This is a genomic window from Butyrivibrio sp. FC2001 (genome assembly GCF_000424125.1).
GTDB lineage: Bacteria > Bacillota > Clostridia > Lachnospirales > Lachnospiraceae > Butyrivibrio.
In genome coordinates, this window is the sequence record NZ_KE384132.1 from 644,005 (window position 1) to 759,347 (window position 115,343).

The 115,343-nt window shown below is 40.8% G+C and carries 111 protein-coding genes and 1 other annotated feature (2 of these 112 only partly in view); of the genes, 6 read left to right on the forward strand and 105 right to left on the reverse strand.

Features of this window, described 5'->3' with window-relative positions:
• The 27 genes from rpsB to G601_RS23790 form a co-directional block, all read right to left on the reverse strand.
• On the reverse strand, positions 1–743 hold the 5' portion of the coding sequence (rpsB, locus tag G601_RS0116450) for a 30S ribosomal protein S2 (RefSeq protein WP_026490837.1). The gene continues 1 nt to the left of window position 1, outside the view; 743 of the gene's 744 nt are visible here — the first part of the coding sequence; the start codon lies at positions 741–743; only part of the stop codon is in view: it crosses the left edge, with 2 bases visible at positions 1–2.
• A gap of 225 nt (positions 744–968) precedes the next feature.
• The gene (locus tag G601_RS0116455) at positions 969–1,820 is read right to left on the reverse strand and encodes a hypothetical protein (RefSeq protein WP_026666005.1); all 852 of its coding nucleotides are present in this window, start codon (positions 1,818–1,820) and stop codon (positions 969–971) included.
• A gap of 30 nt (positions 1,821–1,850) precedes the next feature.
• Positions 1,851–3,104 carry a DUF6115 domain-containing protein gene (locus tag G601_RS25315; protein WP_026666006.1) on the reverse strand — a complete coding sequence of 418 codons (1,254 nt, stop codon included), beginning with the start codon at positions 3,102–3,104 and terminating at the stop codon, positions 1,851–1,853.
• A gap of 66 nt (positions 3,105–3,170) precedes the next feature.
• Positions 3,171–3,530 carry a hypothetical protein gene (locus G601_RS0116465; RefSeq protein WP_026490840.1) on the reverse strand — a complete coding sequence of 120 codons (360 nt, stop codon included), beginning with the start codon at positions 3,528–3,530 and terminating at the stop codon, positions 3,171–3,173.
• A 69-nt stretch (positions 3,531–3,599) separates the two neighbouring features.
• Positions 3,600–5,183: a FapA family protein gene (locus G601_RS23780; protein WP_081673572.1), complete on the reverse strand. Its 1,584-nt coding sequence runs from the start codon at positions 5,181–5,183 to the stop codon at positions 3,600–3,602.
• A 21-nt stretch (positions 5,184–5,204) separates the two neighbouring features.
• Complete coding sequence (locus G601_RS0116475) at positions 5,205–5,978, reverse strand: FliA/WhiG family RNA polymerase sigma factor (RefSeq protein ID WP_026490841.1); 774 nt, start codon at positions 5,976–5,978, stop codon at positions 5,205–5,207.
• 16 nt (positions 5,979–5,994) lie between these two features.
• Entirely contained in the window at positions 5,995–6,564 is a 570-nt protein-coding gene (locus tag G601_RS0116480; RefSeq protein WP_026666007.1) for a hypothetical protein, read from the reverse strand.
• Positions 6,561–7,046 (reverse strand): chemotaxis protein CheD, encoded by a 486-nt coding sequence (locus tag G601_RS0116485; protein WP_026490843.1) that lies wholly within the window; start codon positions 7,044–7,046, stop codon positions 6,561–6,563. Before G601_RS0116485 ends, G601_RS0116480 begins: the two co-directional genes overlap by 4 nt.
• A 12-nt stretch (positions 7,047–7,058) precedes the next feature.
• On the reverse strand, positions 7,059–7,697 hold the full coding sequence (locus G601_RS0116490; protein ID WP_026490844.1) for a chemotaxis protein CheC: 639 nt from the start codon (positions 7,695–7,697) through the stop codon (positions 7,059–7,061).
• 24 nt (positions 7,698–7,721) lie between these two features.
• Positions 7,722–8,201, reverse strand: coding sequence for a chemotaxis protein CheW (locus tag G601_RS0116495; protein WP_026490845.1), 480 nt, complete (start codon positions 8,199–8,201; stop codon positions 7,722–7,724).
• 25 nt (positions 8,202–8,226) lie between these two features.
• On the reverse strand, positions 8,227–10,395 hold the full coding sequence (locus G601_RS0116500; protein WP_026666008.1) for a chemotaxis protein CheA: 2,169 nt from the start codon (positions 10,393–10,395) through the stop codon (positions 8,227–8,229).
• 76 nt (positions 10,396–10,471) lie between these two features.
• Positions 10,472–11,545: a protein-glutamate methylesterase/protein-glutamine glutaminase gene (locus G601_RS0116505; RefSeq protein ID WP_026490847.1), complete on the reverse strand. Its 1,074-nt coding sequence runs from the start codon at positions 11,543–11,545 to the stop codon at positions 10,472–10,474.
• The gene (locus G601_RS0116510) at positions 11,546–12,268 is read right to left on the reverse strand and encodes a flagellar brake protein (RefSeq protein WP_026490848.1); all 723 of its coding nucleotides are present in this window, start codon (positions 12,266–12,268) and stop codon (positions 11,546–11,548) included.
• Positions 12,269–12,305: 37 nt separating this feature from the next.
• On the reverse strand, positions 12,306–13,226 hold the full coding sequence (locus tag G601_RS23785; RefSeq protein ID WP_051200531.1) for a MinD/ParA family protein: 921 nt from the start codon (positions 13,224–13,226) through the stop codon (positions 12,306–12,308).
• 47 nt (positions 13,227–13,273) lie between these two features.
• Positions 13,274–14,584, reverse strand: a complete 1,311-nt coding sequence (gene flhF / locus G601_RS0116520; protein ID WP_026666009.1) for a flagellar biosynthesis protein FlhF — start codon at positions 14,582–14,584, stop codon at positions 13,274–13,276.
• Position 14,585: 1 nt separating this feature from the next.
• Complete coding sequence (flhA, locus tag G601_RS0116525; protein ID WP_035790845.1) at positions 14,586–16,640, reverse strand: flagellar biosynthesis protein FlhA; 2,055 nt, start codon at positions 16,638–16,640, stop codon at positions 14,586–14,588.
• A 122-nt stretch (positions 16,641–16,762) separates the two neighbouring features.
• Positions 16,763–17,911: a flagellar biosynthesis protein FlhB gene (gene flhB / locus G601_RS0116530; RefSeq protein ID WP_035790847.1), complete on the reverse strand. Its 1,149-nt coding sequence runs from the start codon at positions 17,909–17,911 to the stop codon at positions 16,763–16,765.
• Complete coding sequence (locus G601_RS0116535) at positions 17,898–18,677, reverse strand: flagellar biosynthetic protein FliR (protein WP_026666012.1); 780 nt, start codon at positions 18,675–18,677, stop codon at positions 17,898–17,900. Before G601_RS0116535 ends, flhB begins: the two co-directional genes overlap by 14 nt.
• A gap of 14 nt (positions 18,678–18,691) precedes the next feature.
• The gene (gene fliQ / locus G601_RS0116540; protein WP_026666013.1) at positions 18,692–18,961 is read right to left on the reverse strand and encodes a flagellar biosynthesis protein FliQ; all 270 of its coding nucleotides are present in this window, start codon (positions 18,959–18,961) and stop codon (positions 18,692–18,694) included.
• Between the two features lie 16 nt (positions 18,962–18,977).
• Positions 18,978–19,910 carry a flagellar type III secretion system pore protein FliP gene (gene fliP / locus G601_RS0116545; protein WP_026490854.1) on the reverse strand — a complete coding sequence of 311 codons (933 nt, stop codon included), beginning with the start codon at positions 19,908–19,910 and terminating at the stop codon, positions 18,978–18,980.
• Positions 19,911–19,913: 3 nt separating this feature from the next.
• Positions 19,914–20,258, reverse strand: a complete 345-nt coding sequence (locus tag G601_RS0116550; protein WP_026490855.1) for a flagellar biosynthetic protein FliO — start codon at positions 20,256–20,258, stop codon at positions 19,914–19,916.
• A gap of 23 nt (positions 20,259–20,281) precedes the next feature.
• Complete coding sequence (gene fliY, locus G601_RS0116555) at positions 20,282–21,556, reverse strand: flagellar motor switch phosphatase FliY (protein ID WP_026666014.1); 1,275 nt, start codon at positions 21,554–21,556, stop codon at positions 20,282–20,284.
• 4 nt (positions 21,557–21,560) lie between these two features.
• Positions 21,561–22,544: a flagellar motor switch protein FliM gene (gene fliM / locus G601_RS0116560; RefSeq protein ID WP_026490857.1), complete on the reverse strand. Its 984-nt coding sequence runs from the start codon at positions 22,542–22,544 to the stop codon at positions 21,561–21,563.
• Positions 22,545–22,610: 66 nt separating this feature from the next.
• Positions 22,611–23,144 carry a flagellar basal body-associated FliL family protein gene (locus G601_RS0116565; protein ID WP_026490858.1) on the reverse strand — a complete coding sequence of 178 codons (534 nt, stop codon included), beginning with the start codon at positions 23,142–23,144 and terminating at the stop codon, positions 22,611–22,613.
• 18 nt (positions 23,145–23,162) lie between these two features.
• Positions 23,163–24,167, reverse strand: a complete 1,005-nt coding sequence (locus tag G601_RS0116570; RefSeq protein ID WP_026490859.1) for an OmpA/MotB family protein — start codon at positions 24,165–24,167, stop codon at positions 23,163–23,165.
• Positions 24,167–24,973: a motility protein A gene (locus G601_RS0116575; RefSeq protein ID WP_026490860.1), complete on the reverse strand. Its 807-nt coding sequence runs from the start codon at positions 24,971–24,973 to the stop codon at positions 24,167–24,169. The genes G601_RS0116570 and G601_RS0116575 overlap by 1 nt, the downstream gene beginning before the upstream one ends.
• A 46-nt stretch (positions 24,974–25,019) precedes the next feature.
• Positions 25,020–25,262: a flagellar FlbD family protein gene (locus G601_RS23790; protein ID WP_035785292.1), complete on the reverse strand. Its 243-nt coding sequence runs from the start codon at positions 25,260–25,262 to the stop codon at positions 25,020–25,022.
• Positions 25,263–26,018: 756 nt separating this feature from the next.
• On the opposite strand from G601_RS23790, the gene G601_RS0116585 reads away from it, so the two are divergent.
• Entirely contained in the window at positions 26,019–26,867 is an 849-nt protein-coding gene (locus G601_RS0116585) for a hypothetical protein (RefSeq protein WP_026666015.1), read from the forward strand.
• A gap of 118 nt (positions 26,868–26,985) precedes the next feature.
• Here the strand turns inward: G601_RS0116585 and G601_RS27255 are convergent, their stop codons facing one another.
• The 15 genes from G601_RS27255 to topA all read right to left on the reverse strand — a co-directional run bounded on the left by G601_RS27255 (position 26,986) and on the right by topA (position 45,037).
• On the reverse strand, positions 26,986–30,228 hold the full coding sequence (locus G601_RS27255) for a flagellar hook-basal body complex protein (protein WP_051205960.1): 3,243 nt from the start codon (positions 30,226–30,228) through the stop codon (positions 26,986–26,988).
• A gap of 216 nt (positions 30,229–30,444) precedes the next feature.
• Positions 30,445–30,840 carry a TIGR02530 family flagellar biosynthesis protein gene (locus G601_RS0116595; protein WP_026490861.1) on the reverse strand — a complete coding sequence of 132 codons (396 nt, stop codon included), beginning with the start codon at positions 30,838–30,840 and terminating at the stop codon, positions 30,445–30,447.
• A gap of 142 nt (positions 30,841–30,982) precedes the next feature.
• Positions 30,983–31,738 (reverse strand): flagellar hook capping FlgD N-terminal domain-containing protein, encoded by a 756-nt coding sequence (locus G601_RS25325; protein WP_051205962.1) that lies wholly within the window; start codon positions 31,736–31,738, stop codon positions 30,983–30,985.
• A gap of 21 nt (positions 31,739–31,759) precedes the next feature.
• Entirely contained in the window at positions 31,760–33,400 is a 1,641-nt protein-coding gene (locus tag G601_RS0116605; protein ID WP_026666016.1) for a flagellar hook-length control protein FliK, read from the reverse strand.
• A 124-nt stretch (positions 33,401–33,524) separates the two neighbouring features.
• Entirely contained in the window at positions 33,525–34,505 is a 981-nt protein-coding gene (locus G601_RS23810; protein ID WP_051205964.1) for a hypothetical protein, read from the reverse strand.
• Complete coding sequence (fliJ, locus tag G601_RS0116615) at positions 34,505–34,963, reverse strand: flagellar export protein FliJ (protein ID WP_026666017.1); 459 nt, start codon at positions 34,961–34,963, stop codon at positions 34,505–34,507. The genes G601_RS23810 and fliJ overlap by 1 nt, the downstream gene beginning before the upstream one ends.
• 3 nt (positions 34,964–34,966) lie before the next feature.
• Complete coding sequence (gene fliI, locus G601_RS0116620; RefSeq protein WP_026490864.1) at positions 34,967–36,325, reverse strand: flagellar protein export ATPase FliI; 1,359 nt, start codon at positions 36,323–36,325, stop codon at positions 34,967–34,969.
• A complete protein-coding gene (locus G601_RS0116625; protein ID WP_026666018.1) occupies positions 36,325–37,473 on the reverse strand; it encodes a FliH/SctL family protein in 1,149 nt (382 codons plus the stop codon). The genes fliI and G601_RS0116625 overlap by 1 nt, the downstream gene beginning before the upstream one ends.
• A 10-nt stretch (positions 37,474–37,483) precedes the next feature.
• The gene (gene fliG / locus G601_RS23815) at positions 37,484–38,584 is read right to left on the reverse strand and encodes a flagellar motor switch protein FliG (protein ID WP_081673574.1); all 1,101 of its coding nucleotides are present in this window, start codon (positions 38,582–38,584) and stop codon (positions 37,484–37,486) included.
• Between the two features lie 42 nt (positions 38,585–38,626).
• On the reverse strand, positions 38,627–40,279 hold the full coding sequence (locus tag G601_RS0116635; RefSeq protein WP_026490866.1) for a flagellar M-ring protein FliF C-terminal domain-containing protein: 1,653 nt from the start codon (positions 40,277–40,279) through the stop codon (positions 38,627–38,629).
• 86 nt (positions 40,280–40,365) lie between these two features.
• Positions 40,366–40,707: a flagellar hook-basal body complex protein FliE gene (fliE, locus tag G601_RS0116640; RefSeq protein WP_026666019.1), complete on the reverse strand. Its 342-nt coding sequence runs from the start codon at positions 40,705–40,707 to the stop codon at positions 40,366–40,368.
• A gap of 52 nt (positions 40,708–40,759) precedes the next feature.
• Positions 40,760–41,218, reverse strand: coding sequence for a flagellar basal body rod protein FlgC (flgC, locus tag G601_RS0116645; protein WP_026490868.1), 459 nt, complete (start codon positions 41,216–41,218; stop codon positions 40,760–40,762).
• Positions 41,219–41,231: 13 nt separating this feature from the next.
• A complete protein-coding gene (flgB, locus tag G601_RS0116650; protein ID WP_026490869.1) occupies positions 41,232–41,624 on the reverse strand; it encodes a flagellar basal body rod protein FlgB in 393 nt (130 codons plus the stop codon).
• Positions 41,625–41,926: 302 nt separating this feature from the next.
• On the reverse strand, positions 41,927–42,706 hold the full coding sequence (gene codY / locus G601_RS0116655) for a GTP-sensing pleiotropic transcriptional regulator CodY (protein ID WP_026490870.1): 780 nt from the start codon (positions 42,704–42,706) through the stop codon (positions 41,927–41,929).
• A gap of 237 nt (positions 42,707–42,943) precedes the next feature.
• A complete protein-coding gene (topA, locus tag G601_RS0116660) occupies positions 42,944–45,037 on the reverse strand; it encodes a type I DNA topoisomerase (RefSeq protein WP_026666020.1) in 2,094 nt (697 codons plus the stop codon).
• A gap of 837 nt (positions 45,038–45,874) precedes the next feature.
• Between topA and G601_RS0116670 the strand changes: the two genes are divergently transcribed.
• Together G601_RS0116670 and G601_RS23820 are read left to right on the forward strand one after the other, a co-directional pair.
• A complete protein-coding gene (locus tag G601_RS0116670) occupies positions 45,875–46,483 on the forward strand; it encodes a biotin transporter BioY (protein ID WP_051205967.1) in 609 nt (202 codons plus the stop codon).
• Between the two features lie 19 nt (positions 46,484–46,502).
• Complete coding sequence (locus tag G601_RS23820; protein WP_051205968.1) at positions 46,503–47,333, forward strand: biotin--[acetyl-CoA-carboxylase] ligase; 831 nt, start codon at positions 46,503–46,505, stop codon at positions 47,331–47,333.
• 12 nt (positions 47,334–47,345) lie between these two features.
• Here the strand turns inward: G601_RS23820 and G601_RS23825 are convergent, their stop codons facing one another.
• The 19 genes from G601_RS23825 to G601_RS25340 all read right to left on the reverse strand — a co-directional run bounded on the left by G601_RS23825 (position 47,346) and on the right by G601_RS25340 (position 67,495).
• On the reverse strand, positions 47,346–48,497 hold the full coding sequence (locus G601_RS23825; RefSeq protein WP_051200543.1) for a glycosyltransferase family 4 protein: 1,152 nt from the start codon (positions 48,495–48,497) through the stop codon (positions 47,346–47,348).
• A gap of 12 nt (positions 48,498–48,509) precedes the next feature.
• Positions 48,510–49,904: a sugar transferase gene (locus tag G601_RS0116685; RefSeq protein WP_026490874.1), complete on the reverse strand. Its 1,395-nt coding sequence runs from the start codon at positions 49,902–49,904 to the stop codon at positions 48,510–48,512.
• A gap of 95 nt (positions 49,905–49,999) precedes the next feature.
• Complete coding sequence (locus G601_RS0116690; protein ID WP_026490875.1) at positions 50,000–50,557, reverse strand: leucine-rich repeat protein; 558 nt, start codon at positions 50,555–50,557, stop codon at positions 50,000–50,002.
• 109 nt (positions 50,558–50,666) lie between these two features.
• Positions 50,667–51,365: a CpsD/CapB family tyrosine-protein kinase gene (locus G601_RS23830; RefSeq protein ID WP_051200547.1), complete on the reverse strand. Its 699-nt coding sequence runs from the start codon at positions 51,363–51,365 to the stop codon at positions 50,667–50,669.
• Positions 51,362–52,180: a YveK family protein gene (locus tag G601_RS23835; protein WP_051200549.1), complete on the reverse strand. Its 819-nt coding sequence runs from the start codon at positions 52,178–52,180 to the stop codon at positions 51,362–51,364. Before G601_RS23835 ends, G601_RS23830 begins: the two co-directional genes overlap by 4 nt.
• Before the next feature lie 23 nt (positions 52,181–52,203).
• Entirely contained in the window at positions 52,204–53,238 is a 1,035-nt protein-coding gene (locus G601_RS25330) for an LCP family protein (protein ID WP_026490876.1), read from the reverse strand.
• On the reverse strand, positions 53,228–53,953 hold the full coding sequence (locus G601_RS0116710; RefSeq protein WP_026490877.1) for a CpsB/CapC family capsule biosynthesis tyrosine phosphatase: 726 nt from the start codon (positions 53,951–53,953) through the stop codon (positions 53,228–53,230). The genes G601_RS25330 and G601_RS0116710 overlap by 11 nt, the downstream gene beginning before the upstream one ends.
• Positions 53,954–54,078: 125 nt before the next feature.
• A complete protein-coding gene (locus tag G601_RS0116715; RefSeq protein WP_026490878.1) occupies positions 54,079–55,314 on the reverse strand; it encodes an O-antigen ligase family protein in 1,236 nt (411 codons plus the stop codon).
• A 240-nt stretch (positions 55,315–55,554) separates the two neighbouring features.
• Positions 55,555–56,682 carry a Coenzyme F420 hydrogenase/dehydrogenase, beta subunit C-terminal domain gene (locus G601_RS0116720; protein ID WP_026666022.1) on the reverse strand — a complete coding sequence of 376 codons (1,128 nt, stop codon included), beginning with the start codon at positions 56,680–56,682 and terminating at the stop codon, positions 55,555–55,557.
• Positions 56,683–56,781: 99 nt separating this feature from the next.
• On the reverse strand, positions 56,782–58,263 hold the full coding sequence (locus tag G601_RS0116725) for a lipopolysaccharide biosynthesis protein (protein ID WP_026666023.1): 1,482 nt from the start codon (positions 58,261–58,263) through the stop codon (positions 56,782–56,784).
• A complete protein-coding gene (locus G601_RS0116730; protein WP_026666024.1) occupies positions 58,254–59,351 on the reverse strand; it encodes a polysaccharide pyruvyl transferase family protein in 1,098 nt (365 codons plus the stop codon). The genes G601_RS0116725 and G601_RS0116730 overlap by 10 nt, the downstream gene beginning before the upstream one ends.
• A 15-nt stretch (positions 59,352–59,366) precedes the next feature.
• Entirely contained in the window at positions 59,367–60,266 is a 900-nt protein-coding gene (locus G601_RS25335; RefSeq protein WP_051200550.1) for a glycosyltransferase, read from the reverse strand.
• Between the two features lie 13 nt (positions 60,267–60,279).
• On the reverse strand, positions 60,280–61,296 hold the full coding sequence (locus tag G601_RS0116740; protein WP_026490882.1) for a DUF6625 family protein: 1,017 nt from the start codon (positions 61,294–61,296) through the stop codon (positions 60,280–60,282).
• 138 nt (positions 61,297–61,434) lie between these two features.
• Positions 61,435–62,589: a glycosyltransferase family 4 protein gene (locus G601_RS0116745; protein WP_026490883.1), complete on the reverse strand. Its 1,155-nt coding sequence runs from the start codon at positions 62,587–62,589 to the stop codon at positions 61,435–61,437.
• Positions 62,590–62,610: 21 nt separating this feature from the next.
• The gene (locus G601_RS0116750; RefSeq protein ID WP_026490884.1) at positions 62,611–63,861 is read right to left on the reverse strand and encodes a nucleotide sugar dehydrogenase; all 1,251 of its coding nucleotides are present in this window, start codon (positions 63,859–63,861) and stop codon (positions 62,611–62,613) included.
• Positions 63,862–63,895: 34 nt separating this feature from the next.
• Positions 63,896–65,068, reverse strand: coding sequence for a radical SAM protein (locus tag G601_RS26990; protein ID WP_026490885.1), 1,173 nt, complete (start codon positions 65,066–65,068; stop codon positions 63,896–63,898).
• A 57-nt stretch (positions 65,069–65,125) separates the two neighbouring features.
• Positions 65,126–66,328: a glycosyltransferase gene (locus G601_RS26995; protein ID WP_026490886.1), complete on the reverse strand. Its 1,203-nt coding sequence runs from the start codon at positions 66,326–66,328 to the stop codon at positions 65,126–65,128.
• Between the two features lie 272 nt (positions 66,329–66,600).
• Positions 66,601–66,894 (reverse strand): hypothetical protein, encoded by a 294-nt coding sequence (locus tag G601_RS0116765; protein WP_155829399.1) that lies wholly within the window; start codon positions 66,892–66,894, stop codon positions 66,601–66,603.
• A gap of 118 nt (positions 66,895–67,012) precedes the next feature.
• On the reverse strand, positions 67,013–67,495 hold the full coding sequence (locus G601_RS25340) for a VanZ family protein (protein ID WP_196808907.1): 483 nt from the start codon (positions 67,493–67,495) through the stop codon (positions 67,013–67,015).
• Between the two features lie 396 nt (positions 67,496–67,891).
• Between G601_RS25340 and G601_RS26540 the strand changes: the two genes are divergently transcribed.
• A complete protein-coding gene (locus G601_RS26540) occupies positions 67,892–68,056 on the forward strand; it encodes a hypothetical protein (RefSeq protein WP_196808908.1) in 165 nt (54 codons plus the stop codon).
• Between the two features lie 62 nt (positions 68,057–68,118).
• Here G601_RS26540 and hslO read toward each other — a convergent pair whose 3' ends face one another.
• The 6 genes from hslO to G601_RS0116805 all read right to left on the reverse strand — a co-directional run bounded on the left by hslO (position 68,119) and on the right by G601_RS0116805 (position 74,423).
• Positions 68,119–69,003 (reverse strand): Hsp33 family molecular chaperone HslO, encoded by an 885-nt coding sequence (gene hslO, locus G601_RS0116780; protein ID WP_026666025.1) that lies wholly within the window; start codon positions 69,001–69,003, stop codon positions 68,119–68,121.
• A 12-nt stretch (positions 69,004–69,015) separates the two neighbouring features.
• Positions 69,016–69,999, reverse strand: coding sequence for a phosphate acetyltransferase (gene pta / locus G601_RS0116785; protein WP_026666026.1), 984 nt, complete (start codon positions 69,997–69,999; stop codon positions 69,016–69,018).
• Between the two features lie 271 nt (positions 70,000–70,270).
• On the reverse strand, positions 70,271–71,758 hold the full coding sequence (locus G601_RS0116790; RefSeq protein ID WP_026490891.1) for a 4Fe-4S dicluster domain-containing protein: 1,488 nt from the start codon (positions 71,756–71,758) through the stop codon (positions 70,271–70,273).
• Positions 71,759–71,841: 83 nt separating this feature from the next.
• Complete coding sequence (locus G601_RS0116795; RefSeq protein WP_026666027.1) at positions 71,842–72,420, reverse strand: ABC transporter ATP-binding protein; 579 nt, start codon at positions 72,418–72,420, stop codon at positions 71,842–71,844.
• Complete coding sequence (locus G601_RS23855) at positions 72,421–73,200, reverse strand: ABC transporter permease (protein ID WP_051205970.1); 780 nt, start codon at positions 73,198–73,200, stop codon at positions 72,421–72,423.
• Between the two features lie 56 nt (positions 73,201–73,256).
• Positions 73,257–74,423: an ABC transporter substrate-binding protein gene (locus G601_RS0116805; protein ID WP_026666028.1), complete on the reverse strand. Its 1,167-nt coding sequence runs from the start codon at positions 74,421–74,423 to the stop codon at positions 73,257–73,259.
• A 179-nt stretch (positions 74,424–74,602) separates the two neighbouring features.
• Here G601_RS0116805 and G601_RS0116810 point away from each other — a divergent pair, with 179 nt between their 5' ends.
• The gene (locus G601_RS0116810) at positions 74,603–75,649 is read left to right on the forward strand and encodes a leucine-rich repeat protein (protein ID WP_026666029.1); all 1,047 of its coding nucleotides are present in this window, start codon (positions 74,603–74,605) and stop codon (positions 75,647–75,649) included.
• A gap of 109 nt (positions 75,650–75,758) precedes the next feature.
• Here the strand turns inward: G601_RS0116810 and G601_RS0116815 are convergent, their stop codons facing one another.
• The 14 genes from G601_RS0116815 to G601_RS0116880 all read right to left on the reverse strand — a co-directional run bounded on the left by G601_RS0116815 (position 75,759) and on the right by G601_RS0116880 (position 92,590).
• A complete protein-coding gene (locus tag G601_RS0116815) occupies positions 75,759–77,027 on the reverse strand; it encodes an SLC13 family permease (RefSeq protein WP_026666030.1) in 1,269 nt (422 codons plus the stop codon).
• Between the two features lie 212 nt (positions 77,028–77,239).
• On the reverse strand, positions 77,240–78,022 hold the full coding sequence (locus G601_RS0116820; protein ID WP_035790851.1) for a Cof-type HAD-IIB family hydrolase: 783 nt from the start codon (positions 78,020–78,022) through the stop codon (positions 77,240–77,242).
• Positions 78,022–79,245 carry a tyrosine--tRNA ligase gene (gene tyrS / locus G601_RS0116825; protein WP_026490897.1) on the reverse strand — a complete coding sequence of 408 codons (1,224 nt, stop codon included), beginning with the start codon at positions 79,243–79,245 and terminating at the stop codon, positions 78,022–78,024. The genes G601_RS0116820 and tyrS overlap by 1 nt, the downstream gene beginning before the upstream one ends.
• Before the next feature lie 69 nt (positions 79,246–79,314).
• Positions 79,315–79,569, reverse strand: a binding site (T-box leader).
• A 113-nt stretch (positions 79,570–79,682) separates the two neighbouring features.
• Positions 79,683–80,396: a hypothetical protein gene (locus tag G601_RS0116830; protein WP_026666032.1), complete on the reverse strand. Its 714-nt coding sequence runs from the start codon at positions 80,394–80,396 to the stop codon at positions 79,683–79,685.
• Between the two features lie 177 nt (positions 80,397–80,573).
• Positions 80,574–81,608: a leucine-rich repeat protein gene (locus G601_RS0116835; protein ID WP_026666033.1), complete on the reverse strand. Its 1,035-nt coding sequence runs from the start codon at positions 81,606–81,608 to the stop codon at positions 80,574–80,576.
• 213 nt (positions 81,609–81,821) lie between these two features.
• Entirely contained in the window at positions 81,822–82,778 is a 957-nt protein-coding gene (locus G601_RS0116840) for a leucine-rich repeat protein (protein ID WP_242834440.1), read from the reverse strand.
• Between the two features lie 60 nt (positions 82,779–82,838).
• Positions 82,839–83,852 (reverse strand): leucine-rich repeat protein, encoded by a 1,014-nt coding sequence (locus G601_RS0116845; RefSeq protein WP_026666035.1) that lies wholly within the window; start codon positions 83,850–83,852, stop codon positions 82,839–82,841.
• Positions 83,853–83,942: 90 nt separating this feature from the next.
• Positions 83,943–84,998, reverse strand: a complete 1,056-nt coding sequence (locus tag G601_RS0116850; protein ID WP_026666036.1) for a leucine-rich repeat protein — start codon at positions 84,996–84,998, stop codon at positions 83,943–83,945.
• Positions 84,999–85,200: 202 nt separating this feature from the next.
• Complete coding sequence (locus tag G601_RS0116855) at positions 85,201–86,772, reverse strand: hypothetical protein (protein WP_026666037.1); 1,572 nt, start codon at positions 86,770–86,772, stop codon at positions 85,201–85,203.
• A gap of 466 nt (positions 86,773–87,238) precedes the next feature.
• Positions 87,239–87,931 (reverse strand): hypothetical protein, encoded by a 693-nt coding sequence (locus G601_RS0116860; protein ID WP_026490903.1) that lies wholly within the window; start codon positions 87,929–87,931, stop codon positions 87,239–87,241.
• A gap of 215 nt (positions 87,932–88,146) precedes the next feature.
• Complete coding sequence (locus G601_RS0116865) at positions 88,147–89,172, reverse strand: NAD(P)H-dependent glycerol-3-phosphate dehydrogenase (protein ID WP_026490904.1); 1,026 nt, start codon at positions 89,170–89,172, stop codon at positions 88,147–88,149.
• 14 nt (positions 89,173–89,186) lie between these two features.
• On the reverse strand, positions 89,187–89,867 hold the full coding sequence (locus tag G601_RS0116870) for a glycerol-3-phosphate acyltransferase (RefSeq protein WP_026490905.1): 681 nt from the start codon (positions 89,865–89,867) through the stop codon (positions 89,187–89,189).
• Positions 89,868–89,900: 33 nt separating this feature from the next.
• On the reverse strand, positions 89,901–91,235 hold the full coding sequence (gene der / locus G601_RS0116875; RefSeq protein WP_026490906.1) for a ribosome biogenesis GTPase Der: 1,335 nt from the start codon (positions 91,233–91,235) through the stop codon (positions 89,901–89,903).
• Positions 91,232–92,590: a radical SAM protein gene (locus tag G601_RS0116880; RefSeq protein WP_035785300.1), complete on the reverse strand. Its 1,359-nt coding sequence runs from the start codon at positions 92,588–92,590 to the stop codon at positions 91,232–91,234. The genes der and G601_RS0116880 overlap by 4 nt, the downstream gene beginning before the upstream one ends.
• Positions 92,591–92,707: 117 nt before the next feature.
• Between G601_RS0116880 and G601_RS0116885 the strand changes: the two genes are divergently transcribed.
• Entirely contained in the window at positions 92,708–93,907 is a 1,200-nt protein-coding gene (locus G601_RS0116885) for a ribose-phosphate pyrophosphokinase (RefSeq protein ID WP_035785303.1), read from the forward strand.
• Between the two features lie 48 nt (positions 93,908–93,955).
• Here the strand turns inward: G601_RS0116885 and G601_RS25345 are convergent, their stop codons facing one another.
• From G601_RS25345 to ftsY, 24 genes are all read right to left on the reverse strand, one after another.
• Positions 93,956–96,487, reverse strand: a complete 2,532-nt coding sequence (locus G601_RS25345; RefSeq protein ID WP_051205972.1) for a sensor histidine kinase — start codon at positions 96,485–96,487, stop codon at positions 93,956–93,958.
• Positions 96,488–96,489: 2 nt separating this feature from the next.
• Positions 96,490–97,194 (reverse strand): response regulator transcription factor, encoded by a 705-nt coding sequence (locus G601_RS0116895; RefSeq protein WP_026490909.1) that lies wholly within the window; start codon positions 97,192–97,194, stop codon positions 96,490–96,492.
• Positions 97,195–97,224: 30 nt separating this feature from the next.
• The gene (locus tag G601_RS0116900; protein WP_026490910.1) at positions 97,225–97,605 is read right to left on the reverse strand and encodes a YraN family protein; all 381 of its coding nucleotides are present in this window, start codon (positions 97,603–97,605) and stop codon (positions 97,225–97,227) included.
• A 5-nt stretch (positions 97,606–97,610) separates the two neighbouring features.
• Positions 97,611–97,925 (reverse strand): EscU/YscU/HrcU family type III secretion system export apparatus switch protein, encoded by a 315-nt coding sequence (locus tag G601_RS0116905; protein WP_026490911.1) that lies wholly within the window; start codon positions 97,923–97,925, stop codon positions 97,611–97,613.
• Positions 97,926–97,937: 12 nt separating this feature from the next.
• On the reverse strand, positions 97,938–99,833 hold the full coding sequence (fliK, locus tag G601_RS0116910) for a flagellar hook-length control protein FliK (RefSeq protein ID WP_026666038.1): 1,896 nt from the start codon (positions 99,831–99,833) through the stop codon (positions 97,938–97,940).
• Positions 99,834–99,908: 75 nt separating this feature from the next.
• Positions 99,909–100,676, reverse strand: coding sequence for a ribonuclease HII (locus G601_RS0116915; protein WP_026666039.1), 768 nt, complete (start codon positions 100,674–100,676; stop codon positions 99,909–99,911).
• A complete protein-coding gene (gene lepB, locus G601_RS0116920) occupies positions 100,669–101,229 on the reverse strand; it encodes a signal peptidase I (protein WP_026666040.1) in 561 nt (186 codons plus the stop codon). Before lepB (G601_RS0116920) ends, G601_RS0116915 begins: the two co-directional genes overlap by 8 nt.
• 5 nt (positions 101,230–101,234) lie before the next feature.
• Complete coding sequence (gene ylqF, locus G601_RS0116925) at positions 101,235–102,113, reverse strand: ribosome biogenesis GTPase YlqF (RefSeq protein ID WP_026490915.1); 879 nt, start codon at positions 102,111–102,113, stop codon at positions 101,235–101,237.
• Positions 102,114–102,125: 12 nt separating this feature from the next.
• On the reverse strand, positions 102,126–102,719 hold the full coding sequence (gene lepB / locus G601_RS0116930) for a signal peptidase I (RefSeq protein WP_026490916.1): 594 nt from the start codon (positions 102,717–102,719) through the stop codon (positions 102,126–102,128).
• A 92-nt stretch (positions 102,720–102,811) separates the two neighbouring features.
• Complete coding sequence (rplS, locus tag G601_RS0116935) at positions 102,812–103,159, reverse strand: 50S ribosomal protein L19 (protein WP_026490917.1); 348 nt, start codon at positions 103,157–103,159, stop codon at positions 102,812–102,814.
• 183 nt (positions 103,160–103,342) lie between these two features.
• Positions 103,343–103,786, reverse strand: coding sequence for a cytidine deaminase (locus tag G601_RS0116940; protein ID WP_026666041.1), 444 nt, complete (start codon positions 103,784–103,786; stop codon positions 103,343–103,345).
• A gap of 66 nt (positions 103,787–103,852) precedes the next feature.
• Positions 103,853–104,638, reverse strand: a complete 786-nt coding sequence (gene udp, locus G601_RS0116945) for a uridine phosphorylase (RefSeq protein ID WP_026666042.1) — start codon at positions 104,636–104,638, stop codon at positions 103,853–103,855.
• Between the two features lie 86 nt (positions 104,639–104,724).
• Positions 104,725–105,792, reverse strand: coding sequence for a hypothetical protein (locus G601_RS0116950; RefSeq protein ID WP_026666043.1), 1,068 nt, complete (start codon positions 105,790–105,792; stop codon positions 104,725–104,727).
• Positions 105,793–105,852: 60 nt separating this feature from the next.
• Entirely contained in the window at positions 105,853–107,022 is a 1,170-nt protein-coding gene (locus G601_RS0116955; RefSeq protein ID WP_026666044.1) for a discoidin domain-containing protein, read from the reverse strand.
• Positions 107,023–107,245: 223 nt separating this feature from the next.
• Positions 107,246–107,767 (reverse strand): ribosome maturation factor RimM, encoded by a 522-nt coding sequence (gene rimM, locus G601_RS0116960; protein ID WP_026490922.1) that lies wholly within the window; start codon positions 107,765–107,767, stop codon positions 107,246–107,248.
• Positions 107,768–107,816: 49 nt separating this feature from the next.
• Complete coding sequence (gene trmD, locus G601_RS0116965) at positions 107,817–108,596, reverse strand: tRNA (guanosine(37)-N1)-methyltransferase TrmD (RefSeq protein ID WP_026666045.1); 780 nt, start codon at positions 108,594–108,596, stop codon at positions 107,817–107,819.
• Between the two features lie 125 nt (positions 108,597–108,721).
• On the reverse strand, positions 108,722–108,952 hold the full coding sequence (locus tag G601_RS0116970; protein ID WP_026666046.1) for a KH domain-containing protein: 231 nt from the start codon (positions 108,950–108,952) through the stop codon (positions 108,722–108,724).
• 24 nt (positions 108,953–108,976) lie between these two features.
• Positions 108,977–109,219, reverse strand: coding sequence for a 30S ribosomal protein S16 (gene rpsP, locus G601_RS0116975; RefSeq protein ID WP_026490925.1), 243 nt, complete (start codon positions 109,217–109,219; stop codon positions 108,977–108,979).
• 109 nt (positions 109,220–109,328) lie between these two features.
• The gene (gene ffh / locus G601_RS0116980; protein WP_026490926.1) at positions 109,329–110,705 is read right to left on the reverse strand and encodes a signal recognition particle protein; all 1,377 of its coding nucleotides are present in this window, start codon (positions 110,703–110,705) and stop codon (positions 109,329–109,331) included.
• Positions 110,706–110,708: 3 nt separating this feature from the next.
• Positions 110,709–111,053 carry a YlxM family DNA-binding protein gene (gene ylxM, locus G601_RS0116985; protein ID WP_026490927.1) on the reverse strand — a complete coding sequence of 115 codons (345 nt, stop codon included), beginning with the start codon at positions 111,051–111,053 and terminating at the stop codon, positions 110,709–110,711.
• Between the two features lie 96 nt (positions 111,054–111,149).
• Positions 111,150–112,199 carry a glycoside hydrolase family 25 protein gene (locus tag G601_RS25350; protein ID WP_207638066.1) on the reverse strand — a complete coding sequence of 350 codons (1,050 nt, stop codon included), beginning with the start codon at positions 112,197–112,199 and terminating at the stop codon, positions 111,150–111,152.
• A gap of 41 nt (positions 112,200–112,240) precedes the next feature.
• On the reverse strand, positions 112,241–113,116 hold the full coding sequence (locus tag G601_RS0116995) for a YitT family protein (RefSeq protein ID WP_026666047.1): 876 nt from the start codon (positions 113,114–113,116) through the stop codon (positions 112,241–112,243).
• Positions 113,117–113,119: 3 nt separating this feature from the next.
• A complete protein-coding gene (gene ilvA, locus G601_RS0117000; protein ID WP_026490929.1) occupies positions 113,120–114,349 on the reverse strand; it encodes a threonine ammonia-lyase in 1,230 nt (409 codons plus the stop codon).
• 145 nt (positions 114,350–114,494) lie between these two features.
• On the reverse strand, positions 114,495–115,343 hold the 3' portion of the coding sequence (gene ftsY, locus G601_RS0117005) for a signal recognition particle-docking protein FtsY (RefSeq protein ID WP_026666048.1). The gene runs 66 nt beyond the window's last position; the window shows 849 of its 915 coding nt (coding positions 67–915); its start codon lies off the right edge, out of view — the gene reads right to left on this strand; the stop codon is at positions 114,495–114,497.

Below are 115,343 nucleotides of genomic sequence, written 5' to 3' on the forward strand. Positions count from 1 at the left end.
TATTCCTCTGTAGCCTCAGCTGCCTCTTCCTCAGCTGCAGCATCAGATGTAAGGTTCTCTGCACCCTGATTAGCCTCGATAACAGCGTCAGCCATCTTACCAACAAGAAGCTTTACTGCACGGATAGCATCATCGTTACCAGGAATGATGAAGTCAAGCTCGTCGGGATCGCAGTTTGTATCGCCGATACCGATAAGTGTGATTCCAAGTGCCTCTGCTTCCTGAATGCAGATTCTTTCCTTCTTAGGATCTACTACAAAGATAGCGTCAGGGATTCTCTTCATATCGCGGATTCCGCCAAGAACCTTGTCAAGCTTCTCGTATTCCTTCTTGAGCTGTGCAACTTCCTTCTTGGGAAGAACATCAAAAGTACCATCTTCCTGCATCTTCTCAAGCTTCTTAAGACGCTCGATTCTGCTCTGGATTGTGCGGAAGTTTGTAAGCATACCACCAAGCCATCTCTCGTTTACATAGTACATACCGCAACGCTCAGCCTCAGACTTAACTGCGTCCTGTGCCTGCTTCTTAGTACCAACGAAAAGAACTGTACCACCCTGTGATGCGATCTCAAATACTGCCTTGTAAGCCTCGTCAACCTTAACAACGGACTTCTGAAGATCGATGATGTGGATACCATTTCTCTCTGTGAAGATGTAAGGAGCCATCTTAGGGTTCCATCTTCTTGTCTGGTGTCCGAAGTGTACACCTGCCTCAAGTAACTGTTTCATAGATACAACGCTCATGTTATTACCTCCATTTGGTTAATTCTTCCGTACATCTTTGCTTTTTGACCCGAAGGGGCGTTATTTCCTTCGAAAAGCTATCACCCTATCCACCCTGGACACCAGATGAAATCTGGATATACGTGTTTATTTGTTACTCTGTGCGCTAAAAATGGGCATAATAAAAGCCCAAATGCTCACAGCTTCATTAGAATACCATGATTTTGGGCTTTTGACAAGATTTTTTTATTTTGTAATTATGGAAGCAATTTCCTCAAAAGATGCTCCTCTGGGTATCTGCTTAGTACCGGAACGGATCTTTCTGTCCTGTCCGCTGCTTACAAGGTATTTATTAAAGGCTACGCCGTCATCTATAACCCCTGATTCTCTAAGAATTCTTGCGCAGGTATCCGATTCGCTTCCACTGGGAAGAACTACGACCACATAGTTAACATCTGATGAGCCTTCTGTAGTTGCAGGCTTTGCAGATTCTGCTTCAGCCGGTTTACTTTCAGTTGTATCAGCGGTACTGCTTGCTGCATTTGCAGCAGCTGATGCATCCGGAACTGTCTCATTTGAGGTGTTATTCTCTATAGTAGTTTTTTCTTCCTTTTTCTCAGTCTCTTCTACTTTTGCTTCTGACTTTTCTGTTGCTGCGTCTTCCTGTTTTCCTTCTGTTTTGATAACGTCTGTCGAAGCATTTTCAACGGCAGCATTTGAAGCGAGCTTAACATCTTCTTCGGATTCAATGCTTTCGCTGTTTTCTCCAGCCTGCTCATTTTCTTTCGCCGCTTCATCCACCTCAGGAACTGATTCACCTGTTTGAGACTCCCCTTGGTTGACTTCTTCAGATACTTCTTCTCCCGCTTTATCCACTTTCTGATCGGATGCAGTGTCATCTGTCCCCTCCGGAATTTTGGTTGCTTCAGATAAACTAGATAAAGTACTCTCTGCCTCTACCATACCGAGCTGCTTTGCTCTTTTTATTACTTCCTCATCGCTCATCCTTGATGTGCCTCTGCCAAGGACAACTCCCATTATAACGGCGGTAAGGACAACTCCAACTCCAAGTCCGCGTAAATAATATTTCAGCTTCATAATATTTATGTATTCCCCCAACCCCGTCTATTACATTATTGAAGTACGGTTTTTCTTATGCTGTTTTCCTGCAAGATCGATAACAAGCTTTACTTCGCCGATACCAAGTCTGAGCTCTCTTGCAATGACAACAGCGGATTTACCTGCCTTATGCATTTCCAGAATCTTCTGATTTCTTGATACAGGATCAGATGCTGTCTCTTCGGCTTTCTCAGGCTCTGCTGCTTTCTTTCTTGAAGCATCAGCGATTGAAACCACCTTTGCAGGCTTTTCTTCATACTCAGCTGTATCATCTGCATAAACTGGATTCTGAATTTCATTCTGTTCAGGAAGAACAGCGTTCTCTGTAACCTCCTCAGTAATCTCATCAAGGAAATCATCCTCATCTGAATCCGGCCAGTACTGTGTATGAAGTTCGAAGGAATCTTCCTCTTCAGGAACAAATTCCTCTGTCTCAAAATTATCTGCGGGCTGCTCTGAACGAATGATCTTATTCTTAGTCTTCTCTGCAGCTGCTGCATCTGCTCTGTCAAGAATATCTGCAAGAGCTGAAAACTCGGGTGTAACTACATTGGGATTATCTGCAAGCTCTGCCTGTCTTCTGGCCTGCTCTTCAAGAGCCGCCTGTCTCCTGGCCTCCGCCTCAAGCTCTGCCTGTCTCTTAGCTTCTGCTTCAAGTGCAGCCTTTCTTCTGGCCTCTGCCTCAAGCTCTGCCTTCCTCTTGGCCTCAGCTTCAAGCTCTGCAAGTCTTCTGGCTTCAGCCTCACGCTGCGCCTTTTTTCTTGCTTCCTCTTCGAGCTTTGCCTGTCTCTTAGCCTCAGCCTCGAGCTCAGCCTGTCTTTTAGCTTCTTCCTCAAGTTCAGCCTGCCTCTTAGCCTCAGCCTCTTTTACCTCTTTGGCAGCACGATTAGCCTCAGAAACTGTGTTTTTGAGGTTCTTGTGCTTGTCATTTAGCATATCGTACATAAAAACTACTTCATCATGATTTTTATGGATATCATTCATGACAGTATCTGAATACTCACTAATGGCAGACATCTTCTCATTAGTAACACGGTCCATTGCACGCTCAGCCTTATTAATAGCTTCCTCCATGCAATCATCAAGCATCTCGTCAATCTTACCCTGCGAGTTCTTGATAGCCCTTGAGACCATGTCATTAATCTTCCGATCTGCACCATCAAAGTCAAATTCGGAAGATTCTTTGCCATTCGGTATCAGATACCCTAATATAACTGCCAGGATTCCGGCAGCGATTAAAAATATTTCCGTAACACTTATCATAACATCCCCACTCGAGTTTTGTATCTCCTCCCACAGAGAAATACATTATCTAGTATTATAAAGTGTTCAGATTTTGAAGTCAAACCCTGAGGAAATATGCATGTCCAGAGGCTTGCCATCAGCACCTATGAGTGTCTCTGTCAAATGCTCTAATTCCTCAGGAGATTTGTACTGTTTTTTACCTTTTCCGCCATTTCCGTGGTACTCGTTTTTTCCCTTTTCCTTGGCGTCGTGCTTTTCATGCTCATTCTGATCAGCATTATCTTTTCTGTTTACAGAATTAGCTTTCTGGTCAACTTCCTTGTCAAATTCTGTCTGAAATACATTCTGATCAGTGAAGACTTTGTTATCTTCATTTTGCTTTAGCTGTGAAAAATCATTTGTCCTTACTACAGACCCCTGAAAATCAATTCTGTTTATTGACATATTTACCTCCCTTCTCCCAATATAACCCCCATTTCTTATATATTATATCGGAGAAAAAGATACCAAAGCTTAGATTGGGCCTGTTTTCACAAGACCATCACGCAGTTCAAACCTGCAGTAGGTCGTCTCAGTTTTAAGTGTGGTCTGCTGATCTCCTATATGGATCGTAATTCCCGGATAAGCAGTACCTTCAACAACGACATAGGCCTCCTTTGAATCAGCAAGCTTTTGCTGTAATTCCGCCATCTCCTTTGAATTCTTCTCAATCTGAGATGTAAGAACCTTATTCATGGTAATAAGCTGCTGTGCCTGTCTTGTCTGCTCAGGTGAAAGCGGATTGCCACTTCTTAACCTCTTTGTAATTGACTCAACGGTAGGCTTGATATTTTCAAGCTTCTTTGTGGACTCACCCACCGCCTTTTGAAGCTCTCTAAGTCTTACCTTAATGTTGGGATCCGCTCCGACCTCTATAATCGTAGTCGCTCCCATGTCACTACCAAGGTCTTTAGCCACGATCCTGTCTGTAGCTGTAACTCGTCCGCCTGCGATAAATCCCTTTTTACCAGAAACAGTTATCTCTGTTCCCGATGCAACATTTGAGTGCAGGATGCTCTCGCTGGTAATACTGCCCTTTGCAGTGGCCTTGGCATTCTCTATGAATTTCGTAACGATATTTCCGCCGGCCTTTATTTCGCCCTTACCCATTCCGTTTATGCCGCGTTCAAGAATAATATCATTACTTGCAGTAAGGCTCGCGCCTTCAACAACACCCTTCACCAGAATGTTTGCCCCGGCCTTTATTGTAAAACCGGAGGCAACAGTTCCTTTTACTTCAACGCTTCCGTCGTAATTTATATTTCCTGTGGAAACATCTACATTTTCAAACTGAATAACATTACTAACAGTCACCTTACCTTCCTTTAATGTAACGTGACCATCCGTTCCCGAAAACAGTACAAGACCATCATCGGATAAATATGTATTTTTGCCTGCAACGAGCTTCATTGTCTTTACGGGATGAGGATTTAAAATCTCACCGTAAATATTCTGACCGGGATCTCCGGGATCCTCAGGTGTAAGAATGGCAAGCTCGTCTCCCTTTTTTACATGATTGATTATGTTCAGATTAAAATAGTCAACGCTTCCATCCTCACGCATTGCAGGCTTTGCATGAAGATCAGCCTTGAACTGATAATCTATCTTTGCATTGCAACCTTCTCTGGTTTTGGTTCCCCTTGCAACAACAATTTCTGTACAATATTCCCTTGACCTGAAGTAATTAGCGACCGCTTCTGTATCTATTCCAAATGTTATATTTCTGTATGCCAGGTCCTCCAAAAATTCTGTCGGAGTCATATTTTCAGCACCTTCAGATGGTGCATAAAAAAATGCCGAGGCTTCCATACGATCACGAGAAATAGTGAGTCTGTAGCTTTCCCTTTCAGGAAAAGCCGAATTGTCATTAAGTATTACAAGCTCCCCCGTGGCAGTTGAAACAGCCTCGTTTAATATAGCAGGCCTATAACTAATAGATCTTTCCTCGAGGTACTCTTTTACATCATCATATTGTAAAGAATTTCCGTCTTCATCAGGCGGAAAAATCTTAATTCCTGTTGAGGTGGGCATTGTGATTAGTTGAAAATAACCGTTCATTCATCCCCTCCATGCTAACAATTATCCCAGTGCTGTTAATATACCCATATACTTCCCGAGCTTCTCTCTCATCTTCTGGAGCGCCCTTGTGTGGAGCTGCGAAACTCTGGATTCAGAAACCTCTAATACATTACTTATTTCTTTTAAGGTCAATTCCTCATAGTAATACAAAAGAATTACTTTCTTTTCCTTATCGGTAAGAAGCGCAAGGCTCTCAGCGAGCATCTTCTTGAGCTCTTCCTTCTCAATTGCTTCCTCGGGCTTCTCGAAACTGGATGCAAGGTTATTGGTATCCTCAGGAACATCGCTTCCCTGTTCCATAAACTCATTAAGGGAAACCACACCTGTAACCTTCATCTGGTTCTGCCAGTTTGCATACTCGTCATCTGTAATACCGAGCTTAGCTGCAATTTCAGTATCGGTGGCAGGATGTCCCTGCTCCTTTTCTATTTCATGAATTGCAGACTCGATCTTTTTTTGTTTCTGTCTAATGGTCCTGGGAATCCAGTCCATTTTTCTGATCTGATCCAGAATAGCGCCTCTGATTCTTACGCTGGCATAGGTCTCAAATTTGACATCTTTCATGAGGTCAAACTTATCAATCGCATCTATAAGACCAAAAATTCCATAGCCCACAAGATCATCGTACTCAACATTAAAGCCTAAGTACATGGAAAGACGCCCCGCCACAAGCTTAACAAGCGGAGCATATTCTAAGATAAGCTTCTCTCTGAGTTCAGGCGCTTTATTCTTATGATATTCATTCCAAAGCTTACTTCTTCCAGCCTCATCCATAAGCTAATAATCCCTGTCAAAATTCCGATAAATCAGTACCTATATCGAAATCATCGCTTTCCCCAAATGAATCAAATTCATTCGGATTCTCGTTTTCTGCATTCTCAGCTTCAAGAGCCGCTGCAGCTGCTGCTTCTGCCGCCAGACGTTCTGCCTCAGCAGCCGCTTCCGCAGCAGCAATCTTATCAGCTTCTCTCTGTGCTATAGCTTCTTCCTGAGCTTTTATTGCATCCTCTGTGTTTTTATTCAGAGTATCAAAATGATTGACCAAAAGCTCAAAAAGTCTGCCCACAACAAAGAAAATCACAAGTGAAAGAGCAAGGGTTTTGATCCAGGCTCCGATCTCGTAATGCTGCCAAAGTGTGTATATTGCAACAAAACCACTTCCCGCAAGCATAACGAAAGCGGTGATCAGTCTGATCTTAGGAGACTCTGTTATAACAATAGTCTTCATATGTGTTTTCTTTTCTTTTTTCTCTTCGCCCTGATTCTCTTCAGTGATTTCTTCTACAGCTTCTTCCGGAGCATTTTCCGGTTTTGCCGCAGGGGCTTCTACTGCTTTTACTTCAGTACTCTCATCACTCATATCGTCTTTTCCGGTTTTCCTACTGCTCTGATAACAAAGTCACCATTTTCAGGATAGAAAATCACAGTACGTCCATAAGAATCTCCGGTATCCTGGGCCAGAATCGGAATTCCCAGTTCCTTGAGCTTCTTGATCGTTGCTGCGACATTTCTCTCACCAACACGCATAGTGGCATTGCCGGAGTTAAAAGCGAACATCTGGGCACCACCGGCAATCTTTGCAACAAGACGCGATTTGTTTGCACCCTTACCAACTACCTGTTTTATAAGCTCATCAATTCCCGTATCCGCAAATTTAGGAATGTTGGAATTGTTCTTGATCTCTTTAGAATCAGGCAGCATTATGTGTGCAAGCCCGCCAATTTTTGTAACCGGATCCCTTACAGCAATCCCTACACAGGAGCCAAGTCCAAGTGTCGTGATTCCGTCAGGACTGACGCAAATATTAAGATCGGCCATACCAACCTTGATTATTTGACTCATTCACTCAGCTCCTTATCCATTTATGCTGATATCGCCCATTCCAAGAGAGGTCAATATCTTACTATAGCCATCTACATCCGGTAGCAGGATGAAATATCCGCTAAGAACTTCTGTATCAAAAAAGCTTGTCTCGATAAGAAGGATCTTATCACCCATCATACCGAATTCTATAGCAGGTACCGAAAGGATTGCGCCGGCCATATCTATTGCAAGGAATGGCACTGACGGCAAAAGCTTAAGGTTTGTAATCATTGAAAGTGAGTTAAGATATGAACCTGTAATGATATTACCCACTTCCTTGATTGCGGAAAGTTCCGTGTCGTCAAAAGGAACAGTTTCATCCTTATCTGTTATGCCCATGAGCATATTTACAAGATGTCTTGCTGCCTTCATGCCGAGAAGGAACATTATACTACCATTGATATCACCCTCAACTGCAAGGTATATACCTGTCATTATCTGTTCAGCACCGCCCATAAGGTCTCCGACATCTTTAAAATCAAGAAGCTTAACCTGTGGTACAGACATATCAACCTTTGTTCCCAACATTTGTGCAAGGGCTGTGGTCGCATTACCTGCACCAATATTTCCGAGCTCCTTCAAGACGTCAAAATACTGGCTGGACATGTTCTCCAAACTCATCTCACTCAAAGGTCTTCCTCCTTCAAATATGTATTATGCTTTAGCCTTGTCCTCTTCCATTTCAACCATTCCGAGATCAAGAATTGAAACAAGACCGCCTTCATATTTTCCAACACCACTTATAAAGCTGTTGAGCTTTTTGCCCTTATCAGCACTGTAGGTAACCTTTTCAATACTCTTTGTTCCAAGAGTGAGAACCTGATTAACCTGATCTACGATAATTCCGATAAGAGTATCCTCCTCTGCCTTTAGGATAATGATTCGGCTCTTGTCTGTTATCTCATCCGGATCCATATCCATCTTGAGTCTGAGACTCATTACAGGAACAATGACACCGCGAATGTTGATAACGCCCTTCAGATAATGAGCAACCTGAGGAACTCTCGTGATCTGCTGCATACGCACAATGTTATCAATGTACTTAATATCTATTCCATATTGTTCGTCGCCGAGTCTGATGATAATATACTGGATCAGTTCGCCGACATCCTGAGTATCTCTTAATTCGTTCATAATATCATCCTTTCTTTTGCGGAAGTTATGCTAACTGATTTGTATCAAGGATCAGAGCTATCTCACCATCTCCAAGGATAGTAGCGCCACTGATCATACGGCACTTATTCATGTATCTGCCCAGAGGCTTAATAACGATTTCCTGCTGTCCCATAAGTTCGTCTATAACAAGACCAAACTGCTGGTCGCCCTTTCTTGTAATAACTACTACAAGATCCTCGTCTTCATTCTTTGTGCTCTCTGTATCAAGTGCTCTGCTTACACGAATAATAGGTGTAACACTTCCACGAAGATTGATGACTTCTTTATTCTCAACTGTCTTAATGTCTGTAGGAGCTACATCCTCAATACTCTGAATAGAATCAAGAGGAATTGCATATTTCTCTCCACCAACAACAACCATCAGAGCCTGAATGATAGCAAGTGTAAGAGGAAGTCTGATCTGCCATGTACTTCCTTCACCAAGCTTGGTCTTAACACTAACTTCACCGGAAAGTGATTCGATCTTGGACTTAACAACATCAAGACCTACACCACGTCCTGATACTTCAGTAACCTGCTTAGCTGTGGAGAATCCGGGATGGAAAAGGAAATCTACGCACTGCTGCTCTGTAAGTGAAGCTGCTTCTTCAGGTGTTACGATACCCTTTTCAATAGCCTTATTCTTTACTATCTCAGCATCGATACCGTTACCATCATCACCAACTTCGATAACAACGCTGTTACCGTCCTGGAAAGCGTGCAGGAAGATATGTCCTTCTTCTGTCTTTCCACGTTCAGCACGAATCTCTGCAGATTCGATACCGTGATCGGCACTGTTACGTAACAAGTGCATCAGAGGATCACCGATCTCATCAACCACGGTTCTGTCCATTTCAGTATCTTCACCGGTCATGGTCAGTTCCATGTTCTTGCCAAGCTGCTTATTAAGGTCTCTGATCATACGAGGGAATTTCTGGAGTACGCTCTCGATAGGTACCATTCGAACTTTCATGACAGATTCATGAAGATTGGTAGTAACGCTTTCCAGATATTCAATCTGCTCGTTTACATTACCGCTTACTATTCCTGCTGAATTTGCAGCAGAAATCAAAGAGTTCTTTGCGATGATAAGCTCACTTACCAAGTTCATGAGGACATCCAGTTTGTCAATATCAACACGAACTGTACGGTTAACAACAGGCTTACCAACAGGCTTCTTACCTGCATCCTTAGCGGGAGCCTTCTCAGCAGGCTTTGCTGCAGGTGCTGCAGGCGCTGCGGGTGTTGCCGCTGCAGGTGCTGCTGCGGGCGCTGCCGGTGCAGGTGCTGCCGCTGCTGCTTCCTCAGTACTTGCAGCTGCATTAGGATCGTAATCACCTATCTCGCAGTCCTCGATCTCAGAAACGCTCTTTACTATTTCTTTAATCTTCTCTTTATCTTCTTCGTCTGTAGAAATAATTAGACTGAAATTAAATTCAAACTTCTCATCCTCAATATCCTGAGTTGAAGGCTCGGAAATAATCAGTTCACCGATCTCTTCAATACCCTTGAATACAAGGAATGCTCTTGCTGCCTTAAGGATGCAGCTCTCCTGAATCTTTACATTCAAACCATAGAGCTTCTTGCCCTGTCCCTTGGCATCCTCAAGGTTGCCCTTGGTATCAGGATCTATCTTGATAGCTCTATAATCCTTTGTGGGATCAGCATCCGGCGGAGGTGCTGCCGCTGCTGCGGGTGCCGCTGCCGGAGCTGCTGCAGGTGCTGCTTCCGCTGCCGGTGCAGGTGCTGCCGCTGCAGGTGCTGCCGCGGGCGCTGTGCCACCACCACTTGCGCCTGCTCTTATATCAGCCAGCGCTTTAATAATATTCGCATTTTCCTCAGTTCCTTCGTCCTGTGACTCCGTAATATTATCCACGTAAGCCTGAATAGCGTCGAGACATTGGAACAAAGTATCGATCATGCTAGAGTCAATTTTCAGAGTGCCGTTACGCACATCAGAAAAGACATCTTCCATGTCATGGGTAAGATTCTGCATATTCTTATAGCCCATGGTTCCAGCCATTCCCTTCATAGAATGGGCAGAACGGAAGATTTCATTAATACAATCCTCGTTCTCCGGATCCTGCTCCAACTGCATGATGCTGTCATTCAGTGTTTGCAGATGCTCCTTTGCTTCGTCGAGAAAGACGCCTAGATACTGAGAAACATCCATAATCCCTTTACCTCCATAAGAAACGTCACGTTGTCGTTAAGTAAAGGAACCGGAACCAGTAGTAAGAAAGAGGAAGTCACTTAACTCCAACGTTCATAATAATTTCCTGGGCTACGTCATCAAGTGTAACTACCTGATTAACAAGACCAGCTGTTGCCACTGCCTTAGGCATGCCATAAACTGTGCAGGATGCTTCATCCTGACCAATGACATGTACCTTCTTAACTGATTTCAGATTTTTAATTCCCTCGGTACCATCTGCACCCATTCCGGTGAGAACTACACAGCATACTGAGTCGTAATCGGAATCCATCAAAGACTCATACATGAAGTTCGCACAAGGTCTTACACCTTCTCTCGTAGGACCGTCTACGTAGTGAATGGTATGCTTACCGGCTGATGTAATTACATGCATGTGCTTACCGCCTCTTGCGATATAGACAGTTCCTGCCTGAAGAACATCACCTTCAGCTGCCTCTTTTACATGGATCTCTGAAAGAGAATCCAGTCTCTCTGCAAGAGAAGCTGTGAAGCCTTCCGGCATGTGCTGCACAAGTACAACCGGTGTTTTAAGATTTTTGGGAAGTTTTGGAATAACCGCTTGAAGCGCACGAGGCCCACCCGTAGAACTGGCAATCGCAACGATACGATTACCTGTGACCTTGTCTGCATGCTTAGCGACAATATCCACCATCTTACGAGAGGCTTTGATCTCATCGATTGAGAAAGCCTTCGCACTTACCGGAGCTCTGGACTCGCATACAGCTGCCAGTGTTCTGGTGAGTGTTGTGGTAAAATCATCGCCACGGCAATCCGAGGCGCGATCCGGTTTGTGAATAAAATCAAGAGCTCCGAGTTCTAATGAATCAAGTGTCACTTTAGCACCTTCCTTAGTGTCAGTACTACACATCATTACCTTCGCTCTTATTTTATTTTTGTTGAGCTCCTTGAGTAACGTAATACCGTCCATACGAGGCATGTTAACGTCGAGAATAACAGCATCGTATGTATTTTTCTTCAAAAGCTCAAGGGCTTCAACTCCGTCTTTAGCCTTATCTACAACCTGAAATCTTGAATCTGAGTTTACTATATCACTAAGGACGGTTCTCATGAGTGCAGAGTCATCAACTAATAAAATTTTTTTCGACATTTAGTTTTGCTTCTTTCTAATTTTTCGTTCTTCCTCAAAGATAAAGTGAATAATATCCTCTCTGGAAGTTTCGTCAATGTAGCTGTACTGTATGCGGTGTTCATACAGTCCCGGCCTGTTTTCGAGTTCCTGTACCCTGAGTACGGTACACACCATCTCGTACTCAACATTATTAATGTTCCCGGGTAGTCGGTAAGCACAGTAGATCGTGCTCCCCTCTTCATATTGGAAATTGGCAACAAACCGTAACCCGCCTCCGCTTATGTCAACAATAACGCTTCGCTGTAACGGTTTATTCGTTCCCAAAAGCAATCCCCAGTTTCGCCTGATGGCTTCCACTTCCTCTTCAGTGAAAATTCGCGACCTGAGTTCAAGTGCACAGCTGAATCTGTAGTACTCTCTTCTCTGAAGCCTCTGAAGATTACTTAGAAGGTCAAGAACCAAAATATATACATTATTACTTCGGTATCGGTCAATTATCCTTCCATAACATTGAAACAGTCCCCTTGAGCTATAGAAGCACAAGCTATATTCACCATCTACGGGTAAAAGTACCAATTTACCCTTATCCATAGGCATAAGCACCTCAATCCTGTCCTCCGACAAAACATCGGTTATCTTACTTAAGTGAATCTTTTTCGTGCGGCTGTCATCGTCCATCCAGACCTTGCCGATGGCCTTCAGTTCAATTTTATTGCCTGGCGCAATATAGTCCGCAAGCATGTAGGTACCCCTCTTACCTTTTATAGTTGATAAAATTTTACTGACCGGAAGCCTTATCTCCGGTATTTCTCTCTGAATTAAGTTTTCGCCCTGTTATGATATGAGAGAAAAATGCAGCCATTCCTCTTGGCTTATATTTTTCAAGCTCATTCTTATTAACAAGTTCTGCAGCAATCTGTTCGAACGCCTTAGCTGATTTAGAATTTGGATACTGTATTGAAACGGGTGACTGCTGCATTACACCACGAGCCAGCATCTGATCCTGTGGAATAGCACCGAGATATGTTAATGGCAATTTTAAATATCTGGCAACTACTGCATTTAATTTATTAAATAACTGTTGTCCCTCATCGCTTGTAGCTACTCTGTTAGAGACAACCTTGATCATCGTATTATCTCTTGAAAATCTCTCCTGCTGGTTAAGTGCCTTAAGCAGTGAGTATGAGTCGGTTATTGATGTAGGTTCAGGTGTTGTCACAAGTATGATCTCGCCACTTGCAACAAGAAACTCCATGACCGCATTGGAAATACCGGCTCCAGTATCTATGATTATCGTATCCGCGATAGCATCGAGCTCTGCAAGATTAACGATAATATCTACAAGATATTTCCTCTCAAGATTGTACATACCCGAGATTCCTGAACCGCCGGATATAAAGCCGACTCCTTCAGGTCCCCAGGTGATAATATCCTTAATGTTTTTCTTCTTGTAAATCAGATCACTGAGATTGTGCTTGGGAACTGTCCCAAACATTATCTCTATATTGGCAAGTCCAAAGTCCGCATCAAGAATTATGACTCTCTGCCCCATTCTTCTAAACTGTATCGCAAGGTTAATTGAAACGTTGGACTTACCCACACCTCCCTTACCACTTGTTACTGTAATAATCCTCGCAAGAGGCCTCTGGGGTGCGTGTTCTGCTTTAATAATTTTTCTTAGCTGTTCAGCCTGATCCATAAAAATAATCCTGTCTATATTCTATCAAAATATACGAAATTCATCTACTATTTTCCGCCAAGAAGACCCTTTACACTTTTCTGGGCATCAAAAACGGCAATATCGCTGGGAACGTTCTGTCCATTTGTAATATAAGACATAGGCGCACCGGTATGCATGTGTATGTTATAAAGGTTACCTGCAGAGCTTGTCTCATCCATTTTAGTGAAAATCAGCTTGTACTTAACAAGCTCGGAATAACCATCAGCGATCTCAATAAGATCCCTGTACTTGGTGGTTGCGGAAAGAACAAGATAATTCTCGGTCTCAACACATTCCTCAAGTGCATGAATGTAGCCTATCATGGTCTCCTTCTGTTCCTCATTATGAAGACTATGGCCTGCCGTATCCACCATAAGATAGTCGTAATCCTTAAATTCCTCTGCAGCAGCCTTCATCTCTTCAATGGAATATATAACCCTGAAGGGAATATCCATGATAGTCGCATAGGTTTTAAGCTGCTCAGCAGCAGCTATTCTATAGGTATCCACTGTTAAAAGTGCAACCTTCTTCTTCCTTACAATCGTAAGCTCAGAAGCAAGCTTCGCGATGGTTGTGGTCTTACCAACACCTGTAGGTCCGATAAATATTTCTGCTATTGGTCCGTCAGTGCTCTCCTTTATCCTGTCAGCAGGTCCAAACTTAAGAACCATCTTCTGGTATACGTTTGCAAGAACATATTCCATAGGGATGTTTGGCTTACTTACCTTTTCCACCTCATCTGTCAGTTGGTTTGCATAAATTTCATCAACCTCATTTTCAATAAGAGTGTTGTAGAGAACCTTAACAAAGGAAAGTGTCTCATCTGAAATCGTATTTGGAGCTTCCCTGATCTCCGATACCTCTTCCTCCATGGTATCCGATCTGCCATCATCCTTTTCACTTTTGAGGTTCTTCTCAATGAGATTGTGAAGACTATCAAGCTTTTCCTCGATAGCGCTGCTCTCCTCCTGGAGAATCACATGCTCCTTTTGCGTGGGCGCACTTGCCACAGCCTGAGGTGCTGCGGGCTGTGCCACCTTAAGCGGCGGAATCTCTCCCTGCTCCTGAGCCCTTAAAAGCTTATCCGCCATTGATTCAGGCTTTTGAGGCCTTGGCGCTCTGGCGTGATCCTTATTGGGCTTTACGGATTTCATGTTCCTTGCGGGTTCATCCTCAAGAGCCACTGTCACCTCGATTTTGGAAGGCGAGAAAATAGAGAAAAATCCACTCTTTTTCACAGGCCTTACATTCATGATGACAATGTTATCGCCCAGCTCCTTCTTTGCAATCTCTGTAGCATCCTGTTCAGTTTTTCCGGTATATTTTTTTATAATCATATTATGCCGCTACCATTCCTACAGACTGCATTTCAACATTAGGTTCAACTTCATTGTAAGAAAGTACAATCAAATCTTTGTAATAATCCTCTGTCATTTTCTTAAAATACATTCGCACTATAGGCGAAGTCATTATTATCGGTATCATGCCGGCATCCTCAAGCTTCTTAGCCTGCTCGCCCACAGATTTAAGAATTGCCTTGGTCCTGGTGGGATCAAGGGTAAGATATGCGCCGGTCTCAGTCTGCTTAACAGACTGCATGATTTCCTGCTCGATTTTAGGATCCAATGTGATAACACTTGTGGTCTCACCGGGATAAAAATATTTGCTGGAAATAGCTCTTCTTAAGCTTTGTCTTACATACTCCGTAAGGATATCACTGTCATGGGTGGATGGTGCATAATCCGCAAGAGTCTCGAATATAGTAACAAGGTCTCTTATAGAAATTCCTTCTGCAAGGAGGTTCTGAAGTACCTTCTCTATCTCACCAAGGCTCATGAGCTTAGGCACAAGCTCGTCCACAAGTGCAGGATTGTTCTCCTTAAGGTTGTTGACAAGATTCTGAACATCCTGTCTGGTAAGAAGTTCTGCGATGTGATTTCTGATAACCTCGGTAAGGTGAGTTGCAATAATTGAAGGTGGATCAACAACAGTGTAGCCAAGGGACTCTGCTCGTTCTCTCTGGCTCTCGGTGATCCATGTAGCAGGCAGATGGAATGAAGGCTCAAAGGTAGGAATACCTGTGATCTCCTCCTCAACGTTGCCGGGGTTCATGGCCATGTAATGGTCAAATAGAATCTCGCCATCACTTACCTGTATGCCCTTTATTTTTATAATGTACTGGTTAGGATTAAGCTGAATGTTATCGCGAAGACGAATGATAGGAACAACCGTACCAAGCTCAAGAGCTATCTGTCTTCTGATCATAACAACACGGTCAAGGAGGTCACCGCCCTGATTAACATCAGCAAGCGGAATGATTCCATAACCAAATTCAAGCTCTATAGGATCAACCTGAAGAAGACTTGTAACATTCTCAGGCTGGCGAATCTCCTCAGCCTGCTGCTCCTCTTCAGCCATAACCTCTTCCTCGGTAGACGCAATCTTCTGAGATTTCTGCATAAAAAATCCCAGGCCTGCAATACACGCGCCTAAAGGCAGATACAGAAGATCCGGAAGCGGTGTAAGGATACCCAATGTAGCAATAAGTGCTCCAACAAGGTACAGGGTCTTGGACGCAGTAAACAGCTGCCCGATAAGAGCAGGTCCAAAGTCTGCTTCCTTAGATCCCTTGGTAACAAGAATACCTGTACTAAGTGATACCAAAAGGGAAGGTATCGCACTTACAAGTCCGTCACCCATTGTAAGAATAGCGTATTTATCAAGGGCATCCGCAATAGGCATCCCCTGACGCAGTACGCCCATCAAAATACCACCGATAATATTGACAGCCGTAATGACAAGACCTGCAGTTGAATCTCCCTTAACGTACTTCGTAGCACCGTCCATGGCACCGAAGAAGCTTGCTTCGTTCTGAATCTTCTCACGTCTCTCCTTAGCTTCCTGATCAGTGATGGCTCCGGTATTAAGGTCGGCATCGATAGCCATCTGCTTACCGGGCATAGCATCCAATGTAAAACGTGCTGATACTTCAGCTACACGTTCAGAACCCTTGTTGATAACCATGAACTGAACAAGGATAAGGATTACATATACAATAGTACCGATAATAAGATCACCGGCACCAACGAACTGACCGAAAACCTCAATAACCTTACCGGCATCTCCTCCGGTAAGGATAAGTCTTGTTGATGAAATATTAAGTGCTATTCGGAAAATTGTGGTGAACAAAAGGATAGTCGGAAAGAACGACATATCCAAAACTTCCTTGGAAAACATTGCCGTAAACAATATCACAAAGGAAAGTGACATATCAAAGGCAAGAAGGAAGTCCATTAGCCATGTAGGAATGGGCACGATGAACATGATAATGGCCGCAACGAAATATAGCGCCACACCGTAGTCAAATGCACGCTTTCTAATAACTTCGAGCATTATTCATCCCCCTTTCCCCGCATTTTTTCATAACTATACATAATTAGTATAGCGCATACCACATCTTGTGTTCAAGAAGAATTTAAAACACAAGAGCGTAATAATATCGGGAGGGCAAGCTTTTAAACCTTTCCCTGAAGATGATATACAAATGCAAGCACCTCGGCAACGGCCTGATAGAGCTCCGGCGGTACAAACTCGCCTATGTCCACGTTGGCATAAAGCATTCTGGCAAGAGGCTTATTCTCTACTATCTCAACGCCATTTTCTTTTGCTACATCCTTGATACGCTGAGCAAGATAGCCTTCACCCTTGGCCACAACCATAGGGGCATCATACTTATCTGCATCATAGCGGATAGCCACAGCATAATGCGTCGGGTTGGTGATGACAACGTCTGCTTTGGGAAGCTCCTGCATCATACGACGCTGGGAAGCCTGCATCATACGCCTACGCTGCTGACCTTTTATCTGAGGATCTCCTTCAGTATTCTTATACTCATCCTTTACTTCTTGTTTGGTCATCATATTGTCCTTGCGGAACTTTCTCTTCTGATAAACATAATCCGCAATGGCAATAACCGAATAAACCGCAGCTATTCTGATGCCAAGATTAACTATAGTATTACCCAGAAGACCTATAGCCTGCCTTAAGGGCATATCATACAATGTGAAGACCGACGCGGTATAACCAAGGAAATATGTATAAACAACCACACCTATTATCGCTATCTTAGCAATAGATTTAATCAGCTCAAAAATCTTTCTGGTTGAAAAAATCTTCTTAAAGCCGCTTATAGGATTGAGCTTACTGAGCTTTGGCTGCAGGGGCTTTGTGGTGATATGCCATTTTACCTGAACAATATTGCAGATAAATGCCACAATCAGCGATACTGCAAGAAAAGGAAGCGCTGTAAGAAGGATTCTTATAAGCGCATTCATAACCGATATCCTGAGTCCCGCAAAAGGCACATCCCCATCATACATCTTGGCTGTAGTGGGTATCTGAGTATATACATTCCTGAAAAAGCCCGTGAAATTATCAGCCATATAAGGATACATGACCCTTATAAGGACAAAAAGCGACATAAGTCCTGCCGCATGGCCTATTTCAATACTCTTTGCGACCTGACCTTCATTTCTTACATCCTGTAATTTCTTGGCTGTAGGCTCCTCGGTTTTCTCACCACCGGGACCATCAGCAAAGAACTGCAGGTTGTACCCAAGAATGAGTCCGCTATTTAGTTTTAGCTGATCATCACGTAAGGTCATTAATAAACTCCGTCATTAGTTCACGCATATTTGTAAAAATAAAGTCTGATGCGTTATATAAAAGTACGCTTGTAATGTACATCATTGACAGACCAACAATAAGCTTTAGCTGCATACCAACAGCAAACATGTTCATCTGCGGCGCTACTCTCGCAAGGATTCCAAGAATAACGTTCATAATAAATGTAACTATGAAAATCGGAAGACATATTCTAAATCCGATAATCATATAGTAGGACACGAATTTCATCATCGAATTAAGGAGCTTATCCGAGTTAAAAATCGCTCCATTTACAGGTATAAGTCTGAAGGAATCTGTCAGCGCGGATATGAAATATCTGTATAATCCGCTGACAAGCATCATTCCCATGAAGGCGTATTGGTATAACGCAGCCGAAACTGCCACATTTTCCTTGGAGTTCGGGCTCATTATCTGCACCATGGAAAGGCCAACCTGCATATCCGAAATCTGTCCCGCCATATTGGCTATAAGTGTACATATCTGAGCCGAATAGCCAATAAGAAGTCCTGTAAAAAACTCCTTCAAAACAATAACCGCAAAACCAAGTACCGTGTCATATTCAAGTGTATTTACAGGTGCATAGCCATATAACAAAAAAGACAAAAGCACCGAAAAACCTATTCTCACCACATGCGGAGTGTTACTCATACTAAAAAAGGGTGCAATATAAACAAACATTGTCACCCTAACCAGTATCAGTAAGAAAATCTCAAGATCGCCGTAGGTGAAGGTGTAATCTATCAAATCTTCATCCTCCGCTAATGAATGTACAACGAAAAGTCAGACCATATTTTAATAACATAATTCGACATTTCGGTGAGCATCCAGTTTCCAAGCAAAATAAGTGTAAGGAAGGTAACCAGAATCTTAGGCACGAAGGTAAGTGTCTGATCCTGAATAGAAGTAACAGTCTGGAAAATAGATACTGACAGACCAACTATGAGCGATACAAGCAAAATTGGAACCGCTATTTTTATTACCATGAACAAGCCAGTGGCCATGATAGCCGTAACGTCATCTACTGTCATGTCTTACCCTCCTTTACTAATAAAATGTCTTAACAAGACTGCCTATTATCAGATTCCATCCGTCTGCAAGCACAAACAGAAGTATCTTAAACGGCATCGATATAGTCGTCGGCGGTAGCATCATCATACCCATACTCATAAGTACCGACGCCACTACCATATCAATTACAATAAATGGAATGTATATCAAAAAGCCTATTATAAAGCCCGTTCTCAGCTCACTTATAAGGAAGCTGGGAATAAGGACAGCATTAGGAATACTGTCAAGCTCGCCGTCCCATTCAAGATCATCAATCTCCATGAAAAGACGCACATCCTTAGTCTGTGTCTGTCCATACATGAAGTTTCTTATCGGGATCATAGCAGTATCAAAGAACTCCTGCTGCTCTATCTCACCCTTATCGAAGGGCTGAATAGCGGTCTCATTTATCTCTTTTAATGTGGGCTGCATTATGAAAAATGTAAGAAAAAGTGCCAGCCCCATAAGTACCTGGTTAGGCGGTGATGTCTGGGTCGCCAGTGCAGCTCTTGTAAAGTGCAGCACTATGATGATTCTGGTAAAGCAGGTCATCATTATCAGAAGTAGCGGTGCCAGAGCAATAAGAGTCAAAGTAATAAGAATTCTCAGAGCTCCGTTTATCGTACCATTACCATTGTCATAGGTGACGGTTACGGTATTGGCGATATTCAGTTCCTGAAGATCATCCGCATCCTTTGCAGAACCGGGTTCGGTAAGATTGGTTCTCTCTCCGTCCGTTCCAGTAAGATTCGTCTCCCTGTCCACCGTGGGATCAGTGGGATGAGTATCATCAATATAGGATGTAGACGCAGAAACAGTTACCGCACCACTGTTAAAAATACAAAAAGCCACAATAAAAGAAAGGCATAACAACGAAATGCCCATCTTAAATAATGGCTTTAAATCTTTTACTCCCCTAAACTTTTTCATACCTTACTTCTTCTTGAATTTCTCCAAGACTTTCTCTAATTCTTTACTAAACTCTACCGGATCCTGAGATTTGATAGCCGGTGGCTCATACTCATCCTCCGATAATTCCGTAAGTACCGTCACGGTGTCCTTACATACAGCGATTACCAGATATTTATTAACAACTCTTACTATCTGCATATACTTCGTAGTGGAGAGCCTGCAGGTCTCCATTATTTCCATATTAGCAGTAAAGCCCGTGTTTTTTTGATATCTGGCAATCCACTTAGTCACATAATAGGTCGCAGCCAGGACCAGAATAAATAATATAAGTACAGTAATAAGCTGCGCTATCGATGAAACAATCATTTTCGCGACCTTCCAATTGTTACTTATTGAACTATTTCGGTAACACGAACACCGAAGCTTTCTTCAATAACTACAACCTCTCCCTTTGCAACGAACTTACCATTTACAAGAACGTCAACAGGCTCACCTGCAACCTTCTCAAGCTCTATGATAGTACCGGGTGCAAAATCAAGAATATCTGAAATTGCCTTGGCTGTTCTACCAAGCTCAACAGTAACTTCAAGAGGTACGTCCTTAATAAGTCCGATGTTCTCTCCGGCTGCCATCATAGGACCGCCACCTGCAAAGCTCTGGAACTGAGCAGGCTGAACATTGGCACCCATCATCTGAGGCTGCATCATTGGCATACCCATAGGCATCATTGGCATACCCATCTGAGGCATACCCATCTGAGGCATTCCCATCTGTGGCATACCCTGCATCATGGAAGGATCCATGCCGGGCATACCTGCAGCAGCTGAAGGATCCGGAGCAGGCATTCCCATGTCGGGTGCAGCCGCTGCAGGAGCAGGCGCAGGTGCTGCCTCCTCTGCAGGAGCCTCTGTGCTAATAGTATCCTTAAGGCTCTTAGCAAAGTCTATGGGATACAGCTGCATAAGTGTTGAATCCACAAGTTCACCGATCTGCAGCTTAAAGGTAACACGGCAGAAGGTTCCTGTAAGGAACTCGGAAATCTCACTGGGATCATCATCAATCATATCAAGAAGCGTTGCTTCCGGTGGGCTGATATCAACCTTCTGACCGATCATGGTTGAAAGTGATGTAGCTGCCGCACCCATCATCTGGTTCATAGCCTCTGAAATAGCAGAAAGCTGCAGCTCACCAACCTCACCCTCAGTATTGGTTCCGTCACCACCCATCATAAGGTCGGTGATAACCATAACGTCACGCTCCTTGAGGATAAGTATATTAGTACCCTCAAGACCTACTGTGTACTTGATCTGAATAAATACGCAGGGCTTCTCATAGTTATTTAAAACCGTATTCCAGTTAGCAAGCTCAACCTGAGGCGTAGTGATATTAACCTTCTGATTAACAAGGGAATACAGAGTTGTAGCTGAAGAACCCATACTGATGTTGGCAACTTCACCTATCGCATCCTTCTCTACGTCATTCAAAAGGCTCTCATCGATCTCACCTGCTACAAAGCCGCCACCACCTGAGGGAGCTTCTGCAGCCGGTGTATCCCCACCTCCATCTGCAGGCGCAGCATCTCCGCCACCGGCGTCGCCACCTCCTGACGAATCCATACCGGCGAGCAGTGCATTTATTTCTTCCTGTGAAAGCATTCCATCCATGCTGCTACTCTTCCTCCTCTCTAATTACCGACGTTATTCTGACGGCATACTTATCTTTTGCGGTTCCCGGTAGTGCCGTGAATTTATATATATCACCGACATATACCTGAAGCTCGCTATTTACCTGACTCTCCAGTCTTATTATGTCACCCCTCTGGAGCTGAACAAAATCGCTGACTGATACGTTGCATTTTCCTAAAATCGCTTTTACAGGAACATCCACATGTCTTACAAGTGTCTCAAGATGTTCTCCGTAAGTATCGTCATCGTGCTTCTGCATGGTTGAAAACCAGAACTTGGTATTCAGTTTATCCATGACACTCTCTAGTGTGAAGTAGGGAAGACAGATATTCATAAGTCCCTCTACATCACCAATCTTAATATTAAGTGTTACGATGGCGATCATATCCGTAGGTGAAATAACCTGTGCGAACTGAGGATTGGTCTCAATCCTCTCCATGATAGGATTTATTGCAAGAACGTTCTCCCACGGTTCAACCATAAGCTGCATGCAAATGGTTATCAGCTTCTCTATTAGAGGCATCTCAATATCGGTGAACGGTCTGGTCTTATCTAGTCCCTCGCCTTCGCCACCAAGCATTCTGTCTATAAAGGCAAATCCGATATTAGCCTGAAGCTCTAAAATAATGGTTCCCTGCAGTGGTAAGAAATTTATAATTCCAAGAATTACAGGGTTACTAAGTGCATTACTAAATTCCGAATATGTTACAGTCTCGGAGTTAGCAACCGAAACCTGTACGTTTTTTCTAAGATAAAGAGGAAGTGTTGTTGATAACAGTCTTCCATAATGTTCATAGATCATCTCGAGGGTTCTCAGGTGTTCCTTTGAGAACTTCGCCGGTCGTTTAAAGTCGTAGTCCTTGACTTTTTTCTCGTCCGCAGCAGACATCTGATCCACGTCGAGTTCGCCGGTATTTAGAGCCGCGAGTAGATTATCTATCTCATTCTGTGATAATACTTCACTCAAGCGTAGATCACCTCACTTTTACACAAAAAACAACTCATAAACTCTTTTCATACTCCCCAATATAACTTACTGATAAACTGTTCCGGAAAAGTTTACATCATATATAAAGCCTGATCCGAAAAGCTCCTGGATCTGCTCAAGAAGTGTAGCCTTGGCTTCATCCTCGTGAGCCCTGATCTCATCAAGTGTATAAGAACCGATTACTGATGTAATCTTGGACTTGATCATATCCTGATAGCTTGTCATTGATTCCTCTGTACCATAGGTAGCGTAATCCTCATTGGATTTATCCATGGAAAGAACTATGGTTGTCAGCATGTAATGAGACTTGCCTGAGCCATCCTCTTTAAGAGTAATTGTCATATCTGCAATTGAGTAAGGAACAACATTGGCAATATCTACATTACCGGAAGCTGATCCGGAAAATCCCTGACCATTTTCACCACCGTTAGCCTCAATCTGAAGCGCTGCAGCCACATCTCCAATAAGCGCAACCGCCTGATTGTTGGTAGTCATGACTGTGAGCATCATGAAGCCTGTCATACCGGTGTTAACTAAAAGTAATGCCAAAATGATAATTGCAAGCAGGTTTTTCTTCATTTGTAATCTCCCTCATAATCAATACATTGGACTAAGTGGATTGTATATTCTTATCTCAACTCGCCTGTTCCTTGCACGCCCCTCAGGGGTGGAATTATCAGCTACAGGCTCATACTCTCCTCTTCCTGAATGCTTAAGCTTAGACGGATCAAGTGATGTGTTATCCATAAAGTAGTAAAAAACGGAAAGTGCTCTTGCATCACTAAGCTCATCATTATTTGTAATCTTGCCATAGGATCGGTGCATCGGAACATTATCCGTATGACCCTCGATTTCTATGGTTCCGCCTGCATATCTCTCAAGGACAGTACCTACTTTATCAAGAATTGTACCTGCACCTTCCTTCAAGGTTGCATCACCGGTGTCAAAAAGAATGGCACCCTGTAATGTCAACTGAACAAACTGGCTTGTAAAATTAACATCTATCTGATTGGAGACATCCATAACATCCAGCGCTTCTGTTACTTCGGCAGCAAGTGCTTCCGATGCCTTAAGCTGCTCTGCTTCTGCAGCCTCCTGAGTCTCCTCAGCATTAGCACCCTTATTGTCCGCATCACTCTGAGATCCGGATTGAGTCTCATCTCCCTCAGTACCGGTACCCTGTGCATCACCTTCAGCTCCTGTGGACTCACCACCCTGGCCCTGCATGATACCCGAAGTATCACCTTCTTCACTGATGCCGGCGCCACCGTTCTCACTGGCGTTCTCACCTGAAGAATCGGTAACCTCCTCTTCCTGAGATCCGGACTGGGATATACCCATCGATATAATATAGTTGGACAGCTGATTCAGCTGTGAAATACCATCTCCAACAAGTGCACCTTGACCAAGGGCTGCCTCACCACCCTGGAAAATACCAAAGGCAGAACTGAATGATGCAGCAACCTCTTCAAACTTCTGAGCATCCATAGTCGCCATGGAGAACAGCAAAACGAAGAAGCACAGAAGCAGGTTCATCAGATCACCAAAAGTTCCCTGCCAGGCAGGCAAACCCGGTTTTATTTCTTCTGGTTTTTTAGCCATTACTCTCCTCCGCCGCCATCACCGGAACCATTCTCAGCTTCATAAGCAGCTCTGTTAGCAGGTGACAGGAATGATTTAAGCTTCTCTTCAGTAACTCGGGGGTTCTCTCCCGCCTGTATAGAAAGTAAACCTTCTATAATAATACTTTTCATTGTGTACTCTGCGTTATCTCTTGCTTTCAGCTTATTCTCAGCAGGATAGCAGAACCAGTTCGCAAGAACTGATCCGTAGAATGTTGTAATGAGGGCAACGGCCATGGAAGGTCCGATTGATGAAGGATCTGACATGTTCTGTAGCATCAGAACCAGTCCAAGCAGTGTTCCGATCATTCCCCAGGAGGGTCCCATACCTGCAACATCAGCGAAGAACGTGTAGTTCTCCTTGTGTCTCTCAGACATGGCATCAATCTCGGCCTCTAGAATAGCCTTAACAAGCTCCGGCTCGGTACCATCTACGATAAGTCCGACGCCCTTCTTCATGAAGGCATCCTCAATGTTGCTGGCTGCCTCCTCAAGTGCAAGAAGTCCTTCCTTACGGGCTGTGTTGGATAAGTCGATAATCTGCTTGATTACTGCCTTGGTATCATCTGCCGGCATCTTAAAAATCAATGTATATGACTTAAGTCCGTTAATGAAACTCGGCATGGTTCTGGAAGCCAGAACTGCCATGAAAGCTCCACCGAAAGTAATCATCGCAGAAGGCGCATCGACGAAGTATTGGACACCGGAAATTCCGGCACCAAACACAATACTAAGAATCATGAATATGAAACAAAGTACAACACCAAGTAATGACGCAATATCCACTTAGTTTTCCCCCTTCATCAAAGACTATAGCAAAATGCTCTTGCAATCAGTGCAAAGCATCATGAATGCGAGCCTTAGTCGCTTCTTCACTACATGAAACAAGTGGCGCTCCGGTCTGTACGCCCCATCTCTCATTACATCTCTTCATGACCTCGGGAAGTGACTCCTGCACAATGAACTTCCGCCCATTTGCCATGATCACGACTGTATCGGGAGTAGATTCTACTGTCTCTATTAGATTCTCATTGACCAGGATCATCCGGCCATCCAATCTGGTAATTTCGATCACGATATCTCCCCCGACACTCGTCTGAAATCGTTGAAATAAAATTGCAGAAATGCACCGCCCAATTTAGCAAAAGTTACACTTCTAGGTTTATTAACACAATTTTATCATGGTTTTTCATTATTTTGATGCACAAAATTCCGCAAAAACATAGCTTGTGAATTTTTATTTCAGTTTTTAATGTGATTAATGAAATAAATTTACACGCTACATCTTGTGCATACTTCATTTTTGATTATACAACATCTCGTGATTTATTAAAACCGTTTTGGAGAGATTTGTGTTTAATGGCTTATGAAATTTTAATTTAAAGAATTTTTCGGGTTTGTTTATTTGAATTTTAGATATTGGGTGATTTTTAGGAGGTTGTTTTGAGGTGTGGTGAAATTTTATTTCATTATTATTGGAGGTTTGGTGTAATTTTATTTCATTTTCTTCTTGTTTTGCTTATTTTTTTCTTTAGAGTATTTTTTTGGGAGTACTTTTGGGCCGGGTATTTTTTGCTTAGCTGTGTTTTTTATATTAACGGTGTTTTCATAGCTTTTTGAACCATTATCATATTACAACTTGACAATGTGGCAATAACGCCTTAATATGATCTCTTGTCAGAAAGCCATACGGGTTTTCCTGGGAGACTCTCCCATATTTTCCATTTATTTTTCATATATAGCATTTTTTCAAAGCACTAATTAATTTCTTATTTATATTTCTAAACCTTGTATGGTTTTCTGATAAATATAAACCAACAAGGAGGAAAAATTGAGTAACACGTTAACAGTAAACAGAAAGTATAAGGATTCCGTTTTTAGGATGCTTTTCAATAGCAAGGAAGAACTCTTATCCTTATACAACGCAGTCAATGGCACTAATTATGAAAACACAGATGATTTAGAAATCAACACCCTTGAAGAAGGTGTCTACATGAAGATGAAGAATGACATCTCTTTCATCTTCGGATTTGAGTTAAATCTTTACGAGCATCAGAGCACGGAATGTGGAAATATGCCCCTTAGATTTCTTATCTATGTAACAAAAATAATATCCAGAATGATAGTCCGAGATGATCTCTATAAGAAACAGGTTATAAAAATCCCAGCTCCAAGATTCGTAGTTTTCTACAATGGAACTGATATGAATGAGGACAAAGTAACTTATAGACTTTCAGATCAATATGAAAAGGTTCTTCAGACTCCTGAACTGGAACTATTAGTCACAGTTATCAATATTAACGCGAATCATAATCCCGATATTTTACATGCCTGCAAAGCCCTCAATGATTATGCCGTCTTCGTTGCAAAAATCAGGACATATGCTAAGATAATGGTAATAGAAGATGCTGTCGAAAAGGCAATTGATGAATGCATTGCCGAAGGAATAATAGAAGACTTCCTTATGAAGCATCGTGCGGAGGTACAAGAAATGAGTGTATTTGAATATAACGAAGAACTTCATTTACAGAACGTTCGCCAGGATGGCATAGATGAAGCCAACGCAAAAGCTGCCGTTATCATCGCAGAGAAAGAAGCTATTATTGCAGAAATGGGTTCTGCTATTGCTGAAAAAGATGCAAAAATTGCAGCATACGAATCTAAATATGGTCCGTTATAAAGAAACATTCAATAATACTTTAATTCAAAGGGCGCTCAACCGAGCGCCCTTTATATGTATTCTGCACTTCTCCCCCTCGATAAGTGCCATACATCATTATGAAATTATGCTACCGAAGTTATCTCTTCAGATTGGTCAGCTCCTCAAGGAGTGTATCTGAAACTGTGATAATACGGCTGTTAGCCTGGAATCCACGCTGAGTTGTGATCATGCTGGTGAACTCACTTGAAAGGTCTACGTTTGACATTTCCAGAACACCGGTTGTGATGTAGCCACCGTCTGTTGTTACATCCTGGATTGTAGCTTCGCCGGAGTTAAGGGTCTGGGTGTAGAGGTTGTCACCGTTTTTCTCAAGACCTGATGCGTTAGCAAATTCTGCTGTTGCGATCTGGCCGAGGAGCTTTGTCTGTCCATTTGAATATGTTGCGTAGATTGTTCCGTCCTTACCGATTGTGACACCGTTCATCTCACCAACTGCACGACCGGTCTTAAGACTCTGCTTATCACCCTTAACTGCTCCGATTGTGGAGGTTGCCATTGTGTTGTAGTTGGTTGTAGGTGAAAGGTCGATGTTTACATCTGTAAAGCCTGCCATCTTAGGCTGTCCATCAATGAGTGCATCCTGGTCAAAGTTAAGAATGATCTTCTCTGTAGGCTGCTCGATGGCACCGGTCTTAGCATTGTACTTCATTGTGATTGAGTTATTAACAATCTGAAGTGTTCCGTCATCGAGGATGTGGTATGTAAGGTTCTCATAGTTGCCTGACTGCTTATCAGGTGTGTAGTTGTATACGTCCGGGAAGAAATCAGCTGTAAGTGTTGCATCGTAAAGCTCTGATACATAGCCGGTTCTCGGAATCTTGTCGTATACTACTTTTCCTTCTTCACTTGCATTTCTGTAGGTTGCTGTTGTTTCATCCTCATCAATCTCGAATGTGAGCTGTGTCTCAGTTGTTGTCTGTGTAATCGCATAACTCTTTACACCTGAGTTATTCTTTGTACCAACTGAAAGCTTAGATCCATCATCACTTATGCTATAAGTAACATCATCATTACCAGGTGTGTAGTTATATATAGCCTTAAGTACATTCTTCTGAGAGTTTGTAAGTGTGTTAATATTTCCTGTAAGGGGAATAGCTGTCTCAACTTCAGATTTATAATTTCTGAATACAATGTTTGCACCTGTATTCATATAAACTGAATATCCATTCTGATTAGCATACTCTTCGTTAGTTGATCTTGTTGTAGTTGTCTTGTAAATTGTCATCTTGCCATCATTGGCAATTTCGTAAGTATATGTATATGTATTATTTCCTTCGGATGATGGAATATCTTCTACTCCCATTCCATATACTTTAAGAAGATCTATTGATGTTGCATCAATATTTGACAATGTACCCTTTTTATCAAACGTACTGTTTATATCTGACTTCTTATTTGTGAAAAGTGCTTTGTCTGTATCAAGTGATGTGTAGTTATATGTAGAAGCGTAATTTATGTCATTCTGTGTAGAAGTAGTAGTTGTTTCTCTTGTAAAGGAAACTGTTGCTTCTGTTCCTGCTTCATTAGGTGTAACTGTATAGAAATATCTATAAGTATTATTTCCTGACGTAGCATGTATCTTTTCTGATGTAATTCCAAACGCTGTAAGCATTTCTTCCGGAGTTGTTCCTTCTACCAATTCTCCAGTTAAAGCAGGAAGATTATAGCCATTAAAAGTATTTGTTGCTGATACAAAGGATGCCGTCTTATCCGGCAAATCTGTTGTTGTTCCTGTAGACGTCTTCTTGATTGTAAGATTCAACTTGCCATTTTCTGATATCGTATAAGAATATGTATCTGAAGTAGGATACTTACCGGTTGTCAGGCCATAAGCATTTCTTATATCATCAGTAAGTGCACTGCCACTCTTAGGAACTTCAATATTTGTATCTGTCTCAGTATTATTAAAAGTAATTGTTGAATCTGTTGTCTTAATAACCCTGTAAGTTGAAGCCAGATCCTTTACTTCATTTGTGTATACATTCTTATTAAGAGTTACATAGCTTACACCATCTGAAGATAAAGCATATGAATAATCAATTTTTCCCGGATCAAACTCAAGACTGTCAATATCGAGATTGAACATTTCTTTCATAACTTCCTTCTGCTTATCATCAAGAACATCTGCATTTGGCATGTCAAGCGTTCTGGGAAGTGTAGCATATGTTGAGTTTTCATAGGTTCCGTAAGTAACAGTTGTATCTGTAGAGCTGTTCTTATAGAAAGTTCCAAGGCTTGAAGAAGCCTTATCTGATGATGTTACAGGATAAACACTTAATGATCCATCAGAATTTATTGTGTAATAATCTGTTGATGCTACTGAATTATCACCGGATACACCAACTGAAAGATTATATACGTTTCTAAGAAGCTGAGGAGCCTTATCAACCAGTGATGAAATTGATCCGCTTACAGGAATACCTGAATAAGCTGTTGCTCCAGAAGAATCCTTAAAGGATGCATTCTTTGCACCAACTGTTGCTGTGTAGTTAACTGTTGTAACTGTCTTTGTCCAGGAATCACGGATACCATAGGTCTGCTCATCATTATCAAGATCTGTGAATGTAACATGGCTGAGCTTCTGTGCCCCGATTGTATTTCCCTTTGAATCGAGGATGTCCTCGAGAGTCATTGTGTATGTATGTTCAAGATCATCAACATCGCGAACTGCGAATTTTGCTGTGTAAAGATATCCAAGATTATCGTAGAATTCGAGAGTTACTGTCTTACCATTGTCGCTTGTGATATTTGTATCGTGCGCATCGATGTTACCGCTTACAAGACCTTCTGTTGTTCCTTCCGGAGGATAGGTCATGTTCTCAGCGCTCATGATCTGAAGCTTGCCGATACCGCCGTTTGTATTAACGGTGATGGCACCTGTCTCAGGATCTTCTGCTGCTGTCCAGCCATATACGAAGTAACCTGTTGACTGCATTGCGAGGTTTCCCGCGCCGTCTACGTAGAAGGAACCATCTCTTGTGAACATTGTCTGGTTACCATTATTTACTACGAAGAAAGCGTCACCGGTAATTCGCATATCGAACGGATTGTTTGTTGTTTCCGTTGCGCCCTGCTGAGTGATTGCTGTAGCAATCGCGCCTGATTTTGCACCAAGACCGATCTGACGGGCATTTATACCACCGGTTGTCTCGGTAGCTCTGGATGCACGCTGTGTGGTCTGATACATCAAATCACTAAAGGTAATAGACTGTGACTTGAAGGATGTGGTGTTAACGTTCGCGATGTTATTACCGATAACATCCATCTTGACCTGGTGGGTCTTAAGTCCTGCTACACCAGAAAAAAGTGATCTCATCATAAGGCATGTCCTCCTAATGTACTGGGGGACGGCACACATATTCTATTTTCCGATTGGGAATGAAAAGAAAGGAAACGTAAATTTGAATTCCTTCTGGCATTCGGGAATTCGTGACCTCCTTAGACACCTGCCACTTCCGGCTGGCTTGTGGGCGGTATGCGCACCGCCCTCGGTCCGGTCAAATTTCTTCAATTCATTCTTCTCGTGATATAGAACTTATGCGATTACCGCTCCGTCTATATTGGTGAAAATGTTGCTGCCAGTTTCCTGACTATCCATCGCGGTCACTACTGTGCTCGTCTTTACATTTACGATGAAGGCTAGCTGATCTACCAGGATGAGAGATTCATTTATCCCTTTCGCATTGGCCTGATTTCTTGCATTGTTCAGGCGGTCCATCTGATCCTGTGTAAGCTCAATGTTACGGTCACTAAGTCTGTTGGAAGCGTGCTTTGAAAACTTCACGCCTTCTCTGTTCTGCTCGATCTGAGAGAGGATTTTACCGAAATCAGAATTCTGAACGCCGGCTCCGCCTCTGATCTTCTCGCCCTGACCTAAGTACTGGTTCTGAACCTGTTCAATTGAAAGGAATCCGCTATTATCTATTCTCACGGCTTACTCCTTTCTTTATACAAAACACTAAGCCACTAATTGCTCTACCGCTTTATATTTCGGCAGAGGTCTCATAAACATAAGACCTTTTTACAATTTTTTATAATTTTTATAATTAAATACTGGCTCCTTAGATGTTCTGTTACTCTGCTGACTCTATTTCTGCCGCTTCTGTGTCGGTTCCTTCATCCTGGTCTTCTGTCAGCTTTGCTGCCTTAGCCTCTTCTTCTGCCTTTTTCTTTGCTTCGTACTCTTCCTGATTCTTGGTTGCTTCCTGTACCAGCTCTACTGCTCTCTTGTAATATTTTTCAAGAGTATCGATATCCTTCTTATCCAGAAGTGCAACTGCATCAGAATCCATATTCTTATAAAAACTGTATGCCTCATAAACCTTCTGGGCATCTGTGTAAACCATGTTCTCATATGCAGGGAACTTATCCATCATCTCAGCAAGGTCATCCGCCTGATTGTGGATTTCTACAAAATGACTGTCGGCAACTGAGCTGACATCTTCCATCTTGTAATCCTTGCCATCGATATTCAGATAGGCTTCTCCGCTCTTATAGGTAACATAGTCAACCTTGCCCTGTACCTGAGTGCCATTCTCATCAGTAACTATTACAGTTTTTCCTACAAGATCAGATGCTCTCGACATAGTGAAGGCTTCTGCCATGTTTGACAGCTGCTCAACCTGGGTAAAGGTCGCATACTGATTTATGTACTCGGTGTTTGATGTAGGCTCCAAAGGATCCTGATACTTCATCTGAGCACACAGAATATTCATGAAGGCATTCTTGTCATATCCCTGATTAGCTGCAGCCGCGTTCTTTTTCGCTTCTTCAGCCTGAGCTTTGGTATCAAGAATCTTACCATTTTCAACTACTGCATTAACGCTCATATTGGTACCTCCGAAAAGTTATCAAGCGGAGAAATCTACTGAATTACCATTAATTGCCATCATCTCAGCTGTGAGCTGATCAGCTTCATCGATCTCATCAAGCTCATCCATTGAGATATCCTCAAGTCTGATTCTTCTCATGGGCTTTCTGATGGATTCCTGAGCATCCTGATCATCTTCCTTCTGACTCTGGCTGTCGTTAAGTGCCTGGTCAAAAGCTCCTGCATTAACAGTAACCTCTACCGCTGTAACCTTAACTCCCTGCTCGTTCAGTTTTTCCTGAAGCTGCTGAAGCTGGCTCTCGATTGCCGCTCTGACATCCTCATTCTGAGTAAGGAACTTTGCAACAATGTTTCCATCCTTAGCTGCTTCGACAATTACATTGACGCTGCCGAGGCTTGCGGGATGAAGCTGTAATTCCATTGTTGTGGTATCAGGCTTTACGCTCATCTTGATGTATTCAGTAATCTGATCCATGATATCCTGTGCGTTCGTCCTAGCCATCTGCCCATAGCTTTCCGTTTCCACTACCTCTGAAAGAGATGAGGATATCTGGTTCATAATGTGATTGTACTGAGAACCGTCAGGTGCTTCCTGCTGGGGTTCATCGTGCTTGTTTTCTTCCTTAGGCTGCTGCTCTGCATTTATCTCGATCTGGAACTTAGGCTCTTCAGTAACCTGGGGTTCTGCCTGAGTCTCAGGTGTTGTAGTAACCTCTTTAACTGTTCCTTCACCGTTCAGATCAAGTCTTACTGCCTCGGATGAAATGATAGCCTGCTCATTAACAACAGGATTTGCATGCTGCTCAACAATTACCGGACTCTCTTCAGTCTGAATGACTCTCTCTCCGGCTCTCTGCTCAAGTTCTTCGTTAAAATTCTCTAATGCTGAACTAAGACCTTCCTCAGAAAGACTGAATTCTTCCATTAGGTTATGTCTTGTAGTATCTACCGCATCCTGCATGTTCTGGACATTCAGATAAACATCTGCGTTGGTAACGATCGCCATCACATCATCGGCTCCCGTTATCTGTGCAACTATCTGAGTCATGTTAGTAGGATCAAGTATTGCTACATTTGTAAGTCCCAGTGTTGCCATGGCATTCTCGATATCTTCGATATCAACGCCCATCTCATCAGCGAGCTGCTGCATCAGGTCTCTACTGCTTTCAAGCAGTGCCTCTTCAAGCTCTGAAAGTGCTTCATCGAGCACTTCAGCAGCTGCAGCTTCACCTTCAGGATTTTCATTGATCTGTGCCAGAGCCTCCTGGACTTCATTTGTTTCTTCCGTGAGTTCAGAAGCGGCTACATTTTCAGTCTCGTTTCCTTCAGTAGCTACCTTTGTCTCAGATGCTTTTGCTGCTGTAGCTTCTGTGTCATCTGTCTTAGCGGTTGTTACTTCTCTCACCGTTCCGTCGTCTGCATTTTTCACATTCTGTGTCTGTTCATAAGCTGCAGCAACTGTGTTTTCAGCAGCTCCGGTTGTTGTGAGAGTTTTGGATACGCTAAGCGAAATTGACGCAGTCTGCTTCTGAGTATTTGCGTTACTAAGGGCTTTCTGAAAATCTGTAGTCTGCTCCTTTGTAGCAGCAATTCCTTTTGACTGCATGGTATTAGCAAAGAAATCTAAATTGTTAATACCCGGAATCGCGTTAGTAATCAAATCCTTTTCCTCCTTTCTTTGTTACTTACGGGTACACTCTACCCATAGTTCTACACAAAGTATATCGGCCATGTGTGTCAAAACTTAACCCACATGGCCGAAAAATATTAAAAATTTATAAAAATTAGTTTCCAACACCTGAGACCGTAGCCTTATGTGTAGAGGGCTCCATGTAGTCTGTAACTCTTCCTGCGTATTCCTCGTTCATCTTGTCCAGGATCGCTCCGCGGTTTTCAGCACTCATCTTGCCAAGGATTCTTGAGATAAGTCGTACTGCATCTCCGGTGTCATTCTCGATCATGGCATCAAATATCGCTGCTGCTTCCTTGGGCTTCATGGATGAGTACGCCTTTACGTACTGCTCAAGCTCAAGATCATCTGATTCGCCCTGAATAATCTGAGCATATATCTCAGCTGCTATATCAGGCTCTATCATCTCATAGTATTTTTTAAATTCCTCAGGTGAAGGTGCATTATCAGCGTAGACCACGTTTTTATAAAAGTCTTCCTTCTGTTCTTCAAGCTTTGCCTGTTCCTCTTCAAAGGGCTGAAGTCTTGAAACTTCAGTCTGGAGCTTTTCATTTTCCTCCTGAAGAGATGAGTTTTCCTCCATTTCCTTTCTCAGTTCATTCTCCAGTCTTTTTATATAAAGATTAGCCTCGTCAAGGCTGTTTGCCAGCTGCTCGTCCACAGGATTCACCGTGGTCTGCTGCTCTTCATATTTTTTCTGGGCAACAGGTGTGTAGCTTCCTTCGGGAAGAATCCCCTGAATACCCGGTATATCTCCGATTATCGGTGCAAGGACATTCGAACCAAAGCCTCCTACGTCGAGCTTTATCAGCAGTCCCATGATGATAAGCCAAATGACTATAATGAAAAAAGTAACAACAAGTGTTGCTATTCCGCCACCATCATCGCCGTTAAGCTCAGCAGTTCTCTCAGCAAGCTCTGCTTCGCGAAGCTTAGCCTGCTTCCTCTGTTCCTTGAGCTCTGCTCTTAAGGCTTTCCTGTCCTCTTTTATCTTTTTTCTCGCCTCTTTATCGGGGTCGAGTGGTTTAGGGAGTACCGAAGACTCTTTTTTCTCCTTAGCTTCCTTTTCTGCCATTATTCATCCTCTCTTGCACGCTGTGTATACGTGAAGCTGGTTCTTTCATCTACTTCCTTGGCTTCCGCCTCTTTCTCTTCCTCTATAAATTGCTCAAAGGCTTTTTCTTTAAGCCTCTCCTGCATCTTTCTCTCCTGAACGGCTCTTGCGAGCTTCATTCTGGCGACCTCAAACTTGGCTCTGTACGAATCGACCTTTACCTCCTGATCCTTGATGATAACATCCATCTGTCTCTGGTAGTAATTGTTGTCGGTGATCTTACGAACATCCATCAGACTGGCATTCCTGAGCTCATAACCCTCGCGGATAAATTCGTCACGGGTGCTAATGTACTCATTAAGAATGTCTATCTGATCATTAAGTGCCTTGGAGGCTTCGGCAAACTCCATTTTTACCTGTTCCTCCTGCTGCATTCTGAGGTTAAGAACGCCCTGAAGGCGATAATTGAATCTTGCCATATATTAATCCTTAAACATGCTTTCAAGCTTCGCCACAACTTCCTCATAGGTGAACTTCTCATCGGTTTCCTGCATAAGGAACTCATTAACCGCATCTATTTTCGATACAGCGTAGTCGATAGCTTTGTTGGCACCACTTTTGTAAGCTCCGATATTTATCAGATCCTCGGCATCCGAATAGGTCGCAAGAACGTTCTTAAGCTTACCTGCAGCCTTCTTCTGCTCCGGTGGAGCTATGGCGCTCATACATCTTGAAATACTTGCCAGAACATCTATCGCAGGATAGTGGTTCTTCTGTGCAAGCTTTCTGTTAAGTACAATATGTCCGTCAAGAATACCTCTGGCGGTATCCGTTATAGGCTCATTAAAATCATCACCATCTACAAGAACCGTATACAGTCCTGTAATGGAACCTTTTCTCGATTTCCCTGCACGCTCAAGGAGCTTTGGCATCTCCGCATAAACACTTGGCGGATATCCTCTTGATACAGGTGGCTCACCACTGGCAAGTCCGATTTCTCGCTGCGCCATTGAAAAACGTGTGAGGGAGTCCATCATTAGAAGGACGTCTTTTCCCTTATCACGGAAATATTCAGCAATTGATGTGGCTGTCTTTGCAGCCTTAAGTCTCTCCAAAGCAGGCTTATCAGAGGTTGCAACCACAACGATAGACCTCTCCATACCTTCAGGTCCAAGGTCACGCTCTATGAATTCACGCACCTCCCTGCCTCGCTCTCCGATAAGAGCGATGACGTTAATATCAGCGTTGGTATTTCTTGCAAACATGCCCATTAGTGTAGACTTGCCAACACCTGAACCTGCAAAGATTCCGATTCGCTGTCCCTTACCGACTGTCAGAAGTCCGTCAACAGCCTTAACTCCAAGGGATAACACATCTGATATCGGGTCTCTTGTCATAGGATCCGGAGGCTGGTTCTCAACAGAATAAGCTATTCCGTTTTCAAGCATGGTTCCTTTGCCGTAGTTTGTACCGTCAATCCTACCAAGCCCGTCCAGAGTTTTGCCAAGAAGTCCCTCACCTACATTTACACGAAGAGGTGAATCGGTATTCTCAACAATACTTCCGTTTCCTATACCACTGATATTTTCATAGGGCATAAGAAGCACATGGTTATCCTTAAAGCCAACAACCTCAGCCATAGTTCCACGTCCTGAGGGTCTGCCTGCTGTCTCGCCATCCTTTTTCTTCGAGTAGATATAGCAGATGTCGCCCATCTTAGCTTCAGGGCCTGCAGATTCAATGGTAAGACCAACTACATTAACGACCTTACCTCTTACTCTGTAAAACATCTGATTTGACAGCCTTTTGTACTTTGAATAATCAATAAATCCATTTGCCATCAGCGCTTATTCCTATCAAATGCTAAAAGCTTCAGTTTCCTTGATACTTCAGCAAGTTCAATACCAAGGGAGCAGTCAAATATACCGCCTTCTGATTCAATGATACATTCATTCTCCTTCAGAGTAGGGTCCTCGATGATCTCCAGTGTTGAATTGGGTGAAGCCATTGCTTCTTCAAGGTTTGGCTTCTCATCCGACACCAGATCGTAATCATCTGAAGAAATGTGAAGGATAATATCTGTTCCATTCTCCATCTTGCCAAGTGTAGTCCTGATCAGATGAAGAACAATGTCTTTATTTTCCCTAAACTCAACATTAAAAATATGCTCGTAAATCTGTGTTAAGGTATCGACCATATCAGGCTCAATACTGGCAACAAGCTGTTGGAAATCCGCCTGCTGCTTTGCACGCTCTTCTTCGATCTCAGCCTCAGCCTCAGCCTTCATTCTCTCTATCTCTTCCGAGGCCTGCTGAATTCCTTCCTGATATCCGGCATTTCTACCTTCCTCCATGGCCTGATTCTTTATCTGCTCGGCCTGGGAATTGGCATCATCAACTATCTGCTTAGCTTCTTCCTCTGCCATTCTGATCTGTTCATCTATCTGAGCCTGAATCTCTTCGAGGTTGATCTGGGGAACTTCCTCCGGTTCGGGAGCCGGCGGCTCCTCCATCTCCATTCCAAGATCCATATCCTCTTCGGACATCTGCATGCCCTGATTTTCAAAACCTTCGTTCTGGAACTCAGGATTGTTCACCATCTGGTTTTCACCGAAACCATTTATCTCGCCTTCACCATAGGAGCCTTCATCGAAAGAGCCATCATTAAAGCCGCCTTCTCCATTATCAAAGCCGTTTCCGTAGGAATTGTCCATTCCAGGAAATCCATCCTGAAATTCACCAAGCTCACCCGGATCGCCAAAATTGGTATTACCGATAATGTTCTGGCCATCGTCATAGGCATTTATCTGTTCAAAACCAAGGCCTTCTTCGAAACCACCAAAAGCAGGCACTGGTTCACCTTTCTCCAATGCCTCCCTTCTTTTGGCTTCTTCAGCCTGATATTTCTCTATCTTTTTCTGTGCAAGTTCGTTGTTATCTATGATATGTTTGTCATTTTCATCAACCTGATACCAACCGAACTTAAGCAAATTAGATTGATTAGACAACCAGGTCATCACCTCCGCCTCTAGAGATTACAATCTCACCGGCATCCTCAAGCTTACGAATAACATTAACGATCTTCTGCTGTGCTTCCTCAACATCCTTCATACGAACAGGTCCCATGAAGTCCATATCCTCCTTGATCATCTGAGCAAGACGCTTAGACAGGTTGTTGAAGATAGCAGTCTGTACCTGTTCGGTAGATCCCTTACATGCAAGACCAAGATCTGCATTATCAACGTCACGCAGCACTCGCTGAATAGCACGGTCGTCCAGAAGAAGGATATCCTCGAATACGAACATCTTCTTACGGATCTCATCAGCAAGCTCAGGCTGCTCGATTTCCAAAGTTTCCATGATGTGCTTTTCTGTCGCACGGTCAACCGCATTGAGGATTTCAACAACAGCATCTACACCACCGACAACAGTGTAATCCTGGTTAACCAGTGATGAGAGTTTTGATTCAAGTACTCGCTCTACTTCCTTGATGGTATCAGGACTTGTACGGTCCATGGTTGCGATACGTCTAGCAACATCAGCCTGTCTCTCAGGAGGCAGCGCACCAAGAATCATGGCACTCTGAGCTGAGGACATATAGGACATAACAAGGGCAATGGTCTGAGGATGCTCGTCCTGAATGAAGGTAAGAAGCTGTGAAGGATCAGCCTTACGAATAAACTCGAAGGGCTTAACCTGAAGAGATGCTGTCAGCTTACTGATAACATCCATCGCCTTATCTTCACCAAGGGCCTTCTCCAGAAGTTCCTTTGCATAGTTAATACCACCCTCAGCAATATACTGCTGAGCGAGGCAGATACCGTAGAACTCCTCTATAACCGCTTCCTTGATCTGTGGTGTTACACTTCTCGTGTTAGCGATTTCAAGAGTAAGCTCCTCTATTTCATCTTCCTTAAGATGTTTAAAAATTGCTGATGATTTTTCCGGTCCTAAGGCAATCAAAAGGATGGCTGCTTTCTGCGTACCTGAAAGATTCGCAGTAAGAGCCGGATCATAATTACCCGCCGGTGGAAGTGCTCCAGCCGCACCTGCGCCGCCTTCTAACTCGTCATCATCAAACTCTTCGCCGTCAATAGCCATGGCAATACTCCCCTCTGTGTATTTCTATCTACTCAGGTAAAATTATAGCTCGTAGTCCTCCTTAAGCCAGTTGCGAAGAAGAATCGCAGCAGCTTCAGGGTTCTCCTCAATAAATTTCTCAATAAGCTTCATGGTCTCGCTGCTCTCCTCCATAGTGATATCAGCAAGACTGTCCTCATCCTCCAGGAATTCTTCGGGCTGAGACTCAAGAAGCTCCTCAACTGAAAGCTCCTCAGGAAGAACCTCCTCCTCCTGCTCCTCAATCTCAATCTCTTCCTTCCTGGTTGTGATACTTCTCCAGATAACGAATCCGAGAAGGCCAAGAATAAGCAGAATAAGAATGAGCTGCAACAGGTCTGCAAAGGTAATTCCCTTAGGCTCTGCATCAAAGAATTCAGGCTGGTTATAAGCAGTCATTGAAATATTGGCTGCTGAAATACCTGAAGCCTTAGCTACAATATTGATAGTGTCCTCAGAAACCTCTGTCTGAGTAACTCCGGTATTCTCCTTGAATTCCTTCCAGGTCATATCGTTGTGATCAGAAGGATTATAATTATCTTCGTTATAAACCACATAGGTTGTGGCTGTTACGGAGATTGAGGATTCTTCGTAATTAACCTTACCTGAAGGTGTATCAACTGTTGTGATCTCCTCGTTAGGCAGGTAGTCCTTGGACTCTTCCTCAATTGTAGATGATGAATTCTCATTATCCTGCAGCATGTATGAGGTCTCATCATCGTTATTGGTATCTGTTCCGGGAATACCGCTTGTTCCGTTTACATTGTTAGCGTTATAGCTGTCCTCATGACTAAGTACACCCTGTGTCTGGCCTTCAGCCGGTGTATAGGTATGAGTTGTTTTCTTTATATTTGAAAAATCAAGTACGAGGTTACTTGCCACCTCGATCTCGTTGTAGAGCTTTGTTCCACGAAGGACTCTTATTATCTCATTTCTTATCTGAGCTTCTGCCTTGGTCTTAGCAGTGAGCTGTGTGCTTGCAAGTCCTGCAGCGGATGTATCCTCTGAGCCTGAGAACAGCATGTTACCTTCACTGTCCATAATAGTAATCTTCTCAGTGGTGTTGTTACCAAGTATAGTTGCCGTAGCCTTGGCAAGGTATGCTGCATTATCCTCGGTGAAAGCTTCAGGATCCTTTAATCTCAGGAAAATACTTGCTGAAGACTCTTCGTTTTTAGATAAAAGCGTTCCATCATTTGTAGGTATATGAAGCTCAACCTTGGCACTGTCGATTGCATCGAATCGTTCTGAAAAGTCATGTCCCAGCTTATCCTCAAGATAAGCTATGTATTTCTTCTGTTTATCTGATTCTGTGGTTGAAAAGCTTCCGTTTGTTACATTGTCAATGCTATAAGGCTCTGCCTGAATATTGTTTGTTGCAAGCAAAAGAGATGCACTGGTCTTATCCTCCGCCAAAACGTCGAATTTAAGCGCATCATCTGACATCCTGTATCTGATACCATTTTCATCAAAAAGCTCAATAATCTCATTGGATTGTTTGAGCGAATCTGCTGTAGCAATCGGTACATACTGAGGCTGATTAAACACCGTGACCAAAATGATAACCGTAAAGGCCACGGCAGCAAGTCCTGCCCCTATAAGCGTCTTCTGTCTGATTGTAAAACGATTCCACCACTCAAGAACCCTGTCCCTGAGTCCCAAAAGACGTTCTCGCATACTAAACTCCTCCCAAAACTTCTAAAAAGACCCCTCATCCGTCAGCTTCGCTGACACCTTCTTCCTTGGGAAGAAGGCTTTAATTACTAAATCTGCATCTGCATTATTTCTTTGTATGCAGCAAGCATTTTATCACGAACCGCAATGGTGTACTGCAGCGCTGTCTCAGCCTTCTGCAGTGCAATAGCCAGATCGTGTGTATTATCTGTCTCGCCAAGAGACCACTTGATCTCTTCGTTCTCAGCATCGGACAGATAAGCATTTGTCGTATTTATATTCTCAACTGCTCTGGTAAAAAAATTGGTGAAGGATCCGTCATTTCCAAATCTGTCCCCAAGAGGATTGGAAACTCTTGAATTAGCCTTCTCTGCATTTCTTATAGCAGTTGAATGTACATTTCTGATCTGACTGATATCAATATCTGCCATTTATATCCCCCTTAAACTTTTAACAAGGAAGTTATGCTCTTACTAAGTTCTCTTAACCCTGAGCTATAGATAATCCCTGCCCCATCAGGTACTTACTTGATGAAAAGGCTGTAGCGTTAGCTTCATAGCCTCTCTGTGCATCAATAAGGTTCGTCATCTCTGTCACTATATCAACATTCGGATAAGTAACATATCCGAACTCGTCTGCATCAGGATGTGACGGATCATATACCATCTTATAATCCGTCCAGGTATCGTCCTTAACAGATGACACCTTAACACCTCGTCCACTGTAGTGGTCAAGTCTCTCATTGAGAATCTTTGAAAAAGGTGTCTGCATACCCTTTTCAGAAAAGGTTACAACTTTTCTCGTATAAACATCGCCTGTAGCATCACGTGTAGTGTTGGCATTGGCAATGTTCTGTGAGATTATATCCATGCGGAATCTCTCCGCAGTCATTCCGGATGAATTAATGTTAAAGGAATCAAAAATGTTACCAGTACTGATCATAAGCTACACCCCATTATCCTTTCATTGCATTCTGAAGGTTGGTAAACTCTGACTTGATACCAAGCATAACGCCCTGATACTTGATCTGGTTAGCTGCAAGTGTAACGTTCTCGGTATCGATGTCCACGTTATTGCCATCCATTCTGTATGAGAAATTGGAATAGTCTGTATAAGGTCTTGGCTTAAGTCTGCTGATCTTAAGTCCTGCAACCTTAGCATCCATGGTCTTATACCTTGAATTACCAAGCGCACGCTCAAGCTCTCTTTCGAATGCAACATCCTGTCTCTTGTAATTAGGCGTATTTACATTCGCAAGGTTATTAGACAGAACCTCATTCCTTATCCATGAAGCATCTGCCGTCTTATCCAGTACATTAATGTAATCAAATGCATTGCTATTGATCATATTTTCTCCCCCGTAAACAAACGAAGTGGGTAAACATAATGAACCTTTTAACCCTTATTTACATATTAAAATGAAATTTATCAAATTACAAGTGATTTGAGGTAAAAACACACTTTATATTGTGTTTTTTAACCCGAGCTGATACAAGTATTAGTTTTCTCATCAGGTCCTTATTAAAAAATGAGGGATCTATCCAAAAAAGATAAATCCCTTCATCACCACCGTCCTATATAATGTTTCGGAGCATAAGCCGGATCATATTAGACAGTTCACAGAATGTTCAAGCATTTTCGCAAAATACCTTACATCTGAGACTTTAATTTCTTGATTTCATCGAATACCACATCATTCAGAACCTTGATATATGTTCCCTTCATTCCTGAAGATCTGGATTCGATTACTCCGGCACTTTCAAACTTTCTAAGAGCATTGACGATAACGCTTCTTGTGATGCCAACCCTGTCAGCAATCTTACTTGCTACAAGTACGCCCTCCATGCCATTTAATTCATCGAATATATGAATGATAGCTTCCATCTCTGAGAATGAAAGTGTTCCAATGGCAGATTTTACAACTGCAAGCTTTCTGCTCTCCTCAGCACTCTCCTCATTAACAGCTCTTAGCATCTCAAGACCAACAACTGTTGTGCCATATTCGCATAGAATTATGTCGTCAATGTCATAGGGTTCATCGCATTTATAGATAAAAAGAGTTCCAAGTCTTTCACCGGCAATCTCAATAGGTGTGATAATTGCCTGATATCTTCTCATATCAACGTCTTCAAATCCAAGTGTTTCGAGATTGACATTTTCTTTGGTGGACAAAACCGTAAGAAGTCTCTCGTTAAGCATCGGGTCGATAAAGCTGCCCACATCATCAACAAGCATCTCGCCAAGTGAGTCAACAGCCTTAGCCTCACCTATTCCGAGAACCTTTCCCTTTCTGCTTATAACAAGCATGTTAGAATTTAGTATTTCACATAACACCGAGCAAATGTCATTAAAAACCACCTTGCCGGAATTACTGTTGTGTAGAAGTTTACCAATTTTTCTGGTTTTGTCCAAAAGCTGTACGCTACTCATGAAAAAATTCTCCTTTTATCTGAAAACGTTAACAAAAATACATGAATCTACTACAACTAATGCGATTGTAACATATAATATAGACTACATCAAAGAGATTTGTACATCTTTTAATTAAAATTTAATGAATAGTTGATACAATATATATTATTCAAACCTGAACACCAATATAAAAAGCAGATGCCGTCTTTTTATCCGCACATCTGCTTTAGTATTTTTAAGTGATTTTATGTATTTTTATTCTTCGTCTTCCTTGTTGTGGTCAATAATATTGCCACACTCAGGATCATTACATACAAGCTTGTTATTCTTGATAAGCATCAGACCGCCACACTTAGGACATGCCTTCTTGGAAGGTCTCTGCCATACCATGAAGTCACAATCAGGATTATCAATACATCCGTAGTAGAGACGACCCTTTCTGGTTCTCTTAAGGACGATATCCTTACCACACTTAGGACAGAAAACGCCGGTCTTTTCATAATAAGGCATTGTATTTCTGCACTCCGGGAAACCGGGACATGCAAGGAACTTTCCGTGAGGTCCGTACTTGATTACCATGTTGCGTCCGCAGTTCTCGCAGACTACATCGGTTGCCTCATCCTGGATTTCAACTTTCTCTATCTCCTTCTGCGCCTTCTCAACTGCATCGGCAAGATCAGGATAGAAGTTCTCAACGATTGTCTTCCACTTAACGTCACCTTCTGCAACGCCATCAAGAAGTGTCTCCATGTTTGATGTGAAGCTTACGTCAACAATCTGAGGGAATGCCTCGTTCATCATCTTGTTAACTGCTTCTCCAAGCTCTGTCACATAGAGATTCTTGTTTTCCTTGGTTATATAATGTCTTGCAAGGATAGTTGTGATCGTAGGTGCATAGGTACTGGGTCTTCCGATTCCAAGCGCCTCTAGATCGTGAACGAGTGAAGCCTCTGTGTAGTGAGGTGCAGGCTGTGTAAAGTGCTGCTTCTCCTCGAACTCCTGAAGCTCAAGCTCTGAGTTCTCATCTATTCTCTTTGCAAGTGTATTCTTCTCGATCTGATCATCTTCATCTGTGTAAACGTTCATGAAACCGTCGAAGATTGTTCTGGATGCAGCGACTGTAAAACGATGATCGCCAGCATCAATTTTTACTGAAGTTGTCTCATACTTGGCAGCTGCCATTCTGCTGGCCATGAATCTGCGCCAGATAAGCTGGTAGAGACGGAACTGATCGCGGCTAAGGAATTCCTTAACAGCAACCGGTGTGTTATTTACATCAGTAGGTCTGATTGCTTCGTGCGCATCCTGGATCTTAGCTCCTGCCTTAGCACCGGGTGTCTTCTCAGCAAGATACTCATCACCGAATGCATCAGATATATACTTAGCAACTGAAGCCTGTGCCTCATCAGAAATACGTGTGGAATCTGTACGAAGGTAGGTAATAAGTCCGACTGTTCCGGCCTTACCCATGTCGATTCCTTCATAGAGCTGCTGCGCTGTTCTCATAGTCTTCTGAGTTGAGAAGTTGAGAGTCTTTGAAGCCTCCTGCTGAAGTGTTGATGTTGTAAAGGGAAGCGGAGCCTTCTTGGAACGCTCGCCCTTCTTAATCTCTGAAATCTTAAACTTTTTGCCCTTAAGGTCCTTTAAAATCTCATCGAGCTCAGCCTTTGATGCTATCTCAGCTTTCTTGCCATCTTTTCCGTAGTAATGCGCTACGATGGGCTTCTTCTCACCCTTTACCTTAAGTGTAGCATCAAGTGACCAGTATTCCTGAGGAATGAAGGAATTGATCTCATCCTCTCTGTCACAAATAATTCTAAGTGCAACTGACTGCACACGGCCCGCGCTGAGGCCTCTCTTAATCTTCTCCCAAAGGAGTGGTGATATCTGGTAACCAACCATTCTGTCGAGAACTCGTCTGGCCTGCTGAGCATCAACAAGGTTCATGTCAATGTCTCTGGGATGCTTCATAGCTTCCTTAACAGCAGACTGAGTGATCTCGTTAAATGTCACTCTTGAAAAACGATCCTTGGCATTCTCAAGCTTAAGTGCTGTCATAAGATGCCATGAAATAGCTTCACCCTCGCGGTCAGGGTCAGTTGCGAGATAAATATGGTCAGCGTTTTTCGCTGCCTTTCTCAAAGCCGCAAGTACGTCCCCCTTACCTCTTATGGTGATGTACTTAGGTTCAAAATCATGTTCAACATCAATTCCCATCTGGCTTCTGGGAAGGTCGCGAACGTGTCCGTTACTTGCTGCCACTTCGTATCCATTGCCCAGGAATTTCTTAATTGCCTTCACCTTTGTAGGTGACTCAACGATTAGTAAGTTCTTTTTCTTTGTTGCCATTAAATGTGCCCCTCTTACATTAATTAGTAGAAACTCGATTTCGAGCTTATCATAGTTTTGAAATATACACCATATTTTTGGGCAATGCAACATGATTTTTTTGCAACATGCCAAAAAAGAGAATTATTTTTATATGAAAGAACTCTGATTTTGGGCAAAATAAATGGGCACCGATCCTTCGATCAGTGCCCTCTAGTTCTGAATTTCCAATGGACTTGTTCTCCTTTTCTGTTTTTTTATATCAACGAATCTTCCAACCAAAATCATGTTGCGCATCATGATCTTTTTTGACTACCGGCATCCATATTACTCGCCGTTCATGTAGTCCAATTGATTCGTTAGAAAAATAATGAATAGCAGGATCGAATTGGTGAAGCACACGCCGCCTCATCTCACCCCTATTCACAAAACAGATAAAACTCTGTTCTTACTTAGGTAAAGCACACGCTACCTTTGCTACTACTGAGCATTTATCTGCTCGTCTGTTGGTAATATGATAATATCAAGACCTAGTTAAAATGTCAATACATTTTCAATTTATTTTTGTTTTATTTTGAAAATGATTGTCTCGTTTTAAATTTGTCACTATTTTCAGTCTATTTTAATCAAATTAACAGTATATTTCAAATTTCTTTAAATAAAATGTAGGAATGGCCACGTAAAAATACATTATATAGTGTTTGTTACGTTATATATCCTATATATTGTGTTTAGCAATTGTCACCCTGTATGTGTAATTGTGGTTGACAATTCAAACAATTCATCCTATTCTATCATTGTCACCTTAATATTATAATCTTATAGGGTGACAATTATAATATGAAAGAAGGATCTAAAATGAGTAATACCCGAGCACAAATACTTGAAACCAAACAATCTACTTCAGTAAAGGATCTATGTTTTATCGCCGCCTTTGCCGCAATCATATGCGTTTTATCGCAGATATCCATTCCCATGCCGGCTGGCGTTCCCATGACACTGCAAACACTTATCATTCCTCTTGCAGGAATCGTTATTGGCAAAAAAAGAGGTACCTATGCGACACTTTTATATCTCCTTATCGGAGCAGTAGGTCTTCCTGTTTTTTCAGGCTTTAAAGGCGGAATCGGCGTACTTCTTGGATTAACAGGTGGATTCCTTGTATCCTTCCCTGTTTTATCCCTTACAGCAGGCCTTGGCGACGAACTTGGCATTAAGCTTAGTCATAAGAGTGATAAAACCAATAAGATTATGTATTACTTTCCTATCGTGCTTTGTCTTGTAATTGGTGCTACAATAAACTATGTATTCGGAACCGTTTGGTTTATGATAGCTTCCAAAACTACATTTCTGGCAGGGCTTACCGCATGTGTATTGCCGTTCATCCCTACCGCAATTTTGAAGATAATAATTGTAGCCATTGTCGGTCCCGAACTCAAAAAGCGTTTATCGCCAATACTAAACTGACAGACAAAGGAAAAATAATATGCCGGACACAAAAGAAATGGTGCTTAGCTATCTTGAAGAAAACAGTGGAAAATTCTCATCAGGAGAAGCCATAGCTACCAAGCTTAACATTTCAAGAAACAGTGTCTGGAAAGCAATAGAATCCCTGCGAAGAGACGGCTTTCAGATAGAGGCCGCATCCCGCAGGGGTTATTCTTTATCTGGAAAAGCTGATAAAATCAGTGTTTCTGAGATTCTAAAGCACTCACAAACTTCGATAGATCCGGATCTTATTTTGGTCCACGACTCTCTTGAATCAACTAATAAAACTGCAAAGAGCGAAGCCACTTTTGATGCACCACACGGCACAGTGATCATCGCTGCGCAGCAGACCGGCGGAACCGGACATAAAAGGCTTTCTTTCTCCTCTCCTAAGGGTGGAATTTACATGAGCCTTATTATGCGTCCGGAAGAATTCTCAATTAAGAATTCAAAGCTATTTACACCCTTTTCTGTTCTTAGTGTATGCAGGGCAATTGAAGAATTAACAGGATTTACTCCGTCAATCAAGAATATAAATGACATTTTACTTGAGGATAAAAAGATCTGCGGAATTTTAACAGAAGCTGTCTCTGACTTTGATACTGGAGATATCCAGTTTATTGTAGTTGGAATCGGAATCTATTTTAATATCGATGTATCAGAGCTGCCTTCAGATATCAGGAAAAAAGCCGGATCAATTTATAAAAAGGGCGAAGAAAAAATATCAATAAATCAGCTGATTGCACGTATCCTTGATCTTATTCTCTCACCTGGTAATATAGATGAATCAGTTATTTCCAATGAATATAATAAAAGACTTTTACAATAAAAAATAAGCGGATCAAATATTCTTGATCCGCTCAACATTCAGAATCGTATCGATGTAAAGCTTTGCGCTCGCACCGGTAACTTTATTCCAGTTAAATCTCTTATAGCAATAAAATGTTATCTCACCATATGAATGGTAAATCTCAGGATGCTCAATACTCTCCTTCAGCATTCTTCTCAAATCCTCAACATCGGACTTTTTAAAGTACTGCGCATACTCACAACATGCTTCCTTGTTCTCAGGAATATCACTTGCAAGACATCTTCTTCCAAAGCTCATGGCTTCAAGAAGACTTATGGGCATACCCTCAATATCACTGGGAAGAACATACATATAGCAGTTACTGAAAAGCTCAGTCAGAGTATCACCCTGAACAAATCCTGTCATTACTACTCTGGGGTCCTTAGCTGCCATCTGTCTTACCTGCTCGATATAATCACCAGAGTGACTGGCGCCGCCTGCTATAACGAGCTTCATATCTGTATCCACCTTAGAAAAAGCTTCAAGAAGATATGTGATGCCCTTCTCAGGAACGATTCTGCCCAGATATAAAATATATTTTTCCTTCTCAAGTCCAAATTTATTTGCAATCTTATTAGGCGCCTTGAACTCTGTCTGATTAACTCCGTTTGGAATATATATGGTCTGTCTGTTGTATTTATCAAGGAAATACTGCTGAACGTTACGTGACAAAACAATAACCTCATCAGCATATCTTGCAGCAACCCACTCACCGAACTTTAAGTATCTTGTTGCGAAGCCGCCCCACTTCGCTCTCTGCCAGTCAAGACCATGAATTGTTGCAATCGTTCTTATTCCAAACATATGTGGAATAAGTAGCATCGCACTCGGTCCCTCAGCATGGTAATGAATAACATCGTAATTACCAAGAAGCGCTCCGATCGTAGCAATGAAAGAATAAACAACAGCATTTAATGACTTTAAGCCAGGAGTCGGTACATGAACTATACGAATTCCCTTATACTTTTTAAGCTTATGAGCCTCTTTATCTGCATTCTTATCAGCAACGTTATTTCCCATGCGGTTATATGCTGTAACTGAGTGTCCCATCTGAACAAGTCTTGTAGCAAGTTCCTCGACTACGATTTCCACTCCTCCTTCTCTGGACGGTATTCTCTTATGCCCGATCATTGCGATTTTCATATCTGCTCCTACTTAATACGAACCGTTTAATTTAAATAACTCAGACACAGTTCTGAAAAGTATTCTTATATCTATAAACGGTGTCCAGTTATCAATATAATCAACATCAAGTCCTACTACCTTATCAAAATCGGTAATATTACTTCTGCCACTACTCTGCCACATACCGGTAATACCGGGTTTAATACTGATTCTCCTCCACTGGTCGGTTGTATATTTCTCAACCTCATCCAGGGTCGGCGGTCTTGTTCCCACAAAACTCATGGAACCTGCAAGAACATTAAAAAACTGCGGAAGCTCATCAATGCTTGTCTTTCTTATGAACTTGCCAACTCTTGTAATTCTGGGATCATCTTTGATCTTGAACATCATACCGTCGCCAACTTCATTCATAGCCTGAAGTTCAGCCTTACGAGCCTCGGCATCAACATACATACTTCTGAATTTCCAGATTTTGAAATGTCTTCCGTTTTTACCCACTCTGACCTGCTTGAAAATAGCGGGTCCCGGAGAATCAAGTTTAATTGCAATTGCTGTGATTATCATAATAGGTGACGAAAGAACAATACCTATTATTGCAAACACAATGTCAAAAATTCTCTTGAGTGCTGCTTCCCATGTATTCATGCATACCGTATGGTAAGTCATGATAGGATAGGTTCCTATACTGCTGTTGTAGGAAAATGCCTTTCTTCTTCTGTAAATATCAACTACAACTCTGCAGGTAACACCCATTCTGATACACAGGTCGATGTAATTCTGGATATATGCAATATCCACATCGCGCTTCTGCATTATGAAAACCTGATCAATATTATATTTTCTAATAATCTTTTCAAGGTCCTTAAGGCAGCCGATGTACTCAAGAGACTCAGATTCCTCATCAAAGCTCACATAGCCAATCTCATTGACTGTAAGTGGAGTCTTGTTAAGGAAATATCTGAATTTGTTGTAAGAAGCCTTACTTCCCACATAGATACATCTGGGAATATGCTTTCTGTTTATAATCCTGTCAATTATCTTTAAGAAAAACAAAATCTCCAGCGACATTACCATGTAGGAAACCATCAGAAATCTAACAAAGAATCTGTGATCAATAGATTCTAAGAGGCTAAATTTATATGTAAGAAACCCACTTAGGAAAGCAAAGAAAAATGACACACTTTCCCTCTTAATCACTCTGTCTGTATAGAAAAACAAAGTGTTGTTATAAATGTTCGCTGCTCTGTTTGAAATAATAAAAATTAGTACAAAAATAAAAAACATTGATATTATACTTTTCCACTGCTCCGGTCTCACCAATGACCCCCAGGCAAGAACGGTCCCCCCAAGTGCAGCACATTGGAAAAAGATATCCAATATCATATGAACTACGTCAAAAGACGCTGATACATTAGAACGATTCATAACACTATACTCCAAACTCTGACCTGGGACCCGGGGTGCGCTACAGTGCGCACCTTAGCCCCCGGCCTTTGCAATCTGCAAATTCTGCCTTCAACTTACTGTTTAATAGTTCCTTTAAATCCTGCCTTCTCAAGTGCCTTCTTGAACTTCTTAAACTGCTTCTTTGACATCTTCTTGGTGACCTTAATGGTCATCTTCTTGGTGTCAAGGCCCTTGAAAGCGCCCTTCTTTACTTTGATGCTCTTCTTGCAATTAAACTTAATTGTCTTAAGCTTCTTGGCTTTTGAGAATGCCTTCTTGTCAATTGTTGTAACATTTGAAGAAACAACAATCTTTGTTGCCTTCTTGGCATCCTTGAATGCTTCAGCCTTAATCTCTGTAACTTTGTACTCAACACCATTAACAGTTACGGTACCAGGCACCCTTACGGTCTTATCCTTTGTGTCGATAGATACAAAGGCAGCAGTACCATCATCTTTGGTATCAACATTTTCGTTCAGATCAGGATTCTCTGCAGGTACATCAACTTTAGCATTATCCTGATTTATAGTAACGTTGCCTGTATCAGGTGACGGCGCAGCATGAACAGGTGTTGAAACAAGAAGCGCAGCCGCGAGAGCAGATGCAAGGACTTTTTTCATAACTTTAACCATTTTCCTCCTCCTTTCGTCGCCAATGCTATTGCAAAGGTTCGAATAAATATATGAGTAACTACAGCTTTCGCCATAGGTAACTCCATTCCACGAAAGCCTTAATTCACTTTTACCTGCTTGCTGTATAATATCTGCTGTTTCTCTTGTTGTAATAGTACTTACCCTTAGAGCTGCCCATTCTGTTGAGAACAACTCCAAGAAGCGGGCAACCGGCTCTCTCAAGCTGCATAGCGGAATGTCTTACCATTGATTTCGAGGTCACTCCGCTTCTGACAACAAGGATTGCTCCATCACAAAGTGAACCAATACGCTCACCATCTGATACAAGGTCAAGAGGTGATGAATCCACAAATGTATATCTAAAGTTCTCCCCTGCATAATTTAGAAGTTCCTCAAATCTCTTATTCTCAAGAAGCATTGAGGGATTAACAACATTCTCAACATTAGGAAGAATAAAACCATTATCAAAGGATGTCTTATAAAAAGCATCCTTAAAGTCACAGTCTCCAGCAAGAACTGAGCTGGTTCCCTTAATCATTCCTCCATCAGCTAGCTCCATTCCATACTTTGCCACTAATGTAGACTTTCTCATATCAGCATCAATAAGCGCGGTTTTTATTCCTGTCTGAACAAATTGTCTGTAAAGCTGCATAGCAACAAAGCTCTTGCCCTCATTGGGGGTTGATGATACGATCATTATTTTCTTTACATCATTTCCAAGAAATCCGATATTAATACGAAGAGAGTTAAGTGCCTCCTCCATTGCATATGGGAGTTCAGGATTATTATTTAAAATCAAAGTGCTCATGAAATCTTTTTCTCCTTTCGTGAACCACTATTTTTCATTGTTCTAACCTTTTTACCTGCATAAGAATCGCTTCCTTCTGCAAGGGTTCCAAGGTCACCCTCAGGGATAACTGCAAGAGGGAGACTACCAAACATTCTCTCTATATCATCACCGGAATTTACAGTATCCTGAAGTACGAATATTACTGTCAGAATTCCAAGTACAAGTGCGGTAGCAGCTAAAGCTCCCATCATGATATTCTTAGAGAAGCTGGGCGAACTCTTATACATAGGTACAATTGCAGGCTCAATAATGTGAGGCTTGGGAGTATCCATAAGCTTGGGAATCTGAATCTCAGCCTGCTTTGCAATATCATTAGCAATTGCCTCAGCCTCATTAGGGTCGGTACTTGTAACGCTTATAGTCATAATTCTGGTATTCTTAATAACTGCAATCTTAACCATTCCTATAAGTTGATCATATGTATAGTCAAGATCAAGATCCTTTATAACCTGATTAAAAATAGGTCTAATCGTAAGAACCTGTTCATAGTCTGAAGAAAGCCCTGTTCCAAGGTTAAGATCTGTTAAATTAACCATGGTATCTGTTGAAGCTGAAACCACATAAATCTTGGATGTCGCAGTATATAATGGTTCAACCAAGAAGTATGTATACGAGCCAGCTATTACAGAACCAAGAATAAAAGCTGCAATAATAAGAACAAGCTTCGTTCTGAAATAGTTCAAAAGTTCAAACAAATCAATCTCTATTCCATCCTGCTTTTTTTCAATGCTCAATCCTTCAAGAGCCTTTTTCTCAATATGTTTCTTTTCCATTTTTACTCCTCTACTAACTACAACTACTCATTTAACGGACTTAGCTGAAACAGCTTATCCATCACCTTATAATAGGAATCATCATCTATATAAAATTCCTGATGATCAACATCATCATTAATTAATTGTCCAATAACATGTTCACCTTCGAAGGAGATTGTGCCGAGGTTCTCTCCTCTGCTTACTCTGTTAAGAACCCTTGAGAAGTCATTACCTGACATATCAGTCACAGCAACTTCCTTCATTTCCTTATATATCTCATTGGGAAAGGTCTTATCCTCTTCTGATCTCTCCATGAGTTTATTCAGAAATGATTTTATATAAGCTTCCTGCCTTGCCATTCTTGCTTCATTGGTGCCATCACCAACTTCCATTCTGGCGTGAATATAGTTATATGCCTGCTTATCGTTAAGGGTTATCTCCTGTCCCTCGATAAGTGTGGGATCAACCTCACTAAAGTCACCTTCAACTGTAACAGTTACACCGCCAATAGCATGATTAAGCTGCTCAATTGAATCCATGTTGAGTTCGTAATAACCATCTATCGGAAGTCCTCCTAAAAGCTCTGATACTGCATTTACAGTATTTTCACTACTCATCTTAGGATCTCCGCCATACCAATGCGCTGTACATATCTGCATCATAGATCTGGCATTTACAGTTCCATCTGAATTCATCATAGGAACCTTCATAACCGTGTTACGGTCAATCTCAAGAACTGCATAATTATTATCTGATCGGTTCAGTACCACCAAAAGCAGCACATCTGCCATATTACCTCTATACTCAGATGGATTTTCCTCTCCGTAGGTTCCCGATATATCAGTTCCGATTATGAGATAGTTCCTAACTGCTGCATCATATCTGCATACCTTACCATTTATCAAAAGTTCGCCTTCATTAAGCGTTATCTCATCGTCCTCGTCATCCTCGTCATAATCAGCCATTGAGTGGTATTCAACAATGTCCTCTAGCTTACTTATTCCTACGAAGAAAAGAATCAACGCTAATACAACAGCCGACAATTCCAATATTAACTTGAATTGTTTACGATTCATCATTCCTCCATAACTTATCCGAAAGCTGATCAATCTCAGTTAAGATGCCTTCTCCAAATTTCTTCTTAAGAGCAGTGCGGCCCTCCGCCATATTAACAGGCCTTGAAGAAACATTATGAGCATCAGTTCCAAGAAGGATATCATGTCCTTCTTTAATGAATTTATATGCAAAACGGCGTGATTTCCATGAAAGAAAACACTCCGTATTTACCTGTGAAATAACTGGAAGTTCTAAAACTTCGTTCCAAACCGAAAGATCTTTTTGATAATGTCTGAAGCGCTCGATGTGAACAAGTACCACCGTAAGGTGTTGCTTTTCGACTATATCCCTCACTTCTCCGTAAACATCTCTAGTCCATTTCCTAAAGGGCATCTCCAAGAGGAGAACTCTCGTATCCTCAACACACAAATCAGTAAGACATCTTGAACTTCCTATCCCCGGAAAATATAACACTTCCGCACCAAGTTTAAATTCAGAAATATCAATTTCCTCAAAATCAGTATCTTCAGATAACGACTCGACTAGCTGTTCATAAGATTCTCGTCTTCTGGAAAGAAACCTAGCAAGATCATCATTATCTGCATAAAAATGCGGTGTAAATACAATTCTATCAACACCCTGCTCAAGTTCCATGCGGATCATTTTCTTAGTCATATTCATATCTTTACTGCCATCATCAATTCCAGGCAGTATATGCGTATGAAAGTCAATCATCGTATGCTCCGTCCACTAAAACCAATTACCATAACTCCATTAAATCAATATAATTCAAAAAGCATTGTTCATTTTTTCAAGTCTAATCTTCGGCATCATCTTCCGCATTCATTTATGCATCAAAATCACTCTCGTTCGAATTTCTCTAATTTACCATAAATTATTCCCAGCATTATTGCCAGCGGTATTGCCATTGGATTTACAAATGCCGACTCAGCTGTCGAACTAATAAGCAAATATGATAAACATATCAAACCACATGTATAAAATGATCTATCGAATTCTCTCAGTCTTTGAATCATTTTGAACATTCTTACAACTATGATAATTACACAAACCAAGCCTATGACCCCGGTTTGGCCAAGTATCATAGGCCAAAAACTATCTGAAGCAAAAAAAGTTTCACCCTCAATCAACCCATGTATATTTGATAATCCATATATATAATATATGGGCGAATAATTTATAGCCGACATATATGAACCAAAAGTCCCAAATCCGCTACCAAGGGGAAATGCATTTTTCGCTATCTCAATTGATGTCACCAACAATTGAAATCTTGCTGAATCATCTTGAATATCACTAAAATAATAAAACTCTATTTGATCCCATGTAATGAAAACAACTAGCGGTAAAAAAAGCAAAATCGTTTTATAATCAATTTTTTTATCCTTTTTATAAACAAAATATTGAATTAAAACAAATACTGTTGCAGCCACAAATGCTTTGCTCCTCAAGGAAGAACACATTAGTAATAGTAATAATACTAAATATAAGTAATATTTATCTATATAAGGTCGAATTATCATCAAGATAGATATCAAAAATGCGCAGGCAGCAACGAATCCAGTAGGGGATGAATAAAATAAATGTGTTGCTCTTATACCATATCGAATATTATCCGGATAAATATGTATAAAATTATCTAATATATACAATATCAGGAACAAAAATGTAGGCACTTTAACACACCAAATAAACAGTTTTTGTGAACATTTTTCTATGTTAAAGTTGGTGAATAGATATTTGCTTGTATAAATCGCCATCCAAAACTTTACGCATAAAAATACATCTGGAATTGCAACACTAAAAAAAGGTTGATATTCATATTTTATATTGCCACACACTCCCATTAAAACAAAAATAGAAAGAAGGCCAATAAAACCATCCCTATTTGTACGTATGACAAACTTTTTAGCCTTTAATTCGTGCATTTTTAGCAAAATAGCAACTATCGCAATTATTTCATCAATATATTTGGTTAGCCCAATAATATGTGATAATGGGTTCTGAAATAGCAATAAATAAAAAAGAAAAATAAATAAATAACATTTATTATTCTCACTTGAATCTCCTATCACTGCACCTCCCTATAAATCTCATAACTATTCTTCTTTCACCTAATCCGTATTCCTTTGCAAAAATAATTTACAACAGTTTAGATGCTATAATCACAAAAATAATGTTTGTCTTCTAGTTAAAAATATCAATTATCTTAAATGAACCTATGTTAAATAAATTGTGTTAAATCAACAGACCAGAAATTCATTCATAATATTCATAAAAACAAATAAAATGAACTGTATAATAATAGGAATGTATTATATCAGTCTTTTCAACGCCCAATTTAATCTTCTTAAAATATCATATCCTCCATATTTTTTAAGGATACTACTAAAGCCTTTTTTTGAATACATTTCCCAAAAATCATCTCTCATTTCACCCATTTTCGATGGTTCATATAAATTTTTTTGTATAATACTTTCTTTAGAAACTTCTCCAAAATAAATATAATCTGTGATTTTATCAAATAATGTTTTCGCCTTTGTAGTATTTAAAAATATTGAAGATATTCCCTTATTGTCATTTAATTCCGGATAATATTTTTTCACCCCCCAAAAATCTGCCAATGTAAAATCACCTACTCGTTCCATTTTTGCAAATTTGCAATTATAACAGCTAGGTCGCAAAGCATTATTTGAATAAAAAATTTTAGTGTAATTATTTCTATAATACTTTTTATTCTTAATTACAAAACTCTCAACATGACTATCCCAGCCATCAATAGTTTTATCTCTAAAATTGAATTCCGTTATCTTACCACCTTTTTTCTTTTCCCAAAACAATAAATAATCATTTAACAATGCTGATGAACACACTCCATGACAAACAATGTCTATTGTGTATAAATTGCTAATATCACTTTTATTCATAAATCCATAGAGTCCAGATACTTGGCACGCAGTACCACAAAACAATACTTTCTTCCTGTTCTCTAAATCTTTTTTTACTAGTGAATAAATTCCAGAGATATCACTTTCAACATATTTAGAGCCTTGCATTTTTTTGCATGTTTCTATATCTAATGCTCTAATATGCCTTACATAATTATTCTCATCAAGAATGCAACCATAAACAATTCCGCCCTGTTTAATCATCCATTGTGCTAAAACAAAGAAAAAGCCTCCACTTCTACTTCGCTTTCTATCTTCAGAATTCTTATTAATAACCCAATAATATTTTTGATCATCACTATTATGTCTTAAATTGTGTTCATTAAAAGAACATGCTTTAAGACATAATCCACAGTTTACACATAATGCTTCGTTTATGATTGGATAAGCAAATCCTTCTTTATCTTTTTGCATGACTATAGCTTTCTTAGGACATATTTGTTCACATGCCCTGCAGCCACAGCATTCTTTTTTAGCACTTCTATTTAATCTCATTTTTTCGTTCTCTTATCATCTTTGCTAAAATTTTTCCCAATAAGAAATTACAAATTCTTTATCAATCTTTACAATCATCTTTGTTTAACACTAATCAAATCACTTTTTTCGTATTATTTTTAAAAGATTAATAAAATACTTACGTTTTACAAATATTATTAGTAGAATAACTATAATAAAAATGTATCTCATAATTATTTTCGTATATAAATATTCAAACGTACCTAAAGATATTAGTAGAAATAAACTAATTCCAGTAATCATCTTCCCATCAAACAGCCCTATTGATATATTATGTTGTCTTAGGACTTTTTCTGCCATAAAGAAATGAAATACAGCAAGAAAAATATAGCATATTAGAGTTGTGAAAGCAGCCGCAATATACCCATAACGCGGGATAAGAAATGCATTTAATATAACATTCAATATTGCAGCTGAAATAGATGCAACCATTACTTTTTTTGTTTCTTCATAATACATTTCAATTATCGAAAATGTACTGTAAAGGAAAGTAAAAAAGGAACTTATCATAACAGGCGGCATACAATATATAGCCTCATAATAATTTATTGGTGCAACGATTTTTATTACTTCAGGTGCAAATGCTACAAATACTAGTGTTAAAGCAGACACAAATACAAGCAATCCATTCATTACATTTTTTACATTATCAGTTTTATTATCTCTTAAACACGTATATATCCATGGTCTTATAGCATCTATGATACTAGTCTTTATAAGATTAACCACAACAGCAACAGAATACGAAACACTATAAAGAGCAGTTGCTGTAGCACCTATTAATGTATTAATCATTATCTTATCAGCACCAGCTAGAATTTTAAGAGAAAGTGTATGTGGCAATAATGGCAAATGAAGCTTTAGTGCCCATTTCCAATATTTTATGGATATACTTATCTTTTTTTCTTTAAGCAAAATGTTTAGTAAAGCTATACCATATACTGCTTGAACAATTATTATTGAAAAAATTCTACCAATTGCTTGATTCCTGACAAAAAAATTCTTCAAAAATAAAATACCCAGTACAGCATTAGCCACAGCCATAGAAATCGATACAAAAACTAAACTTTTATATTTATATTGAAATCTGTTTTTTACAGACCAAAAGTTTACAGCTGGAATAAAGTATATCTGCACACACATTAACATAATTATATTTTTAGGTAATCCGATCCATTTAGATATCTGATTACCAGCAACCCAAAAAACAAGTAGCAAACTTGTTGTCAAAAAAAATGCCAGCTCGAGTAGTGACGATTCAGCCTCGTCTCTGTCTTTAATATTAAATTTGGTTAACACACACATATATGCGCATGACTCAAAGCCAAAAGTTCCTACAACTGTAAATATTTCACACCATGTAAGATAAACATTGTAAATTCCATATTGATCGGCATCCATCAAACGAGTAAATATAGGTACTGTAATAAATGATATTCCTTTTAATAAAACTGTACTTAATACAAACCAAAGACTAGCCTTCATTTGTATCGGAAGTTTTTTATAAGCATACATGAAATTATATTTTTTAATTTCTAACATACCAGTCCCTATTCGCATATTACCCTTTTCAAATATTCAAACGATTTCTTTCTTTCATCATCAATTATGTTGTTAATTGTAGAATAATCAATTTTCTCACAATCATCTATTTTCTTTATAGCATTCAAGTTTCTATCCTGTAATCCAAACATAGTTATTAAATCATTAAGTCTGCTATTCCTGCTTTCTTTACCCTTTTCAATTCCTTGCAATTCATAAAAAAATGTATTATTGGCCACAATTGAAAAAGCTATCCCATGAAATGAATTAGTGAATATTGCCGTCGCCTTAAAAAACAATCTTACAAACTCTTCCGGGCTACAATTACTAACATACTCACAATTATAATCCCGTCGTAATCCTGTTGATATCATAATTACATCTAGATTATTTTGATTTGCATACTCAAATGCGTTTTCAATTAATTTTTTTGATTTCTGAAGAGCATAAATCAAAACATATTTCTTATTCAATTCAACTTCTGAACTTTTAGAAATTCTTGCCCACTCTTCTCTTGTAAGTAAAAAAACAGGATCTATATTTTGTTGGCAAGTAATCCCCAGACTAGAAAGTTTATCCACAGCTGACTGTTCTCTTATTGAAACGCTGGATATGCTTCTTTCTTTGTCGTTCAAAGCCAAAACTAATCTGTCATCTACTTCTTTTCCAAGGCTTGCGGCATAAGATACACATTTAGAAACTGTTGGAGCGAAATCAAGAAAAAAGGCCGGATCATTATGCGTAATATCGAAATTCCATACTTGATCGCTACCAACAATAAATATATCTGTTTTCTTCCAATGCTCTTTACATAATTCATCATAACAGTTGTATTTACCAGTAAGAGATGCATTTCCTAGTATAAACTCCTCAAACTGTCTTCTTTTTTTTCTTGTATTATTTAATAGCAATGCCGACTTTAAGATATCCTTAAAAGGTGCCCCCTTTCTAAATATCTTATATCTTCGTTCTATAGCAGGTGATCTATAATCAATAATCTGGCAATTAGCCATTCTGTTAATAGCTTTATATAAAGCAACACATTGTAATACAGCACCATAATTTAACGCATTATGGAAGGTTACAAGATATACATTTTTATTCAATTTTTATCACTTCCTTTACTCAGTAATAAATGTATTAATGTCTAAATTGTAATACTCAAGTAATTTGTTAAAATAAATATCATTTTTATTCTCACAAACATTAGTATTGTATAATGCTGTTTTTTTTGTTCCTCTAACAGCTATCCATCCCTGATATTCACAAACTATCTGACATACTTTATAGTTATTCTTTAGTTCCAAGCATTTTAGCCACATATCATCAACATTAGGCGCTATTTTACAAAATGCCATATTATTCAAATCATTTTTTTTAAAAAAGAAGGCCGGATAAAGAACGCCTCCGCACCCAGTCGCTACTATGTCATGTCTTGGTATTGCACTATAATCATCACCGCTTACCCACGAGGAATATGGCGCTAATTTACCATTCTTTAGGATCATTTTATTACATCTATAGCAGCATACTGTATCTGGATAGTCTTCATTAGCTTTTAACAATTTTTTTAAAAAATAAGGCGGATAAATACAATCATCATCTACAGTAATTATTATTTTTTCTCTATTTTCTTTTGCACAATAAAATATTTTTTTATATGACTTGATATCCTTACAAAAACGGACTTCAAGGCCTCTTTTTACTAGTTTATTTATATTTTTCGGTAAATTATTAGCAGAAAACTCATTCTCGGATAACCACAGAACAACATTTGCTCGTTCACCTTTCTGGCGAAACAAGCTTTCAATTGTAATCCAAACCGTATCAGCGCGTTCACCATATGTAGTTAGACTAATAATGACATTTTTCGTTGTTTCTCTTAATTTCACTGGTGTCATGATATACCCTAATGGTATTATTCGAGACCCTATTTTCCGCACTATTCTATTCTTTATATCAATAATTTTATTTTGTTCTGATTCTTTTCCTATAAGCTTATAAGTAAATTCGCCTATCATTTTTTTCCTCATGTCATGAAACTATAGAAGCTTTTACAGCCGCCTTCGAATTGCTTCTAGTAATATTATTTTTTATCTTTGTTCTTAATGCCTTGATAACCTTCTTAATAGTCAGCTTTTTTCTTCTTTCCCAAAAAACAGCGCAATAAAAATGTAATGCAGAACATCTTCCGTGCTTCTTAACAAAAGAGACATCTACTCTGCTTTTATCTAGATTAATAAGCCGATCAGGATAAATAACAAACACACTGTCCTTATCATAATTATCAGCACAATATTTCATAGGCCTACAAAAGAAATGTAAATACATATACTCTTCATAATGTAATGCCCCTTCATGCAGATACACTCGCTCAAGCTTGCCATTTTCCCATATAAAAACTTGATATCGATTTTTATAATCTTCATTTTGGGGAAGATGTCCAAGGAAGAAACTTGTCGAGAACATATCAAGATGCGCAAAATTTGTTTCTCTGTAATATGGAATGTGTAACCATTCATAAATATTGGATATACCAACTTCATCAAAGCAACAACCTTTTTCACATGAAAAAGCTGTTTTATAGTTTATAATTCCGGGTGCTATTACTTTATATCTTTTATTCACGTCAGTCGTATTGCGATATACTGTAGAATGACCTTGGAATCCAATTTTATCGTACTTGTCAAGAATATCTTCATTTACAAACTTACGAATATTCCCCCAAATCAAATCCGTATCACAGTATCCCCAAAAATCATATCCCTGTAATTCAGAAGCAAAAATCTCTCCAAAAGCAGGCCTAAAATCACATAGCTTCCATGGTCTGTCTAAGCAGATTTCAAAATCAAACATTGATGCAATTCTTTTTTTTAGTTCTTCAAAGGAAGATTTATATACTTTTACATTCTTGGGATAATCATATTCTTCATCATCGTCAGTAATAATTATCCAATCAATATCATCATTAGTAGAACATGTTGCCAACCAAGCTTTAAATCCTTTTGGAAGCTTCCCAAAATAAGGGACAATATATGCTATTTTGTACATAATTCACCTTAATCCTTTACATTTTTGATTCTTTATGTATGATAATCTACTTAACCATAAAAGATATTTAATTAAACATCTTTTGATCTACTTCCATAAAATGCACATCATAAAATCTTTTAGAAATCCGTATTAGTACTATTTTTTTGACTCTCCTACTAATTCATATGCGCTTACAAAACTCTCTGAAAGAGCGTCCCAAGTAAAATGTGTTGAGATAGTCTTTGTAGCCATTTCAGAAATATCATCTCTCAATTTTTTATTATCGAAAATATCAACAATTTTTTTACACCACTCATCTGAATTAAAGGAATCAAATATGAAACCATTCTTCCCATTTTCTATCAAAGTACTCGATCCACCATTATTTGTTGTATACACAATATTTCCATAAAACATTGCTTCTAATAATACCATTCCAAATATTTCATAATGTGTTGGTAGCATAAAACAATCTGCTAATTTATATATTTCAGCCATATATTTTTGCTCTAGCTGCTGTTGATACTCGATATCTTCAAAAATATTCAATTCTTTTGCAATTTTCCAAACAGCATCCAAATAGTCATTATCACCATTTCCTATAAGAAACAATTTTGTATCTGGATTAATCTGCTTAACCTTTTTGAATACATGCAATATAAACGGAATATTTCTTCTCTCTTCAAAGCGTCCAATATACAGTATTTTTTTTCCAGAATATTGACGCATTTTTAAATAGATTGATTCCTCACATGCTTCACCTACATTTGAAAGCATTTGCGTATCTATTCCAACGCCTGCAACTGTTATATTTTCTTCATGAATGCCTTTTTGCACCAAGAAGTCCTTAGCCAATTCACTCTTAACCAAAAAATGTGTATTCAACTTCAGATAACGCTTAAGAAAAAACTTATCAAAAACCGAGCACATCAAGTTGTATCGCTTATTAAATGAAGAATAATACGGGCCATGATATATTATTGCTTTTTGCTGGTATTTCTTTGCACAGAGCCATGATTGCATTTGATTATACTCAGCAGTCTGCAAAACATCATATTTTTCGATTATTGAATCACATGAAGTAAAAACTGTATTTTTTAATGCAGTTTTTCCATGTCTGTAATAAACATGTACTACCCCACCATCAAAATTTAAATCTACATCTTTTTCTTCTTTATCAGTCCAAAAAAGGATATCGCAGCGATTATTCTTTCTTATTAGTGCCTTAGCTAGGCCTATCTCCTGAATATTATATGTATTATTCAAAACATCCATATAGCTAGGATAATTTCTAATAATCAGGATATTCATATCAACTCCTCCATCACAGCATCAATCTCTTCTAAACAGATCTCTCGTATAAACCTTATCCGCTACATCATCCAAACAGCTATCATACCTATTAGCAATAATGGCCTGTGACATTTTTTTAAACTCATCAAAATCATTCACTACCTTACTACCAAAGAAAGTATCTCCATCTTTGAGTGTTGGTTCATAAATAATTACAGTTGCCCCCTTTGACTTGATGCGCTTCATAACTCCCTGTATGCTGCTCTGTCGGAAATTGTCGCTATTACTCTTCATAGTAAGTCTATATACGCCAATTATCGTTTCTTTTTCTTTGCTTAAGTTCCAAGCATCATTTGCTTCATACGCCCCAGCTGTCTCAAGTACACGATCAGCAATGAAATCTTTTCGTGTTTTATTACTCAGTACAATGGCCTCAATAAGATTTTCCGGAACATCCTCGTAATTGGCTAAGAGCTGTTTTGTATCCTTAGGCAAACAATAGCCGCCATATCCAAATGAAGGATTGTTATAATGACTTCCTATTCTAGGATCCAAACATACTCCCTTAATTATCTGTTCAGTCTTTAAACCCTTCATCTCAGCATAAGTATCAAGCTCATTGAAATAACTTACTCTTAAAGCAAGATATGTATTGGCAAATAATTTAACCGCCTCAGCCTCAGTAAATCCCATGAAAAGAGTCTCTATATCCTCTTTTATAGCGCCTTCCTGAAGTAGTTCAGCAAATACATTCGCTGCCTTAACAAGCCTAGCATTCTCAGGATCAGTTCCCACAATAATTCTGCTCGGATATAAATTGTCAAACAAAGCTTTAGATTCCCTCAAGAATTCCGGACTAAAAATTATGTTATCGCAATGATATTTTTCTCTAACCGATAATGTAAATCCTACCGGTATAGTACTTTTAATAACCATTATTGCGTCAGGGTTATATTCAATAACAAGTTTGATCACCGCCTCTACAGCAGAAGTATCAAAAAAGTTCTTTTTGCTGTCATAATTTGTTGGAGCAGCAATAACTACAAAATCCGCATCAGAATATGCCTCTTTTGCATCAAGTGTCGCAACCAAGTCCAATTCTTTTTCCGCAAAATATTTCTCAATATATTCATCCTGAATTGGTGATTTTCTTTTATTTATCATTTCTACCTTTTCAGGCACTATATCAACTGCTGTAACCTTATGATGCTGTGAAAGCAGTGTTGCAATTGATAATCCAACATAACCAGTACCGGCAACAGCTACTTTTATATCTTTAAACTCTCTCATATTCTCCATTTCTCAAATCTATATATATTTCTAATTACTCCGCCATCTGTGCTGCAATATCAGCATCAACAATCTCTTCACCGGTCTTATTCTTAAGCTGCTCCATTGAAGCTGCAGAAAGACCATTGTTAATTACGCAGTTCATATCACATGTACTGCACTTATCAAGCTCTTCTTTAGTCACCTTGCCATCTCTGAGATCACGAACAATCTTGTTCTCATACATGCTGTACTTATGTTTTGTCCAGAACTTAAGCTTATGAGTGATTACCCACCACATAGGAACCCAGATGTACTTATGCATAGCAGGAGAAACTGAGCCGATCATCCAGCAATCTCTGTCGCAGCAACGAACTTTCTTACGAACTGACTCTGCCTCAGGTGAGCTCCAAAGCTCATCCCAACTCTGCTCATTAAGGTTACCCATAACCTCTTTATCCTTTGTACCGTTACAAGGCATAACATCTCCATAAGGGTCAATGAAGAATGTATCAAAGGACATATCACAAGGAAGAAGTCTCTTCTGTCCATAGATGTAGTTGATAAGTCCATGGTTGAAGTATGCTCTAAACCATTTCTTAGGGCTCTTGCTTGCAAGAAGCTCATTAACAAGGTTCTCAAAATTCTGAGCTACCATAGGACGATCCTTGATGATGTTCTTTGCCTCAACAAAGTAGAAGCTGTTATGAAGAGATGCTGTAGCAAACTCCATTCCCATCTCATCAGAAAGCTTGTAAAGAGGTACAAGATCAGGAGCATTTTTATCCTGAACTGTCATACCAAATCCAACGTCCTTCATACCCATTTCACGAAGCTTCTTAAGAGTCTGGTATCCTCTCTGGTAACCATTCTCAAGACCTCTGATTTCGTTGTTTGTGTTCTCAAGTCCTTCGATTGAAATTCTGATACCAATCTGAGGGAATTCCTTACAAAGATCTACGATACGGTCAGTGAAGAAACCATTGGTAGAAATAACGATACGATCAGACTTTTTATAAAGTTCACGTACAATATCCTTAATATCTGTTCTGATGAAAGGCTCACCACCAGTGATGTTTGTGAAGTACATCTTAGGAAGCTTTTTGATTGTCTCAATTGAAATCTCTTCCTCAGGCTTACTGGGCGCCTTGTATCTGTTGCACATTGAGCAACGTGCGTTACATCTGTAAGTTACGATTACTGTACCGTTAAGTTTCTTCTCTGCCATTTTATCTCCTCTTTCTTTTAAAAAATCCATCTATATATTGCTTGAGATTTACCGGTATCAATCCTGATAAATCTTCAATATTTTCTCTAAATACTCATCAATTGTGTCAAAGCTCAGTGTCTTGCATGCTTCATGCATTGCCTTAGCCTTTGCATCATCCTGCCAGATTTCATGGATGCAATCACAAAGTGCGTCCACATCTCCGCTTCTATATAAAAGTCCGGTCTCGCCTACTCTTATGAGTTCAGGAATTCCGCCTATGTCAGCACCGATAACCGGTGTTCCAAAGAGCTGTGATTCCATTACTGAGAATGGGCAATTTTCATACCATTCAGAAGGATATATGGAAGCCTTCGCTTTTCGTATAAGATTAGCGAGCTCCTCGCCTGTCTTAAAGCCTACGTTCTCGATGTTCTCTATTCCGCTAAGCTCGTTCTCGAGTGGTCCTTTGCCTGCGAAAATAAAGTTAACCTCAGGCATTCTCCTTGCTGCTTCGATAAGTGTTCTGATACCCTTTTCCTCAGAGTATCTTCCGAAATAAAGGATGTAATCTTCCTTAGCTGTCTCAACCCACTTAACCGGTTTGATGAAGTTGTGAATTGCGACAGTTTTCTTAGCAAAAAGAGGATTACTGTCGAGCTTGCTTTTCATGAACTGGCTACAACAGATGAATTTATCTATATATTTATAGGTTCCTCTCTTCTTCCAATAGGTAGCTTCGAGTGTACCGATAAAGCTCTTGGCTGTGCTTCCGTGGATGCATTTGCCCTTGGTGCAGTTTATAAAGTTACCACCAAGACACTTCTCGCAGTTCTCATGTGTGTTCGGATTGTTACACATGTGATTAGGACACACGAGCTGATAATCATGCGCGGTGAATACTATTCTGCACTTTCTCTTATTCTCTTTTCTCCATTTAACTATCTCGAGAATTATGGATGGGGTGAGCTGATAATTGAAATTGTTGAGATGCACTACATCCGGCTTGAAGTCATCAAGTACAAGCCTTATCTTGTTTCTGGCATCCTTGGAATATATTGTTTTTAATGGATATGTCATTTTCTCCAGCTTGCTGGCATTATGGAAATCCATATCAGAGGTATAGGCGTCCACGTTATTGCCAACGCATCTGCCCTCGTGTTCCATTCCGAAGTACTCAACCTGGTGTCCTTCTCCCACAAGCGCTGCACCAAGCTTGAAAATATATGTCTCTGATCCTCCGTTGGGATAGAGAAATTTGTTAACCATTAAAACTTTCATCTAAACACTCCACCGTATCTGCTCTATATTTGGCGTAATCAAGCGTATTTCGTCACACCAGTGCAGAATTATTAAATCTAACATTACATATAATCCACTAAAGAGTTTATAATAATTTTATAATTTGGACAATTGACACTTAGAAAGAATATTAATTAAATTCTATTGATATTTTTGTCGTATTTCACAAATGGATTTTTCGCCTTTGAACAAAGGCAGAGAATATGGATTTCTTCATAAATTATTAGAATATTTTAACAACACTTAATTTCTCACAAATATAGTTTAAATAATATCAAAGAGCCCGGACAAAAAATATCCGGGCTCTTAGTTATAATTATTTCATCTTCCTTCTTTGCTTCGTCATATCCTTGCTCAACCCCCTCTTCACGAATGCCTTCCATATGACCTTCAGCTGTATACCCTAAGATTCCCATATCAATTACCTCCTGCCTGTGCTGTTCAAAGAAATCCCGAAGGATATCATTGTCAATGCAATAATCAACGGCTTTAGAAACTGCATCCGCTATTATATTCTTCTGCTGAACTTCCTTATCTATTTCCAAAGAAATGTCAGTATCATTTATGTTTACAAGTATATCTTTCGTTTCTGATATATATTGTCTCACTTTATTGACAAAAATGGAATATCCCCAAATATTGCAAAACCGACCACTCCGCTTCTTACTTGCGAAATAGTCGGTTGATGGGCAAGGCCAGCACTGCACCAATAAATGTGCCTATAGTATTTGTCATAAGATCCGTCAATTCAAAGAACCCGGTCCCGGTCTTATACTGTATGCATTCCACCATAAGGCTTGTAAAAAATCCTATGGCAGTCGTGATAAATATTCCTTTCAGATAACCTTTTTTTCTAAATAACGGACCAATAAGGATTCCCCAGGGAATAAATAGAATCACATTCAAAAAGGTGATAAATAGACACCACCATAGCCAATAGCCCGTTCTTCCAAGGCCTATGTCAATGTAAAGATTCATCACCTTTTCTCTGGAGCCTAATGGGCGCCTTAGGATTGTAACGGATAAGATAAATCCGGCATATGCCATTAAGAGGTAGTAATGTATTATTCTCCTTATTGGAGTATTTTTCTTTTTAAAAAACAAAAACCAAGCCGCGCATAGTAAAAGAGCTTCGCCAATGAGCATAAAGAGCAGTCCTCGGATGGTCACTCCATCAAGTTGGCGAAAAAAAACACTCTTTATTGTATATAGGTAATAATATATTCTGTTTCTTGTGTAAACGTCTCGTATAAGATGCATATAGTCTCACTTTATTTTTAATCTTCACATAAGTATGAATAAATTGCCGCAAGATATCAACGCTTTTTTTGATAAATTGCCGCAAGATGTCAATACTTTTTTGATAAATTGCCGCAAAATATCAATCATGAGTCTCGCATGATAAATGCATCTTGTTTATCTTTCGCAGAAATTTATTCTGCAGGATTCCAAAACAAATTATTTTATTAAATAAAGCCGAAATCCGTAGTTTTATATACTCTTTTCGACTACAATAAAAGATAGAAATGGAGGACAGAATATATGTTATCCAAAATTGATATCGATGTTTTGAAGGGTGAATATGAGCGCACTATCGCTGCAAAGGATGCCGCTCTGGCTGAAAAAGATAATGCCTTGACTGAAAAAGATGCACGAATAGCAGAACTAGAAGCTCTTTTGGCCACTCTCACAAAAGAAGAACACTAAAATTCATATCTAAGGTAAAAAATAAACGCACCAATTTAGTGCGTTTATTTTTATATGCCTTTTTATTTCGCTTTTACAAGCATATTCCTAAGTTCATCCGGAGTAAAGGAATATGCCTTTCCACAGAAATGACACTTTATTTCTACATCTTCCTCGTCGTCAGCAAGGTTCTGCAATTCCTTTTTACCCAGAAGAATAAGAGCTCTCTCTACTCTGTCTCTGTCGCATCCACAGTGGAATTCCACGGGCATATTGGCTGTGATCTCATAATCAAAGCCATCAAGAACCATAGCAAGAAGCTCCTCAGGGTTCTTTCCATCTCTAAGGATTTCTGTGACGGTCTTCATTCCCTGGATGTTACCCTCAAGCTTACTGATAGTCTCTTCTGAAGCACCGGGCATAAGCTGAACTATGAAGCCACCGGCTTCCATAATAGAGAAATCATTTTTAACAAGAACGCCCAATCCCACTGATGAAGGGATCTGCTCTGATTCAACAAAATAGCAGGTAAGGTCGTCTGCAATCTCTCCTGAGAGAAGCTGGATTGTTCCTACATAAGGGTCCTTAAGACCAAGGTCCCTGGTAACAGTAAGTGTTCCGTTACCTACAGCTCCGCCTACATTCAGGTGTCCGCCCTCATTGTTAGGAAGTGCCACCTGGTTATTCTTAACGTAGCCCTTTACCTGGCCTCTGTTGTTAACAGTTGCGAGAAGTCCGCCAATAGGGCCATCACCATCGATGGTAATGGTAAGTGCATCCTTCTCATTTTTAAGCATATCGCCCATCATGAGTGCGCCGCTCATAAGTCTTCCGAGAGCTGCACTGCAGATAGGACTAAGATCGTGAATTTTTCTGGCCTCTTCCACCAGATTCCTTGATGTGATTGCGAAGGCTCTTATCTGCGCATTGGCAGCAGTAGCCCTCACCATGTAATCTTTGTATTCCATAAATCCTCTCAATTACGCCAAAGTTGCAGTAATAATAGCCATTGAGTAAACCTCTATAGCATTGCAGCCTCTTGAAAGGTCATTGATCTGCGCGTTAAGTCCAAGAAGAATAGGACCATATGCCTCGAAGTTACCCATACGCTGTGCAATCTTGTAACCGATGTTACCTGCATCGATGTTAGGGAAAATGAATGTATTTGCATGTCCGGCTACAGGTGAATCGGGAGTCTTAACTCTGGCAACCTTCGGTGAAACTGCAGCATCAAACTGAAGCTCGCCTTCGATAGGAAGTTCAGGATACTTTTCCTTTGCCTTAATAGTTGCGTTCTGCATCTTTGTAACTGAAGGGCTCTTTGCTGATCCCTTAGTTGAGAATGAAAGAAATGCAACCTTGGGATCTACGCCGAATGCCTTAGCACACTCAACTGTCTCGCCACAAATCTCAACAAGCTCATCCTCTGTAGGATCAATGTTAATAGCGCAGTCACCCATAGCAATAACCTCGTTATCACCGATAGCTGAAGGGCGAACAAGAATGAAGCATGAAGATACTACACTGTTGCCGGGCTTAGTCTTAATGATCTGAAGCGCAGGGCGAACAGTATCAGCTGTCGAATATGTAGCTCCACCAAGAAGACAGTCAGCCTTCTTCATCTTTACAAGCATTGTTCCAAAATAGTTAGACTGTGAAAGAATCTCACGTGCCTGCTCAGGTGTCATACCCTTGCTCTTACGAATCTCTACAAACTCATTAACCATCTCTTCGAAATCATCATAGTTTCTGGGATCAATGATCTGCGCGCCTCTGATATTGTAGCCTTCTTCCTCAGCATTTCTGTTGATTACATCAGGATTACCAAGAAGTATGGGCTTTAAGAAGTTACCTGCAAGTAATCTTGATGAAGCCTCAAGAATTCTGGGATCCTCTCCTTCTGTAAATACAATAGTCTTTGGGTTAGCCTTAAGCTTGGCAATCATTTCTCCAAAACCGTACATTTTATCTTCCTCCTAAATATGAAAATTGGTAAAAAATACCTAAAGTATTGATGTAAATTAATGGATTGCGTAAAAGGAATATTAATTACGCCCTAAGATTATACAACTTACCTACAGGCTAACTCAAGAATAGATAAATTATTATCAATGTTTCATAAATATGGCCCTCATCCGTCAGCTTCGCTGCCACCTTCTACCAAAAGGAGAAGGCTTACATGATAAAACCCTCATTCATCCAGTAGCACTGACGAATGAGGGTCTGCAGTTAAAATCAATCTGGAAGATCTATTTTTTTACCATCTCTGTGCATAGAGAACTTATCCATAGGATAGTTCTTGAGGTTCTCAAGAACCTTTCTGCCATCAGCTTTAGCAAGGAGACTTGCTCTTGCCTTAGTGATCTCTGTCTCAGTCTTGTGCTTGGAAGGACCACCTACACAGCCACCGGGACAAACCATTCCTTCGATGAAGTCATCAGGGAACTTGCCCATCTTGAGAAGTGTCAGTGCCTTCTTACACTCAATACCGCCGGCAGCTCTGTGGAGCTTAAGTTCTCCGATATCCTCGCCTCTCTCCTGCATACACTCGATAACAGCATTAGCAACACCACCGCTTGTAGCAAATCTCTTACCCCAGATTGAAGATTCCTGATACTCATCCTCAACAGGCTCGAACTCAATATCCTTAGATCTCATAAGAGCTCTGAGTTCACCATAGGTAACAACGAAATCTGCATTATCCGGAACGCTAGGATCCTGAGCCTCAGACTTCTTAGCAATGCAAGGGCCAACGAATACTGTAACGCATCCGGGACGTGTAGCCTTAAGATATCTTGAGATAGCACACATAGGTGATACAGTTGAAGACATGTTGTTCTCAAACTGCTCAGGGAAGTGCTTCTTAAGCATATTGATGAATGCAGGGCAGCATGATGTTGTCATCTTCTTGCCTTCAGCATAGGCCTCAGCCCATTCCTTAGACTCATAAGCAGCTGTCATATCGCCGCCAAGTCCAACCTCGACCATATCTGCAAAGCCAAGCTTAATAAGTGCCTTCTTAACTGCAGCCATTGTGATATTCTCACCAAACTGACCCTCAGTTGCAGGAGCGCACATTGCGATTACTTCCTTACCTTCCTTGATAGCTTCAATTATCTGAACAAGATAAGTCTTTGATCCAATAGCTCCGAAAGGACAGCTGTGGATGCAGTGTCCGCACTGGATACACTTTTCCTCGTCTATCTTACAATAGCCATACTCATCATATGTGATCGCACCTACAGGGCAAGCCTTGTGGCAGGGACGCTCAAGATGAACGATTGCGCCGTAAGGGCAGGCCTTTGCACACATTCCACACTCCTTACATTTAGCGGAATCGATGTGCATTCTTACATCACCGGGGTGAATCGCATCGAATTTACATGAGTTAAGACATGCTTTACCAATACAAAAACGGCAATTATCAGTTACTGAAAATGCTGAAATAGGACACTCATCACAAGCAGGATCAATAACCTGAACTATGTTATTTGAATCCTTATTGTAGGTTGTGCTCTGTCCACAGGCAAGGCGAATTCTCTGACGTACGATCTCGCGCTCCTTATAAACGCAGCATCTGTACTCAGGCTTCGGGCCCGGTGCAAGCTCATATGCAAGCTTGTCCTTGTGCTCCTCATCAAGTTCACCCTTCCAGGCAAGACGGCAAACCTCCTCCATAATCTTGTGTTTAAAACTTACCAGTCCCTTGTCGTTTGTAACCATAGAAATCTCCCAATTCTAATAAAAAAATGTTATTAACTACTTATATAATAGCATTTATGCCTATATATACAAATTAAAAGTTCTTAAAGCTCAATTTTCCTGCAAAACTCAAGTCCCTCTGTGTCATGAGCCGTAATAAGCAAAGGATTTCTGCCCTGTTTCTCTCTTATGTAATCGATAACCTTTTTCCTGTTCTCACTGTCAAGTCCCGTAAAGGGCTCATCAAGAATCAGCATATCTGACGGAATACAGCATGCTCTGACGATAGCCACTCGTCTCTTCATGCCTCCGGAAAGCTGTGATACAGGCTTATCAAGGCAGTCTGCAGGAAGAAGCTTTAACAGTTCTTCTCTTGCAACCTTCGCAGAGTTCTTGCGGTTAACCATAACCACATTCTGCACAGGAGTAAAATCCTCGCAAAGTCTGTTTTCCTGGAAAACAACTCCTGCATTCAGATAGGGATATTTGTAATCCCCCATAAAATGAACCTTCCCACTGTCAGGCTCTTCAAGACTAAGAAGAATCCTTATCAGAGTTGTCTTACCGCAGCCGGACGGTCCTGTGACAACATAGGAATGATCCTCTTCTATCTCGAGATTGAAATCCTTAAGGACGTTTAACTCGCCATAAGATTTGCAAATATTTTCAAGATCTATAGTCATTTAAGCCTCCTTACCGGATTTGTTATCCGCGGTTTGTGCCCCGGGCATGAATATCTTTTTACATATAAAAATCAATAGTAAAAAGATTTTCTCGGTAATCCAGGAAGCAAGAACTATCGTAAATGTCCATGCGAATACTTCGGCGGTATCAAGGTTTATCTTGGATCTGTAAAGACCGTTACCCATTGTAAGAAGTGGCTGGCCAATAACCTCCGCCGCAGCTCCGCTCTTAAAGCCCATTCCCACTGCTACGGAAAATGCTCCGATATATGAAGGAATAAGAGCCGGTATATATATGAATCTGATTTTATTCGGAGTAGGCATTCTGTATACATGAGCCATCTCCAGAAGTTCCTTATCTGCAGCAGTAAAACCGCTTGTAGTAGCAAGATATATAATCGGGAACACAACAAGTGTCACTATTACGGTTGACAAATTGTCACTGCCGATCCATATCAGGATAAGTACTACAAAGCTTGCTACAGGAACTGATTTAAGTACTGTCACTATGGGTGATACAAAATCCCCTAGCAGTCTGAATTTAAGGGATAGTGCTCCAAGAAGTATTCCAAGCACCGCTCCCATGACTATACCTGCAACTATATGCAAAACAGAGGTAATAACAGAAGTCGCAAAATCAGGAGTACCTGCCATATTAACAAGGGCAGTCGCAGATTCTATCGGTCCTGCAAGAAGTATTTTGTTGTGTATAAGCACAGCCACAATCTGCCATATCATAAGCCAGCATACAGCTATGCATATCTTTTTTATGTTTTTCAAAGTGACCCCCAATCGCTTCTAATCAGCATAAGTTATAGGTAAAGATTAACTCTGAATCAGTCAAGAGAATAAAATGCATCGTCAGGAAGATTTCCGCCAACTGACTTGGGATCCTGATCAAAGAGCACCTGAAGGTAGCCTGAAAGCGCAGTCTTTGCATCGTCTCCAGTAATGCATACAATATTACATTCGGGCATTGCCTTCTTTGCAATCTCAGCCTTCTCGATGATGCCATACTCAGCTACGAGTTCAGCTGTAGCTTCTACATCTGAATTAGCCTTCTCAGTGCTGCTCTCATGCTCTTCTATGAAAGTCTTAACAGCATCTCCATGTTCCTTTAAGAAATCGTTTCTTACAACAGTAACGCCTGTAAGAAGCTTGGAGCCATCTGAAACCGCATCCCACTCATCTGTAAGTGAAAATGCTACTGAAAGTGCTTCGTTCTTTGCAGTTGCAACAGTCACGAAGGGCTGGGGAAGAACTGCGATCTTGGTAGGATTTTCCTGAAGAAGTGCTGCGATCTCAGTCGCCTCTGACTTAAACTCCATATCACAGTCAGTCACGCCATTTTTATCAAGAAGATATCTGAGAACATATTCAGGTGATGCACCCTGGCCTGTAGAAACTACTGTCTTTCCTGCAAGGTCCTTAATGCTTTTAACACTCTCATCACCTGTCACGCAGTAAAGAACACCAAGTGTGTTGATATCTACAAGGCTTACACCGCCTTCAGTTTTATTGTAAAGAACAGCTGCCATGTTAGCAGGCACAAGTGCGATGTCGATGTTACCTGCGACAATTCCTGCCATGATCTCATCGGGCTGAATTTTCATATCAAACTCATAGCTGCCCTCAGTTTCACCATTCTCTGAAGCCTTCATGAGGTTTACAAGTCCCATTGTTGTGGGTCCTTTAAGTGAACCAACTCTTATTGTAACGCTCTTTGCATCAACATCTGTTACTTCTTCTGTTGCAGACACTTCGGTACCTTCATCAGCCTCTTCTTCTGTAGTTTCTTCAGTAACTTCCTCAGCTGCCACTTCTTCTGCAGCTTCAGTAGTCTCTGCGACTGTCTCCTCAGTAGCTTCAGTAGCAGCTTCAACAGCTTCCTCTGTCACTACTTCATTATTATCCTGTACTGCTTCTTCAGTCTTTCCAGCGCAGCCTGTGAAAGCAGTCATAAAAATTGCTCCTGCACATAAGATGGATACAAATTTTTTCATTTAATTCTCCTCAAGTCTAAATCAAACATTTATTTTTGCACAAAATCGAAATGTATTATATCATAATTAATGTAGTTTTCTCAACGATTAAAAAATAAGCAGTTTCCATAAGCATTGACACAGGCTTTACTTAGTGGCAAGATGAAATCTGCTTAATATTTATTACGGGAGGATTTTGTATGAAGAAAAGTTTTAACTTAGGCGTGTGCAAGGCCTTCGCCACTATCGCATGCGCTGCTTTTATTTTTGCGGGGATGAACGGGGTTAATTCCATTTCTGCAAAGGCAGCTGATGTTCCTTATTCAGTTGATCTTAGTAACGGCAAGAGCGTCACAATCGACTACAGAGAGAGATCTCGTGTAACCACCAAGAAAACCGGTACTGAGACTCAGACCTATTCCGAGGATTACAAAGATGCTTTCATGATTACTGCTGCAATTGAAGTATATGGTCCTGAAATTGTTAACACTGAAGCTACATTGGTTTTATCCAACAGCCCTTATCAGGCAATCACCACTTCAGTAACAGGCTACAACATGAAGTTCAGCGCAGCTAAGAATTCCGTAGGATCAGGAAAATATGTCATTTCCAAGGATGCCTACGTTTCAAGCATTTTAAAGAGAAGTAACTTACCTGAGAGCTGGCGTCCTTATGTTGAGGAAAGTGCCAGAAAGCGCATGCAGGATTACGAGCGTGTAGTAAACGGAAAAGAAGGCACAGGCGACAGCGTATTTGTTGTAACCATCAAGTACTCTTCACTTCCGGTTCTTATCACAAACAATGTGAACGGAGCTGCTACTGTTTCTTACATGACCGGCTACGAATTTGATGCCGATGGAATCAAGTACCGCGTTTCAAACACAAAGGGTAATCTTACAGCTCTCTACCTTACAAAAGGTGTAAAGACAGTTAATGTTCCCGATTCAGTTGTTTACTCAGGCTATACTATGAATGTTACTGATATCGCTCCTTTCTTTATCAGAGGCAATAAGAAGGTAAAGAACGTAACAGTTGGTAAAAACGTTACAACAATCGGTAAGCAGGCATTCTGGAACTGCAAGAAGCTCAAGAAGGTTAAGATCAAATCAACCAAGATCACTTCATTCGGAAGAAAAGCTTTCGGAAAAGATGCAAAGGATTTCTATGTAAAGACTCCTAAGAGCAGCAAGAAGAACTATGAAAAGCTCTTTACAAAGTCAAGCATCAAGGGCATAAAGGTTAAGTAATTCACTTTTATTACTACCATCTAAAAGCATAAATGATTAAAAATAAAAGCTGAGAAAATGATAATTTATCTTCTCAGCTTTTTTATTATACCTTTTTATGTTCCAGAGTTTATCTCCAAAGCACCCACAGGAAAACGTATGCGCCTATAACAGCAGCAAGTGTGAAAGGAATACCGATTCTAGTGAAGTCCTTAAAGCTAACCTCGTAGCCCTCTTTTCTAAGCATTCCTACACCGGCAATGTTGCAGCTTGCTCCGACAGGAGTGATGTTTCCGCCAAGTGTTGCTCCGCAGAGGAGTCCAAAATAAAGAAGGTAGGGAGCGATTCCAAGTGATGCGGTAACCCCCTGTAAAACAGGAAGCATTGTAGCAACATAAGGAATATTATCAATAAACGCAGAAATAAGAACCGATCCCCAAACTACAATAGTAAACAGAAGGAAAATGTTATTACCGCCTGCCTTAACAATAAGTCCTGCAAGATCATCCACAAGTCCTACCTCTGTAACACCACCAATTACCATGAACAAACCTGTAAGAAGAAGAACTGTGTCATAGTCAAGGTTCTTAACAACATTTTTGATACGCTCTGTATCGTGATCCTTGAAGTACTCCCATACAATACCGATAAGTGAGCAAACAAGACAGATAACACCATTTGTTATCTCAGGCTTATCCGGAATAAATGAAGCTCCCATAAGAAGAACAACGTGTGCCACCATCATGATTGTAGGAACATAATCCTTAACAACTGTCTTCTCTTCTGCTGATACAGGCTCTTTATCCTTTCTGAAAAGCGCCATCATAATCGGTACTGTAAGAAGTGCACCAAGCTCAACAGCGAAGAAAATACCAGGTCTTCCGTTCATCCAGAAGAAGTCATTAAAGTCCATCTTTGCATATGCACCAAGCATGATTGATGTTGTATCACCTACAAGTGTTGCAGCGCCCTGAAGGTTTGAAGATACAGCGATTGAAATTATCATGGATACAGGATTGATTTTCAGCTTCTTACAAATAGCAAGCCCAACCGGTGCTACCATTAGAAGTGTTGCCACGTTATCAATAAACGCAGATATAAGTCCTGAAAACAATGACATATAAATTGTGACCCACATCACATTAGGTGCAAGGTCAAGCAGATGGTCTGCAATGAGGTTCGGCATCTTTGATTCAATAAAATAATCAACAAGCAAAAGCGTACCGAATATCATGAGCAGTACGTTCCAATCCACGACAGAGAATACCTTTGTGTAAGGAAGTATTCCTGTAACTACGAAAATAGCAGCTACTCCAAGAGCGATAAATGCACGTTTCTTGGGAAAAGCGATGAGGCCCACGTACATGGCCACAAATAAGACAATTGCAAGTGTTTTCATTTTTTAAGTCCTTTCGTTTTGAAAATATTATAAAAACAGTAATCTGCAATAACATAAAAAGAGACTTTCACTGCAGATTTTGCAGTAAAAGTCTCGTTAATTACAACATACCCGGGGAACCATGTTCCCGTATTGACGGATGAATGTTACATGCAAAGCATGATAACTACTCCCTTTTACCTATAATAAGATAGCAAATTTATAATTGCTCGTCAAATTAATTCAAAATGCTTCATGGCATTCCAGATACCATCATTTTCAAGAGAGGTTGTGATATAATCCGCAAATTCAGAGAGGTCATGATAGGTGTCTCCCATGCCTACGCCAACACCGGCAGCAAGAAGCATTTCCTTATCGTTAATGCTATCACCAAAGGCAAAGGTATTTTTTATATCCTCGCCCAAAAGCTCACATACCTCTTTTATGCCCACGCCTTTATTAAAACCCTTGGGAACCATTTCAACAACCTTGTCCGAATGGATCATGTATTCGTAAAGATCTGAGAGTTTATCGAAGCATTCATCTCTTTTTTCAATGGGAACCTCCGTCGCGCAGGACATCTTTTGTATCTCCCATTTGCCCCAGCATTCATCTATGCCGCGGAGCTTATCTCCCATCTCCTTAATAACCTTATCGCCATACATGTCTCCCTGGAAATCTTCAAGTTCAAGATACAGATGATTGGGGCCTTCCAGAATCGGCTTAAAGCCATACTCACGGACAGTCTCGATTGACCTTATGGCATCCTCTGTCGGAATAAGCCTGCTATAGACCACTTCTCCGTTGTACTCGATCATCGTTCCACAGGCTGAAACTATGCCATCGAAACCGATACTAAGGAGCTTTTCATTAGTGACAAAGGCTCTCGCCCTGCCTGTGTTAATGAAGCACTTGTGCCCATTAGCCCTGGCAGTACGGATTGCCTCGATTGTCTTTTCATTTATCTCATTCTTATAGTTCCAAAGAGTTCCATCAATATCAAAAAATAAAACCATTAAAATACTACCTTCTTAAAGGACTTCTTTCCTCTCTTAACCATAACACCGTCACCTGCAAAGGTATCCTTTGTGTATGTGGTCTTGAAGTCTGTAACCTTCTCATCAGCAAAGGTTACGCCACCCTGCTGAACTGCTCTTCTTGCCTCACTTCTTGTAGGGCAAAGTCCTGAAGAAACAAGTACCTGAAGGATATCGATAACGCCGTCTCTGAAGTCCTCTTCCTTAAGATTAACTGCAGGTACGTTAGCGAGATCTCCGCCGCCTGCAAAGAGAGCCTTTGCGCCGTCCTGAGCCTTCTGAGCCTCTTCCTTGCCATGAACAAGGCTTGTAAGCTCGAATGCAAGAATTTCCTTCTTCTCGTTGATTCTGGAATCTTCCCACTTCTCCATCTCCTCGATCTCCTCGATAGGAAGGAATGTGAGCATCTTAAGGCACTTATCAACATCAGCATCGCCAACGTTTCTCCAGTACTGGTAGAAATCGTAGGGTGATGTCTTTTCAGGATCAAGCCATACAGCGTTACCTGCTGTCTTACCCATCTTATTACCCTGAGAGTCTGTAAGAAGAGTAATTGTCATAGCGTGAGCGTCCTTACCGAGCTTTCTTCTGATGAGCTCAGTACCACCAAGCATGTTACTCCACTGATCGTCACCGCCAAACTCTAAGTTACAGTTGTACTTCTGGAACATGTAATAGAAGTCGTAGGACTGCATGATCATGTAGTTAAACTCAAGGAAGGAAAGTCCCTTCTCCATACGCTGCTTGTAGCACTCTGCACGAAGCATGTTATTTACTGAAAAGCATGCACCAACCTCTCTTAAAAGCTCGATGTAGTTAAGGTTCATGAGCCAGTCAGCGTTGTTAACCATCATAGCCTTGCCTTCGCCGAAGTCGATGAATTTCTCCATCTGCTTCTTGAAGCACTCAGCATTGTGGTCGATGTCTTCTCTTGTGAGCATCTTTCTCATGTCGGATCTTCCTGAAGGATCACCGATCATAGTTGTACCGCCACCAATAAGTGCGATAGGCTTGTTACCTGCCTGCTGGAGTCTCTTCATAAGTGTAAGAGCCATGAAGTGACCAGCTGTAAGGCTGTCTGCTGTACAGTCAAAGCCGATGTAGAATGTAGCCTTTCCTGCGTTAACAAGCTCTCTTATCTGCTCTTCATCTGTTACCTGAGCGATAAGTCCTCTTCTTTTAAGTTCTTCATAAATCTGCATATTGCACCTTCCTTTTCTGCTCGGGCATTTTTGAAAATAAAAAACGCCCTGCGCAATCGTTAATAGATTACGAAGGACGGGTTTAAATCCGTGTTACCACCTTCATTTACATAAAGCTCACGCTTCATGCCTCAGTAAGTACTAGGAAAATATTCCGCATACTCTTCCGACTAACGCTCGGTTCTCGTCACAGCTTACTAGATAACTCATTCTTCCGCGCAGCTCCCGGAGGTATTCATCTAATGGTCATATCCGCGCCTCTCACCAACCGGCAACTCTCTGTGGCTGAATCATTAAACTACTTATTCCGTTCATAGCCTTTAAATAATAATTATCCTTATTTTTAATTTATTGTCAAGATAAAATCCCTGCAATTCCTCATCGAAATTGCAGGGATTATTAAACGCATTATATCTGTCTGAAAAACTAGCTATAAATTAAAGTCTTGTCCAGATAGAAAGCTTCTTCATCTTGTTCTTGAAGAATGCTGAGCTTGTGATAGGTGCGTTACCGTTTGCAAAATTAGTAACCTTAGAGCTGTTCTTTGTTACTTCCTTCTTTGTTCCAGCAACACCAAGGAGCATATTGCCTTCGTTAGCTGTGTAGTACTGTACTTCGTAGCTTGTATCCCAGCTGGTATCAAGATAGTAAGTTGCTCTGTAGTAACCGCTTGTCTGTCTGAATGTCTTCCACTCCTTGTTGTGTGAGTAGCCATAAGCATATCTTACCTTGCCTGCTGCGTTTGAACTGTTATAAGCACAACCTGTTGTAGCATCGATAAGGTAGCATCCGCACATGATATCATCCCATCTGTGCTTACTTGATCTTACAATCTTAACTGTGTTGTGCTTGATCTTGTTCTGAGTTGACTTCGGAACAGATACGTGCATCTCTACTGTTGCCTTCTTAAGCATTCCGTTGTAAAGGTAAGGAAGATAATAATCCTTAGTGATAGAATCAAATCTTACCTTAAGCTTCTGATAACCGATGCCAGGGAAGTATGTCTTGATTGTGTAGCTTCCGCCTGCACTTGCGTTTGTGTTGAGCTTGCTAGCTGAGTAGCTAACAGCGTGTGCTGTCTGAGGCATTGCTGTAAATGTGATTGCACATGCAAGAGCAATACCAGCGAGTGATTTTAATACTTTTCTCATACGTTTTTCCTCTTTCCTCTCTTGAGAGCAGATCTCTCCTTACGATAAGTCCCCTCTACTTATCTGAAGATCAGTTCCCTAAACTTTTCATGCGGTTAATATAATAACATAATTTTTCAAAAAAAGTAAGTTTTAATGAAATAAAATTTTATCAACCATCTTACTTAAATTTTAATATCAGAATTTAATCTTAGCCTTCTTAAGAAGCTTCTTATAAGCCTTCTTGCAACTCTTAGGCATCTTCAGTTTGAAGTTCTTAGCATCCTTACCGAATGCCTTCTTGCCAAATGATGCGATCTTTGTTGACTTAACTGTTACCTTCTTAAGCTTCTTACATTTGTAGAATGCTTCCTTGCCGATAGAAGTAACATTAGCGCCGATTGTAACCTTCTTAGTCTTCTTATTGCCCTTCATGAAGTTCCGAGCGATGTCTGTTACATTAAGGTTGAAGCCTGCAAGTTTTACTGTTTCAGGAATGGTAACTTCCTTAGAAGCTGTTGCAAGGCTGATTGCGCTCAAGTTACCGGCAGCATCCATAATACGGTAATTGATGCCGTTATCCTGGAACTCTCTTCCGGGCACGAATGATACTGCAGGAGCAGCGTTTACTCTGTTGTTTGCAATAATCGGAGCATCTGAATATTTGATTTCAACATTGAACTCAAGGTTTCCAAGTGCATCAAGGTCCTCTTGTGAATATATATTTCTATTTGTATCGCCGCCTGTTACTTCATCAAGAAACATAAGCATGATCAGTGCTTCCCTCTCTGTGCACTCAGGATTCTGCATTATAGTCTTCTTGTTAATTACATATGTACCTGTACCTGTTGAGCCATTAAGAGCAGATATTTTTACTGTATATCCATCAGACTGCTCTAAAAGAATTCCCTGATAAGGATTGTTTGATAAAACTGATGTAGCATGTCTGGAATCCTGATATTTTTCTGTAAACTTCCAATCATATGTAAGTACAGAAAACATAACTGCATAGCTATCACTAACTCCCTTGGGAATATTGTTAGGATCAGTAACACCATCTAAATCCTTTTCACTAAAGCCTACTGTCTTACCATTACTAAGATCTACAGACAGATTTTTTGTTGCAGCCTTTGCAGTTATGGAACCAAGTCCAAGCGCACCTGCAAACATAAATGTAGCGCATGCAATTGTTGTTAAAGCTTTGCATACGCCTGTTTTGAAACTTTTCTTCATTTCCCCATTTTCCTCCATAAAAACTAAAATTTGATATTTATTATCCTGCCATTTTTTTAAGTTTGTGTCCATATTGTGATCTGATTCTTAAGATTTCCTTAAGGATACTTACAAAAAGAGTCAGATAATTGCAGGTACTGTCAAAAAATCGGCGACCCGAATATAATTCAGGTCACCGAAAACACAATTTAAAATATTAGTATATATCAGCAATTAACACTTAATCTTTGCCTTCTTGAGAAGCTTCTTGTAAGTCTTCTTGCAGCTCTTGGGAAGCTTTAATTTGAATTTCTTTGCATCCTTACCGAATGCCTTCTTTCCAAAGGTTGTGATCTTTGTAGAAGTAATTGTAACTTTCTTTAGTTTTTTACATTTGTAGAACGCTTCATTCCCTATAGATGTAACGTTAGAACCGATTGTAACCTTCTTTACCTTCTTGTTGCCTTTCATAAAATTCGGAGCAACATCAATAACATTCAGGTTATAGCCTTCAAAGCCAACAGAATCAGGGATAGTAACGCTCTTTGAATTGGCAGTGAGGCTGATTGCGCTAAGGTTACCTATCGCATCCATTATGCGATATTTTATTCCGTTGTCCTCGAACTCTCCTCCCTGAATTAAGGATACTTTACCGGTTCCTTTTGCCTCCTCATCCTTAACAATTGGAGCATCCGAAAATTTTATTTCAACATTGAATACAGAGTCACCATACAAAGTCCGCTCTCCTAAGAGCAACTCCTCCAGCCAGTTTATATTCATCCAGGCTTCATCTTCATTAAACCTATGAGAATTAACTAATGTTTCCTTAGAAATTACATATTTTCCTGTTCCTGCTGAATTACTTAGGGCACTCACTGTAACATCAGAATTATCTGATTCTTTATATTCCGCTCCCTGGTAAGGTTTTTCAGAAAACACAATCTTGAAATCTTCTGCTTCAAAATCATCCATTATACCTTGCGTATCATACATCCACATTATAATTGCTACTACAACTGCATCCTTATAGTCTTTGGTATAATTTTTGTCTTTCCTCATCTGTTTTTCATTAAAAACAATATTTCTACCATTGCTAAGATCAACAGTCCAGGATGAAGTTGCTGCCTTTGCAGATATAGAGTTAATTCCAAATGCTCCTGCAAGCATAAAAACAACACACGAAGCGACCATCAAAAATTTATAGATACTTTGTTTATAACATTTCATCATATTACTCCCGATATTAAATAATTAAAGCTTATATCCTGCCTTCTTAAGGAGCTTCTTGTAAGTCTTCTTGCAGCTCTTGGGAAGCTTTAATTTGAATTTCTTTGCATCCTTACCGAATGCCTTCTTACCAATTGTTGTAAGCTTTGTAGACTTGATTGTTACTTTCTTAAGCTTCTTGCACTGGTAGAAAGCCTTGCTTCCAATAGATGTAACGTTAGAACCAATTGTTACTGTCTTGGTCTTCTTATTGCCCTTCATGAAATTCGGAGCAATGTCTATCACGTTTAAATTATATCCATTAAGATTTACCGAATCAGGTATTGTAACCTTCTTTTTGTCTTCAGTAAGCTTAATCGCGCTTAAGTTACCGGCAGCACCCAAGACGCGATACCTAATGCTGTCTGCTTCAAACTCTTTGTTAACGATAAAAGAAACTGCAGATGTGCCAAGTCCATTATTGGTTGTGATGATAGGCAGATCCGAAAAATTAACATCAACGACGATTTCAACATTATTATTTCTGACATAATCGTATTCAACCTTCTCACCATACAACACAGCTAACACTTCTTGTATGCAATAACAGGCACTCCATCTGTCCCAACCTGCCTTCATAAGACTATCCGCACTGACAACATATTTTCCTGTTCCAATTGCGCCATTAGCCCCTTTAATAGAAACGTTATCTTCATCTATAAAATTTAGCAAAACACCCTGATAAGGATTCTTAGAAAACTCAGCTGTAACTTCTGCTCCAATCTCGGGTTGTTTCATAGTTGCAATATCCAGAGTATATGTTTCAACAATCGCTGCTAATGCAAAGGCATCTCTTTCTTCTTTTGGAGGATTAGCCTCCTCAAAAACCTTCTCATTATAGGTATAGGTTTTTCCATTACTCAGGTCTATTGACCATGTCTTGTTAACAGCTGCCTTTGCAGATAAGGAATTAATTCCAAGTGCTCCTGCAAAAACAAAAGTAGCGCATGCAATAGTAGTTATAACCTTGCATGCGCCTATTTTAATACTTTTCTTCATTTCCCCAAATTCCTCCTAATACTTTTTTTCAGCAAAAGCTATCATGCCATATTTTAGGAGGATGAGTCAATAGATTATATTTTTTCGTAATTAGAACTTAATCTTTGCCTTCTTAAGGAGCTTCTTATAAGCCTTCTTGCAACTCTTAGGCATCTTTAATGTAAAGCTCTTTGCGTCCTTACCAAATGCCTTCTTACCAATAGTTGTAAGCTTTGTAGACTTGATAGTAGCCTTCTTAAGCTTCTTGCACTGATAAAATGCCTTGCTTCCTATTGATGTTACGTTAGAACCGATTGTAACCTTCTTTACCTTCTTGTTACCCTTCATGAAGTTCTGAGCAATGTCAGTAACGTTAAGAGCAATGCCTGAGTAATTTACAGAATCGGGAATAGTAACGCTCTTTGAATTAGCTGTGAGGCTGATTGCACTGAGGTTACCTTCAGCATCCATAATGCGGTACTTAATTCCATTATCCTCAAACTCGCTTCCTACTTCAAATGTTACTGCAGGAGTTGAATTCACCTTGTTATCTGTCTTAACAGGGATATCTGAAAACTTGATTTCAACTACATATTCAATGTCTTCTGGAACATTATGTGTTTCATAATATGTCAATATGTCTCCTGAATACATTGCATCAATTACTGTCATAAATTCCATAGCAGATTCATCAAGATTATCTTTATCAAGCCTAAAAGTATCGGCAGCCTGCTTGATAATCTCCTTATTAAGTACATATTTACCAGTACCTACGGAGCCATCAGCAGCACGCATAGTAATTGAATTATCAGAACTATTCGTTAAAGTAATTCCCTGATAAGGATTTTTAGATAAAACAGATGTGATCTGATTAGTTGTAGTAATATCAAGATCGCGCACACTCGGATCATAGCAAACCATTACTACTGAAGTTATATATGAATCCAGGTAATCTTTTGAAATCTTATTGTCATTCAGATTTTCCTCTTCTTTCTCAGTATTAAAACTAATAGTTCTTCCGTTTCTGTAATCGATAGTAACGTTCTTAGTTGTAGCAGCAGCCTTAGCAGACATTGAACCAAATCCAAGAGCACCGGCAATCATAAGTGCAGCGCATGCAACAGTTGTCAGCGCTTTGCAAACGCCTGTTTTGAAACTTTTTTTCATTTTCCCAATTTCCTCTCTAAAATTTTATTTCATTTTTACAGCAAGGGATATCTTGCCATACTTTAAAAATTTATTCAATGAGAAGGGTGATTTCTTAAGATTTACTTAAGATAAGATTCAAAAGGCGTCAGATAATTTCTTTTTATTTCCAAAAAAGTCGGTGACCTCACACAAAATGAAGTCACCGATAAAACACTATTCATTATTTATACAAATTTAGGAGTGAAGGATCCGGAATATCATCAGTTATCATCGTATAGGTCTCCCATTCGATGGTTTTGTGTTTATCCCAATAATCCTGATAGCACTTAAGTTTATCTTCAAGAGTGTTTCCCTTAGCCACATCCATATTATAGATATAATTATCAAACACCTTCTTTTCAAGGTAATCATCCATATAGCTGTAGTCCCAGGATTCATCAGTTGGTTTCATGAAAAGTGTAAACATAGGTGTCTCATAATCTGAAGTAAGAACTGCCTCAACACATATGGGCTCATTTCCAACAGGAGGCTTTATGATAGCAAACCATTCCTTGTCGCCATCGTCAGTACCTATTTCACCGGTAACCTGTATCCATCCGTCATCCCTGAACTCACTTTTCAGATTTTTAAAATTCCTGGAATCACCCATTATGGAACGGATAAATACTATCGGTTTCTTTTTTTCATCAATAACAATACGAGCGAAGGCATTTGTTCCTGTGCCGTCAAATGTTTTTCCGTAGAACTTACCTTCTCCGCCAAAAAACATCAATATTCCGTTGTAATCACTCACAAGCTTTAAAGCCTCGTCGAAGTCATAATCTGCTTCTACGCTTTCCTCCATGGAGTCATCTACAAGTCCAAGAGAACCTCCCTGCTCTTCACCGGGAAGACCAAGCGAGCCCCCACCCATGGCTTCCTGCCACTCATTCCACTTATCGCTGCCCTTCTTAGCAAACAAGTATTTTACCGTGTCAGACAAATTGAGAGTTATGCTGCCGTCGGCATTGATTTCGCCTACCTTTGTATTTCCATTAAGATAAAATTTGTTGTCTTCTATAGTTGTATCAAAATCCAGGCTCTGCTCAGCTACATACATGCTAAGAGTACCGTCTTCATTTACATTAAGATATTCTCCTGCCTCTATCCACACATCCTCTTCGCCATTTACAGAAGCTGCAACCGCATCGTAATATCCGCTTACTGAGCCATCATCAGCTTCCGCAGCACCAGCAATACTACTGGTCGTTGCCCCCGTATCATTCTCTGATATTGCATCACCTGCTAAAGGTTCTGCAGCCTGGTCTCCTTCTGTAGCCTCCGTTGTTTCATCACCAAAGGTTCCTGTAGAGGCTTTAGTCTGCTCACCTGTACCGGCCTTTTCTTTTCCCTTTTGGGATGAAACTATATCGTTACACACAAGCGTTACTGTAACTCCGGAGCCTTCAAGATCTTCAAGCACCATAACTCCGTCCTTTAACGTTCCGTCAAAGGTGGCTCCGCCGCCCTCGCCATGGAAGGTTTCTCCGTCAAGCTTCCATTTGAAGCTACCGTCCTCATCTTCGCTTTGGAGACGTGCTTTTCCGCCCTTCTTAAGCTCAATCGTAAGTCCATCTTCCCATACATCTTTTACGTTAAGCTCTATACCGCTCATTTTGGCAGTTGTGGCTTCATATAATCCAAGGTTTGGATCATCTGCTCCGCTGTCACTTCCACATGCGGTGAATAATAGCATGGCTAAGGTTACGATGGTACACGTCATCTTACTTATAATCATTCCCTTTTTCTTCATTATTGTTCCCCTCTTCATACTTTGCTAAAAAAAATAGTTTGCTTTATGAACTACGTGTCTTTCTCATATTTCTACTTTTTGTCGCGTAGTATTATCGCTTAAATTGCACAAGGCTACGCGCCTTTTACATATTTTCCAATTTTTGTCGCGTAGTATTATCGCTTAAATCGCATAAGGCTACGCGCCTTTTACATATTTTCCAATTTTTGTCGCGTAATCTTAAGGCTTAGGCCGCCCAAGACTACGCGCTTATTTCTAAATTTCCACTTTAATCAAGTAGTTCTATCGCAAAAGGTTCATGCTCTTCTATTAGTTACCTCTGATTTTTCATAAATTATTTGGCGCCAGTTACAGCATCATGAAATAAACTTGACCAGACAACTGTTTCAAAAAAGGGATGCCACCTAAGATATGTCATCTAATGTAGCATCCCCTTGATTATCTTCAATTTTATTTGAAACAAAAATCAGTTAACAATAGAACCGGCTATTGCAAAGCCCTTCTTGTTTCCAAAGCCTGCCTTTGTATATGTTATTGCACCATCCTTTAGCTTATCCTGATTCTTTTCTTTTATCTGTCCCTTCTTAAGACCTGCAACTCCTAAATAAATGCCTGTCTTTCCGTGCTCAATGTAAATCTTATATTTGTAAACTTCTGTTTTTCTCCAGCTCCAAATGTAATAAGTTGTACGTCCTTCTTTAGCTTTTAAAGTTTTAGAAGATGATGAAGCAGAATAATCCAGTCCTCCGCTCTGTATAAATACACCATCAGAATTGCCTTTTAGTGTATTGCCATTGGCGTCAATCAAAAAGGTACAATAACTTGCTATTTTACCACCCTTTTTTCTGGATTCCTTAACTGTCTTTATAATATCCGTTTTAGACATTTTAGCTTTCTTTAAATTGAGCGTAACCTCGTACTCATCATAATACCCCTTTTCTCCGTTAGCCCATTCAAGAGGAATCGCTTCTTTAATCTTTACAGAATTCATTGAAAAGGATGCTTTCTTAGCTTTAGCGCCCTTATACATTACAGCCTTTACTTTTCCGGAATTAGCAAATTTAACCTTTCCTGCTGCTTGCGCATTTACAGGCGCTAATGTAAATGCTACTACCAAAGCAAGCATCAGCGCTAACATCTGTTTCATAATTTTCTTCATTTCTTTCACCCCCATAGTTTTTTTAATTTTCCGTGACAAAAAAAATAATCGTTACAGAAAAAGCATCTCCATAACGATTAATATTTTAACATGTATCAATAACTAATTATCATTTTAATGTATAAAATTTTCATAAAATTTCATTCTAAACGAAATAAAAAATCATAATGCTGATTCAGTACTTTTTTCAGTAATGACAAAGAATCCTCTGCATTTTACCATCCCTGGAGATCGTTCTCATCCTTCTTCTCTCTGCTCATAAGCTCTCTGACAGCTTCTATTGCAGGCTTATTATTAAAGAGCACCTCATTTACCTGCTCAACAATAGGCATCTCAACATCATATTTCTTTGCAAGAGCAAGTGCAGCTGCGGCGCTGTTAACACCCTCAACTACCATCTTGACTTCTCTTGTAGCTTCTTCACAAGTTTTACCCTGACCAATGAGAATACCTGCTCTTCTGTTCCTGGAGTGCATGGACGCACAGGTAACAACAAGATCGCCTATACCTGAAAGGCCCGAGAAGGTCTCATAATCTCCGCCCATTGCAGCACCAAGTCTTGACATCTCAGCGATACCTCTGGTGATAAGAGCAGCCTTTGCATTATCTCCAAAGCCAAGTCCATCACATACACCTGCCGCCAGAGCTATTACGTTCTTAAGCGCTGCACCAATCTCGATGCCCAGCATATCAGGACTTGTATAAACTCTGAAGCAATCTGACATAAAGGCATCCTGAACAGCCTTGGCAGATTCCTTTGAAAATGCGCTTACAACAATAGTAGTGGGAAGGTCCTTTCCAACCTCCTCTGCGTGAGAAGGTCCTGAAAGTACAGCCACATCTCTGCCCGGAAGGACGTCTAATATTACATCTGACATCAGCATAAGTGAGTCAGCCTCAATACCCTTTGCACAGTTTACGATTATCTGATGCCTCTCATCTTCGTTTGCAAGATAAGGCTTCATCTTTTCACAAACTTCTCTGACAGCAATTGAAGGAACAGTTACGACAATCATATCCTTGTCCCTAAGCGCATCCTCCATGCTATCGGTTATCTTAATAGAACCATCAAGAATTACTCCGGGAAGCTTGTCCTTGTCCTCCCTGTTTAGTTTAAGTCTTTCAGCAGATTCTCTGCTTCGTGCCCAAATAGTTACATTTGCTCCGTTTTTCCAAAGTGTTCTTGCAAGTGCAATTCCCCAGCTACCAGAGCCTATGACCGCTATGTTGTTACTGTCCAAGTTGTCCTCCTTTTTTAATCTACCTTGTTCTTTTTCCAGATATAAGTCTTTCTCTCTTCGCCTCTTACAAGTCTTCCGATGTTAGTTCTGTGCTGATAAAAAGCCAGAGCAGTCATCGCAAAGGCAATCAGATACATCTCTATAAGATACGTCTGAGGCATTCCAAGAAGCCCCATCTGTCCCTCTGCCACCAGTTGAATAAAAAATACAGCGTAGAGACAAAGTGATCCAAGAGACACAAAATGTGTGATGTTAAAAGGAATCAGGAATGACAAAAGTCCCCCGATTACGAATGTCCATTTAAAAGCAACTATATATCCTGCAGTACATGCAATTCCTTTACCGCCTCTGAAGTTGGTATAAAAAGGAAAATCGTGTCCAAGAACACATCCGGCAGCGGTATATATTTTCAGAAGATATTTCATATCCGTATATCCGCTTCCAAGAATCTGTCTGGTGATAAGTGAAGCTACTACTACAGCAGCTATACACTTAAGCATGTCTGCAAAAAGTACGGTAAATCCGGCCCTCGGTCCAAGAGCTCTCAGTGTATTGGTGGTTCCTGCATTACCACTTCCGACGCTTCTGATATCGACGCCCTTCATGTTGCAGTAAATAACCGCAGACTGAATAAGACCAAAGCCATAGCCTATAAGCAGGCATAATCCCCTAACAAGTATGGGTGTTAAATTCATATCTTTCCCCTCCCAAGTGCATTATCGCTGCACTTATTTTTTCTGATCATTTTTTCTCTCGCGAATTATAAATCTCAAAGGCGTACCCTTAAATCCGAAGGACGCACGGATCTGATTCTCGATATATCTTGTATATGAAAAATGCATCAGCTTTTTATCATTAACAAATATTACAAAGGTCGGCGGCTTAACAGAAGCCTGGGTGATGTAATAGAGCTTAAGCATCTTACCCTTATCTGACGGGGGCTGCTGCATAACAACTGCCTGCATCATGATCTCGTTAAGGACACCTGTTGCAACTCTCATGGCATGATTCTCGCTTACGGCATCGATCATGTCATAGAGCTTAACAAGTCTCTGGCCTGTCTCTGCGGAGATGAAAATAATCTCTGCATAAGGCATGAATGAAAGGACGTTTCTTACATCCTTTGTAAATTCATTTACAGTCTTGTTGTCCTTCTCAATAAGATCCCACTTGTTAACCGCAATGATAATGCCCTTTCCTCTGTCGTGGGCGATTCCGGCGATCTTAGCATCCTGCTCTGTAACACCCTCATCCGCATTTATTACGATTACGGCTACGTCTGCACGCTCAACAGCTGTAACGGTTCTGAGGATCATGTATTCCTCAAGCTTTTCCTTTACCTTGTTCTTCCTGCGAAGACCTGCTGTATCAATGAAGGTGTACTTCTTACCGTTGTACTTAACCTCAGTATCAATGGCATCACGTGTAGTTCCTGCAACATCGGATACGATAAGTCTGTTCTCACCGCAAAGTCTGTTGATAATAGAGCTCTTACCAACATTGGGCTTACCGATAACGGCTACCCTTATAGAATCATCCTCTTCCTCTTCGCCATCTGAGGTTGTAAAGTTCTTGGTCACTTCCTCAAGGAGATCGCCGATTCCCTGCTTATTTGCAGCACTTATAGGGAAAGGCTCGCCGATTCCAAGGTTGTAGAACTCATATACATCCATGGAATCTCTCTTGAAGCTGTCCACCTTATTTACGCAAAGAACCACAGGCTTTCTGGACTTTCTAAGCATGTCCGCAACCTGAGAATCCGCATCTGTAAGTCCCTGCTTAACATCACACATGAAAATAATGACATCAGCAGTCTCAATTGCTATCTCAGCCTGATCTCGCATCTGCGCAAGAATAGTGTCATTTGTATCAGGCTCGATACCGCCGGTATCAACAAGGGTGAAGTTGTAGTTAAGCCACTCCACGTCCTGATAGATTCTGTCTCTTGTAACACCCGGTGTATCTTCAACTATGGAAATGTTTTTGCCGGCTACAGCATTAAAAAGTGTGCTCTTTCCGACGTTTGGTCTACCAACAACCGCAACTATGTTTTTTCTTTTCATAAATTACCATCCTGTTCAAAAATAAGTCCCCTGACAAAATCCATTCCCCCACTTTTGATTATTCGAACCTTAACGCCAAGCTCTCTCTCTATGTCACATACTCTGACATCATCAAGAAGATAATCCTCTCCGGCCCTCAAGACGTTCTGAGGAAGAATCAGCGTATCTCCTAGCTTCTGGCCCTTAAGCTGCTCTATTATGTCCTGTCCTGTAAGAAGACCTGTAACTGTGATCCTCTCTCCAAAGAAATTATTGGTTATCTCATGGACATGAACCGTAAGCCCCGGAATAACCTCCGTAAGCTTCTCTGCCATCTCACAGATGTACGGATAAATCAGCTTGCCGCTGGCCGTAGAAACCTCACTAGTATAAGTATTTAGATCTATTCCTTCAAGGCCGTTCTTCTTAATATCTTCAAGACCTTCGTAGAATTCATCAAGAAGGAGTCTCACCATTCCAACGCCGTTTTCAAGCTGACCGTAGTCATCATATATCTCAGCACCCGGAATAGGAAGTCCTGCAATCATATACCACTCATCAGATGCATGAACAAAGTGATCTCCGTATTCCTTAAAGGATTTATCCTGCCAGTACTCAATCTCTGCTATCACCTTTCTGGCATCATCCCTTTCAAAGGGTTCTAAGGGATAAAGCCCGTCTCTGAATTTTGAAAGGCCAACAGGAACTACCGATACGCTCCTTAGATTCGGTCTGTAATTATACAGGTCAGTCAGTGATCTGTGAAGCTCTGCTCCGTCATTTACATCCTTACAGAGAACTATCTGACCGTTAAGCTCTATTCCAGTGCCGGGAGCACATAGCTTATCAACCTTTTTAAGTGCTTCACCTGCAAAGCGGTTATTAAGCATCTTGCAGCGAAGCTCCGGATTGGTGGTCTGGAAGGATACGTTGATGGGTGATAAGTGATACTTGAGAATCCTGTTTATATCATCATCACTCATATTTGTAAGCGTGACATAGTTACCCTGCAAAAATGAGAGTCTCGCATCATCATCCTTAAAATAAAGGGTCTCTCTCATTCCCGGGGGCATCTGGTCTATGAAGCAAAATATGCATTTGTTGCAGCAGGATCTGTAGTCATCCATAAGTCCGTTATCAAACTCGATGCCCAGATCCTCGTCATAGTACTTCTCAATCTCAAGCTCCCACTCCTCGCCGTCAGGCTTTCTTACGAGCAGAGTGAGCTCTTCATCCTGTACCATGTACTGATAATCAAAAATATCCTTTATTGGTTCATCGTTTATTGCAAGCAAACGATCCCCGGCAGCAATCTCCATTTCCTCTGCAATGCTTCCGGGTTCAACCTTTTTAATTAAATGTCCTTCGTTTTTCATAATAGTGATTGTAACATAAATTAGGTTTGTGAGATACCTTATCTTGACGTATTGGGATATGATACAATAAAATAGTGGCGTAAAAAATCTATGTATTCATATATGTTAGGAGATAAAATGCCTGATTTTCATAAGTTAGATTCATCAATGCCCGTTGCTCCCATTGCACTTATTGTTATGGACAGCGCCAAGGAGCTGGGCGAACTTGTTAATTCACACCTTGTATCCTTTAGACACGATCTTCATGACACACCGGGTAATGATCCCGCTTTTCAGGGCTATGTTAAGGACGATTACAGAGTTAAATACTCAAATCCCCGCTTCGGAAGCGGCGAGTCCAAGGCTCAGATGCGTGAATCAGTCCGCGGTAAGGACGTTTTCATTCTGACAGATGTCATGAATCACAGCATGACATATAAAATGTACGGATATGACAATTACTACTCTCCCGATGATCACTACCAGGATTTAAAGAGAGTTATCGCAGCCATCAACGGCAAGGCAAGAAGAATAAACATCATCATGCCCTTCCTTTATGAAGGCAGACAGCACAACAAGAACAGCCGCGAGTCACTTGATGCGGCAGTAATGTTCTCAGAGCTTTATAAAATGGGCATCGGTAACTTCATTACCTTTGATGCTCACGATCCCAGAATTTCAAACGCTGCTCCTATCTGCGGCTTTGATAACTTCATGGCATCACCTCAGTTCATGAAGGCTCTCATCTCCGAGATTGACGATCTCACAGTTGATAAAGAGCACCTCACAGTAATAAGCCCGGACGAGGGCGCTTTGGACAGAGCCGTATACTTCGCTAACGTGCTTAACGTAGACACAGGAATGTTCTACAAGAGACGTGACTACAGCAAGGTCGTTAACGGCTCCAATCCTATCGTTGCACACGAATATCTTGGTTCATCCATAGATGGCAAGGACGTTATCATCATCGATGACATGATCTCATCAGGTTCAAGCATGATAGACACCTCCCGCCAGCTTAAGAAAAAAGGAGCAAAGCGTGTATTCATCTGCACAACCTTTGGTCTTTTCACAAACGGTATCGAGGTATTTGACGAAGGTTATAATAATGGCGACTTTGATGCGCTCATTACAACTAACCTGATATATCAGAATCCTGAATTTGTAAAAAGAGAATACTATCACGTAGCTGATATGAGTAAGTTCATGGCAACAATCATCGACTTCATGAACCACGATGATTCCCTGAGCAACGTTATCACTCCTACTGACAAGCTCCACAAGATTCTCGAAAAGTACAATTCACGTACAGCTAAAACTGAGGACCTGTTCGACTAAATGATTAATAAAGTAATCCCGCCGGCACATATACCGACGGGATATTTTTTACCCTTGTCTTTCAGATGCGGGATTACCGTTACTGAATTTACATGTCTCAAAGGATACATTCGCCTTGAACAGGTCACCGTCGAGAACAATCTCGAACTCTCCGCCCATGGCGGTGGTAAGACTCTTGGCAATGGAAAGACCAAGTCCGGAACCTTCCGTGCTTCTTGAAATATCTCCTCTGATAAATCTCTCTGTAAGCTCTTCAGCCTTGATATTAAGCTCATTCTTCGAGATATTCTTTACTGAGAAAACAGCCTTATGGGTATCGTTCTCAAGATCAACCACCACAAGATCCATATAAACTCTGGTATTCGGAAGAGCATATTTACATACATTGTTAAAGAGGTTCTCAATAACTCTGTATAGCTGTCTTGCATCCGCCTGAATTATAACATCATACTTTTCACACTTAAGGATCGGATAGAGATTGACGCTGTCAAACTTTTCATAAAACTCACCAAGAATCTGATTAACAAACTCGGCAAAGTTCAACTCTCCAAAGGTAAGTGTAATGTTACCTGATGAAATCTTGGATGCCTCCACCAGGTCCTCAGTAAGCTGACGAAGTCTCTGGGACTTATTATCAAGGACTCTTATATACTCACTGATCTTGGGATCGTCGATATTCTCTCTTTTCAAAAGATCCACATAGTTAATGATAGAAGTGAGCGGCGTCTTGATATCGTGAGAAACGTTAGTAATCAGGTCAGCCTTAAGCTTCTCATCTCTCATACTTCGGTTGACCGCTTCCTCAACTGATGAAGAAATATTGTTAAGCTCTTCACCAATGTATACGTTGGCACTGTGAAGCTTTGTGGTATCTATCTTAACGTCTATCTCACCCTTACCAATTCTCTGAAGTGCATCAAGGATAGTGAACTTATCCTTATTCAGATTGACGATGTAGATCAGTATAGCAACGTCAAACACTACTACGATCACTATTCCGACCATACTCCATCTGAGCACCAGATAAAGAGTCAGAACAGCTGAAATCATATATGGCACAACCGTTCTTACAAACAGGTTCTGCTTCAGCGTCATTTTGTCAAACAGACCGCGAACAGCCTCTGACATCATCTTCAGCAGCGAAGTCTTGTAAAGGTAGTGTGCCTTGGTTCTTCTTATAATGCTGTACAGCGCATAAGCAAGCGCATTGTCCGCACAGAATGCAAGTCCTCCCGCAATAATCGACATATTAAGTGTATTGCCACTAATAGAGGAATAGTTATTAATCGAAAACTGGAACAATCCAAACAGGATTCCGAATACCGCTAAAGTAAATATCACCACAAGCTCAATAGGAATCATGTCTATTCGCTCAATTCCGCCCACCGTTCCGTCCGGATACTCAATTCTTCCCTCATAAATTGCAAGATGAACAAGTACTATCAGATACACAACTACAAAAAATGCAATTATCATGTGCAGCTGCCTGTAGTAAGGCATATAGCGGTTAAAGGCCTCTTTTCCCACCTTGAAATCGTCTACGTTTGCGGTCTTATTCACATCAACCGCAAAATAGAATTTCATCTGATCGGGATAAGTATATTGGAAATTGCCAAGGAGCTGTCTTAAGGTATCCTCATCTATCTGTGTGTTGGTGGAGTACTCTATATCATACGGGCAGTAATAAATGTATCTGCCGTAGGACTTAAATACATCCTTTAAGTTAAGACCATTGGTTCCGTTTTTCAGGGACTCAACATTTGTAAATACCTCAGTTCTTGCATTGATAGTCCTTGTGATATAGTACCTTAGATTAGTCTTATAAAAACCGTATTTATCACTGTATTCAGCATAGCGGTCATAGCAGGCTGCCATGGTTGAAGCAGTCTCTGTGATGTTTGCGCATAGCTCGTTATACTCGTCCCAGTCTGATACGATGTCCTCTATATTTTCATCATAGATGGTTTTATATCTTGGAACCAGAACTGTGTGGAAGCCCGCTCCGTCCTTATCAGCTTCCTTAACATTGGTACGAACCGTATTGTTATCAAGCTGAGAATTGAGGAAGGCATTCATACCACCTTCAACATTGTTCTTCAGAAGATGCGTATAAACCGTTGTTGTAGCAAGATAGTTATTGCTCTCAGAGCTGGTAAAGTTAACATCCTCATACTCGAAGCCGTTCTGTGACCACTTAATAAGGTTGGACACAGGATAAACAGCTGTTATGTAGTCAGATTGCAGAATACTGTTTCTGTTGATAAAAGCTGTAACATCTATGCTCTTATTGCCATCATATACACCATCAGTCTCAAAGAGCGACTGATAGGCCGAAAGCTCTACAACATTTCTTAAATTGTTTTTCAGAATCTCATTAAACAGTCCCGAATCCGAATAGGATAATTCGCTGTCCTCATTCTGAAGGTTGTAAACATGGCTGTCTGCGCCCTTAAAGGAAGATCCCTTGTAAATGTAAAATATCAGCGCAACTACAATCGCAATACATGTGTGCAGAAAAATCCTCAGAATGTATCTGCTGACCCAGGACATCGTCTTTTGTCTAAACAGTTTCTTAATCATTATCAGTCCTCAGTGTCGATTTTATAACCTACACCCCATACAACCTTAAGATACTTAGGATTTTTAGGATCGATCTCAATTTTTTCTCTTATATGTCTGATATGTACTGCTACTGTATTATCAACTGATACGGCATTCTCATTCCAGATATTCTCGTATATCTGGTTTATTGAAAATACCTTACCCTTGTTTTTCAGAAGGAACATCAGGATGTTGTACTCAATCTTGGTGAGCTTAACCTCTTCTCCATCCACTGTAACTGATTTGGAATTATCGTTAAGCACAAGTCCTCCTGCCTGGAAAATGAATTCATCATCAGCGTCCTTGTCATCAGCATTTCCAAGCTGAGTATAACGACGAAGGTTGGACTTTACTCTCGCAACAAGCTCAAGCGGATTAAAGGGCTTTGTAACGTAGTCATCAGCGCCGATATTAAGACCAAGGATCTTATCTGCGTCCTCAGACTTTGCCGAAAGAATAATGATCGGTATAGAGCTCTGCTCTCTTATCTTCATGGTGCACTGAATGCCATCCATGACAGGCATCATTATGTCTATTATCGCAGCGTGGATCTCATTCTTCTGAACGATCTCCAGAGCCTCCAGACCGTTGTAAGCCTTGAAAACATTGATACCTTCCTGCTTCAGATATATATCAATCGCCTCAACTATTTCCTTATCATCATCACAAACCAGTACGTTCTGCACTTCTAAAACCTCCTCTAAAAAATAAACATATTACCAACTCTTGGATGGAATATATGAAAATGCATTTTTATGCCATATTATATGAACCATCGATGTTTCGTCAACCTTTATAGCCACAACATCATATCTTATAGGGAAATCATCGCTGATTCCATAGCGTCTTCTATAAAAATCAGAAACGCGGCAGATTATCCTTTGCTTGCGATAATCAACCGCTGCCTCCGCGTCCCCGAATCGGGTCCCGGTTCTGTATTTTACTTCTATAAAAGAAATATACTTATCATCTCTTGCAACTATATCAATCTCGCCTGATTTACTCCTGAAGTTCCTGCATACTATCTTAGCTCCGTTTTCAGTAAGATAATCACAGGCAAGATCTTCATAGTAGGTTCCTGTCTGTCTCTTATTCATAAATCCTAGTGGGCAGCTTCCTTGGCCTTTATCTTATCCATAGCATCCACGAATACAAGTATTTCTGCCACAACCTCGTAGAGCTCGGGAGGAATCATCTCACCGATCTCAAGCTTGGAAAGTGTGTCAGCCAGCTTGCTGTCCTCATGAATGGGGATGTTCTGTTCCTTAGCAGCGTCGATAATCTTCTCAGCCACAAGGCCCTGTCCGCTTGCTATAACCTTCGGCGCCCCGTCTTCATTTGGATCGTAGGCAAGGGCTATGGCCTGCTTTGGCTTCCCATCTTTAGCTTTTCCTTTTTCTTTATTTAAATCTGCCATAATCCATACCTCTTAAGCTCTCGCATCAAAAGATGTCATAGATAAAAAAGCAGTTTTCTTGGCATCAAGTATCGCTTCTACCGGTGGATCCTCGCTGTCGGAATCCTGGTCCGTATGAAGCAGCATCTTGGCTTCCATATTGTAGCCGCGTTTGTTAAGTCTGGCTGTCAGCTCATCTATGTGCTCTGCAATCAGATCAATTACAGATTCATCTGCCACATAGAAATTGGTCTTAACATTCTTGTCCTTCATCTTTACATACACATCAAGAGGACCAAGATTATCCATATCAAGATGTAAAATAGCGCTTACGGTATCTCCCGGCTCAAATTTTCTTTTGCCGTTGGAATATACATACAGATCTCCATGAGCATCCTGATCAGCCATCTTGAGTGGCAGCTGAACATAGTGGAACATCTGGTTTATCTGATTCATGAAATCGATGTTGTTCTGAAGATTGGCAGCGCTCTGGGCCACCTTATTGCCGGGCCCAAGGCTCTCTGTAAGCTGCTGTGTCAGCTGCTTTGCCTGCGTGTTTAATCTCTCGTACAGATTCTGTACATTTTCCTTAAGGCTCACATCATCAGGCTTTAAAAGCCATTCATCCTGCATGATACTCTTCATGAGCTTATTGTACTCATTATTTCCAAAGAGTCTTGTGAAGGCCTTCTCAGCGCCATCAGAGGAGTGGGCTGATGTGTTGTATGCCTCTGCAAGCTCTTTTAAAAGAGCTGTCTGATCTATCTTTGCAAGATCACCTGAGGTGGTCTGCGCCAGGAGCTTTTGTATCTCAGGTCCGGTGGCTCCGGTGCTGGAATTAAGCTCTTTAATTATATTTGCAAAATCATTACTAAGCGTAATCTTGGGATTCTCAGCTCTGCCTTCCCTAACCACTGCCTCGGGATCTCCCTTTATAGCGGCATCCTCAGCATTTACCTGTTTGGAAGTAACCTCTAATGCCTCACCATCTGCAAGCTTTGCATCCTGCAGCTTTCCTTCAACATTTTTTTCATCTGAGGCAGCTCCTTCTATAATCTCAGGACTAACGCCCTCAGCTGTTTTCATGGTTCCATCCTGGTTAAGGGCATCTGCTACATTTCCCTGACCCTGAGCATTTTCCTGCAAAACTGCGGTATTAGTGGCTTCGGGATTAGCCATATTGGCATCCGTAGTAACAGCCTTCTCACTTAAGACCGCAGCCTCTTCCATCTGCTGTGCTCCCTTTGAGAGCATATCCAGAATACCTCCATAGAGGTCGTTGGCAGCCTTTCCTTCGCCATTCTGAACAAGCTGGTTATATGCCTCAGGAAGATCATCCATTATGGAATTCATGGTTTCAACCACCTGATGCTCGTAGTTCTTATAGCTTTCGAACTGAGCAATATTCTGGTCTGTAATGGGAATATCAAGGGCTTTCATCTGAACAAGTGATGAAACGCCGGCATCCGGATTATTATTTACTATCTGATGCATGGCATTTAAGGAATCCTTGTCGATTCCCATACCATTTTCCATCATGGTCTTAACCATGTTAACTGTGTCCTGATTCACCTCTATTCCGGCGGCATTCAGGGCCTTAAGTGCGGTTGGATCTATTGAAGTATTTTCATAAAGAGGGGTAAGAGTTATCTGATTAGTTACTCCGCGAACCTCAAAGGAGAGAACCTGGCCTTCCTTAAGATACATGCCATCCTGCAATTTTGCAGAGATAACCATATCATCCCCAAGCCTTATCTGGGCGCTCTTAACACCGCCCTCATCAGTCATGGAAATGATTTTACCGGAAAGCCTCTCGCCGGTCTCTAAAGACCGCAAAGATTCCTGTGATTCAGACGTCTTCTGATTTATAATTCGCCCATCAACCTGTACTACAGGTCTGTTGGTGTTCAGATTCTGAATGATACTCATAGGCCTCTCATCCGTCAGCTGTGTTGACACCTTCTTACCAGTAAGAAGGCTTCATTTAACCTCTAAAAACAGGCATCAATTACAAAAATTCTTGATAAAGGATCTTCTGTGTATTTCACAGGGGCCGTTCTTCTTAAGCGCCTCTATATGATCAGCGCTGCCATAGCCCTTGTTATGTGCAAAGCCATACCCCGGATACTTGTCATCAAGCTCAGCCATAAGTCTGTCCCTTGTCACCTTGGCAATAATGCTGGCCGCGGCGATGGAAACGCTCTTGGCATCTCCCTTGATTATGGACTCCTGCTGATACTCCTCAAGCTGAGGAATGTGAACAGCATCTATCAAAAGGACATCCGGTTTAACTGAGAGATTGGCAACGGCCTTGGCCATAGCCTCATAGGTCGCCTGCAGAATATTGATCTCATCTATTCTGTTGTGATCACTACAACCGATACCTACAGAAATAGCCTTATCATAAATCTCCTGATAAAGCTCTTCTCTCTTTTTTTCGGATAATTTCTTAGAATCATTTATATAAAAAATTTCTGCATCCGCAGGCAATATTACAGCTGCTGCATAGACAGGACCTGCAAGAGGACCTCTTCCAACCTCATCGATTCCGCAGATATACTTCTTATCTGCATGAAGTCGCTCGTATGCACGCATCTCATAGAGACGCTGCTTTTCATTTTCTATAGCTGTAATATGCTTCTTTGCAGACTCCACAAGCTTAACAACGCCTGCTCGTGAATCCGCCTCGTACTTTTCACAAAAAAGCTGATATCCTTCCGTATCCCCGATACTCTGTAATTCAGCCTTAATATCACCTATTTTCTCAGCCATTACTAGTATTTTCCTTATTCTTGTCTATTATGCCAAAGGATGAGAAGGGATAGATTCTAAGCCAGGTTCTGCCTATGATGTCAGAGCCTTTGATATTACCAACGCTGGGCTCTCTTGAATCCATGCTGTAATTTCTGTTATCTCCCATTACAAAGTACTCATCTTCGCCAAGAGTTATAGGCTCTGCAGCCCTTCCGGGATTCTGGATGATCTCTGCTCCGAAATGCTCCTCAAGAATCTCTCCGTTAATGTAGATATTACCGTTATAATCGATCTGAACAGTCTCGCCGGGAAGTCCGATGACACGCTTAATGAAATATTCACTGGGATCCTGCGGATAAGGGAATATTACGATATCAAAGCGCTTAGGATCTGAAAATCTGTATGTGATCTTATCTGCCATAAGAACATCGCGATCATGAAGAGTGTACATCATTGATTCTCCATCAACGTCAGTTCTCTGTGCCACGAATTTCATAAAACACCATGTAGCAATTACTACAATAATGATTGTAATTATGGTACTTCCAGCATTCTCAAAAAACTCTTTCATCTTATTCATATCGGTCTCTCCAACGAAATTTTTCCAAGTCTCCCGTTTCTAAAGTCATCCAAAAGCTGCATGCAGGCTCTGTCTATATCAGCCTTGCCTCCCTGCTTTATAAGCTTTCTGTTATCAGCTATCGCAGTCAGAATTGATGACTCGGGAGTTTCATATGGGTCCTCCTCGTAGAGGAGCTTCTGCTCATCCGTAACACCGTACTTCTCAGAAAGTGTTCCCGGATACCAGTCCTCAAGGATCCTTATAAGATTAACAGCAAGTTCGCCCTTATCAAGGTTCTCATCATTCATTGAGCCTATGAGTGCAAGGTGAAGTCCCACAGTCTCATCATCAAACTTGGGCCACAGCACACCGGGTGTATCCAGAAGCTGTAAGTTCTTACCAAGCATTATCCACTGTTTTCCCTTGGTAACACCGGGCTTATTGCCGGTCTTGGCCGCTGCCTTACCTGAAATCTTATTTATAAAGGTGGATTTACCCACGTTGGGAATACCTGCAACCATAGCCCTTATGGGTCTGTTTACGATTCCCCTCTTTTTATCTCTCTCGATCTTCTCACGGCAGCTCTCCGTAACCTGGTCAAGAACCTGTCTCACCTGAGAACCGGTCTTGGAATTCATCTCCATTACCCTTGCTCCGGTAGAAGAAAAATACTCAATCCATTCCTTGCTTATGGCCGGGTCTGCCAAATCTGCCTTATTTAAAATTACAAGCCTGGATTTATTCTGCCCAAGCTTATCTATGTCAGGATTCCTTCCTGACATGGGTATTCTGGCGTCGGTAAGCTCAATAATGAGGTCAACCATGCGTATATTTTCCTGCATCATACGCATCGCCTTGGTCATATGACCGGGATACCACTGATAATTATTCATATACTCTTCCTTTTATTCTATAAGACCTGTTTTGCCTTCCTTAGATCCGTAGGCAAACCATGCCTTTCCCGCAATGGTGTCGCTCTTCACAATGCCGATATTGGCACTCCTGCTGTCCTCACTGCTGTTTCTGTTATCACCGAGAACGAAAAATTCTCCATTACCTAAGGTTATTTCGTTTTCAGCAATACCTGCTTCTTCCATTTTATCATATTTACCGTCCTCAGTGATGACAGTTTCACCATTAACCACAAGATTACCGTCCACGATCTGAACCTTCTCACCTGGAACAGCCACTACTCTCTTAACATAATAATGGGATTTTGCATTACCGTTGGGAAGAAAAACAATAACATCATTCTTCTTAGGAGATGTCAGTCTGTAAACTATCCTGTCAACAAGCACACTCTGGCTGTTGTAGAGGGCTGTCTCCATCGAATCACCGATTACGCGGACTCTCTTTCCAAAGGACAGCACAAGAACAAAGGCCACAAAGACCGCTATAGCAGTATAAAAAAGCCACGAAAGAAGTTCTCTTATAAACTCCGGCGTAACTGTTTTTTTCTTTTCCTGAAACATTGACTGATATCTCTGTCTTCTGCGCATATTATCTCCATTAACTACAAAATAGGATGCCGCTTAATGTTAAAAAAGGGCAATTACTAAAAAGTAACTGCCCTTACCAAAGAAATCAATTCTTAGCGAACCTTTTCCTTGACCTTTGCCTTCTTACCTGTGAGGCCCTTAAGGTAGTTAAGCTTAGCTCTTCTAACCTTACCCATTCTCACAACTTCAACCTTCTCTACAAGAGGAGAGTGAAGAGGCCATGTCTTCTCAACGCCTACGCCGTTTGAGATCTTACGAACTGTGAAAGTTGCGCGGTTTGAACCACCCTGAATCTTCTTAACAGTTCCTTCGAAAACCTGTACTCTTTCGCGGTTTCCTTCCTTGATCTTGTTGTAGACACGAACTGTGTCACCTGTGTTGAACTCGGGAGCGTTCTGGTTAAGCTGCTCCTTCTCGATCTCTGCAATGATTGTGTTCATTTGCTTTCTCCTATACTATATAAATGGACGTTCTTAAATACATTTCTAAAAGTGCGTACCAGAGGACCGTCATTTTCGCAACTACATGATATTAACATATCCAAAGTAAGCTCGTCAAGGTTTTTTACTTTATACCTATGCTTTTTGTCCGCCCTTTCAGGGTTCGATTTATCCATATAATCATTATCTTGAATTAGGTTTTATATGCATGTCTGTTGGGCCAAAGCTCAGAGGCAGGATTTCAGTAAGATCATATACCTCATATTGATTTTTACCATCTTCCTGTCCGGTGAGAAGGATTATCTTAAAATCATCATCACAAAATTCGCGGATTACCTGACGACATACACCGCAGGGTGAACAAAGCTCGAGTTTTTCCTGATCTTCAAAACCTCCTACTATAGCTAAAGCCTCAAATTCTCTTTCACCCTCGCTTATCGCCTTAAAGAACGCTGTGCGCTCAGCACAGTTTGTGGGTGTATAGGAAGCATTTTCAATATTACAGCCCTTGTATACCTTTCCTTCCTTTGTCATCAGCGCTGCACCCACCTTGAAATGACTGTAGGGTGTATACGCCATCTGTCTTGCCTCAAGTGCAAGCTCTACTAATTCATCATATGATTTCATTATAAAATTCCTGGCGCAGATACTCTTATCTGCTATCTTTCTTTAGTATTATCCTCATGCGGATTCTTATTTTGTATTCTTTTTATCCGCAGCTATGAGCTTCCTTATAGCCTCCACAGCAACCTTGATCGCAGAATCCGTATCATGTGCCTGAGGATTATCAAGTCCCGCCTTAGCTCTCTCCTGATTTGCTACAGTCAGCATTATAGCACCCGTTCTCGCGCGAAGCCACTGTCCTACTATGAAAAGAGTGGATGATTCCATCTCTGAGCCAAGACAGCCGCATCTCTTCCATGCCTCCCACTTGTTCTGAAGCTCATAGAATACAGGCTTTGTCTCAGGCTCATGCTGTCCGTAGAAAGCGTCCTTACACTGAACCACGCCCACATGGTGTCTGAAGCCAAGCTCCTTGGCTGACTCTTTTAGAGCCTGTGTCACTTCAAAGGTTGAAACTGCCGGATATTCTATCGGTGCATACTCCTTTGATGTTCCCTCAGCCCTTATAGCTCCATTAACGATAATAAGGTCACCGCCAACTACATCAAGCTGCATTCCGCCACAGGTTCCTACTCTGATAAAAGTATCAGCGCCTATTTTGTGTAATTCTTCAATAGCAATTGAGGCTGAAGCGCCGCCAATTCCGGTGGAAACAACGCTTACCTTTTCACCGTCTAAATATCCTGTATATGTATTGTATTCACGATTGTAAGCAACCTGCCTGGCATCATCAAAATATGCTGCAATTTTCTCACATCTTCCGGGATCGCCGGGCAAAATAACATATCTTCCGACGTCTCCTTCCTTAAGATGAATATGGTACTGATATCCAGCCCCTTCTGTATAATCAACCATTATTAAAACCTCCCGGTAATCATATTTTAAGTACTTATTTTATGAGTGGATTTTTATTATACCACTATTTTGTCAGGAACTCACTTTTAACGTACATACTCCTTAAAATATGTATTGCCCGAAGCATCTGACCTTAGCTGGCATCTGGCCTTTACTGTATGGTCATTCTTGCAGGCAACATACCATATATCTTCATCCGGTGAAGCACCTATTACATCCCATTTTTCAGGATTCTTATAATAGATGATCCCACAATAATCCAGCATATATCCATAGTCCTTAACAGGAGCCATTTCAAAGTCCATATATTCTGTCCCATCAGAATTTTTAAAATTATAGATATAGCCATTTTTCAAAATCGGCGAATCGCCGTAGTAATTGATATAACCTGTTGCTTCGACGTAGCCGTCAAAGGCATGAGCTGTAAAGGTACCGTTTGAATCAACTTCAATCCACGTAGGTAAATCCGATTCCTCTGTGAACCTATACCATATTCCGGGAAGTTCTTCTCCGTACTCACCTTCGATTTTAGACTTTCCTTCCTTTAAATATGAATCGTCAGTAATCGGAGCCCCAATAGGAGTTATCCCTATTGGAGCAACTTCCTTCATACGAGTAAGCTCAGCTTCCAAATCTTTGACTTCCGACAGCAGCGCAACATTATTATCAAAAAGCCTCAAAAATGCATTTTCATCTACACCAGGCTTAAATGTTATCGTTTTATCTGTTCCATATATATCTATATCCGTTTCCATTGCCGGAAGATAATACATAGGAAGTACATAACTTTTTTTCGGCGAATAATACATCTGTCCGTACATGGAGTACTCACCGCCCTGCTCCACTTTTCCGTCTGAATAGCTAAAAACATGTATCGGATGCCATGGACAATCTCCATTTGCAAGCGCCAGTTCGCATGTATCATCATCGTCAAGATAAATAAGTTCAAAATACACACAGCTCTTATCTACAGGCTCATCCGTCTCTCCAAAATCGTCTTTATATAAGGTGCTTACCGCAGGATGATCCATGTAATCAGACAAGAACTCAGCGTAGGCTTTTATTTCTTCATCTTGTCTGTTAGCACCCAAGCCCATAACAAAAACAGCACTAATGAATATTGAAAATAATGATTTCAAATTTCTCTTCTTCATTCTTCCCCTCACATTCTTTGTTACGGCGTATAAGGCTCTTTAATTAGATCTTCCGCAAACTCAGTATACCTGTATTTCACTAATGCAGGTGTCATCATACTTTGCCCCTTTTTTGGCACCTGTAATTGTTATAACAATAGTATCCGTAACAACCGGTTCATCAAGCCCTATCCTTGTACGACTGGTGTCTGCGATATATTTCGCATCAAAGCCTTCATCTGCATAACCTTCCATTACGTTTTCTGTGACTACATTACCATCTCCAAAATCCACTGTAGCTTCGGTCAGCATGCCGTTATTTGTGTATTGTTCATAGCCTGCTGTATAGCCATTGCAGATAAGAACTCCGCATACAGGCTGCTTTTTATCAAGATGAAGTACTATTTGCTCACCTTCTCCTGTTCCAGGAACCCCCTCAGCCCAAACAGTTGTATTATCACCATCCACAAGATTCGCTCCCGAATATGTCTTATCTCCGGATTTTGGAAGTTCAGATGAAGTCTCTACAGAAGCTACTTCAATCTTATGATCACGATATCTTCCGCACAACAATGTAACTCCATACCTGCTATCAGGATTTTTTCTAAAGAGTATATCAGCACAGCCTAAATATTCCTCGTCACCACCATTGCTCTCATAGAACCCCGGACCTGATACGAGAAAATACTCGTCATTATCATAATATTGCTTATTATATATTATCTGCCAGCCCTCACCATCAGCATAAAGCGGATAATAATAGTCATCATCAACGTTTTCATACTCATCGGGGATAAAATCCTCTTCGCCATAGAATTCTTTAAACAATTCCTTTACTTTGTCTAATGGAATTGCTGTTTCTCCATTCACCTTTTCAACAATGTCTTCATATAAAGGAAATTGCATAAAGAGAACACTGTTCATAATCTGAAAACGAAGGTAAAACTTATTATCATTATCCATCTCTGAAAAAATCTCATTCTCATAGCCAAGAATTCTTGCACCGCTTACACAATCGCACATTCCCGACAAGATATCAGCATTTGAAGGGACAACCGGCTCAGTCTCTCTAAGGGAATCAATTATAGAGATATAGTCTGAATTCGACAGTGCAGAGAACTCTGCCCCCACATTATCTTCTATTTGTTCTGATTCCTTGGTTTGTGCCAGTAAATCATCTTTTTCCTGCCCAAGCAACAATGTAGCAACCAGTGATGTTGCAATTATTGCATTTACTTTTCTCCAATTCATAATTTGTCCCCCTATCATCCGTACTCATGCTACTCCTTTGGCATAACATTTAATGTTTGCGGCTACACATAGATTATACAATCAAATAGCGTCTATCCAGTCTGTTTATAAAAATTTTAGTTATTAACTAATACTGGTAGCAATCTACCTATCAGATAGAAAAAACGCTTTAAAGAAAGACTCATATCATCTTTCCTTAAAGCGTTCAGTAATTATATGTCCCTTAGTCAAACAATCCATCCATTACATGAATTGTCATTACTTTGTTCTCAATATCAATATTTTTTACGCACTCCTTGATGCCCGGTATCATAACTGTTTCTGCATCCTCTTCATCAGTGCGTTTCATCTCGTAGACATCGTTGGCGCCTGTCTGGATGACCTGCTTGATAGTACCAAGCTCTTTACCATCTTCATCAATAACTGTCATACCCTCAAGATCGGCGAGATAATACTCACCCTCTTCAAGAGGAATTGCGTCCTCGCGGGGAACTATAAGGGGCTTCTGACGGAAGCGCTCAACCTCATTGATGTCATTATATTCCTTAAACTTCACTATAACGAACTTGCTTCCTATCTTCACACGCTCTATGTTGAGTTCCTTCTTCCCATCACGACCTGTATCCATTATTACCTTCTTCAGTTTCTTGAATCTGTACGGATCATCTGTTGTAGGGAAAACATTTACTTCACCCTTAAGTCCGTGTGCTTTTACAATTACACCTACCTGAAAATACTCTTGCATTATATTCCTCCGTAGCCTAGTGTCACCTCATCCCGGTCACAACAAAGTATCAGCTGTTTTCTTCTATCTTATCTAATATTTTATTCCTCTTTTTCAGTGCCTTGGCTGTAAATTGTTCCGGATGCTCCTCCACATATTTATCGTAAAGCTCCGGTCTGCGCTCCTTAGTTCTCTCAAGAGACTTCTGAAAGCGCCACATATCAACATTAGCATGATTCCCCGACAAAAGTACAGGCGGAACTTTTTTATCCATCCATATCTCGGGCCTTGAATACTGAGGGTACTCAAGCAGACCATCGTCAAAGGACTCTGTCTCTGCTGATTCTTCGTTATTCAAAACTCCCGGAACAAGCCTCGATACTGCATCTATCATTACCATGGCCGGTAACTCACCACCTGTAAGAACATAGTCCCCAATAGAAATGTAATCAGTCACTATCTCCTCAAGAACTCTCTCATCAATTCCCTCGTAATGTCCACAAAGAAAAATCAGATCCTCGCTCTGTGACAGCTCCCTTGCCATGCCCTGTGAAAATACTTTTCCCTGGGGAGTGACATATATCACTCTGGGATTAGCATTAGGATTTTTCTCCCTTATCTCTTCAAGGATTGCCTTGTAGCAATCGTAAATAGGCTGTGCCTGCATAAGCATACCTGCACCGCCTCCATATGTATAATCATCAACCTTGTTATGCTTATTGTTAGCATAGTCTCGGATGTTTACTGCCTTTGCAAAAATTGTTCCCTTATCAATGGCTCTCTTAAGTATGCTGGTGTTAAGTACATCCATAACCATTTCAGGGAATAACGTCATTATATAAAAATTCATTACATCACCACACACCCTTATCAGGCGCCTCGCGCCACCTTCCATCACTCTTCCGTGAAGGTAGGGTTATTATTAAAATAAATAACCCGGAACTGGAACACAGCTCCGGGCATAGTCATATCATATCAGTCGACAATTTCGACATCAACTCTAAGATTTTCTCTGGAAGATGCTGCCTTCACAACAGAGCGAATAGCTTTAGCAATTCTTCCTTGTCTTCCGATTACCTTACCCATATCGGAAGGTGCAACATGCAGCTCTATAACGATGTTGCGGCCTTCGTTTTTCTCGTTAACCACAACTTCATTCGGATTATCAACCAGAGCCTTTGCAATTACTTCAACCAATTCTTTCATGAATTTTCCCCTAGTTTTAAGTGATTACTTAATACCTGCCTGCTTGAAGATCTTGTTTACAACGTTTGTAGGCTGAGCACCGTTTGAAAGCCACTTCTTAGCAAGCTCCTCGTTAACCTTGCATGTGCTGGGATCTGTGTTAGGATCGTATGTACCGATCTCCTCGATGAACTTTCCGCTTACAGGGAACTTAGAATCAGCTACTACGATACGATAAAAAGGAACCTTCTTCTTTCCGATTCTCTTAAGTCTAATTTTTACTGCCATTTTTAAAATCCTCCATTTAAAAATAAAAAATAATGTTGACTATGATAAACGAATTTCTCCGCAATCATTTAGTTTTATATATGAAATCCGGCTATGCCGAATATGCATATCAGAAAAATTTACCAAATCCGCCTTTTCCTAAACCGCCAAGACCGCCCAGGCCTCTTCTGCCCTTCTTACCCATAAGTCCGGGCATCTGCTTCATCATCTTCTGCATCTGCTCAAACTGCTTAATAAAACGGTTTACTTCAGCTATATCATTACCTGAGCCCTTAGCTATTCTGTATTTTCTCTGAGGACTCATGAGCTTGGGATTCTTACGCTCTTCAGGAGTCATTGAAAGCACGATAGCTTCAATCCTTGCAAGCTGCTTCTCATCCGGGAGCTGATCATCACTGATCTTACCCATTCCGGGAAGCATCCCCATTATTGCACCAAGGCCGCCCATGTTGCGCATCTGCTTCATGGATTCAAGGTACATCTCAAAATCGATCTTACCCTTTTTCATCTTGGAAGCCATCTCGCGCTCTTTTTCCTCATCGCGCTCACGATTTGCTTCCACAGCCTTATCTATCAGACTAAGGACATCACCCATTCCGAGGATTCTGCTCGCCATACGATCCGGATAAAACTGCTCCAGATCTGAGAGCTTCTCTCCCATACCTACGTAAAGAATAGGCTTACCTGTAACCTGTCTCGCAGAAAGTGCCGCACCACCTCGGGTATCACCGTCCATCTTACTGAGGACGATACCATCGATACCGATGCGATCATTGAACTGAACTGCCACATCAACTGCAGCCTGTCCTGTCATGGCATCAACAACAAGGAGTGACTGATGTACAGTAACTGCATTCTTGATGTCGATAAGCTCCTGCATCATATCTTCATCGATCTGCAGACGACCTGCAGTATCGAGAATTACCACATTCTCATTGTTCTTCTCAGCATGAGCGATCGCAGCCTTGGCAATCTCTACAGGACTGACGTCCGTACCCATTGAGAAGAAATCAACCTCCTGCTTCTCAGCATTTATCTTAAGCTGATCTATAGCAGCCGGTCTGTAAATATCGCAGGCAACAAGCAGGGGCTTTTTACCCTTAAGCTTAACCTTGCCGGCAATCTTGGCAGCGGTGGTTGTCTTACCAGTACCCTGAAGACCACACATCATGATAACTGTGATGCTCTTACCGGGCTGAAACTGAATCTCAGTGATCTCAGAACCCATGAGATCTGTCAGCTCTTCATCAACTATCTTAACAACCATCTGAGCAGGATTAAGTCCGTTTAAAACGTCCTCACCGACCGCTCTCTCCTGAACCTTGTTAACAAAGTATTTTACAACACGGAAGTTAACATCTGCCTCAAGAAGTGCCATTTTTACTTCCTTCATGGCAGTCTTGACATCTTCCTCCGACAGACGGCCCTTACCGCGCAGATTCTTAAATACGTTCTGCAGTTTATCGGATAAACTCTCAAATGCCATCTATTATGACAACTCCTCTGTGATTGATTCTATAGTCTCAAGGACTCTGCTTCTAAGCTCATCATCCTTAAGTTCCTTATCAGAAGCTGCCATCTTAAGCTCATCAAGCTGTCTTCTGATTCTGTCTGTTCTCTCGATCATATGAAGTCTCTTCTCATATCCTTCAAGAGAATTGGTGCACCTCTTCAAAAGATCATGTACTCCCTGCTTGCTGATATCGTACTCCTCAGCTATCTCTACAAGGGAAAGATCATTGTAGACCGCATCCTCATATACCTTCTTCTGATGATCCGTCAGAAGCTCACCATAAAAATCATATAAGAGCCCCTGCTCAACTATCTTCTCCATAACTGCTCCGAATCAAAAAATGTAATAGAAAATGCGATACTATAGGCACGATGCTTATAATATCGCATTATTATTTATGTGTCAAGTATTTTTACTTTACTTTGTTCCGATATAGATATCCAGGCTTACATCCCCTTCAATTCCGTCTATATGTCCGCTTTTACTGTACTGCCACATGCCAAATTCATAGGGATAATACTGCGGGAATCCATGATATACGATCCATACGGGATACTTCTGCAAATCCTCAATATCAAGAAGTTCGCTGAAGGTTCTGATACCTCCCTGGATCATAGGTCTGTATCCGGCCTCGTCAATTTTCTGGCAAAAAGCATTGGCAATCTCAGAATAAAGCTGAGGTGAAAGCTTGGATGTTCTTGCCTCGGAAGAGCTTATCTGCTCTAAGTCTATTGCAATAGGATAAGTAATATCAGCTCCGTTCAAAAGGTCTATTACAAACTGAGCTTCCTCTGCAGCCTCAGTGGTATCTATCGCCTGGGAATAGAAATACACGCCAACCTCAAGTCCGGCCTTCTGCGCTTTAGCAAAATTAGTCTTAAAGTAATCATCCTCAAGGAGCTGACCCTCGGCTGAACCTCTAAGCCCTGCTCTTATCATAACAAAGTCGATTCCGGCTTCCTTAACCTTATTGAAATCAATATCTCCCTGTGATCTGGAGACATCAATTCCGCGGGTCACTAATATATTAGCATCCATGCCGGCGTATGATATGGATCCGTCATCACCTACCACGAAATCTTCCGGTGAAAAAGGATTTCTTGCTACATTGGGATCTATAGGTTTAAAGAAATACTGTCCTGCATATTCGGTAACAATATCGTCAGGAAAAATGCTCCTTATAGCTCCGAGCTTATCTCCCGCTTCAAGCCTTTTTCTGAACTCATTCCTGAGTTCGTCCCCCGCCTGCTTCATTGCCTCTGAAACTGCCTGATCCATAAGCTGCTGTGCCTGAGCAGTGGTGTAATATCCCTCACTCTCCAGCGCATCCAGCTCACTCTGCGAAGCATCCGCCTGTCTCTTTGTAGCCGCATTACTAAGAAGCAGTGCTATACAGGTAGAAAGTGAAAAGACACTGACCAGACTAAGGAAGATTACCGAAATGAGGATCTTCGTATTCTTTACCATTTTGCTGTAATTTTTTGGATTATCAGTATTTTTCATAAGTCTTATATTCGCTCATCAAAATAGCTCTTATAGCCTTCACCGAAAATCTCTGAAGCACTTGTTACTATCATAAACGCATCAGGATCCTCCTCGCGAACAATATCCTCCGCCAAAGGAGAAAGTCTCTTCTTTATAGCACAGAGAATAACTTTCTTGTCCTCTCCGCTATAAGCCCCCTGTCCGAAAACATGGGTAACACCAACATCAAGCTCCTCGAGAAGTCTGGATGTAATCTTATCCGTATTATCAGAAATGATGTAGATAAGCTTTGCCTCATCTCTACCATATAATACGAAATCGATAACAAATGAAGTGATCATGACTGCGAGGAATGAATAAAGCACAACCTTTATATCCCTAAGCACGATCCCCGCAAAGGTAACTACGAATACATCGCTTATCAAAAACAGTACACCTGTCTTGATATGAGGATATTTAAGTCTCAGTACTTTTATTATAACATCAGTACCGCCTGTCGTCGCATGACTTTTAAAAGTGATACCGATTCCCACCGCAACAAAGGCACTTCCGAAAATTGCGCCAAGCATTACATCCTTAACGATGAAGCCGGTGGCGTATTTGGCCAAAAGATCCGTAAAAATTGAATTCGCAATCGTAGCGTAGATAGTTGAAATTGTAAATCTTATGCCAAACTTATAGATCGCCAGGAACAATATAGGAATATTCATGAGCATGAACCAGATACCTGTTCCAATAGGCACTATCCTGTTAAGGACAATTGCCGCACCTGTTATTCCTCCGGGAGCAATATTGTTTGGGTCATTGAACAGACTGGTCCCTATAGCATACAGAAATGCTCCGAAGGTTATAAGAAAATAGTCTGTTCCTTTTTTTGATATTTTTTCAACGTAAGTCATAGATTAAATATTTGTACGAACAAGTCTCGGCTTATATCCATTCTCTTCAAGGACCTTAATAATCTCTTCCTTGTGCTCGCTACCAAATGCCTCCAAAGTGATTCGCAGTTCTACAGCTGCGTTTCTGTTTATTGATACAAACTGATTATGCTCAAGCTTGATAACGTTACCGCCTGTCTTAGCAACAACTCCGGCAACAGCAGCAAGCTGACCCGGCTTATCGGGAAGAAGAACGGAAACTGTGAAGATACGATTTCTCATTATAAGTCCCTGCTGAACAACAGATGACATTGTAATGATATCCATGTTACCGCCTGAAAGTACACAGACGATTCTCTTATCCTTCACATCAAGCTGCTTGAGTGCAGCAACTGATAAAAGGCCTGAGTTCTCAACAACCATCTTGTGGTTCTCAACCATATCAAGGAATGAAACTACAAGATCCTCATCAGGAACGGCAATTATTTCGTCAATATTCTGCTGGATATAGGGAAAAATCTTTTCTCCGGGAGTCTTAACAGCAGTACCATCAGCGATAGTATTAACTGAAGGAAGTGTTGTTACCTTTCCGTTTTTAAGACTCACCTGCATGCAGTTAGCTCCTGCAGGCTCAACACCTATAACCTTTATCTTGGGATTAAGAAGCTTTGCAAGTGTACCAACACCTGTAGCAAGTCCGCCTCCACCGATGGGCACGAGAATCATGTCAACTGTGGGAAGCTCCTTGATGATCTCCATCGCGATGGTTCCCTGACCTGTAGCAACATCCAGATCATCGAAGGGATGAACGAAGGTGTAGCCCTTCTCATCAGCAAGCTTAAGTGCATGCTCGCAGGCTTCATCATACACATCTCCGTGAAGGATAACCTCAGCACCAAGAGCCTTTGTTCTGTTTACCTTAATAAGAGGTGTGGATGTAGGCATTACAATAGTTGCCTTAACTCCATAGCTCTTTGCAGCGTAAGCAACGCCCTGAGCATGGTTACCGGCTGAAGCGGTAATAAGCCCCTTTTCCCTCTCATCCTCAGACATGGTGGAAATCTTATAGTAAGCACCTCTTACCTTATAAGCACCTGTTCTCTGAAGATTCTCAGGCTTAAGGTATACCTTGTTACCTGTTGTAGCACTCCAGTAGTCACTGAAGATCAGCTTTGTTTCAAGTGTAACCTTTTTTACATCCTCATACGCCTCCTCAAAAGCAGGAAGTGTTAAGCTTTTGTTGTTCTCAGACATGGTTTTCTCCTCCCGAATAATCTATTGAAATCCCCTCATCCGTCAGCTACGCAGCCACCTTCCCCCCAAGGGGAAGGCTTTAATTATATTGCCTTCCCCCTCTGGGGGAAGGTGTCAGCGAAGCTGACGGATGAGGGCCAATTCTTTATGAAAATAGTGCATCTACAAACTGGTCTGATTCAAATCTCTCAAGATCCTCAAGACCTTCGCCGACACCAATATACTTAACCGGCACATTGAGTTCGGATACTATCGCTACAGCGATACCTCCCTTGGCTGTACCGTCGAGTTTTGTAAGAACAATTCCTGTAAGGTTTGCAACCTCACCGAATTCCCTGGCCTGGGAAATAGCATTCTGTCCGGTTGTTCCGTCAAGAACGATAAAGTTTTCTCTATGAATATCAGGAAGCTCCTTATCAAGAATTCTGTTCATCTTGGCAAGCTCTTCCATGAGGTTCTTCTTATTGTGAAGTCTTCCTGCAGTATCGATCATAAGGATATCGCAGTCCCTTGATCTGAATGCAGCAACCGCATCATAAATAACGCTGGCGGGATCTGCACCCTCCTTACCTGCTATAAGCGGAACCTCAGCGCGCTCAGTCCACTGTCTGAGCTGCTCTGTCGCACCTGCTCTGTAGGTATCGGCAGCTGCCACAAGAACCTTCTTGCCCTTTCTTCTGTAAAGAGCAGCAAGCTTACCGACAGAGGTTGTCTTACCAACTCCATTTACACCGATCACGAAAATAACAGCCTTATTATTCTCAAAATCATAGGTGTCTTCATCTGTCTTCATCTGCTCACGGATATTGGAAATAAGCAGAGTCTTGCATGCCCAGGTATCTGTAATGTGGTTATCTCTAACCTGTTCTCTGAGCTTATCCATGATACGGCTTGTGGCATTAACACCAATGTCACCCATAATAAGGGTTTCCTCAAGCTCCTCATAGAAATCCTCATCGACTGTAGAGAAGTTACTAAGGACATTATTTATGCC

What these genes read in the sequence shown, in the direction of transcription:
- G601_RS0116905 (WP_026490911.1), bottom strand. Translation starts at nt 97,925, where the DNA reads ATGGCAGATTTAAATAAAGAAAAAGGAAAAGCTAAAGATGGGAAGCCA.
- G601_RS23830 (WP_051200547.1), bottom strand. Translation starts at nt 51,365, where the DNA reads ATGAGCACTTTGATTTTAAATAATAATCCTGAACTCCCATATGCAATG.
- G601_RS0116725 (WP_026666023.1), bottom strand. Translation starts at nt 58,263, where the DNA reads ATGCGAATAGGGACTGGTATGTTAGAAATTAAAAAATATAATTTCATG.
- G601_RS23835 (WP_051200549.1), bottom strand. Translation starts at nt 52,180, where the DNA reads ATGGAAAAGAAACATATTGAGAAAAAGGCTCTTGAAGGATTGAGCATT.
- hslO (WP_026666025.1), bottom strand. Translation starts at nt 69,003, where the DNA reads ATGGAATACAAAGATTACATGGTGAGGGCTACTGCTGCCAATGCGCAG.
- G601_RS0116500 (WP_026666008.1), bottom strand. Translation starts at nt 10,395, where the DNA reads ATGGATGTTTCTCAGTATCTAGGCGTCTTTCTCGACGAAGCAAAGGAG.
- G601_RS25315 (WP_026666006.1), bottom strand. Translation starts at nt 3,104, where the DNA reads ATGATAAGTGTTACGGAAATATTTTTAATCGCTGCCGGAATCCTGGCA.
- G601_RS0116885 (WP_035785303.1), top strand. Translation starts at nt 92,708, where the DNA reads ATGCCTGATTTTCATAAGTTAGATTCATCAATGCCCGTTGCTCCCATT.
- G601_RS0116455 (WP_026666005.1), bottom strand. Translation starts at nt 1,820, where the DNA reads ATGAAGCTGAAATATTATTTACGCGGACTTGGAGTTGGAGTTGTCCTT.
- G601_RS0116720 (WP_026666022.1), bottom strand. Translation starts at nt 56,682, where the DNA reads ATGAGATTAAATAGAAGTGCTAAAAAAGAATGCTGTGGCTGCAGGGCA.
- G601_RS0116940 (WP_026666041.1), bottom strand. Translation starts at nt 103,786, where the DNA reads ATGAAATCATATGATGAATTAGTAGAGCTTGCACTTGAGGCAAGACAG.
- G601_RS26995 (WP_026490886.1), bottom strand. Translation starts at nt 66,328, where the DNA reads ATGAAAGTTTTAATGGTTAACAAATTTCTCTATCCCAACGGAGGATCA.
- G601_RS0116870 (WP_026490905.1), bottom strand. Translation starts at nt 89,867, where the DNA reads ATGAATTTAACACCCATACTTGTTAGGGGATTATGCCTGCTTATAGGC.
- G601_RS0116850 (WP_026666036.1), bottom strand. Translation starts at nt 84,998, where the DNA reads ATGAAAAAAAGTTTCAAAACAGGCGTTTGCAAAGCGCTGACAACTGTT.
- G601_RS0116745 (WP_026490883.1), bottom strand. Translation starts at nt 62,589, where the DNA reads ATGAATATCCTGATTATTAGAAATTATCCTAGCTATATGGATGTTTTG.
- lepB (WP_026666040.1), bottom strand. Translation starts at nt 101,229, where the DNA reads ATGAAAGAGTTTTTTGAGAATGCTGGAAGTACCATAATTACAATCATT.
- G601_RS25345 (WP_051205972.1), bottom strand. Translation starts at nt 96,487, where the DNA reads ATGATTAAGAAACTGTTTAGACAAAAGACGATGTCCTGGGTCAGCAGA.
- G601_RS26990 (WP_026490885.1), bottom strand. Translation starts at nt 65,068, where the DNA reads ATGGCAGAGAAGAAACTTAACGGTACAGTAATCGTAACTTACAGATGT.
- G601_RS26540 (WP_196808908.1), top strand. Translation starts at nt 67,892, where the DNA reads ATGTTATCCAAAATTGATATCGATGTTTTGAAGGGTGAATATGAGCGC.
- G601_RS0116880 (WP_035785300.1), bottom strand. Translation starts at nt 92,590, where the DNA reads ATGAAAAACGAAGGACATTTAATTAAAAAGGTTGAACCCGGAAGCATT.
- fliG (WP_081673574.1), bottom strand. Translation starts at nt 38,584, where the DNA reads ATGGCTATTGACGGCGAAGAGTTTGATGATGACGAGTTAGAAGGCGGC.
- G601_RS0116740 (WP_026490882.1), bottom strand. Translation starts at nt 61,296, where the DNA reads ATGTACAAAATAGCATATATTGTCCCTTATTTTGGGAAGCTTCCAAAA.
- rimM (WP_026490922.1), bottom strand. Translation starts at nt 107,767, where the DNA reads ATGCAAGAGTATTTTCAGGTAGGTGTAATTGTAAAAGCACACGGACTT.
- G601_RS0116815 (WP_026666030.1), bottom strand. Translation starts at nt 77,027, where the DNA reads ATGAAAACACTTGCAATTGTCTTATTTGTGGCCATGTACGTGGGCCTC.
- G601_RS27255 (WP_051205960.1), bottom strand. Translation starts at nt 30,228, where the DNA reads ATGATGAGATCACTTTTTTCTGGTGTAGCAGGACTTAAGACCCACCAG.
- G601_RS0116565 (WP_026490858.1), bottom strand. Translation starts at nt 23,144, where the DNA reads ATGAAGAAAAACCTGCTTGCAATTATCATTTTGGCATTACTTTTAGTT.
- G601_RS0116805 (WP_026666028.1), bottom strand. Translation starts at nt 74,423, where the DNA reads ATGAAAAAATTTGTATCCATCTTATGTGCAGGAGCAATTTTTATGACT.
- fliI (WP_026490864.1), bottom strand. Translation starts at nt 36,325, where the DNA reads ATGGCAAATGGATTTATTGATTATTCAAAGTACAAAAGGCTGTCAAAT.
- G601_RS25325 (WP_051205962.1), bottom strand. Translation starts at nt 31,738, where the DNA reads ATGAGCGTTAATGCAGTAGTTGAAAATGGTAAGATTCTTGATACCAAA.
- G601_RS0116790 (WP_026490891.1), bottom strand. Translation starts at nt 71,758, where the DNA reads ATGGTTACAAACGACAAGGGACTGGTAAGTTTTAAACACAAGATTATG.
- G601_RS0116510 (WP_026490848.1), bottom strand. Translation starts at nt 12,268, where the DNA reads ATGCTTGCGGACTATATTGCGCCAGGCAATAAAATTGAACTGAAGGCC.
- G601_RS23820 (WP_051205968.1), top strand. Translation starts at nt 46,503, where the DNA reads ATGCCGGACACAAAAGAAATGGTGCTTAGCTATCTTGAAGAAAACAGT.
- G601_RS0116970 (WP_026666046.1), bottom strand. Translation starts at nt 108,952, where the DNA reads ATGAAAGAATTGGTTGAAGTAATTGCAAAGGCTCTGGTTGATAATCCG.
- G601_RS0116900 (WP_026490910.1), bottom strand. Translation starts at nt 97,605, where the DNA reads ATGAATAAGAGACAGACAGGAACCTACTATGAAGATCTTGCCTGTGAT.
- tyrS (WP_026490897.1), bottom strand. Translation starts at nt 79,245, where the DNA reads ATGCAGATTTATGAAGAACTTAAAAGAAGAGGACTTATCGCTCAGGTA.
- G601_RS0116480 (WP_026666007.1), bottom strand. Translation starts at nt 6,564, where the DNA reads ATGAGTGATGAGAGTACTGAAGTAAAAGCAGTAGAAGCCCCTGCGGCA.
- G601_RS23780 (WP_081673572.1), bottom strand. Translation starts at nt 5,183, where the DNA reads ATGAACGGTTATTTTCAACTAATCACAATGCCCACCTCAACAGGAATT.
- G601_RS0116465 (WP_026490840.1), bottom strand. Translation starts at nt 3,530, where the DNA reads ATGTCAATAAACAGAATTGATTTTCAGGGGTCTGTAGTAAGGACAAAT.
- flhB (WP_035790847.1), bottom strand. Translation starts at nt 17,911, where the DNA reads ATGACCTTACGTGATGATCAGCTAAAACTAAATAGCGGACTCATTCTT.
- G601_RS23810 (WP_051205964.1), bottom strand. Translation starts at nt 34,505, where the DNA reads ATGGCAGAAAAGGAAGCTAAGGAGAAAAAAGAGTCTTCGGTACTCCCT.
- rpsP (WP_026490925.1), bottom strand. Translation starts at nt 109,219, where the DNA reads ATGGCAGTAAAAATTAGACTTAAGAGAATCGGAAAGAAGAAGGTTCCT.
- G601_RS0116840 (WP_242834440.1), bottom strand. Translation starts at nt 82,778, where the DNA reads ATGGTCGCTTCGTGTGTTGTTTTTATGCTTGCAGGAGCATTTGGAATT.
- rplS (WP_026490917.1), bottom strand. Translation starts at nt 103,159, where the DNA reads ATGAACACAATCATTGCAGAGATCGAGAAGGAGCAGCTTAACCAGAAC.
- fliQ (WP_026666013.1), bottom strand. Translation starts at nt 18,961, where the DNA reads ATGACAGTAGATGACGTTACGGCTATCATGGCCACTGGCTTGTTCATG.
- der (WP_026490906.1), bottom strand. Translation starts at nt 91,235, where the DNA reads ATGAAAAGAAAAAACATAGTTGCGGTTGTTGGTAGACCAAACGTCGGA.
- G601_RS25330 (WP_026490876.1), bottom strand. Translation starts at nt 53,238, where the DNA reads ATGAATCGTAAACAATTCAAGTTAATATTGGAATTGTCGGCTGTTGTA.
- G601_RS0116685 (WP_026490874.1), bottom strand. Translation starts at nt 49,904, where the DNA reads ATGAATCGTTCTAATGTATCAGCGTCTTTTGACGTAGTTCATATGATA.
- G601_RS23825 (WP_051200543.1), bottom strand. Translation starts at nt 48,497, where the DNA reads ATGAAAATCGCAATGATCGGGCATAAGAGAATACCGTCCAGAGAAGGA.
- ilvA (WP_026490929.1), bottom strand. Translation starts at nt 114,349, where the DNA reads ATGTCTGAGAACAACAAAAGCTTAACACTTCCTGCTTTTGAGGAGGCG.
- G601_RS0116570 (WP_026490859.1), bottom strand. Translation starts at nt 24,167, where the DNA reads ATGGCTAAAAAACCAGAAGAAATAAAACCGGGTTTGCCTGCCTGGCAG.
- trmD (WP_026666045.1), bottom strand. Translation starts at nt 108,596, where the DNA reads ATGAATTTTTATATAATGACGTTATTCCCTGAAATGGTTATGGATGTA.
- G601_RS0116820 (WP_035790851.1), bottom strand. Translation starts at nt 78,022, where the DNA reads ATGGTTTTATTTTTTGATATTGATGGAACTCTTTGGAACTATAAGAAT.
- G601_RS0116495 (WP_026490845.1), bottom strand. Translation starts at nt 8,201, where the DNA reads ATGAACGAATTAAGAGATACTCAGGATGTCGGCGAACTGATCCAGTAT.
- G601_RS0116505 (WP_026490847.1), bottom strand. Translation starts at nt 11,545, where the DNA reads ATGTCGAAAAAAATTTTATTAGTTGATGACTCTGCACTCATGAGAACC.
- G601_RS25350 (WP_207638066.1), bottom strand. Translation starts at nt 112,199, where the DNA reads ATGGTAAAGAATACGAAGATCCTCATTTCGGTAATCTTCCTTAGTCTG.
- G601_RS0116915 (WP_026666039.1), bottom strand. Translation starts at nt 100,676, where the DNA reads ATGGCTGAGAAAATAGGTGATATTAAGGCTGAATTACAGAGTATCGGG.
- fliJ (WP_026666017.1), bottom strand. Translation starts at nt 34,963, where the DNA reads ATGGCAAGATTCAATTATCGCCTTCAGGGCGTTCTTAACCTCAGAATG.
- G601_RS0116635 (WP_026490866.1), bottom strand. Translation starts at nt 40,279, where the DNA reads ATGCGAGAACGTCTTTTGGGACTCAGGGACAGGGTTCTTGAGTGGTGG.
- ylxM (WP_026490927.1), bottom strand. Translation starts at nt 111,053, where the DNA reads ATGGAGAAGATAGTTGAGCAGGGGCTCTTATATGATTTTTATGGTGAG.
- topA (WP_026666020.1), bottom strand. Translation starts at nt 45,037, where the DNA reads ATGGCAACAAAGAAAAAGAACTTACTAATCGTTGAGTCACCTACAAAG.
- flhF (WP_026666009.1), bottom strand. Translation starts at nt 14,584, where the DNA reads ATGATTATAAAAAAATATACCGGAAAAACTGAACAGGATGCTACAGAG.
- fliK (WP_026666038.1), bottom strand. Translation starts at nt 99,833, where the DNA reads ATGAGTATCATTCAGAATCTGAACACCAACAGACCTGTAGTACAGGTT.
- G601_RS0116810 (WP_026666029.1), top strand. Translation starts at nt 74,603, where the DNA reads ATGAAGAAAAGTTTTAACTTAGGCGTGTGCAAGGCCTTCGCCACTATC.
- G601_RS0116795 (WP_026666027.1), bottom strand. Translation starts at nt 72,420, where the DNA reads ATGACTATAGATCTTGAAAATATTTGCAAATCTTATGGCGAGTTAAAC.
- udp (WP_026666042.1), bottom strand. Translation starts at nt 104,638, where the DNA reads ATGGTTGATTATACAGAAGGGGCTGGATATCAGTACCATATTCATCTT.
- G601_RS0116995 (WP_026666047.1), bottom strand. Translation starts at nt 113,116, where the DNA reads ATGACTTACGTTGAAAAAATATCAAAAAAAGGAACAGACTATTTTCTT.
- flhA (WP_035790845.1), bottom strand. Translation starts at nt 16,640, where the DNA reads ATGCTCGAAGTTATTAGAAAGCGTGCATTTGACTACGGTGTGGCGCTA.
- G601_RS0116690 (WP_026490875.1), bottom strand. Translation starts at nt 50,557, where the DNA reads ATGGTTAAAGTTATGAAAAAAGTCCTTGCATCTGCTCTCGCGGCTGCG.
- G601_RS0116835 (WP_026666033.1), bottom strand. Translation starts at nt 81,608, where the DNA reads ATGAAGAAAAGTTTCAAAACAGGCGTATGCAAAGCTTTAACAACAATT.
- G601_RS0116845 (WP_026666035.1), bottom strand. Translation starts at nt 83,852, where the DNA reads ATGAAGAAAAGTATTAAAATAGGCGCATGCAAGGTTATAACTACTATT.
- flgC (WP_026490868.1), bottom strand. Translation starts at nt 41,218, where the DNA reads ATGATCAGTACTGGTAACATTTTTGATTCCTTTAACATTAATTCATCC.
- G601_RS0116950 (WP_026666043.1), bottom strand. Translation starts at nt 105,792, where the DNA reads ATGAAGAAGAGAAATTTGAAATCATTATTTTCAATATTCATTAGTGCT.
- G601_RS0116550 (WP_026490855.1), bottom strand. Translation starts at nt 20,258, where the DNA reads ATGATTGTTTCATCGATAGCGCAGCTTATTACTGTACTTATATTATTT.
- G601_RS0116710 (WP_026490877.1), bottom strand. Translation starts at nt 53,953, where the DNA reads ATGATTGACTTTCATACGCATATACTGCCTGGAATTGATGATGGCAGT.
- ffh (WP_026490926.1), bottom strand. Translation starts at nt 110,705, where the DNA reads ATGGCATTTGAGAGTTTATCCGATAAACTGCAGAACGTATTTAAGAAT.
- fliY (WP_026666014.1), bottom strand. Translation starts at nt 21,556, where the DNA reads ATGGATGGAATGCTTTCACAGGAAGAAATAAATGCACTGCTCGCCGGT.
- G601_RS0116485 (WP_026490843.1), bottom strand. Translation starts at nt 7,046, where the DNA reads ATGAGTCAAATAATCAAGGTTGGTATGGCCGATCTTAATATTTGCGTC.
- flgB (WP_026490869.1), bottom strand. Translation starts at nt 41,624, where the DNA reads ATGATCAATAGCAATGCATTTGATTACATTAATGTACTGGATAAGACG.
- G601_RS23785 (WP_051200531.1), bottom strand. Translation starts at nt 13,226, where the DNA reads ATGGATCAGGCTGAACAGCTAAGAAAAATTATTAAAGCAGAACACGCA.
- pta (WP_026666026.1), bottom strand. Translation starts at nt 69,999, where the DNA reads ATGTACGGTTTTGGAGAAATGATTGCCAAGCTTAAGGCTAACCCAAAG.
- G601_RS25340 (WP_196808907.1), bottom strand. Translation starts at nt 67,495, where the DNA reads ATGCTCATTGGCGAAGCTCTTTTACTATGCGCGGCTTGGTTTTTGTTT.
- lepB (WP_026490916.1), bottom strand. Translation starts at nt 102,719, where the DNA reads ATGCGCAGAAGACAGAGATATCAGTCAATGTTTCAGGAAAAGAAAAAA.
- codY (WP_026490870.1), bottom strand. Translation starts at nt 42,706, where the DNA reads ATGAGTAGCGTACAGCTTTTGGACAAAACCAGAAAAATTGGTAAACTT.
- G601_RS25335 (WP_051200550.1), bottom strand. Translation starts at nt 60,266, where the DNA reads ATGATAGGCGAATTTACTTATAAGCTTATAGGAAAAGAATCAGAACAA.
- G601_RS0116475 (WP_026490841.1), bottom strand. Translation starts at nt 5,978, where the DNA reads ATGGATGAGGCTGGAAGAAGTAAGCTTTGGAATGAATATCATAAGAAT.
- G601_RS0116955 (WP_026666044.1), bottom strand. Translation starts at nt 107,022, where the DNA reads ATGAATTGGAGAAAAGTAAATGCAATAATTGCAACATCACTGGTTGCT.
- fliP (WP_026490854.1), bottom strand. Translation starts at nt 19,910, where the DNA reads ATGAAAAAGTTTAGGGGAGTAAAAGATTTAAAGCCATTATTTAAGATG.
- G601_RS0116750 (WP_026490884.1), bottom strand. Translation starts at nt 63,861, where the DNA reads ATGAGAGAGTTTAAAGATATAAAAGTAGCTGTTGCCGGTACTGGTTAT.
- G601_RS0116855 (WP_026666037.1), bottom strand. Translation starts at nt 86,772, where the DNA reads ATGAAGAAAAAGGGAATGATTATAAGTAAGATGACGTGTACCATCGTA.
- G601_RS0116830 (WP_026666032.1), bottom strand. Translation starts at nt 80,396, where the DNA reads ATGAGAAAAGTATTAAAATCACTCGCTGGTATTGCTCTTGCATGTGCA.
- G601_RS0116670 (WP_051205967.1), top strand. Translation starts at nt 45,875, where the DNA reads ATGAGTAATACCCGAGCACAAATACTTGAAACCAAACAATCTACTTCA.
- ylqF (WP_026490915.1), bottom strand. Translation starts at nt 102,113, where the DNA reads ATGAATAATTATCAGTGGTATCCCGGTCATATGACCAAGGCGATGCGT.
- G601_RS0116860 (WP_026490903.1), bottom strand. Translation starts at nt 87,931, where the DNA reads ATGAAGAAAATTATGAAACAGATGTTAGCGCTGATGCTTGCTTTGGTA.
- fliE (WP_026666019.1), bottom strand. Translation starts at nt 40,707, where the DNA reads ATGGCAGATATTGATATCAGTCAGATCAGAAATGTACATTCAACTGCT.